Source organism: uncultured Flavobacterium sp. (assembly GCF_963975515.1).
In the GTDB taxonomy this organism is placed as follows: Bacteria; Bacteroidota; Bacteroidia; order Flavobacteriales; family Flavobacteriaceae; genus Flavobacterium.
The window spans coordinates 173,015-288,357 of sequence record NZ_CAXBGY010000001.1 but is presented as its reverse complement, the minus strand read 5'-3'; the positions used below and the strand labels follow the sequence as shown (position 1 = coordinate 288,357).

Genomic DNA, 115,343 nt, shown 5'->3' with positions numbered 1-115,343 from the left:
TTGTTCTTTTTCAAAATCTATTTCACAAAAGTAGTGATTTAGACCATTAGTCACCATTAAATAATTGGCTTTTAAAATCATATTATATCTAGCAATTTGGTCAAATGTCTTTTGGTCAATCGTAATTTCTGGAGCTTTACATTCAATTAATAGAAAAATAGAACCATCTTTATTAAAAACTACAATGTCATAACGCTTGTTCATTCCATTGATTTTAACAACTTTTTCAACGTTTATATAGGATTTTGGATAGTTCTTTTCATCAATTAAAAATCGAATAACATGTACACGAACCCATTCTTCTGGAGTAAGAAGAATGAATTTTTTTCTGATTTCATCAAAAATAGACACTTTATTTTCACTATTTTTGAATCGGAAAGAATATTTTGGAAAATTTAATTGTTGCATAAGCCAAAATTACTCAAAAAATATAAACTGCCAACTAATTACTGAACACTGATTATGGACGAAGTCATTCAAATTACAAAAGATATAAAAGCCGGAAACATAAAACCCATTTACTTTTTTATGGGTGAAGAACCTTATTATATTGATAAACTTACAGAATTTATTGAAGAAAATGTGTTGCAAGAACACGAACGCGATTTTAATCAAACAATTTTGTATGGAAGAGATGTTTCTATTGAAGATATAATTTCAAGTGCAAAGCGTTTTCCAATGATGGCTGATAAACAAATTATTATCGTAAAAGAAGCACAAGATTTGTCTAAAACAATCGATAAAATAGAAAGTTATCTAGAAAATCCGCAGCCTACAACAGTTTTAGTTTTTGCTTACAAGTATAAAACATTAGATAAGCGAAAAAAAGTTACTAAAACTTTAGCTAAAGTCGGAGTTGTTTATGAAAGCAAAAAACTTTACGAAAATCAAGTTGGTACGTGGATAACGAAAGTTTTAAAAGGTCAAGGTTATGCTATAGAACCAAAAGCTAGTCTTATGTTGGTTGAGTTTTTAGGAACTGATTTATCAAAAATCAGTAATGAGTTAGATAAGTTAAAAATTGTTTTACCCAAAGGGCATACGATTTCTCCTATAGATATAGAAGATAATATTGGTATAAGTAAAGATTATAATAATTTTGAGTTACGAAAAGCTATTGGTGAAAAAGACAAACTGAAAGCTTACAAGATTATTGAATATTTTGCTCAAAACCCTAAAGACAATCCTATTGTAGTTACTACAAGTTTAGTGTTTAGTTTCTTTTCACAGTTATTGCAATATCACGGAACAAAAGATAAGAATCCAAAAAATCTAGCTGCTGTTTTAAAGGTAAATCCTTATTTTTTAAAGGACTATGATGTAGCTTTTAGAAATTATCCAATGAAAAAAGTGAGTGCAATTATTGCAACCTTAAGAGATATAGATGTTAAAAGTAAAGGAGTTGGAGCAAACGCATTACCTCAAAGTGATTTATTAAAAGAAATGTTGATTCATATATTTAGATAGTTGTAAGTATTAAGATGTGAGAATTAAGTATTAAGATTTTAGAATTTTGATGTTGAAATTGTTTTTGAATTTATAATTAATATTCAAGTTGGAATTTGGAATTTCAAATATTGGAATTTTCTATATGTTTATTGCAATTGAATTTTGAAATCGATACATTTGTTATCCTTAAAAAAACGATAAAAATGGGAATGAATAAAAATACAGTATTAGCTTGGGCTACATTTATAATGATATTAATGGGAGTTATTATCATTGGTCTAGGTATTTATAGATATGATGATGTTGCAGGTTGGGGATTTGCAGCAGTAGGAATTGGATTCTTTGCAATTGCATGGGTTTTCAATGCTTTAAAAGGAAGGGTGTAACCTGAATAACCTTTGGTTTCAGCCATCGGACAAAAACAAAAATCAACAAATAAACAGTTTAACAATTTAATAAAGCATAATGTCAGACGATAAAAAAGTAATATTTTCAATGTCTAAAGTAAACAAGATTTACTCTAGCACTAACAAACAGGTTTTAAAAAATATTTATTTAAGCTTCTTCTATGGAGCAAAAATTGGAATACTAGGTTTAAATGGTTCAGGAAAATCATCTTTACTAAAGATTATAGCAGGTTTAGATAAAAATTTTCAAGGAGATTTGGTTTTCGCACCAGGTTATAAAGTAGGTTATTTAGAACAAGAACCTCAATTAGACGAAACAAAAACAGTACTTGAAATCGTAAAAGAAGGTGCAGCCGAAATTTATGCTCTACTTGACGAATTTAATACAATCAATGATCAGTTTGGATTACCAGAAGTTTATGAAGATGCAGATAAAATGCAAAAACTAATGGACAGACAAGCTGATTTACAAGATAAAATCGATGCAGCTGGTGCTTGGGAAATTGACAACAAATTAGAAGTTGCTATGGATGCACTTCGAACGCCAGAAGGAGATACACCAATTAGTGTGCTTTCTGGTGGAGAAAGAAGACGTGTAGCTTTATGTCGTTTACTTTTGCAACAACCAGAAGTATTATTATTAGATGAGCCAACCAATCACTTGGATGCTGAATCTGTACTTTGGTTAGAACAACATTTACAACAATATCCGGGAACTGTAATTGCTGTAACGCATGATAGATATTTCTTGGATAACGTTGCGGGTTGGATTTTAGAATTAGATAGAGGTGAAGGTATTCCTTGGAAAGGAAACTATTCTTCTTGGTTAGACCAAAAAACAAAACGTATGGAGCAAGAAGAAAAATCTGCTTCTAAACATAGAAAAACATTAGAACGTGAGTTGGATTGGGTTCGTCAAGGAGCAAAAGGACGTCAAACCAAACAAAAAGCACGTTTACAGAACTATGATAAATTATTAAACGAAGACCAAAAAGCATTAGACGAAAAATTAGAAATCTATATTCCAAATGGACCAAGATTAGGAACAAATGTGATTGAAGCTAAAAATGTAGCTAAAGCTTTTGGTGATAAATTATTATATGACAACTTAAATTTCACACTTCCACAAGCGGGAATTGTTGGAATTATTGGACCAAATGGTGCTGGTAAATCAACAATTTTTAGAATGATTATGGAAGAGCAACAACCAGATTCAGGTTCATTTGAAATTGGTGACACTGTAAAAATCGCTTACGTAGATCAAGCCCATTCAAATATTGACCCAGAGAAATCAATTTGGGAAAACTTCTGTGATGGTCAAGAATTAGTAATGATGGGTGGAAGACAAGTAAATTCTAGAGCTTATCTTTCTCGTTTTAATTTTGGTGGAAGTGAACAAAACAAAAAAGTAGCTACACTTTCTGGTGGAGAAAGAAATAGATTGCATTTGGCAATGACTTTAAAAGAAGAAGGAAACGTTTTGCTTTTAGATGAGCCAACAAATGATTTAGATATAAATACATTACGTGCACTAGAAGAAGGTCTAGAGAACTTTGCAGGTTGTGCTGTAATTATTTCGCATGATAGATGGTTTTTAGATAGAGTTTGTACACATATCTTAGCTTTTGAAGGTGATTCTGAAGTATATTGTTTTGAAGGAAGTTTCTCTGAATATGAAGAAAACAAACGCAAACGATTAGGTAAAGAAGTTACTCCAACTAGAATTAAATATAAAAAATTAATTAGATAATTTAAATTAGATATTATTTTATTTAGAAGTAAGTACATTTTTTCATTATTACTACTATTAACTTCCTTTTTCATTTATGCTCAACCAGCTAAATCGAAAAAGGAAGTTATTTCTATACTAAATGAAGCAGGAAATGATTTTTTAAAATTAGAAAATCAAAAATCTTTAGATAAAGCTAAATCCGCTTTGCATTTTTCTGTCGAATTAAATGATGATGAGTTAATTGCTAAATCGTATAATATTATTGGGCTAAATTTTGATGAATATTTAGACACGAACAAGGCAATAGAGTATTATGAGAAAGGTATTAATCATGCTAACTTAACTGAAAATGATTCTGTAAAACAGTGGCTTTATAACAACCTTGGAAATGTATATTCCTATAGTAAGGGTGATATTGCAAAAAGCATATTGTATTATAAAAAAGCTCTAACTTTTGCTATTAAGATAAAAGACGAGATTGAAGTTAACTATATAAAACAGAATATTGCGAGTGCTTATTTTGCAGAAAAGAAATATAATATTGGAAAAATATATTTAGATGAAATAGCAAAATTTGTAAATACCAAAGGACAACTTGAAGCCAGAATGACTTATAATGCTCTGCTTGGAGATTATTATCAACATTTGAGTAATAATGATATATTAGCGGAAAAGTATTATTTGGTAGCAGTTGAAATCTCTAAACAAAATAAAACCGAATTAATTGAAAGCAATATTGCTGATTTGTATTTTAAATTATCAGACTTTTATGCAACTCAAAAAAAATTCGATAAAGCATATTATTTTTTAAATGAATCAGAAATTTTAAAAGATAAAATCTATAATGAAGAAAAAATTGAGACTATTAGAGAGACACAAAATCTAATTGAACTAGAAGAATACAAAAGAGAAATTGATAGAATTGAAGAAGAAAATAAATTATATATCAAGAGTTTAAGTATCAACAAAACGATTAATATATTATTAATTTCACTTTATGTAATTATAGGAATATTATTTGCTCTTCTTTATAGAAATCATAAAATAAGATCAAAACTAAATACCACTTTAGCAATTCAAAATTCAAAATTAGAAATTGCAAAATTAAAAGCCGAAGAAAATTCAAACTTAAAAAGTCAATTTGTATCAACTGTTACTCATGAAATAAGGACACCTTTATATGGGATTATTGGATTAATTGGTTTACTCGTTGAAGAACATAAAGAATTTAAAAATAATCAAAAAATTAAATCTTTAAATTTTTCTGCTAATTATTTATTAATGTTAATTAATGATATTTTGCAGACCAATAAATTAGAAAGTAAAAACCTTGTTCTTGACTCAAAAAAACTTTCTGTGAACCAAGAAATTAATAAAATTATAAATTCACTTCAATATTTAGCAAAGCAGAATAACAATAAAATAGAATTTAAAGTAGAAAATGATTTTCCCAAATATGTTTATGGTGATAAGACAAAATTTGTTCAAATTATAATGAATTTGATTACAAATGCTTTAAAATTTACAAATAATGGACTTGTAGAAATTGATGTTAAAATTCTAAACAGAACAGAAGATGATATTAACGTTCAAATAAACATAAAAGATAATGGAATTGGAATTGATGAATACGAACAAAAATTAATCTTCAATAAGTTTATTCAATTAAATAGAAAACAAACAGATTATCAAGGCACAGGTTTGGGATTATATATCGTTAAAAGTTTAATTGAAATTTTAAACGGAAAAATTACTCTTGAAAGTAAAGAAAATATTGGAACAGAAATACATTTAGAATTGCATTTTAGACTTAAACCAAATGAAAATACTATAAATACAAAAAAGGAAATAAAGAATTTAAAAAAATCTATAAAAGTATTAATTGTAGAGGATAATAAAATAAATCAATTAATAACAAAGAAAATTATAGAAAAAAATAATTTTTTAGCAACAGTTGTTGACGGTGGTTTTCAGGCAATTAAAGAATTAGAAATTAATAAACATGATATTATATTAATGGATATTAATATGCCCGAAATTGATGGTTTTGAAACAGCAATTAGAATTAAAAAAACAAATCCTAATATGCCGATAATAGCATTAACTGCTTCTGATGTAAACGAAATTAAAAATAAAATATCTCAATCTGAAATAGATGAAGTTATTATAAAACCTTTTGATGAAAAAGAACTAGTTTCAATTATTCATAAATATATAAAATGAGAAAAATTACTTTATTTGTTGGTCTATTTGTCTTTTTTCAATCTTGTCAAGACGATTCAGAAATCGAAACTATAACAATTAATAATCAATATTCATTAGACATTTATTCAAATATGTCTAAGACTAATGAATTGAATGATGAAGCTTCTTTACAATATCAAAATATTTTTAAAGAATTATATGTTGTTATTATAGATGAAAGTGCAGAAGTATTTAATACTATTATTGTCGATAATGATTTAGTTGACAAATATAAACCTGATTTAAATGGATACTCAAAATTAATAATTGATGGGTTTGAATCTGAAACAAACTTAAAAAAAATCTCAAAAGAGAAAGATACTTTAATAAATGGATTAGAAGCTAAAGTTGTCGAATTTGAAGGAAAAGTTGATGAATATGAAGTTTACTATCATCTAGCTTTTGTAAAATCGCAAAAATCATATTATCAAATTATGACATGGACGTTATTGGATAATAAAGAAGAATATAAAAATAAATTAGATAATATGACCTATTCTTTTAAAGAGATTAGGAGTAAAACAGTGGCAAAATAAAAAAAAAGAAGCTAAATTTTAGCTTCTTTTTTTTTGATTATTTAATACCAACGTTTCTTATTCTTTTTTGAAACTTCAGATTTTCTAGAATTAGTTTCTTTTTTCTTATTTCTTAAATCAGGCTTTTTATCTGAATTTTCAGAAACAGCATTTACGTCTAAAACATAAGGATGATCTTCAACTACTTTAATCTTAATTCGAATTAATTTTTCGATATCTTTTAAATATGCTTTTTCTTCTTTATCACAAAATGAAATAGCTAATCCACTCTTTCCAGCTCTACCAGTTCTACCAATTCGGTGCACATAAGTTTCAGATATATTTGGAATATCAAAATTTATTACAAAAGGCAAGTCATCTATATCGATTCCTCTTGCAGCAATATCAGTAGCAACTAAAACAGAAATTTTTTGATCTTTAAAGTCTTTTAAAGCTCTTTGTCTAGCATTTTGCGACTTGTTTCCATGTATTGCAGCTGCTTTAACATTATCTTTTTCTAAAGCCTTTACAACATTATCTGCTCCATGCTTGGTTCTTGTAAAAACCAAAATATTTTTTAAATCATCATTTTTAATCAAATGATATAATAGTTTTCGTTTGTCGCCTTTGTCAACAAAATATACTTTTTGATCCACTTTTTCAGCTGTACTAGAAATTGGATCAACAGAAATATATTTTGGATTTGTTAAAAATTTATCAGCCAACTCTCTAATAGCAACTGGCATTGTAGCAGAAAATAATAAGGTTTGACGATTATCTGGAGTTAGTTTAACAATCTTTTTTACATCATTAATAAAACCCATATCCAACATTTGATCAGCTTCATCTAAAACCAAATGATGTAAATAGTCTAAATCTATATAACCTTGTTTATTTAAGTCTAAAAGTCTTCCAGGTGTTGCAATTAATACATCAACGCCTTTTCTTAATTGATCAACTTGCGAAACTTGACTAACACCACCAAAAATAACCATTGATCTGATATTTGTGTATTTTCCATAAGAATCAAAATTTTCTTGAATTTGTATAGCTAACTCACGAGTAGGAGTAACCACAAGTGTTCTAATATGCTTTGATTTTTTGTTTGATGAACCAACAATTCTATGAATTAAATTGATAATTGGAATGGCAAAAGCACCTGTTTTTCCTGTACCTGTTTGTGCACAAGCCACTAAATCTAATCCTTCTAAAACGGCAGGAATAGCTTGTTCTTGAATAGGAGTTGGTTTCTCATAACCAATTTCTTGTATAGCTTGTTGTATATTTGGAATTAATTGTAATTCTTTAAAAGTCATTTGTAATTTTTTTTTCAAAGGTAATCATTATTAAAATAACATTTTTCAATGTCAATAACAATTATAAAAATCAAGCTCAACTTTAAAAATAAATTACAAAATCAAATAATCTAAGAATTATTTAACTGAAAATCATATTACAACATTTTACTTTTCATAAAATCAGTAATCAAATAAGCTATTAATTTACCCGTTAAATGGTTATTATTGGTTTGATCTAAATCGGGTGCTCCTTCACAAATATGCAAATAAGCAGCATTTTTATGTTTTCCAAAATGATGCACAAATTGACGAGCTTTATCAACTCCAAAGCCAGAATTTGTCATAGCACTAGAATATACACCTGGTATTGCATCCAAGTCTAATTCAATTCCAAAAGGGTCACCTTTTACGTAATCTAATGAAATATCTAATTCAGAATCGAAGTTTTTTTCTTTTCTAACGTCTATTTCTTCATAAGTATTGTAATTAATCGTATCTGGAATAGATTTTATAGTATTAAAAACACTTTTAGAAACAAATCCTTCATGAAGTCCAAAAACAAAGTATTTTTTTAAAAAATTATCTTCAAATGCATAGGTAAAACCATTTCCAGAATGCCTTCCTTCCATAATTCTAAAATCAGTATGAGCATCAAAATTAACAGCATTGACCATTTTTCCTTTACCCAAGGCTAATCCTTTTATGTTTCCATAAGCGTTGTTATGTCCACCACCAATAATTATTGGAATTTTTCCATTTTTTACAATAACGCTAACAATATGTGAAACTTCTTTATCTATTTGTTCAACTAGCTTAAAAAGTTCTTTTCGTTCCTCTTTGTCATTTGGATCTAAAGATGCAGCTTTCTTCATTTCATTTTCCACATTTAAATGACCTAATAGAATTAATTTATTTGCTTTGCAAAACTTATTGTGTTGAATGTTTACTAAACTTTTTATTGCACTTGAGTAAGCAGAAGCAGCTCCGATTCTTCCAAAATTTGCTTTTATTCCTATGTCTTCTGGAATACCAAATAAAACAAAATTGGCATCTGATTTTGAAATAAACTCTAAAATAGTAGTATCTTTAGGCACTGTAATAATCCGTTCGCCAAATTTTACTTCACCACTTCTGTGGTTAGTAATTGCTGCTAAATCTGAAGTACTAAACTGTATAAAATTGTCCATAAATAAAAAAAATAGAATTCAAAAATACTATAATCTTATAAATTTTCGTTATTAAATCTAAAGAATGTACATTTGTACCTTAAAAAAATTATTATAAAAAATGGAAAGCAATCAAAACAATTCAAAATTAAAGGCAATAATTCTAATATTATCTTTATTATTATTAGGTAGTATGGCCTATATGTTTAAAATGAGTTCAGACTCAAAAAAAGATATTGAGTTAAGCGAAGGAAAGTATGATAAAATACTTTCAGAGAAAGAGTTAGTTTTAAACGATTTAGAGCAAATGAAAGCTATGTATGATAGTGAAATTGCTAGTAATACTTCTCTAAAAGAAGAACTTGAAGCTGAAAAAGCAAAAGTAGAAGCTTTAATTGTAAGAGTTAAAAAAGGTGAATCTGTTGCAAATTATAAAAACGATTACATTCGTTTAAAAAGAGAAATGGATAGTTTAGTTGCAGAAAACACTAAACTAAAAGAAGAAAACTTGATGCTAAATAAAAATTTAGATAGCACAAACGTAGTTTTAGATGAATCAAAAAAATTCAATGATACTTTAGTTAATCAAAACGAAAAGTTATCAAAAACTGTTGAGAAAGGACAAAAATTAGTTATTGTTAATTTAAAAACAATTGCAGTAAAAGAAAGAAGTTCTGGAAAACAAATTGAAACTGAAAAAGCGAGTAGAGCAGATAAATTAAAAATTAGCTTTACAATTGCCGAAAATTCTTTAGCTAAATCTGGAGAAAAAGAATACTATGTACAAGTAATTGATGCAGCAAACAATGTATTAGGTGATAAAAAGTCTGTTACTTTTAATGATAAATTATTAACATATAGTTTTATTTCAAAAGTAAAATTCGAAAATAACACAGTTGATGTTTATGAAGAATTATCAGGTAAAGACTTTGCAAAAGGAAAATATTATATTAATATTTTTAGCAAAGGAGATTTAGTTGCAAACACAACTTTTGACTTAAGATAATTAGAAAAGTAATAATAAAAAAAGCATCACTTTCGTGATGCTTTTTTTTATGAAATAAATTCACCTTCAATCATAACCTTATCAATCAAATTACTTGTAAATTCATAAGGCAATTGATAAAAGGAAGTCAATGGTTTTGTAATAATAATGTTTGCTCTTTTTCCTTTTGTAATGCTACCATGAGTTTCAGAAACTCCCATTGCATAAGCGCCATTTATAGTAGCAGCATTAACCGCTTCTTCGGGAGTCATTTTCATTTTAATACAAGCTGCAGCCACAACAAAATTCATATTTCCAGAAGGAGTAGTGCCAGGGTTAAAATCTGTGGCAATTGCTAAAGGTAAACCAGCATCAATCATTTTTCTTGCAGGTGTATATGGAATTGTAATAAAATAAGAACAACTTGGCAATGCTACAGGCATAGTTTTACTGTTTTTAAGAACAGCAATATCTTCATCAGTCACAACTTCTAAATGATCTACACTTAAAGCATCATTTTCAACACAAGCTTTTATTCCTTCAATAGTTGTAAACTGATTTACGTGTATTTTTGCTTTTAAACCATATTTCTTACCAGCTTGCATTATTTTAATTGTTTCATCAACTGAAAAATAACCAGTTTCTAAAAAAGCATCAATATAATCGGCTAAATTTTCTTCAGCTATTTTTGGAAGCATTTCATTAATAATCAAATCAATATAAGCAGCATGATTCTCTTTATATTCTGTAGGAAAAGCATGTGCTCCTAAAAAAGTAGCCTTAATTTCAATAGGATAATTTTCCTTTAGTTTTTTAATTACACGAAGCATTTTCAATTCACCTTCAACAGTCAATCCATATCCCGATTTTATTTCAACAGCTCCAGTTCCTTGTTGCATAACTTCTTCTAATCGAAGTTTAGATTGCTCATAAATATCATTTTCAGATGATTCATTAAGTTTTTTTGCAGAATTTAATATTCCACCACCACGATTAGCAATCTCTTCATAAGATAGCCCATTTATTCTATCAACGAACTCTTGTACACGATTTCCAGCATAAACGATATGTGTATGACTATCAACCCAAGTTGGTAAAACTATCTTGCCTGTCACGTCAATAATTTTAGCATCACTATTGGTTGGACAATCTACCATCTTTCCAAAGTCAGAAATAATATTATTTTCAAGTAGTAAAAAAGCATCATTAATTATAGGCAAATCATTCATTTCCTTGCCACACACCATGTTTGCTGATTTTTCTCTAACTTGAAGAAGTTCTTTAATGTTAATAAGTAGTGTTTTCATTGTTTGTAATAATTTTTGTAAAAGTAAACTTGATTTTTAAAAAGTCCTATCTTTGATAGAGTAAATTTTAGTATTTTGAGAAAAATTAAATATAAGAAAGGTAGAAAAGTTCAGCCAGGCCAAGTTGAATATACTGGAATTTATACCGATAAGGAAACTGAATTGCAGCTTTTTGTGTATAACGAAGAAAATGCAATTGAATTTCAAAACATTTCTGTTGAAGAATTTTTCAAATCTAAAGTTAATTCTCAAAATAATTGGCTAAATATTCATGGATTAGCTAATGTGGATTTAATTAAGAATCTAACAGAAATTCTTAATCTAAATAGCTTAATAGTTTCTGATATTGTTAATATATCAAGAGGAACAAGTCTAGATGAGCTTGATGATACCTTGTTCTTTAGTATTAAATCAATTTTACCTAGTACAAATAATGAAACAATAAATATTGAACAAATTAGTTTTCTATTACAAGATGGATTAATAGTTTCTTTTCAGGAAAAGAGAGGTGATTTTTTTACACACATTAGAGAGCGAATTAGAGCTAACGTTGGGATTGTTAGAAAAAAGAAAGTTGACTTTTTGCTATATCTTTTATTGGATGCGATAATAGAAAACTTTTACATAACTATTGAAACCAAAGAGAATAAAATCGAAGAACTATTGGCATCTTCAAAAACTTCTGATAATCCAATGATTATGCAAGATATTGAAAAGATTAGAGAAGTACTTCACTTATTAAAACGTTCAGTTATACCTTTAAGAGATGCTTTGTTTACAATAAAAACTATTAAGGATGATGATGAACTCAATTTTATTGAACCTTCAAATTTTGTATTCTTTGGTAGGTTACATCAAAAAACGCTAGAATTAATTGAACAGATTGAATATGACATGAATGCTTTAAATAGTGCAAGTAATTTTTTTTACACAGCTCAAGGTCATAGAATGAATGAGGTTATGAAAATACTAACTGTAATTTCTTCTATTTTCATGCCTTTAACATTTATTGCAGGAATATATGGGATGAATTTTGATAATTTACCAGAATTACACTGGAAATACAGTTATTTCTTTGTTCTTGGAGTCATGTTTCTTATCGTTTTATCGATGATATATTACTTTAAAAAGAAAAAATGGTTTTAGCACAAACTTTTACAACAAAGCCTTTTTAATACACAAATAAAAAATTATTTTTGCCAAATGCAACACAACGTACTAATTTTAGATTTCGGTTCACAATACACACAACTTATCGCAAGAAGAGTTCGTGAACTTAATATATTTTGCGAAATATATCCTTACAATAATCCTCCAAAGGATTTGTCAACTTTTAAAGCCGTAATATTATCAGGTAGCCCATTTTCTGTAAGAGCAGAAGATGCACCACATCCAGATTTGTCAGAAATTAGAGGAAAAAAACCTCTTTTGGCTGTTTGTTATGGTGCTCAATATTTAGCTCATTTTTCGGGTGGTGAAGTAGCTCCTTCAAACATAAGAGAATACGGAAGAGCTAATTTATCTTACATCAAAGAAAATGAACCTTTTTTAGAAGGTATTAGCAAGGATAGTCAAGTTTGGATGAGTCATTCAGACACCATTAAAACTTTACCAACAAATGCTGTTAAAATTGCCAGCACGAAAGATGTAGAAAATGCAGCTTACAAAATAGAAGGTGAAACTACTTATGCTATTCAATATCATCCAGAAGTATATCATTCAACGGATGGAAAACAAATGTTAGAGAACTTTTTAGTAAAAATTGCTGAAGTACCTCAAAATTTTACTCCAAACGCTTTTGTTGAGGATATGATAGAAGAACTTAAAAATAAAGTTCAAGATGATAAAGTTGTTTTAGGACTTTCTGGTGGAGTTGACTCAACAGTTGCTGCCGTTTTATTACATAAAGCTATAGGAAAAAATTTATATTGCATATTCGTTAATAATGGCTTATTGCGTAAAAATGAGTATGATAGCGTTTTAGACCAATACAAAGGAATGGGTTTAAATGTTAAAGGAGTAGATGCTTCGGCACGCTTTTTGAAAGCTCTTGCTGGTGTAGATGATCCTGAAACAAAACGTAAAGCAATTGGAAATGCTTTTATTGAAGTTTTTGATGATGAAGCAAACCAATTAACAGATGTAAAATGGTTAGCACAAGGAACAATATATCCTGATGTTATTGAATCAATTTCAGTTAATGGTCCTTCTGCAACAATAAAATCACATCATAATGTTGGTGGCTTACCTGACTTTATGAAATTAAAAATTGTTGAACCACTTCGAATGTTGTTTAAAGATGAAGTAAGAAGAGTTGGTAAAACGTTAGGAATAGACGCTGAATTATTAGGAAGACACCCATTTCCAGGTCCTGGTTTAGCAATCAGAATTTTAGGAGATATTACACAAGAAAAAGTAGATATTCTTCAAGAAGTTGATGCAATTTTTATCAACGGATTAAAAGAACATGGTTTATACGATAAAGTTTGGCAAGCAGGTGCAATTTTATTACCTGTTAATAGTGTAGGAGTAATGGGAGATGAACGTACTTATGAAAAAGTCGTTGCTCTACGTGCAGTTGAGTCTACTGATGGAATGACAGCTGATTGGGTACATTTGCCTTATGAGTTTTTAATGAAAATATCAAACGAGATAATAAATAAAGTTAAAGGTGTGAATAGAGTAGTGTATGATATAAGTTCAAAACCACCTGCAACAATCGAATGGGAATAAATATTTTATTCTTTTTTAATAATTAAAGTTTAACCTAATCTTAAATTATGATTCTAAAAGTTTACAAAAACAGAAAAACTGATTTTCTACTTATGAGTAGAAAGCTAGTTGTATTTTTAGTTTTGCTATTGACTTTCCAATTAGGTTACGGTCAAGAAGATGATAATGTAGAAATTGTTACTCATAAAGTTGCATTAGGAGAAACTATGTTAATGATTTCAAAAAAATACCTCGTTACTCCAACTGAAATCTATAGGTTAAACAAAAAAGCAATAGATGGAGTTAGTGAAGGAATGATATTATACATCCCACAGCCTATTAAGAGTCAAGAAATAATTACGGAACGAAAAGAAAAAAGGGAAAAACAAAAATTAGCATTACTTGAACGTGTAAAAGAAAGAGAAGAAAGAGAGTTAATAAAAGCTAAAGAAAATGAAGTAGTAGCTTCGGTTTCAGAAGTTGAAGAAGCAAAAGATCCAAATTATGGTAGACGTGAAGCTATATCAAAATTAAAAATATCTGATAAAAAACAGTTTATTGAGCATGAAGTATTATCTGGAGAAACACTAAATAGTTTGTCGAAAAGATATGGTGTATCTGTAGAGGAAATTGAAAAAGAAAATGAAAAGGTTTTAAAAAAAGGACTTCAAGCTGGATCAACTTTAAAAATGCTTGTATCTCAAAATTTATTTATTAATGATGAACCAGAACAAGTTATTTCAACAATTTCAACTGAGGATGATAATAACAATACTACAACTGAAGTTATGCATAAAGTAAATTCTGGAGAAACACTTTACAGTATATCAAAAAAGTATGGTATATCAGTAAATGAAATTTCTAAAGCAAATACTGCTACGTTACAAAACGGATTGCAATCAGGACAAATGTTAAAAATAAAAGCAAAGGTACCAGTTGTTGTTAATGAAGATAAAAATGAAAAAATAATAAAAACCGATTTAAAAACTACTGAGATTTCAAATCCAGACGATATTACTATAATAAAGCATCAAGTACAACCAAAGGAAACATTATATAGTATTTCTAAAAAATATAATGTTTCAATTGAAGATATTAAACAACAAAATGAAGAACTTTTAACAAAAAGCCTTCAATCAGGTCAAGAAATAACTATTAAAGTAAAAAAATAATTGCCCTGAATTAATTTTAATTTTATGAATCAAATCAAAAAGATAGTACTACTAATAGTATTAATTTCTTTTAATTCTTTTGCTCAACCCAATAAGGATTATGTAAAACATACTGTTTTAGCAGGAGAAACTGTAACTCAAATTGCTAAAAAGTATAAAATAACACCTTATGATATATATACATTAAATCCTGAAGCAAAAAACGGAATTAATGAAAATCAAATTTTATTGATTAGTTTACGTGATTATAAAGTTGACAATAAAGATTCAAAAAAGGATAAAAAACTAAAAGAAGATTCTAATAAAATCGAAACTTATATTGTTCAACCCAAAGATACCAAATATAATTTAGCCAAAAAATTCAACATAACTATAGATGATTTAGATAATTGGAATAAAGTAGTCGTTAGAGATGGTTTACAAGAAGGACAAGTACTAATTGTAAAACAACCTATTAATCCTGATTTTGTAATTTCTACAACAGTTAAAGATTCTATATTAGATTCTGGAAAATATATAATTCAACCAGAAGACACTAAATATGGAATTGCTAAAAAGTTTGAACTAACAATCGAAGAATTAGAAGAGCTTAATCCGGAAATTGCAGATGGTTTTCCTGTCGGAATTGCTATTGCAGTAACCAAAAAAGGAAAACGAACAATTTCAAAAGAAAAATCAGATTACGAACAATATGAAATTAAACCCAAAGAAACTCTATACGGAATTTCAAAAAAGTTTAATGTTTCTCAAATGGAAATTTTAAAGTTAAACCCAATTCTAAGCGAAGGTTTTAAAGAAGGTTTGGTGATTAACATTCCAAGCGACAATTTAAAAGAGCTTGATTTAGCTTCTGATAAAACTAGATTAGTAGCTAAAAAAAGCGATGTTGAAAAAACGTTAGTTTTATTACTTCCTTTTAATATTCCAATGATTGAAAATGATTCAATTAGAAGTAAATCAGAGTTTTTGAATTCTAAACACGGACAATTAACCAATATTGCCTTAGATTATTATGCGGGTGCTTTAATAGCAATTGATTCAGCAAGAAGAATGGGTTATAGCAATTTAAAGGTAAAAGTAATTGATTTTGAATCCAAAAAAACATCTAATAATTTGAATTCAATTATTCAAAAAAATGATTTTTCAAAAGTAAATGCTGTCGTTGGTCCTTTAATAAATTCTCAAGTTGAACAAACGGCAATCGCTTTAGAAAGATATAATATTCCCATTATTTCTCCTTTGTCTGTAACTAACGGAAAGCCATATCCTAATATTTATTATGCAAGACCTTCAGATGAATTGATGCGAGAAATGTTATTTAATCACTTCAAGAAAAATAATGGAAATGTATTGGCAATTTTTAGCAATAAAAAACAAGAAAATAAAGAAACAGTATTGGCTCAATTTCCTGAATTAAAAATTGTTCCCTTAACAGAAAAAGGAGCTGTTACATCAGAAAACATTATTTCACTTTTAGATCCAACTAAAAAGAATTTTGTAATTCTTGATACCGAAAAAACAAACATAATTCTAAATACAACAAGTATTCTATCTAAATTAAAATCTAAATATGATATTCAATTAGTTGTTTTCGAAATTTATGATGCGTTAGAATTTGAAGAAATACCATTAAAAAGATATACAGATTTAAAAATGATGTTTCCTTCTGTAACTAGAACTAATAAAACTGGATATTATGAATCTTTTCAACAAAAATTCAAGAAAGAGAATAATGTTAACCCTAATTTCTTTGCAACACGAGGTTTTGATGTAACTTTTGATACAATTTTGAGAATATATCAAGAAAACGGTTTTGTAAATTCTACTACTGGTTTAACTTCAGAGCAATTACAAAGTAAATTTAATTATAGAAAAATAGAGGATGGTAATTATAATACCGGAATTTATTTAATGCACTATACAGACGAATTAACCATAGAAGAAGTAAAATAATGCCAACATCAAAAGTGACCTATTTAGGAGATTTAAGAACATCTTCTATTCATATAAATTCAGGTTCAGAAATAATTTCTGATGCTCCCTTAGATAACAACGGAAAAGGAGAAGCATTTTCTCCAACAGATACTGTGGCAAACGGTTTAGCAACTTGTATGTTCACAGTTATGGGAATTAAAGCTCAGGATATGAATGTTGATTTATCAAACTCAACCGCAGAAGTAACAAAAATAATGGCTACTGAACCAAGAAGAATTTCTGAAATTCATATTATTTTTAATTTTAACGCAAGTATTGATGAAAAAACTAAAACCATTTTAGAAAGAACAGCTAATACTTGCCCTGTTCATTATAGTTTGCATCCAGATATCAAAAAAGAAATTACTTTTAATTGGAAGTAATTTGACAAATCAAGAACAATTAGTTAAACTCGCTCATGCAAAAATGCCTTTTGGTAAATATGAAGGTAAATACTTAATCGATTTACCTGAATATTATGTGGTTTGGTATCATAACAAAGGTTTTCCAAAAGGTCAATTAGGAGAACAACTTAAACTTGTTTATGAACTTAAACTAAATGGTTTGGAAGAACTAATTAGAAATATTCGTAGAAATTTTCGCAAACCGATTTAAGCAAATTAAAATAATTGCTAATTTTCAATTGTAAATTATCAATTATAAATCGTATTTTTGCACGTTTTAAACAACAACACAACAAACAACAACTACACAATGAATCAAACGAAATATATATTTGTTACTGGTGGTGTGACTTCTTCTTTGGGAAAAGGAATTATTGCTGCATCTTTAGCAAAATTATTACAAGCAAGAGGTTACAGGGCAACTATTCAAAAATTTGATCCATACATCAATGTTGATCCAGGAACTTTGAATCCATATGAGCATGGAGAATGCTATGTAACTGATGATGGAGCAGAAACAGATTTAGATTTAGGACATTACGAACGTTTTTTAAATGTTCCTACTTCTCAAGCCAATAACGTTACAACAGGTAGAGTTTATCTTTCGGTTATTGAAAAAGAACGTAGAGGTGAATTTTTAGGAAAAACAGTTCAAGTTGTTCCTCATATCACAAATGAAATTAAAGAACGTATGCAATTACTTGGTAACACAGGTGATTATGATATAGTGATTACAGAAATTGGTGGAACAGTAGGTGATATTGAATCATTGCCTTATATAGAATCAGTTCGTCAATTATTATGGGAATTAGGTGATGAAAATGCAATCTGTATTCATTTAACTTTAGTTCCATATTTGGCTGCTGCTGGTGAATTAAAAACAAAACCAACGCAACATTCTGTTAAAACATTAATGGAAAGCGGAATTAAAGCAGATATTTTAGTTTGTAGAACAGAACATGAATTATCTGATGAATTGCGTCAAAAATTAGCATTATTTTGTAATGTAAAGAAAGAAGCTGTTATTCAATCTATTGATGCATCAACTATTTATGATGTGCCAAATTTAATGTTAGAAGAAGGATTAGATACTGTTACTCTTAAGAAATTAGGTTTGCCAGAAAAAAATAGTCCAGATTTAAAACATTGGAATGAGTTTCTTCAAAAACATAAAAATCCAAAACATGAAATCAATATTGGTTTAGTGGGTAAATATGTTGAATTACAAGATTCATATAAATCAATTCTTGAAGCCTTTATTCATGCTGGTGCTACAAATGAAACAAAAGTAAATGTCATTTCTGTTCATTCTGAGTTTTTAAATGCCAAAACGGCAGAAAAACAACTAAAAGGTTTAGATGGCATATTAGTTGCTCCTGGATTTGGTAATCGTGGAATCGAAGGAAAAATAGATACTGTTCGCTATGCAAGAGAAAATAAAATTCCGTTTTTAGGAATTTGTTTAGGAATGCAAATGGCTGTTATTGAGTTCGCAAGAAATGTATTAGGTTACAAAGATGCAAATTCAACTGAGATGAATGAAAAGACTAAGTATCCTGTTATTAATTTAATGGAGGAACAAAAAAATATTGTGAATAAAGGAGGAACTATGCGTTTAGGTGCTTGGAAATGTTCAATTAAAGAAGGAACATTAGCACATAAAGTATATGGAACGTCTGAAATTTCAGAACGTCACCGTCATAGATACGAATTTAACGCAAAGTATTTAGATGAATTGCAAAATGCAGGTTTAATTGCCTCTGGAGTTAATCCTGATACAAATTTGGTAGAGATTGTAGAAGTAAAAGATCATCCATTTTTTATCGGAGTTCAATATCATCCAGAATATAAAAGTACAGTTGCCAATCCTCATCCTTTATTTGTGAGTTTTGTAAAAGCTATAGTTCAAAATAAAACAAACAGACTAAAGAGTCAAACAGTTTAATTATAACAAATTAATTGCCTTTAGATTATTCTAAAGGAATAAATACTAAAAATGGAAGAAAAAAAATTAGATCTAAATTCAATTATTGGATTTGTATTAATTTCAGGGATTTTAATGTGGATGTTATATACTAACACTCCTACAAAAGAAGAACAAGAAACAAAAGCTAAACAAGAGCAAGTAGATAAACAAAAAGAATCAGTAAAAACAGAACAAACTCAAGAAGTTACTCCACTTGTTACAAATGATTCTCTTCAAAATGAGCAAGCTAAAGCACAATTAGGTTCATTTGCTTATTCTTCAACTCTTCCATCTGCAAAAGAGAATGTTACAACTATTGAAAATGATGTTTTAAAATTAGAAATATCAAATAAAGGGGGTTACATTATTAATGCAACTGTCAAAGGAATTGAACAATTTGAAAAAAATTCTAAAACAGAAGTTCAAATTATCAAAGAAAATAATGCAAATCTAAACATTACTTTAAATACAAAAGACAATCGTGTTTTAAATACAAAAGACATGTTCTTTGAGCCGACTTTATCTAAAGATGGCGAAAATCAAGTATTAACAATGCGTTTAAAAGCTGGTGAAAACAAGTTTTTAGAATATCGTTATGTTTTGAAACCAAAAGAATACATGTTAGATTTTGGAATCAAAACACAAGGTTTAACTGATGTAATCAACACTTCAAAATCATTAGATTTAGAATGGCAATTAAAAGCATTTAGAAACGAAAAAAGTATTTCATATGAAAACCGTTACACAGAAATGGTTTATGAATATGAAGAAGGAAAAGATGATTATCTAAGTGCTGCAAAAGATGATGATGATATTGTAAAAGATGTAACGTACATTGCTTTTAAGCAACATTTCTTTACTTCAATTTTATTAACAGACACTCCTTTTAAAACGGCTGAATTAAAATCTCAAAATTTAGTTAACGATGAGGAAATTGATACAGTTTACACTAAAAACTTTATGGCAAAAGTGCCTTTAGATTTTAAAAATGGTGAACTTAATTATGCTATGAACTGGTATTATGGTCCAGCAAAATATGAAACTTTAACAAGTTATGATAAAAATCTAGACGAAATTATGCCATTAGGTTGGGGAATTTTCGGATGGATTAACCGTTGGGTTTTCATTCCAGTATTTGGATTTATTTCTTCAATCGGATTAGGTTATGGATTGTCAATTATCATTTTTACGATTTTGGTAAGATTAGCAATGTCACCAATTACATATAAATCATATTTGTCTCAAGCAAAAATGAAAGTATTGCGTCCGGAAATTAACGAATTAAACGCTAAATACAAGGATAATGCAATGAAGAAACAACAAGAAACAATGAAGTTGTATTCTAAAGCAGGAGTAAACCCGATGGCAGGTTGTTTACCAGCTGTTATGCAAATTCCAGTTTTCTATGCATTGTTTCAGTTTTTCCCGTCAATGTTTGATTTAAGACAAAAAAGCTTCCTTTGGGCAGACGATTTATCTTCTTATGATGCAGTATATCATTTGCCATTTAGAATTCCTTTTTATGGAGATCACGTAAGTTTATTTCCAATTTTGGCTTCTGTTGCTATTTTCTTCTATATGAGAATGACAACGGGTGATCAACAAATGAGTGCACCAACGCAAGAAGGTATGCCAGATATGGGGAAAATCATGAAAATTATGATTTATATTTCTCCTGTAATGATGTTGGTTTTCTTCAATAATTATGCTTCTGGATTGAGTTTATATTACTTTATTTCTAATTTAATTACAATCGGAATTATGTTAGTTATTAAAAAATATATTGTGAATGAAGATAAAATTCACGCTAAAATTCAAGTCAATAAAACAAAAGAGAAAAAAGAAAGCAAATTCCAGAAAAAAATGCGAGAAATGATGGAACAAGCTGAAGAAGCTAAAGCTCAAAAGAAAAAATAATTAAATTATAATATTAAAAAAGCCATTCAGATTAATGAATGGCTTTTTCTTTTAGTAAAATTTGTAAATTAAAGCATTGGTAATAATACATTATCAATTACATGAATAACTCCATTTGAACATTGAACATCAACAGCTACAATATTTGTATTTCTGTTTGCTTCATCTGTAATAACTGTTCCAGCAATTGTAAATGTACCAGTTTCTAAAGTAGTAATTGGAGTAGTAGGAATTCCAGTAGACAATACATTAGCACCTGCAACTACATGATAAGTTAACACTGAAGTTACTTGAGCAGAAGTTAAACTAGCTAAAGTTCCTGGATTTTGCATTTCAAAAGTTGCAAAAGAACTATTTGAAGGAGCAAAAACAGTGAAAGGAGAACTAGTTGATCCGTTTAATGTAGGAACTAAACCTTGGCCGTCTAATAATCCAACTAAAGTTGTAAAATTACTGTTTGCTGCTGCATGAGTTACAACAGTTGGTAATCCAATAACCGCACTTACTTTATGAATTACTCCATTTGTTGCAATAATATCAGCTTGAGTTACGTTAGAAACACCATTAAGACTTACACCACTTGCAGTGTTTATGTACATACTTAAAGTGTTGGTCATCGAAGCAGAACCTTTACCTAAAGTTTTTACATAACCTGTAGATAAACCTGTAGATAAATTTGTTCCACTCACAACATGGTTTAAAAGTATTTCTTTTAATGCTGCTGTCGGAACTGCATCTAAGCTCGAGTAGCCATTAGCAGATAAAAAAGTTGAAAATGCTGCATTGTCAGGTGCAAACACCGTAAATGAACCACTTTGGCTTAATGTTTGTACTAAGTCAGCTTTAGCTAAAGCAGCAACTAATGAAGAGAATTCTGGTGTACGTGATGCAATTCCTGCAATTGAGTTGTCAACTGAAACAACAACAGGATCATCATCATCATTTGAGCACGAAAATATCATCACACTTGTTGCGATGAATAGAGTTAATTTGATTAATTTTGCAATGTTTTTCATAGTAATTATGTTTTTTGTTTAACCAAATATAATAAAGATTAAACAAAAAAGAAAATGATTGGTAGAATTTAAAGCAAAAATTAACTTTTTTTATCAATTGTTTAACTAATTGATAATAAATTAAGTAAAACTAAAACATATTTAAAACAGATGTTAAAATCAAGAAAAATTGTTACTGTATTTATATTATTAATTTCAGGATTGTCATTTTCACAAGAAAGTATTAATCAATTAGATACTAAAGGAGAACGTCACGGTTTATGGAAAGGCACTTATGAAGAATCAAAAAGACCTAAATATGAAGGTGTTTTTGAACATGGTAAAGAAACGGGAATTTTTAAATTTTTTGATGATACAAAAGCGGGTAAGGTAATAGCAACAAGAGATTTTACCAAAGGAAATGAAACCTGTTACGTTACAATGTTTGATAGAAAAAATAACATTGTTAGTGAAGGTCTTCTGATTAATAAAGAATATGAAGGAGAATGGAAGTATTATCATAAAGAGTCAAAAGTTGTAATGTCTTCTGAAAATTACAAAAAAGGAATACTTAGTGGAGTTAAAAAAACTTTCTATGATGATGGTTCAGTGGCAGAAATTTTAAATTTTAGCGAAGGAAAAAGAAATGGAAATTACAAGAAATTCGGAGTAAACGAGAAAATTCTTGAAGATTTAAATTATAAAAATGACGAACTTCATGGTGTTGCAACTTATTATGATGGTTTAGGAAACATTTCAATTCAAGGTCAATACAACGAAGGTTTAAAGTCAGGAGTTTGGAAAACCTACGAAAAAGGTAAAGTTGTGAAAGAAGAAACTGCAAGAAAATATACTTCTAAAAATTTCGAATACACTATCAATCCAAAAGGAGAAAAAATTCCTGGAGAAATGAAAGATAGAGAGATTAAAGAAAAAAAAGTAGTTAAAAAAGGAAATAAAAAGTAGTGTTTAGTTGGCAGTTTGAAGATTTCAGAATAATCATTGTCGTTCAGATTTAGCCAACGGATGATTAAGAAATAAATATTTGTGCCTTAAGGGCAAAAAAATAAAATAAAATGAAAAGAGTCGTAGTAGGACTTTCAGGTGGTGTGGATTCTAGTGTTGCAGCTTATTTATTGCAAAAGCAAGGTTATGAAGTAATTGGTCTTTTTATGAAGAACTGGCATGATGACACAGTTACAATATCAAATGAATGTCCTTGGTTAGAAGATAGTAATGATGCACTTTTAGTGGCCGAAAAATTAGGAATCCCTTTTCAAACAGTAGATTTATCAGAAGAATATAAAGAAAAGATTGTCGATTATATGTTCAATGAATATGAACAAGGTCGAACTCCAAATCCAGATGTTCTTTGTAACAGAGAAATTAAGTTTGATGTATTTATGAAAATTGCCTTGTCACTTGGTGCAGATTATGTGGCAACAGGTCATTATTGCAGAAAAGGTAGTGTTGAAAATGACGGAAAAGAAGTTTTTCAATTGTTAGCAGGAAAAGATGATAACAAAGATCAATCTTATTTTCTATGTCAATTATCGCAAGAACAATTATCAAAAGCATTATTTCCAATTGGTGAATTAACTAAACCTGAAGTACGTGAAATCGCTACACAAATGGAGTTAATTACAGCTGATAAAAAAGACTCACAAGGTCTTTGCTTTATCGGAAAAGTTCGTTTGCCCGATTTTTTACAACAAAAATTACAACCAAAAGAAGGAATAATTGTAGAAGTTGATGCAAATGATGAAGTTTTTGAATCTTCAACTTCTGAATTTGTAAATATTGAAGACGCTTTTGCTTATCAAGCAAGAAAATTAGATTTTTCTAAAGCAAATTTAAAGGTTGTTGGAAATCATCAAGGAGCACATTATTTTACAAATGGTCAACGAAAAGGGTTGAATGTTGGTGGAACAAAAGAACCTTTATTCATCATTCAAACAGATGTTGAAAAAAATATAATTTATACAGGTCAAGGAACAAATCATCCAGGATTATACAAAAACGCTTTATTTATTAAGTCAGATGAAGTTCATTGGATTAGAGAAGATTTACGTTTAAAACCAAACGAAGAAAGACAGGTAATGGCAAGAATTCGTTATCGTCAACCTTTAGAAAAAGCAACGTTATATCAATTTGAATCTGGAATGTATGTTGTGTTTGAAAATCCGCAATCGGCTATTACAGAAGGACAATTTGCTGCTTGGTATGATGGTGAAGAATTATTAGGTAGTGGTGTAATTTCTTAAAATTAGTTAATGAATTTTCTTTACATAATTGCAGGTTTAGTTTTATTGGTTGTTGGTGGAAATTGGTTATTAAAATCCGCAGTTGGATTATCATTCAGACTAAATATTTCAAAAATTATTGTTGGTTTAACTGTAGTTTCCTTTGCAACTTCTTTACCAGAACTTATTGTAAGTGTTCAAGCCGCTTTAAATGGTCATCCAGATATTGCGGTTGGAAATGTTTTAGGCTCTAATATTGGAAACATAGGTTTAGTTCTTGGAGTTGTACTTTTAATTAATGCCATTCAAATAGATAAAAGTTTTTTTGCAACAGATTGGCCAACAAAAATGATTGCTTCAACTTTGTTATTCGTTTTCTTACTTATGGACGGAAAATTAAGTAGAGCAGAAGGTTTCATATTTATTGCGTTATTGATTCTATTTCTACTTTATTTAGTCAAGCAAAACAAAAAAGTAATTGCTGATATTTCTGAAATCAAAGAAGATGTAATGCCTTACATGAAAATTTTCGGATTTCTAGCAATAGGAGGTTTTGCACTTTGGGCAGGATCAGAATTATTAGTAGAAGGAGCTGTAAATCTGGCAAAAACTATAGGTGTAAGTGAACGAGTTATAGCAGTTACAGTTGTTTCAATTGGGACAAGTATTCCTGAATTAGCTTCTTCAGTTATCGCAAGTATTAAAAAAGAAAATGATATTTCAATAGGAAATATTATAGGTTCTAACATATTTAATATTTTAAGTGTTTTAGGAATTACTGCCATAATAAAACCAATTGAAAACATTGATCCCAGAATTTTAAGCCAAGATATTTATTGGATGCTTGGTTTTGGTTTGTTGTTATTACCTTTAGTTTTATTACCAAAAAGAGGAAGTTTAAGTTTTAAAGAAGGAATTCTTTTATTGGTAAGTTATTCTGTTTTTATTTATTTTACAATTAAGTAAAAGCTTCATTAAGAATTTTATATATTTGAAGTAAAATAGAAAAATGAAAAAGTTACTACTTCTTATTGTTTTATTTATTTCATATAATTCTTTTGCACAAGAACAAGATGCTTGGGTTTACTTTACCAATAAGCCTAATGCTTCAACCTATTTAGCAAATCCTTTAACAATGCTTACGCAAAGATCATTGGATAGAAGAACAGCTCAAAACATTGCATTAGACGTAACAGATGTTCCTGTTCATCAACCTTATATTGACCAAATTGAAGCTATTACTGGAATAACAGTGATGGCAAAATCAAAATGGCTGAATTCAATTCACGTTAGAGGAACTCAATCAGATATTCAAACTTTATCAAATTTAACTTTCGTAAATTCAATTGACTTTGCAAATAGTGCTTTAAATACTAGACAAATTCAGCCCAAAGACCAATTATATGGTAAAGTTAATAAGCAATTAGAAGAATTAATAACTTACAGTTACGGAAATTCTACTAATCAAATTCAAATGCTAAACGGCCATTTATTGCACCAACAAGATTATACAGGTCAAGGAAAAATTATAGCAGTTTTAGATTCTGGTTTTATTGGAGTTAATTCAGCGGCACCTTTTCAAAATTTAATGACAAACAATCAAATTTTGGGAGGTTATAATTTTCCTGATAGAAATACCAATTATTTTTCTCGTCACAATCATGGAACATCTGTTTTATCTTGCATAGGAGGATTTGTTGATGGACAATTAGTAGGAACTGCTCCAAATTCACAATATTATTTATTCATTACAGAAGATATAAATTCCGAAAACCCAGTTGAAGAATCTTATTGGGTTGAGGCAGCTGAATTGGCAGATTATTATGGTGTGGATGTTATCAATAGTTCGTTAGGTTATTTTGGATATGATAATCCAGCCTATAGTTATACCTATAATGATATGAATGGAACAACTGCTTTTGCATCAAGAGGAGCAAATATCGCTTTTGCTAAAGGAATGATGGTTGTTATAAGTGCAGGAAATTCAGGAAACAGTTCAGAACCACATGTTGGTGTGCCAGCAGAAGCTATAGATGCCTTCGCAATTGGAGCTGTTGATAGTAATGAAGTAATTGCTTCATTTAGTTCAATTGGTCCTTCTTTTGACAACAGAGTAAAACCAGATGTTTGTGCCAAAGGATTAGGAACAACAGTAAGTAATACTTCAGGAAATATAGTTGTTTCAAACGGAACCTCATTTTCAAGTCCAGTTATGGCCGGAATGGTAGCGACTTTTTGGTCTGCAGTTCCAAGTTTAACAAACATTCAAGTAAGACAATTTATTAAAGAATCTGCGGATTTATATGCAAACCCAACGATTTATAAAGGATATGGAGTTCCTGATTTTCAATTAGCCTTAACAAATGCTTTAAATTCAATGAACTTTACGATTGAAAATCCTGTTTTGTATCCAAATCCTGCAGTAAATCAGATTACTTTAGCGAGTGAAATTAAAAACGGTAACCTATTGTTATTTAATAGTTTAGGTCAATTAGTAAAAGAAGAAAGTATTACGCAAAAAATACAGAATTTTGATGTGGAGAACTTAAATTCAGGAATATATTATTACCAAATAACTTCACCAAATATTAATTTAAAAGGTAAAATTATAAAACAATAATTTACCAATAGAATAAACTCAACGATTTAATGAATAAAATTACAAGCCTTTTTGAAATAAAATATCCAATAATTCAAGGTGGAATGATTTGGAATAGCGGTTACAAATTAGCAAGTGCTGTCAGTAATGCTGGTGGTTTAGGACTAATTGGAGCAGGTTCTATGTATCCAGACGTTTTAAGAGAGCACATTCAAAAATGTAAAAAAGCAACAGACAAACCTTTTGGTGTAAATGTTCCAATGCTTTACCCAAATATTGAAGAAATAATACAAATCATTATTGAAGAAGGTGTGAAAATTGTTTTTACTTCTGCCGGAAACCCAAAAACATGGACAAAACATTTAAAAGATAATGGCATAAAAGTTGTTCATGTTGTTAGTAGTGCTAAATTTGCCATGAAAGCACAAGATGCTGGAGTTGATGCTGTTGTAGCAGAAGGTTTTGAAGCTGGTGGACACAATGGTAGAGATGAAACAACAACGTTGACTTTAATTCCAATAGTAAGAGAAAATATTAATATTCCGTTAATTGCTGCTGGTGGAATTGCCACTGGTAGAGGAATGATGGCTGCAATGATTTTAGGAGCAGATGGAGTTCAAATGGGAACACGATTTGTTGCATCAACTGAATCAAGTGCTCATGCAGATTTTAAAACTACAGTTGTTAATGCAAATGAGGGTGATACACAATTGACTTTAAAAGAATTAGCACCAGTTAGATTAGTTAAGAATAAATTTTATAATGATGTACAAGAATTATATACAAAATGCCCTTCAAAAGAAGATTTAGAAGCCTTATTAGGTAAACGTAGAGCAAAAAGAGGTATGTTTGAAGGAGATTTAATTGAAGGTGAATTAGAAATTGGACAAATTTCAGGTTTAATTCATGATATTTTACCCGTTCAAACAATTATAGATAATGTGATTAAGGAATTTAATCAAGCCCAAAAAGAAACACAACAATTTCAATTTTAATAAAAATGAGCAAAAAGCTTAAAATAGTAGTATTCGTTTTATTTATTGGTTTATCATCTTATAGCCAACAATTTTTATTTAAAACAACAAGCCTTTCAGTTACTGAAATGAATAGTAAGGGAAAATGGACAGATTGGACAAAACCAGTAAAGTCTGAAATGATTATTAAAATTGATGGAGTAAGTCATAGAGTAGTGGTGTATTCTGAAGAAATTCAACTGTTCAATATAGTCAAATACAATGAAGTAAAGAAAACAGAAACCGACATTTTATCTTCTTATAATTGTGTTGATAATAACGGAATAGAATGTGTTGTTTCAGTTTATACTAGGCTAAACCAAAATAACAGAAAACAACTTTACATTACTTACGACGATATGATAATTGAATACAATATTGAAATTGAAAAGTAATAGTTTGCGTAAGAATTATTTAGTATCTATTTATTGCGATTAATTCACTATTTATTAGCTGTTTAGCGTCTTTTGTCGAATTTTATTAACACTTAGTCAGATTTGTCAATAACTTATATTTGTTTTTATTTTATATCGCTATATTGCGATGTACATATTAAAAACAAGCAATATGGGATTAACTAAACGTGTTGGTTTTAAGGAAGATATAAATAATATTGCAGAAGTATTTAAAGCATTAGGTCATCCTGCAAGAATTCAAATTATGAATATACTATTGAGTAAGAAATCTTGCTCTTGTGGAAATATTGTTGAAATTTTACCATTGGCTCAATCCACAGTTTCAAATCATTTGCTTGAACTTAAAAAAGCAAACCTAATTAATATTACTTTTTCAGGTAAAAGTTCTATTTATTCGGTGGAAAAAGATAAACTCAACGTTTTAAATCAGTTTATAAGTAATTATATTGATAATCTTGGGTCAGATACCTTTAAAAAGAAATCTACACATAAAACAATTCCTATTTCTGAAAATGTGGAAGAAATAATTTCCCTAACTACGAAGAAAAAATTAACTTCTAATTTAAAACAATTTAATTATACGTTTCCACATAAGAAATAATAGACTGCAACATCTAAACATTAATCCTATTTTTTGAATAGGATTTTTTTTTGAAATATATAAAACAGTAATACGTAATTTTAAGAATTTCATCACATTCAAATCATATCTATTCCTTATTTTTGTGATTCAATAAAAATAAAGATGAAAAAATTAATAATTGCAATTACACTTTTAACTTCAATACTTGCAAGTGCTCAAGACAAACCTAAATTAGTAGTTGGAATCGTTGTAGATCAAATGAAACATGAATATTTAAATCGTTTTTCAAGTGATTTTTCTGAAAATGGTTTTAAAAGATTAAGTAATAATGGATATTCATTTCAAAATACTCATTATAATTATATGCCAACCTATACAGCTCCAGGGCATGCAGCAATTTACACAGGAACAACTCCTTCAGTAAACGGAATTGTGGGTAACGATTGGTTCAATAAAGCTACCGGAAAAGAAATGTATTGTACAGACGATAATTCTGTTTCAACTATTGGTAATGGAGTAGAAAGCGAAGGAAAAATGTCTCCAAAAAACCTACAAAGCACTACAATTACGGATGAATTAAAGTTAGCAACCAATTTCAAAGGAAAAGTTATTGGAATGAGTTTAAAAGATAGAGGAGCAATTCTACCAGCTGGACATTTTGCTGATTGGGCTTTTTGGTACAGCAAAACGGGTTCTTTTATTTCAAGTACTTTTTATGGTGAAAATTTACCAAATTGGGTAACAGATTTTAATAATGAAAAACATTATGAAACTTATGTTCAAAAAGGTTGGGAATTATTAAAACCAAAAGAAACTTACAACGAAAGTCTTACAGATAATAATCCTTATGAAGGAAAATTATATAAGAAAACACCGTTTTTTCCATACAATTTAAAGGATATGTATGAAAATAATGATGCAGGTGTTTTAAGAGCAACACCTTTTGGTAATAATTTATTGGCTGATTTTGCTAAAAAAGCCATTGAAAAAGAAGTTTTAGGTAAAGATGAAATTACGGACTTTTTAACGGTTAGTTTTTCTTCAACAGATTATATTGGACACATTCTGGGACCACGTTCTATAGAATTACAAGACACATATTTGCGTTTAGATGAAACTATAGCTGACTTCTTAAACTATTTAGACAAAACCGTTGGAAAAGGTAATTACTTGGTATTCTTAACTGCAGATCACGCTGGTGCAGAAAATGTTACCTATTTAAAAGACAATAAATATGACGTTACAAATACAAATTCAAAAACATTACGAAACGATTTAGAAGCTTTTTCTAAAACAACTTATGGTGATGATTTAATTTTAGATTATTCAAATTCTAATGTGTTTTTTAAGAAAGATATCATTAAATCTAAAGGATTGAATTTAAATGAAGTAAAACAAACTTTCAAAGATTATCTTCAGACTCAAAAATTTGTAAAAAGAGTTTATACAGAAGATGAAATCTTGGCTTCATCTGGAAGTGATTATTACTTAAAGTTAATTGCAAATGGATTTGATCCAGTTCAAAATGGAGAACTTGTAATCCTTGAAAAACCAGGATATTTAGAATATTCTTCAACAGGAACAACACATGGAAGTCCTTATACTTATGACACACATGTTCCTTTATTGTTTTACGGTTGGCATATCAAAAAAGGAGAATCATTTGATAGAAAAGAAATCACACAAATTGCTCCAACATTGTCTCAATTGTTAAAAATAACTTATCCAAACGGAACTGAAGCTGAGTTGTTACAAGAGATTTTGAATAAGTAATTAGTTAAATAAATTAAACGTTCACTTTTGTCAAGCTGAACTTGATTAAGCTTCTAAATAATCACAAATTAGCACTAATAAATCTGTGCTAATTTGTGAAATTTGTGTAAAATATTAAATAATTGACTTTGAGTTCCTCTATGAAAAACTCAGTGCAACTAATTTAAAAACTAATCTCAACCTGATTTCTCAAAATATCTTCAAACGTTTCTCTTTGTCTAATTAAATGTCCTTTTCCATTCAACCATAAAACTTCAGCAGGTTTTACTCTAGAATTATAGTTAGAAGCCATTGAAAAACAATAAGCACCAGCATTTCTAAAGCACAAAATATCACCTTCAGTTATTTCGGCAATTCTTCTGTTATTGGCAAACGTATCTGTTTCACAAATATAACCAACAATAGAGTAGAAGCGTTCTTTTCCTTTTGGATTAGTAATATTTTCAATATGATGTTGCGAACCATATAACATAGGACGAATTAAATGATTAAAACCAGAATCAATTCCAGCAAAAACAGTCGAAGTTGTTTGTTTTACAACATTCACTTTCGCTAAAAAGAAACCAGCTTCACTCACTAAAAATTTTCCTGGTTCGAAGGCTAATGTCAATTCACGACCATATTCTTTTTCGAAAGCTAAAAATCTTTTTGTTAATTTTTTTCCGAATTCTTCTACATCAGTTTCAATATCATCTTTTTTGTATGGTACCTTAAAACCACTTCCAAAATCAATAAAATCTAATTCTTTGAAATGTTTTGCAGTGTCAAATAAAATTTCAGCAGCATACAAAAACACACCAACATCCAAAATATCAGAACCCGTATGCATGTGAATTCCGTTAATATGCATTTTCGTGTTTTCAACAATTCGCAACAAATGAGGCAACTGATGAATCGATATTCCGAATTTACTATCAATATGACCTACAGAAATATTTGCATTTCCACCAGCCATAACATGTGGATTTATACGAATGCAAACTGGAGTTTTAGGGTGTTTTGTACCAAACTGTTCTAAAATAGAAAGGTTATCAATATTAATTTGAACCCCTAATAAAGCAACTTTTTCAATTTCTTCCATAGAAACTCCATTTGGTGTATAAATAATATCTGATGGATCAAAACCAGCATGAAGTCCTAGTTTAACTTCTTGAATAGAAACCGTATCTAAACAAGAACCTAAACTTTTTAAATAACGTAAAATAGACACATTAGACAAAGCTTTTACAGCATAATGCACTCTAAAACGCTCTACTTTGTTGAAAGCCTTTGTTAAGCGTTTATATTGAGCTTCAATCTTTTCCGCATCATAAACATATAAAGGACTATCAAATTCTTTGGCCAACTGAACTAAATCTTGTGTTTTCATTTTTTCTATTTAAAGGTGCAAATTTATTATTAATTACTTGTATTTTTAATAATTAAACAAAATATAACATAATACAACAAATTGTTAAATATATAACAATTAGGTGTTGTTGTGAAAAATGAACATCACTTTAGTTAAAATAAAAAATAAAATAGTTAGTGAGTTACAGAATAGTTTGTTATTTTTGTGGCACTTTTAAAACAAGATAAACGCATCACAATTATGAATTTACACGAATATCAAGGTAAAGAAATATTAGCGAGTCACGGTGTTCGCATCCAAAGAGGTTATATAGCTAACAATCCTGAAGAGGCTGTTGCTAAAGCTAAACAGTTAACCGCTGAAACTGGAACAGGATGGCACGTTATAAAGGCTCAAATCCATGCTGGAGGTAGAGGAAAAGGTGGAGGAGTTAAATTGGCTAAGAATTTAGATCAAGTTGCAGAAATTGCAGGTCAAATTATTGGTATGGATTTAATTACACCACAAACACCACCACAAGGAAAGAGAGTACACAAAATTTTAGTAGCTGAAGATGTATATTATCCTGGTGAAACTGAAACTTCTGAATTTTACATGTCAGTCCTTTTAAACAGAGGAACTGCAAGAAATATGATTATGTATTCTACTGAAGGTGGAATGGATATTGAAGAAGTTGCAGAACACACACCACATTTAATCTTTACAGAAGAAATTGATCCTGCTGTTGGACTACAAGGTTTTCAAGCAAGAAGAATTGCTTTTAACTTAGGGTTAAGTGGAAATGCATTCAAAGAAATGACAAAATTTGTTGTTTCGTTATATAACGCTTACATAGCATCTGATGCTTCAATGTTTGAAATCAATCCAGTATTGAAAACTTCAGACAATAAAATTATGGCAGTTGATGCTAAAGTAAATATTGATGATAACGCTTTGTACAGACAAACAGCTATTGCTGAAATGCGTGACATTAGAGAAGAAAATCCTATTGAAGTTGAAGCAAAAGAAGTTGGATTAAACTATGTTGATCTTGACGGAACAGTTGGATGTATGGTAAACGGTGCTGGATTAGCAATGGCTACTATGGATTTAATTAAATATGCAGGTTTCGAACCAGCTAACTTCTTAGATGTTGGTGGAACAGCTGATGCAAAAAGAGTTGAAACAGCTTTTAGAATCATCTTAAAAGATCCAAACGTAAAAGCAATTTTAATCAATATTTTTGGTGGAATTGTTCGTTGTGATAGAGTTGCACAAGGAGTTGTTGATGCTTACAAAAACATGGGTGACGCTATTAAAGTGCCAATCATTGTAAGATTACAAGGTACAAATGCAGAAATTGCTAAAGAATTAATCGATAATTCTGGAATGCCAATTTTATCTGCTGTACAATTCCAAGAAGCAGCTGACCAAGTTAAAGCAGCGCTTTCTTAATTAGAAATAAAAGTTTTATTTATATGAAATCCCAAGTTTAGGCTTGGGATTTTTTTTTGAAGAATTTGCACTTAATCAATTGATATTTCTCTAGTAAAAAGATTTATATATTTTATAAATTTAATTTCTTGGTAATCTTCTTCGGTACTAATTCCACTAATTAAATAGTTGTTTCCATTTTTACTTATAGAATAGATAGAATAGATAGAATAGTTATGAAAAGAACTTTTGTTTTTAAAATTAAAATATCGATCATCATTTTTATGCCAATTTAAGGTTAAACCTGAGTTTAAATTTAGATTTGCAATCCATTGTTTTTCGGATGAATTACCTACTAATAAAAGGTTGTTTGAGTCTAATATTATAAAATCATTTATTTCATAACTTGTAATGTAATCTTTTTCAAAATCTTCTTTTGTAGTTGGAATTGCTGATGAAGTTGTTCTGATAGACTTTTCATAATCAAGATTTCTTGGCAAATTATATTCAGTTTTAGTAATAACATTTAATTCTTTATCAAATTTTGTATATATTAATTTATCTTTTAAATTATTAAAGTGTCCAATTGTAATTAAGTATTCATTATCAGATTTTATTTTCTTGATTTTATAGGATATTTGAATTTCTTTACTTTTTTTTCCGTTCAATTTTGAACTGTAAATAAAAGTATTTGATTTTGAATAATCAAAAGCTAAAATATAGATTTTATCATCAAAAAGTATTATTTCTTTTGGTGAAATAAAGGAGTTTTTGTCTTTAACATTTTGATTGAATTTATTTTTCCATAAAACTATCCCTTTTTCATTAATGGCTAATTGGAAAATTTGTTTTGAATGAAAAAAGTGTCCAACTAAATATATAGTGTTACTTGAATCAGAAACTAAAGCATCAATAGTTTGATATTCCTTATTAAAAATAGATTTAAAATCTTTTTCCCATTTTAAAACTCCAAAAGAATCAAAACAACTTATTTTGTTTTTACAACTCAATATAATATTATCATTACTATCTATAATTATCCTTTGTCTTGAGCAAGTTGCTAACTTTTTTTGCCATTCTATTAATACATTTTTATTAATTTTTAAAAATGTTCCATTCTGTGTAAGTATTGCTCTGTCATTATTTGAAAATTCAGCAATTTCAATAGGAGGGTTTAAAGTTGAATAGTTTGTTGTATTATGTGTATAAGAATCAATGTTTAAATTCCATGATTCATTAATTTGAGAATGTATATTCAGGGTTATAAAAAAGAGTAATAAATACGAGATGTTTTTCATTTATATGCCTTAAATAATACATATTTCAGTATTTGGTTTAATTTTTTGATTTAATGCATGTGTAAAAACAACTTTTCAGGACACATAACTTTCTAGTTCCATTATTGCTTTTTCATTTTCTAATTCACTAATTAGTTCTTGATTCCTTTTACCAAAGAGTATATCAAAAAATTTTATAAACATTTAGTTTGATTTATAAAGTAAATATATAAAATTTCAAACTGCATTCAAGCATAAAACAATTTTGTATATTGAATTATATAATTTTATCTTCGCATCCGCGTTATAAACGTTGACACAACATTTGCTATGTTAAAGAATTGCCTTATTATATGTTTCATTTTCCTTTCGACCGTTTCATTTGGTCAAATAGGTGGTAAATATGTGTATCAATTTTTAAATCTAGCACAATCTCCAAGACAAGCTGCTTTAGGTGGAAAAACGGTTACTGTGGTTGATTATGATGTTAATCAAGCCTTTTATAACCCTGCAACTATCAATCCTGAAATGGACAATCGTTTGTCAGCCAATTACGGAAATTATTTTGGAGAAGTTACTTATGGAACAGCTGCATACGCTTATACATATGACAGACGTGTTCAAACCTTTCATGCTGGTGTAAATTACATCAATTACGGAAACTTTGAAGGTAGAGATGAATTAGGAAATATCACTGGTCAGTTTACTGGAAGCGAAATTGCGTTGTCTTTTGGTTATGCTCAAAATATTCCTTGGACTGATTTTTATGTTGGAGCTAATGCAAAGTTGATTTCTTCAAGTTTAGAAACATATAGTTCGTTTGGTGTTGCTGCAGATTTTGGAGTTTTATATATAGATGAACCTAATGATATAAATTATGGTTTAGCGATTCGCAACGTTGGTTATCAAATCAAACCTTTTGCAGATACAAACGAAAAATTACCTTTAGCCATAGATTTTGGAGTTTCACAATTAATGGAAAATGTACCTATTCGTTGGCATTTTACAATGGAAAATTTACAACAATGGCAAATTGCATTTTCAAATCCAAATAGAGCAGAAGGTTCGCTTGACGGTTCTGTGCAAGAGGAGAAAGTTTCGTTTTTAAATAATGCAATGCGTCATATGATAATGGGAGCTGAGTTGTTTCCAGATAAAGGATTCAGTATTCGTTTGGGATATAATTTTAGAAGAGCCGAAGAATTACGAATAGTAGACCAACGAAATTTTTCTGGAATTTCAGCTGGTTTTGGAATTCGATTTGGAAAAGTTAGATTTGATTATTCTTATTCAAGATATACTGTAGCTGCAAATACGAGCTTATTTGGAATGATGATTAATTTACAATAAAATATATTTAAGAGTTTGAAAAAAATTACAATTGCAATAGACGGATTTTCGTCAACCGGAAAAAGTACTTTGGCTAAACAATTAGCTAAACATTTAGGTTATGTATATGTAGACACTGGTGCTATGTATCGTGCCGTGACTTTTTATGCAATGCAAAAGGATTATGTTTCAGAAGATCATTTAAATAAAGAAGCACTTGTTAAGGATTTGCCGAATATAAATTTACAATTTCATTTCAATGAAGCTTTAGGTTTTGCTGAAATGTATGTCAACGGAACAAATGTTGAAAATGAAATCAGAACACTTGATGTTTCACGTTGTGTGAGTCAAGTCGCGGAAGTTTCAGAAGTCAGAACAAAATTAGTGGCTTCTCAACAAGAAATGGGAAAAAACAAAGCCATTGTAATGGATGGAAGAGATATTGGAACCGTAGTTTTTCCGGATGCTGAATTGAAAGTTTTTATGAATTCAAGTTCACAAACGCGTGCCGAAAGACGTTATAATGAATTAATCGAAAAAGGACAACACGTTACTTACGAAGAAGTTTTAGAAAACGTACAAGAACGCGATTATATTGATACACATAGAGAAGATTCTCCTTTAGTAAAAGCAGATGATGCCATTGAAATCAATAACTCTACTTTAAACAAAGAAGAACAATTTGATTTGGTTTTGAAAATGGTGGAAGAGAGGGTTTGATAATTTATTATGAAATTTTACCAATTATTTTCACAAGGACATTCTTCTATATATAATGTCTTGTAAAAATTAAAAAAATCAAAGACAGCTTTAAATGTCTCTTCATATTTGAATTTTAATAATTTTTTTAATATTTCAACTTGTAACTTTCCTGTTTTATCTGATTTAGTATGAATTATTTCATTTCTTATACTTCTAAGATTATGAATATGTATATTTGATGGTGTAGGTTTTGAAAAGAAATTTTTATTTAATGCATTTGGTAATACTTTAGTTATTTTATCATTAAATGAAATTGAATATTGAATTTGTGATTTATTATAAATTTCAGTTTTTCTATCATTAACTATTTTGTATTCATAGTTTTCTGGTATTATGTCATTTATAAAGCACTCTATCGAAGTGAATAAACATATTAAACATGTAGTAGCTGCACCATAAAAATCATAAGCAGAAGTACTACTAACTTCATTTTGTTGATTTAAATTTGAAAGAAGCTCTAGTAGTTCATTCTTTAATTTTATCCTGTCTAAATTTAATTTATAGGCAAAATCAAAATTCACTAATGCAAAATCAGGAACAGGTATAATAGTATGTTTGCCATTGTTATTATAGATGAAGCTAAAAAATTTTTCATTCAAATCTGTTTCAATTATTGTGAAATTGTTTTTTGCTTTACTTTTTAGAAAACCCTCGTCTAAACCTTCTTTTGTGACGAAATTCATATTATTTTGTAGGGTTTCATGATTTTTCAAATATTCATGAAAGAGAAATTTTCTTTTTATATGTTTCATCAATTTAATTATGTCTTATTTAAAGGGTTTTTTGTTTAACTAAAATTATTTTGAATAAGTAACTGTAAATATAAAACATTTCTCAAAATTCCACCCATTAATTTTCTCAACAAACCCATTGTTATTTGAGAAAAAATAATTACTTTTGCAAACCTTTTGGTAGAGATGAGTTTCCATTGGGTATCAATAATTTACAAAAATCACTTCTGCTGTTTTTAACTACATAAGAAACTCAATAGAAACACAGAATACAAATTTATTATCAGCATGTCTGAAACAACAAAAACACAAGAACAGTTTTTAGCAGATTTTAACTGGCACAATTATTCTGAAGGAATAGATGTCGTAGATCAAAAAAACTTACAAGAATTCGAAGATTTAGTAGCTAAAACGTTCATCGATACAAAAGATGACGAAGTAGTTGACGGAATTGTAGTTAGAATCACAGATAGAGACGCTATCGTTGATATCAACGCTAAATCGGAAGGTGTTATTTCATTAAACGAATTTCGTTACAACCCAGGATTAAAAGTTGGGGACAAAGTAGAAGTATTAATTGATATCCGTGAGGACAAAACAGGTCAGTTAGTATTATCTCACAGAAAAGCAAGAACTATCAAAGCATGGGATAGAGTTATCTCTGCTAACGAAACTGGAGAAATTGTTAACGGTTTTGTTAAATGTAGAACTAAAGGTGGTATGATTGTAGATGTTTTCGGAATTGAAGCATTCTTACCAGGTTCTCAAATTGATGTTAAGCCAATCCGTGACTACGATCAATATGTAAACAAAACTATGGAATTTAAAGTTGTGAAAATTAATCACGAATTTAAAAACGTAGTTGTTTCTCACAAAGCGCTTATCGAAGCAGATATTGAGATTCAGAAAAAAGAAATCATCGGTCAATTAGAAAAAGGACAAGTATTAGAAGGTGTTGTTAAAAACATTACTTCTTATGGTGTGTTTATTGACTTAGGTGGAGTAGATGGATTAATTCACATTACTGACCTTTCTTGGTCTAGAATTAACCACCCATCTGAAGTTCTTGAATTAGATCAAAAATTAAACGTTGTAATCCTTGATTTCGATGATGAGAAAACAAGAATTCAATTAGGATTAAAACAATTAAACGCTCATCCTTGGGATGCTTTAGGTGCTGATTTAGCTATCGGTGATAAAGTTAAAGGTAAAGTTGTTGTTATTGCTGATTATGGAGCATTCGTAGAAGTTGCTGAAGGAGTTGAAGGACTTATTCACGTTTCTGAAATGTCTTGGTCAACACATTTACGTTCAGCACAAGATTTCATGAAAATCGGTGATGAAGTAGAAGCAGTTGTTTTAACTTTAGATAGAGATGACCGTAAAATGTCATTAGGTATCAAACAATTATCGCAAGATCCTTGGACTGATATTACTACTAAATTCCCAGTTGGTTCAACGCACACAGGTATTGTAAGAAACTTTACAAACTTTGGTGTATTTGTTGAATTAGAAGAAGGAATTGACGGTTTAGTATATATCTCTGATTTATCTTGGACTAAGAAAATCAAACATCCATCAGAATTTGTAAATGTTGGTGATAACTTAGAAGTAATTGTATTAGAATTAGATGTTGACGGACGTAAATTATCTTTAGGTCACAAACAAACTACTGCTAATCCTTGGGATAAATATGAAGATGCTTTCGCTGTAGGAACTATCCACAACGGTGAAATTGCTGAAATCGTAGACAAAGGTGCTACAGTTGAATTTGGAGAAGATATCGTTGCTTTCATTCCTACTCGTCACCTTGAAAAAGAAGATGGTAAGAAATTGAAAAAAGGAGATACTGCTGATTTCAAAGTTATCGAATTTAATAAAGAATTTAAAAGAGTAGTTGCTTCACATACTGCAATTTTCCGTGAGGAAGAAGAAAAGCATGTAAAAGCTGCTGTTGAATCAAATTCATCAAATAACAATGCTGAGAAATCTACTTTAGGTGATATCGATGCATTAGCAGAATTAAAAGCTGCAATGGAGAAAAAAGAAGGAAAATAATTTTTCTTTTACTTTATATATTCAAAAGCCCTAATTTTTTAGGGCTTTTGTTTTTTTAGATGTATTTTTGCAAAAAAAAAATAACAATGAGTTTACGTTATAGAATGGCATTTTATTTATTCGGATTAATGATCGGAATCGTATTCGTATATTTCTTTATGACTAAAAAAGCAGAAGCAAGTGGAGTTACTTTTTGTTATCTACCAAATTGTAGGGTTTTAAAAGATCTTCGCTCTAAACCTCTTAAAATAGGGGATGAAGCAAATAAGAAATTCGATGAAAAATGGGTGACATTAGACGATATAAAAATGAGTTTGGAACATGGAGATGTAGATTTTTCTGAAAGTAACAAGCCCTTTGAAAACGGAAAATTATATATCATTGAAGGAAAAACAATTGCAGATCAGGATATTATCATAGAAATGATTAGTTATGATAATAAAGTTGTTTTAAAAGATATTAAAAAAGAATAAATTTTAGTAAAAAACACTTGTAAAAAGTAAATTCTAGTGTATATTTGTACTCGCAATACAGAACAAGTATAGCAAATTAAAATAGGGCGATTAGCTCAGCTGGTTCAGAGCACCTCGTTTACACCGAGGGGGTCGGGGGTTCGAACCCCTCATCGCCCACAAAAAAAAATCCACTTTTTAAAGTGGATTTTTTTATTTTATATCAATTCAATTATCTTATTCTATACAATGTAAATAATCCATAAAATAAGTAGAAGGAGTAGAAGTAATATTTAATAATTCTGAATTCATTTTGTTTTTTAAAGCAATATCTTTCTTTTCACCAACATAGCTTATTCGCATTAAAGCAATAGGAGATTTTTTTAACTCTTCATAATTATCTTTTAAAAACAAAAAATAGTTAGTTAAAACTTTAATATTACTTTTCGTTTCTGCATCATAGCTTAATGAACTACAGTTTTCTTGACTTGAATTGATTAATGTAACGAATTTCCCGTTTTCTAATTGAAAAATTATTTTTGAATTTTTATCAAAACACAAGGCAGAAATAAACTCTGTACTTTTTTGAATCTGTTGTAAACCAAGCATTGGAACACCTTCTGAATTTAATAACGAAAAGAAAACCATTTCTTTACTGTTTCCAAATACTCTTTCATGTATTAAAACTTCAACTGTTTTCTTTATGTAGGTTGAATCTGTTTTTTCTTCAAAATCAATTTTACAATCTTTTTTTTGGGCAAAAGAAAATGTTGTAGTGAATAAAAACAAGATTAAAATATAATTTTTCATAGTTATAATTTTGTACATATAAGTACTATTTTTTCGTTATTGATATTTGTAGTAAAGAAAGCAAATATAGTACCACCATCTTTAATTTTAAACTTTTTTTTGATTTCTTCTACGCTTAAAGGAAAATTTCTAGTAGTGCAATTCATTTTTTGATTTTGAAATTGCTTCATAAATTCCTTTTGAAAAGGTAAAACCTGATTAATTTGAAAACTACGCCCTTGAAAATCTACAACTTCATCTGAAGTAAATAAGTGTGAATGTTGATGTAATTTATCTATTTTATAAAAACTTGATATTGCATTTGTATTTCCAGATTTCATTATAGAGCTGTTAGGCTCATATAAATAAATTTTTGGTAATGAATAGGAAACTGGATATTCTTTTCTATATACAGTTTCAAAATTATTTATTGAATTATTTTCAATGTTTACAGAAGAAATTATAATATCATTTGAATATCCTTTTTCAATTTGCCATAATATTTCTTTAATTTCATTTTTAATAGCAACTATGTGGATTTTCTTGACGAAATTTAATTCATTCAATCCAGAAGTTAAATCTAATATTGGTGCTGTTTTGATGAGAATGTTATTAGAGTACTTAAAATAATTTTCCAATAATTCAGGTACATTTGGCAAACAATCATTTAATAAAAAAACTTTTCCTTTTATATCACTTCTTCTAGATGGATCAATGTAAATCCAATCAAAACAGGTGTTTAATCGTTCTAAAACCGCAAAACTATCATCTTGTAAACAAGTAATATTATTTTGGTTTAAAACAGTGTAATTATGTGAAACGACTTTAGATAAATCTTCATTCATCTCACAATGAAAAACTTTTTTAAAATGTTTGGCAAAATAATAGTCATCAATTCCAAATCCACCTGTGAGATCAATAAGTTTTTCACCATTAATAAGAGATGCTTTATAATTGGCTGTAATTTCAGAAGAAGTTTGTTCTATTGAAATTTTAGCAGGATAAACGATATTCTTAGTGTTAAACCAAGTGGGTAATTTATCTTTAGCTTTGTTTTTAGCAATGATTTGATTGATTAATTCTGGATAATCAATTTTTGGAAATGGGTTTTTCTTTAAAGCTAATTCAGAAATATTTACATCTAAATTACTTTGTATAAATGCCTGAATTTCTTCTGATAATAAAGTTGAAAAATCCAAAATTAATGACTTTTAGTTATCAATTTTATAAAAGTATTTTCTGGAAAAAATTCCTTTGCTATTACTTTTAAAACTGTGTAAGATGGAATTGCTACAATCATACCAATAATTCCAAATAATGAACCAATGATTAATATGATTAAGAATATTTCTAAAGGATGTGAATTAGTGCTTTTAGAAAAAATAAGAGGTTGACTAAACATATTATCTATGAATTGAACAATCATAAAACCAATAATTACATAAATCGTTGTTGGAACTATTTCAGAGGAAAAATCGGCATTCAAATTACTAATCATAGTCAGAATTGCGGCAAACATAACTCCGATAAGTGGTCCAACATAAGGAATGATGTTTAAAACAGCACATAATAAAGCAATAATAAACGCATTGTCTACACCAAAAATTAAAAGAACAATATAGTACAAGATAAAAACTATAAATAATTGCAACATTAGTCCAATAAAATAGCGTGATAATAACTCATTACTTTTTCTAACTGAAGTAATAATTTTTTCTTTTTTTGAAGAAGGTAATAGACTTTTAAAACTTTCGAAATAATATGCTTTTCCTTTTAATAAAAAGAAGGAAATAAATAAAACGGAAATTAATCCAACACTAAAGTTTCCTACAATATTTATTAAACTATTTACAAAACTTGGAATAATATTAAAATCAATACTTTTTAATAAAGAAGAGCTATCTAATAAACTTGAAAGATTGACATTGTAATTAGAAAGGTACTCTGTTAATTGATTTAAAACAATAACATAATTTTGTTTTAAAGAATTAATATCTAATAAAGAAAGTTTATCAACTTGATTGATAATTAAAGGTACAAAAAGCAATACAAATCCTGTTATTAACAATAAAAAAAGGAGTAGAGTTGTGGCAACGGCTAATGTGTTTTTGAACTTTAATTTTGTTTTTAAAAACTTTACTAATGGAGAAGCAATCAGTGAAAAAATTACTGAAACTATTAAGTAAACAATTACAGTAGAAATTTTATAGAGTATAAAAAGACATAAAGCAATAAGAACCAAAATTCCAACTGCTCTCAATATCCCGTTTGCTAGTAATTTTGGAGTCATACGGCTAAAGTAAAAAAAAAACTCGTTATAAAATAACGAGTTTTTAAATTTTATTTTAATCTTATACTAATTAAGGCTGAGCAAATGTATTTCTAGCTCCACCAGAAGCAAAAATAGTTAACATTCTGCTTTTTTGGTCATTTGAAAACATATACATACATGCATCATCAGTATAATCCATATAGTTCATTGTCATTTCTATTGGTGTTCCTGAACACGTTGAGTAATGAGGAAAAGATGGACAACCGTAGTTTGCTGTATTATGAGAAGGAGTATCATTTACTAAATCACTTCCACAAGTTGCATCACCCCAAATGTGTCTTAAGTTCATCCAGTGACCAACTTCATGAGTTGCAGTTCTACCTAAATTAAAAGGAGCAGAAGCAGATCCATTTGTTCCCATTGCATTATTATCAATAACAACACCATCTGTTGCAGAAGAACCACCAGGAAACTGAGCATAGCCTAAAATTCCACCACTCATATTACAAACCCAAAGGTTTAATTTTGTAGTTGGACTAGTAGGAGCAATTCCACCTTTATTTGATTTTTTCATTGAATCATCTGTTCTCCAAGAAGACTTAGTTGTACTTTTTCTAACAACAGCATCTAAAACGAAAGTTATACCAACGTTTGCTTTAACTCCAGTAAATGCAGAAGGAACATTATTAAAGTCTGAATTTGTAGCATTAAAATCTTTATTCAATACATCAATTTGTGATTGAATTTGAGCTAATGAAATATTCTCAGCAGTTGTTTTGTATAAAACATTAACAACAACAGGAATTTCAATTTTACCATTTACTAATCTACCTTCCTTTATAGCTAATTCTGTAAATGATTCAATTTCATTCATTCTGTTGGCTAATTTTGGGTCTTCGTTTAATTTGTTCAAAAGAACATCATGTGAGGCACAACCTCTGTGAGCAACTTCGTTAGTTGCTGAAACTAAATCAGTAGAATCATTTTCTGCACAAGAAAACAATAACATCAATAAAGATGCTGATAAAATTAATTTTTTCATATAATATAATTTGGCTTGTTAATATGATACAATTTTAGTCAAAAAATTAATACAAAAACAAAAAGTTAATAAATATAATAAGAAATGTTTAAAATATACGGTAAAACCGTATAGTATTATTAATTTCTAAAGACATAATTAATAATGTTAGCTCCCATTTTAAATGCTTTTTCTCTAACAGAATCGGGGTCATTATGAACTTCTTTGTCTTCCCAACCATCACCTAAATCAGATTCAAATGTGTAAAGTAAAACTAATTTGTTTTCAATAAAAATTCCAAAAGCTTGTGGTTTTTTATTTTCATGTTCATGAATTTTTGGCAAACCATTTGGAAATAAATTTGGTCCTTGAAAAATTTCATGACTAGCAGGTATTTCTTTTAAATCATTATTTGGAAATAATTTTTTTATCTCTTTTCGAATATATTCATCCATACCAAAATTATCATCAATATGTAAAAAGCCACCAGAATTTAAATAATTTCTAAGGTTTTCTACATCATTTGGACTAAAAACAACGTTTCCATGTCCAGTCATATGAACAAATGGGTAAGAGAAAATTTCAGCACTTCCTACTTCAACAGTTGGTACTTTTGTGTTTAATCTTGTGTTGATAGTTTGATTGCAATACTTTGCTAAATTAGGTAAAGAGGTCGGATTTGCATACCAATCGCCACCACCAGCGTATTTAGCTAAAGCAATTTCTTGTGTAAATCCTAAATTCCAAAATAATAAAATCCCAATTAAAACTATTTTTTTCATACTATTAATTTATCAAAGCTACTGTATGACAAGCTACTATTCCAGCAGTTTCTGTTCGCAATCTAGTGTTTCCCAAAGATACAGGAATAAAATTATTTTTCATGGCTAAGGCAATTTCTTTGGTTGAAAAATCCCCTTCGGGTCCAATTAATACCAAAATATTTTGATTAGGTTTAATTCCATTTTTAAAGAAATCTTTTTTATCTTCTTCACAATGAGCAATAAATTTTAAAGAATCTGTTTCTTTAGTAACAAACTCATTAAATGAAATAGGTTCGTTGATTTTTGGTAAATAAAACTGATTAGATTGCTTCATTGCGGCTTGAATTATTTTTTCAGCCCTATCCATTTTAAATGTTTTTCTTTCAGAATGATCACAAAGGATTAGTGATATTTCATCAATTCCAATTTCAGTTGCCTTTTCCAAAAACCATTCTAATCTATCATTCATTTTTGTTGGAGCAATCGCAATATGTAAAGTATATTTTCTTGCCTCAAAATTATCAATTTTAATGATTTTTACTTCACATTTTTTTTCTGATTCTAAGGTGATTTCAGAATGAAATAAATTTCCTTTTCCATTAGTAATATAAATAATATCACCTCCTCTTTTTCTAAGAACTTTTATAATGTGTTTGCTTTCCTCTTTGTCAAATTGAAAGATAGTGTCTGTTGATTTTATTTCAGAATTATAGAATAATTGCATGTATTTAATTTAAAATTTAATTCGAGCTTTAGAAACTATTGAAGCATCACTATAGTTGTTTTCTAGAAAGTTGTAATAACCAACTATACCTATCATTGCAGCGTTGTCAGTAGTGTATTCAAATTTTGGAATGTAGGTTTTCCAACCGTATTTTACTTCTCCTTCTTTAAGAGTTTGTCTGATTCCGGAGTTTGCAGAAACACCACCACCAATGGCAATTTGATTAATACCTGTTTCAGCTACAGCCATTTTTAGCTTATCCATTAAGATGTTTATAATTGTGTGTTGAATAGAAGCACAAATATCGGCTTTATTTTCTTCAATAAAATTTGGGTTTTCTGCTACATTTTTTTGAATGAAATATAAAATCTGTGTTTTTAAGCCACTAAAACTAAAATTCAAACCTTCTACTTTAGGTTTGGTAAATTTATAAGCTTTTGGATTTCCTTCTTTAGCAAATTTATCAATTAATGGCCCACCTGGATAAGGAAAACCTAATACTTTGGCACTTTTATCAAAAGCTTCTCCAACAGCATCATCGGTTGTTTCTCCAATAATTTCTAAATCAAAGAAACTATTGACTTTTACAATTTGTGTATGGCCACCACTAATTGTTAATGCTAAAAATGGAAAAGTAGGTTTGTCAAAACCTTCTTCATCAATAAAATGAGCTAAAATATGTGCTTTCATGTGGTTAACAGCGATCAACGGAATTTCTAAAGCAACACTCATAGATTTAGCAAATGAACCACCAACTAGTAAGGAACCCATCAATCCTGGACCTTGAGTAAATGCTATGCAACTCAGGTCTTCTTTGGTAATTCCAGCTTTTTTTAAGGCTACATCAACAACGGGTACAATGTTTTGTTGATGAGCTCTTGATGCTAATTCTGGTACAACACCACCAAATTCTTGATGAATTGGTTGTCCAGCTACAACATTTGATATAACTTTATCGTTAATTAATACAGCAGCTGATGTATCATCACACGAACTTTCTATGGCTAATGTATATATTGATTTATTTATCATAAAAGAGGCACGAAATTTGTTAATTAGTAAGAATATATTACAAAAATAGTTATTTTTGTTTCACAAAGGTTAGTGTTAATTTTAAAGCACAAATTTAAAACATTTTTTTCGTATCAAAACATTTAAAAAAATAGTACTTCGTTCCCTTTTGGGCTTATTGATTTTGTTACTCGTTTCGGGAGTGCTTTTATCATTGCCTTTTGTGCAAACAAAACTAGGTCAGTATGTTACGGAAGCTTTAAATGAAGAATTTGGCACCAATTTGTCTATTGAAAAAGTTGCAATTAGCCCGTTTGGAAATTTAAAGTTGAAAAACATTGTTGCAAAAGATAAAAAAAATAATAATCTTTTTAAAATTAACAAACTTCAAACGTCAATTCTTCAGGTTGGAAAATTAATAAATAATGGTCATCCCTATTTAAAAAATTTGATAGTAGATGGGTTGCAATTTAACATCATACAATATAAAGGAGATAAAGAAACTAATTTAGATGATTTTATTGCTTCATTTGATGATGGAAGTCCAAGTTCAGGAAAATTTAGAATGTTTGTTAATAATATGAAAATTAGCAATAGTTCGTTTTCCTATACAGATTATAATTTAGAAACGCCAAAACTACTTTACTTTACAAACTTAAATGGAGAACTTGATCAATTTGCAATTAAAGGGAGTAATGTCACAACTTCAATTAAGTCATTAGCATTCAAAGACCATAGAGGCGTTGAAATTACTAACTTAGTTTCAAAGTTTACTTATAGTAAGACAAATATAATTTTAGACACATTAGCTTTAAAAACTGTAAATTCTAATTTTGAGGGCAATGTAAAGTTGTTATATAAAAGAGAAGATTTTAAAGATTTTAACAACAAAGTAGTTTTTGATGTTCAAATTGATAAAGCAACGATTTCAACCAATGATTTAAATTATTTTTATAATGAATTTGGTCCAAATAACACTTTTTATGTGGATACACATTTAAAAGGAACGCTGAATAACTTCACAACGAACAACTTAAGTTTAGTAGATAAATACGGTTCAGAAATTAAAGGAAATGTAACTTTTAAAAACTTATTGACTAAAAAAGAAAAAGAATTTGAAATTTCTGGAAATTTTAATAAAATATATTCTAGATATGATGATATAAAAACGCTGATGCCAAGAATGTTAGGAGAAAGATTACCTTCATCTTTAGCACTTTTAGGTAGTTTTGATATAAACGGAACGATGGATTTAACTTATAATGATATTGATGCAGATGTTATAATGTTATCAGAATTAGGCTATTTAAAATCAAAATTATACATCAATAATTTAAATAATATCGACAAAGCTGAATATAATGGTAATATTGTTTTAAATAGATTTGATATTGGAACCTTAATTGGTGATAATACAATAGGTAAAACAACACTAAACCTAGATGTTGACGGAAAAGGATTTACAAAAGAATATTTAGATACTAAGGTTATTGGTTATGTAGAATCACTTACTTATGATGGTTATACCTATCAAAAAATTGAAATTGATGGTAAATTAAAAATGCCTTATTTTCAAGGATATTTTAACAGTAATGATAAAAATCTAAAAATGGATTTTAATGGTATTGTTGATTTAAGTTCAAAATCTAAAAACTATAACTTTAAAGCTAATATTGATTATGCAAACCTAAGAGCGTTAAATATTTATACAAAAGATAGTATATCAATTATAAAAGGACTAGTGGATATAAATGCTACAGGAAATTCTATTGATGAAGTTTATGGAACAATCAACCTAAAGAATCTATACTATCAAAATAATAATGATTTTTACTTTTTTGATGATTTTATTTTAGAATCAACCTTTGACGCAGATAGAGAGAGAACTATTACAGTTGAATCACCAGATATTGTTAGCGGAAAAGTAGTTGGTAAGTTCAAATTCAATCAATTACAAAAATTATTAGAAAACGCTGCAGGAAGTTTATATGCTAATTATTCTCCTAATAAACTATTGCCAAATCAGTATATGACTTTTGATTTTACGATTTACAATAAAATAATTGGAGCCATTTTGCCAAATGTTGAAGTTGGAGAAAACACTAGAGTTAAGGGTAAAATCATTTCAGATGAAGAATTTTTTACACTTGATTTTAAATCTCCTTCTGTGTCAATTGATAAGAATAAATTTAGTGGAATTACGATTGATATTGATAATAAAAACCCATTATATAATGCTTATATTTCATTAGATAGTTTGCATACTGATTTCTATGATATCTCCGAATTTAATCTAATTAATATAACTCAAAATGATACTTTATTCTTTAGAACAGAATTTAAAGGAGGAAAAGAGAAAGAAGATAATTACGATTTGAATCTATATCACACAATCAATCAAGATAAAAACTCAGTAATTGGTTTTAAAAACTCTCAAATAAACTTTAAAAATAGTCTTTGGTATATAAATGAAGGTGAAGATTCAAAAAACAAAATTGTTTTTGATAAAAAGTTAGAAAATTTTGATTTTCAAAAGCTATTGTTTTCAAACAATGATGAATCTTTTTCATTTGAAGGTGTTATAAAAGGAAAAGATTATAAAGATTTAAATCTTAAATTTAATAATGTTGACCTAGACAAAGTCACACCAGCTCTAAATAACCTTACGTTTGCTGGTAGAATGAATGGAATAATTGATTTTAAACAAGATAAGGATGTTTATAAGCCTATTTCTGATGTTAGAATAGACAGTTTGCAAATTAATGATTATGATGTTGGAGATTTAAAACTTCAAATAACAAGTGATGAATATTTTAGAAAATTTAATGTAAACTCAACGATTATTAGAGATGATTTTGAAAGTTTTTATACCAAAGGAACCATAGAAATTATCAATAAAGAGGCCTTACTTTCTTTAGATACAAAGTTTGAAGATTTCGATATAAAACCACTTGGACCATTATTGAGTAGTGTTTTTTCAGACATGAGAGGTTTAGCAACAGGAAGAGCAAGTGTTACAGGAAAAGCTAATGATCCAGAAATCGATGGAATTATTTATTTAGATAATGCAGGTATGAATATACCTTATTTAAATGTAGATTTCAATTTAGAAGATAGATCTAGAATAGATGTGACTGAAAATCAATTTTTATTTAGAAGTTTTGAAATTACAGACACAAAATATAATACTAAAGGAATAATTTCTGGAAATGTAAAACACAAAAATTTAGATAATTGGGTTTTAGATTTAAATTTATCGTCAAGAAATATATTAGCATTAGACACGAAAGAAAAAGAAGATGAGTATTATTATGGAACTGCATTTTTAAACGGAACAGCTACTATAAAAGGGCCAGTTGAAGCATTAAAAATAAACGTAGCAGGAAAGTCTGAAAGAGGAACCTCTATTAAAATTCCAGTAAAAGACACAGAAAATTATGGAGAAGTATCTTATATTAATATTATAAAGGTTGGAGAAGAAAAAATCATAAAACAAAAAATTAAAGACCTTGGTGGTTTGGATTTAGTATTAGATTTTGATATAACACCAGATGCAGAAATTGAAGTTATTTTAAATCAAGAAACGGGTCATGCCATGAAAGGTAGAGGTGGTGGAGGTATGTATATGCACATTAATACTAATGGTACGTTTACAATGAATGGAGATTTTACCATACATGAAGGTGAATATAACTTTAAATATGGTGGAATCATTTCAAAAAAATTAGCCGTAAAAAAATATGGTACAATTGTCTGGGAAGGTGATCCAATGAACGCAACTTTAAATCTTGAAGCGGTTTATCACACCCAAACAAATCCTTCGGTATTATTAGAATCGTCGTCTATATCTAATAGAAAAGTCGATACTGATGTTGTAATTAAAATAACAGGTAACCTCGAAAATCCTGAAACAGATTTTAGTCTAGAATATCCAAATGTGAGTTCTGTTTATAAGTCAGAAATTTTATATAAATTATCAGATAAAGACACACGTCAACAACAAGCACTTTCTGTTTTAGCGGGTGGAACTTATTTTGCACAAGGAGCAGTTGCAAGCGATTATTATTCAAATGCATTGAGCGAAACTGCAAGTAGTTTGTTGCAAGATATTATTTCAAATGAAGATGATAAAATAAAATTTGGCTTAGGTTACACTACAGGTTCTAGAATAAATAATACTTCAGATCAAGTTGGTGTAAATTTAAGTTCTCAAATTAATGATAAACTTTCTATTAATGGAAAAGTTGGAGTTCCTGTTGGAGGAATTAGTCAGTCTGGTGTAGTTGGAAATGTTGAGTTACAATATCAATTAAATGAAGACAATACTTTGCGTGCAAGAGCATTTAATAAAGAAAACGATATTAGTTATATTGGTCAAGGAATTGGCTATACACAAGGAATTGGATTATCTTATAATGTTGATTTTGATAATATGTCAGAATTATGGAGAAAAGTATTTGCCCCAAAAACGTTAAAAGAAAAAGATGAAAAAAATCCTTATGACGAAATCCCTCCTGATTCTGATTTAGATCCAGAATATATTAATATTACTACTGTACAAGACAAAAATAAAAAGAAAGAGCAAGAAAAAGAAGAAAAGGCTCCAGAGATTGAATAATTCTATTTATTCAGCTTATATTTTCTAAAAGTCACATTTAATTTAAGTGTTTTAAATTGAATTCTCAAGAAACTTATCAACGAAAACGATTGAAAATATGAGTAATTGTTATATTTTTTTTAAAATGATTGAATAAAAATTATAAATCAGTTAATTTTACAATAAATAATAAAATATATGTCTAAAAGCATTAAAAAAATTGGAGTATTAACATCAGGTGGAGATTCACCAGGGATGAATGCAGCTATTCGTTCAGTTGTTCGTACTTGTGCTTACCATAATATTGAATGTATTGGAATTTATAGAGGCTATCAAGGAATGATTGAAGGTGACTTCAAAGAAATGGGTGCACGCTCTGTAAACAATATTATTAACAAAGGAGGAACAGTATTAAAATCTGCACGTTCTGTTGAATTTAGAAGCTCAGAAGGAAGAAAAAAAGCTTACGATAAATTAATTCAAGCCGAAATTGATGCTTTTGTTGTTATTGGTGGTGATGGTTCTTTTACTGGTGCAGAAATTTTCAATAACGAATATAATTTTCCAGTAATGGGAATTCCAGGAACTATTGATAACGATATTTTTGGAACAAGTCATACTTTAGGTTATGATACCGCATTGAACACAGTTGTAGAAGTAATAGATAAAATTAGAGATACAGCCAGTTCACACAATAGACTTTTCTTCGTTGAAGTTATGGGGCGTGATGCTGGACACATTGCTTTAAACACAGGAATAGGAGCAGGTGCAGAAGAAATCCTTATTCCAGAAGAAGATTTAGGATTAGAACGTTTATTAGAATCTTTAAGAAAAAGTAAAGCTTCAGGAAAATCGTCAAGTATAGTTGTAGTTTCTGAAGGGGATAAAATAGGAAAGAGTGTTTTCGAATTAAAAGACTATGTCGAAGAAAACATGCCAGAATATGAAGTTAGAGTTTCTGTTTTAGGTCACATGCAACGTGGTGGAGCTCCATCTTGTTTTGATAGAGTTTTAGCTTCTAGATTAGGAGTAAAAGCAGTAGAATCACTTTTAGAAGGAAAATCAAATTACATGGTCGGAATTTTAAAGGACACCATCACATTAACACCGTTAGAACAAGCTATTAAAGGTGAATCTAAAATAGATTTAGAATTAGTAAGAGTTTCTGATATTATGTCAACTTAATTTCAATTACAAAAATCAATTGCAATTGCAAATACAAATTATAATTAATAATAAAAAAATATGTCAAAAGTAAAATTAGGAATAAACGGTTTCGGTAGAATTGGTAGAATTGTTTTTAGAGAAACAATGAACAGAGATAATGTAGAAGTAGTTGCCATTAACGATTTATTAGATGTAGATCACTTAGCTTATTTATTAAAATATGATTCAGTTCACGGTCGTTTTGCTGGTAAAGTTGAAGTTAAAGACGGAAAATTATATGTAAATGATAAATTCATTAGAGTTACAGCACAAAGAGATCCAAAATTAATCCAATGGGATGACAAAGGTGTTGATGTTGATGTAGTTGCCGAATGTACTGGTATTTTTACCACATTAGAAACTGCTCAAGCTCACATTGATGGTGGTGCTAAAAAAGTAGTAATTTCAGCTCCTTCGGCTGATGCTCCAATGTTTGTAATGGGTGTAAATCATATGGAAGCAAAAGCAACTGATACTATTGTTTCAAATGCTTCTTGTACAACTAACTGTTTAGCTCCATTAGCTAAAGTTATCAATGATAATTTCGGAATTGTTGAAGGCTTAATGACAACTATTCATGCAACAACAGCTACTCAATTAACAGTTGATGGTCCTTCTAAAAAAGATTTTAGAGGTGGACGTTCTGCTTTATTAAATATGATTCCTTCTTCAACAGGTGCAGCAAAAGCAGTTGGAAAAGTTATTCCAGAATTAAACGGAAAATTAACAGGTATGTCAATGCGTGTTCCTACAGCTGATGTTTCTGCAGTAGATTTAACAGTAAAATTAGCTAAAGAAACTTCTTATGAAGAAATTATGGCAGTTTTAAAGAAAGCTTCTGAAAACGAAATGAAAGGAATCTTAGGCTATACGGAAGATGATGTAGTTTCTACAGATTTTAATTCTGATCCAAGAACTTCAATTGTTGATGCTAAAGCTGGAATTGGACTAAACTCTACATTCTTCAAAATCATGTCTTGGTATGATAATGAATATGGATATTCAAGTAAAATGATTGATTTAGCAGTTCACGTTTCAAAATTGTAAATTGATAGTTAGATTATTAGATAGTTCGAAAAATCTAATAATCTAACATTCTAATAATCATAAAATATGAAGTTACTCGTAGATAGTGGTTCCACAAAAGCCGACTGGATTGCAATTGATAATAAAGGAAAAGTACTTTTTACTACTCAATCATTAGGTTTAAATCCAGAAGTACTTACTAAGGAGGAAATAATAAGTCGTTTAGACGATAAATTTGATATTTCTCATAACAAAGATAAAGCTACTCATCTATATTTTTATGGAGCAGGATGTGGAACAGATAGAATGAAAGATTTTTTGACTACTGTTTTTCAAGAGTATTTTTCTAATGCAACTGTAGTTGTTAATGAAGATACTTACGCGGCTGTTTATGCAACAACACCAAAAGGAGAAAGAGCTATAGTTTGCATCTTAGGTACAGGTTCTAATTGCAGTTATTTTGATGGTAAAGAATTACATCAAAAAGTTCAATCTCTTGGTTATATTGCTATGGATGATTGCAGTGGAAATCGTTTTGGAAGACATTTAATAAGAGGTTATTATTTTAATAAAATGCCAGCCTATTTAGCCAAAGAATTTGAGGCTGAATTTAATGTTGATGCAGATTTTATTAAAAACAAATTATACAAAGAACCAAATCCAAACGCCTATTTGGCAACATTTGCAAAGTTTTTAATCAAACATAAAGACAACGAATTTTGTAAAAGGATTATAAAAAAAGAAATGAAGTTATTTATCAAAAATTACATCATGCAATTTGATAATCACAACGAAGTATTAGTCCATTTTGTAGGTTCAATAGCTTTTTATTTAAAAGACGAATTAGAAGATAGACTTAAAAAATATGATATAAAATTAGGCAATGTATACAGAAGGCCAATTGATGGTTTAATTGCTTATCATGCATTAAATAAATAAAAACAAAACCTGATTTTTAAACGAATCAGGTTTTTTTTATACTTTTACACTATGAATAAAAATTTTGAAATAGCCATAATTGCACACGATGGAAAAAAAGCTGAAATGGTGCAATTTTTAAATAAGAACAAACACATTCTTGTTGAAGAAAACATAAAACTTATTGCAACAGGAACAACTGGTAGTAAAGTAGAAGCTGTAGGAATTAAAGTTAAAAAAATGCTTTCAGGACCATTAGGTGGAGATGCTCAAATAGCCGCTAGAGTAGCAGAAGGAAAAACAAAAATGGTCTTATTTTTTAAAGACCCAACTTCAAGTCATGCGCACGAACCCGATATTTCTATGTTAATTCGTATTTGTGATGTACACAATGTTCCTTTAGCAACTAATGAAGCATCTGCTCAAATGTTGCTGAATGCTTTGACTATGGATTAGATTTTGAATTATTTTATAGTTTTATAATCTCTTTTGTCTCTAAATTTAGGGAATAAACGTCATTATCTTCGTTTCGTATTATCAACAAATTATCTTTTGAGGAAATGGAGTCAATAAAAACATCTTGTATGTCTCTTTCGAGTTTTTCATCATAAGTTATTTTATAGATTTCTTTTTTCCATAAAAGAGCTTTAGTCAAAGTATCTGTTGCAATTATTTCGTTCATTGTACTGGAATATTTTACATTTTCAATTACAATGGGCAACACTTTTTTAGGCACAGACCTTTTAAAAGAAGGACTTGAGCTTACTTCTGAAACTTCTTCTACAGAAGTTGCTGTAGAATGATTCTTTCTGGCACAAGAACTAATTAAAAAGATTAAAAAAAATATTCTTAAATAGGGCATCTGATTTATTTTATGAAGTTATAAACAGCCAACGTATTATTATATTATAAGGTATGTTATTTAGCAAATATAGCCCAATTAATTATTTAATTGAATATCAATTAGCTGAATTAAAGATTTGGTTTCTTTTAACAAAGGTTCAAGTGTTGTAAGAACAGTTGATCGATACCATATTGATTTTTGCAAAGCATTAGAAAAGGAACGATTATTTTTAACCATCTGAAAATCAAATTCAACATGATTTTTCAAGGGATTTGTAAAGTTTAAATCGACATTTGGATACAGTTCCGTATTAATAGCTTCATTTAGTGAAGTTGTAATTTATTGCTTAAATCATAACTTAATTTAAAGTTATCAAGATAGATTAAATAGTTGTTGTTTAAATCATGGTTTAGTCTTTTTATGGCACCAGAAGTAATCATTAATCCATTTCGAACTAGATTCTTATAAGTAGGTTGTTTTTAATGAAGTAATATTTTGTAGATTATTTTCAGTAATCTGTTAATGAATTACTTACCAAACAAATATAGACAAAATTTTGAATCGAAAAGGTCTTTAAAAAGCAAAATTCAAGCCTTAAACCATTTTTGCTAACCGTTGTTAGCAAACGTATTTAGTAATTAATAATACTTTCATCAGTAAGTTCACTAAATTCATTTGTTAAGCCTAAATCTTTAATGAAAAGCATTTCTAAATTTTTTTTAATTTCATTTTTATTGAAGCTTTTTGAATTTCTACGAGTTTCAATATAATTTTCAAGCATCATTTTTGTAGAAAGTTCACCAACAGTTGTAACTGAAAATTTTGTAGATGTTTTATCTGAAATTTTCATCAATATTATTGTAAATAAAATTCCGTAAAGACTATATTTCAAATTAATAAAAATCATTGCAATTGAAATTATCAGTAAAATAAGTAGCGTAAAAACAATTACTTTAGAAATTGAAAAAGCTTTAAGATCTAAGTTCAAATCTTTTTCAATTAATAAAATCTTATTTCTTCTGTTTCTTGGAAATAATTTTTCCAAAGTAGTATTTGGTGAAATTTCGGTTTCTAAGTTATTTGTAACTTTATTAATAGCCTTTTTTAATTTGTAGAATGCTTGTTGTGAAGAACAATCATTTTCTTCTTCTAAATTTATTTTTGAAATTATAAGATTTGATATTTCTCCAAAAGTTTTTAAATTTCTCAATTCATTAGGTAGAAATACAATATTGTAGGACTTTTCAATCTTTTTAAAAACATCTTCGATATCTTCAATATCACTATTAATTTCTTTAGATGTCATAGTTGAATTTTATTTCAAACGTACTTGTTTGCTATCGTTCGGCCACTTTTGGCATTAGCGTAAATTTAGTACTTAATTACACAAGTACAAAACTACTTTATAATTTTTGGAAAAAATTCAAACAATTACTGAGACTTGTAATCGCTACAAACCGTTGCTATGCAAAGTAATATTAACTACTTTTTTATTTATAACTAAATCATTTTGAGTTTCAAGAATACAGAATTCGGTTAGATTTTCGTTTAGACCAATCTGAAAATACCTATGTCCAGAATACCAAGTATTTGATCTTTTAGATTCAAACCAATTTCGTATAATAGGAATACCAATTTCTATTAAAAACTTTTTTACTACAATATTAGTTTCCGTTTTAATTGGCTTTAAAACTAAAAACCATTTATTAGAAATCGTGGAATAAATTCCACAGACTACTGTTCGAAACTCTAAAAGTTCTTTTGAATTTCCTTTTAAATTCCGCAAATTCCATCCTGGTACAAAAACACCCATTCGTTCTCCTTCGGATTTATCAAAGGAGATTGTTAAGTTTTCATAAATACTGATTCCATTTAATAATTCAGAAATTTTTTCAGCACCTAATGAATGTTTATATCCTTGAGTTGGTTTTGATTTGTAATTTGTTTTTATCAAACTTATCGTGTTTAATTATTATGAAAAACCGTTGTTTGCCGTAGTTATTTTATTAAATTACCTTTTTCGTCCCATTCTGTGAAAGTATTATTTTTACTATCACGTATAAAACTTACTATTCCATTTTCATGATAACTTTTGAAATAAAGTTGTTTTCCGTTTTCTATTAAACCTACGCCTTTTAAGTTTCCATTACCATACGAATTATAAAATTTACCTTCAACATTTCCATTGATAATATTTTGAAAAATTGAAATTTTTCCATTATTGAAGTAACATATAATTTCTCCATTAAATTTTAAATTGTCTTTGAAAAGAGCTTGTTTTTTATAATTCCCTGAAAAAATTAATTTACCGTTTTCATTGAAATATTCACAATCGTATTCATCTTTTCCTCTGTGAATAAATTTTTCCATATAATTGCCGTTATTGTAATGAAAACTTTGTGATATTTTTTCAATGAATTTGAATTTCGTTTTTCCATTGAGCCAATAATCTGTCATTTCTTTAGTGTCATTATCATATTCTTTTTCAAGATTTCCATTTTCATAGAAATTTAAGCTTTTTCCAATTTGCTCTCCAATATTGTATTTACGAATCCATTTCTGTTTTCCATTTTCATACCAATCAATGTATTCTTCATGACATTGATTATCTTTTACTTTTCCAATAGATTTTTTATTTCCTGATTCGTAAAAATTAATATCTACATATTCGGTTTTAACTTTGTAAAAACGTAAAGATTTTATTTTTTTATTTTCATAAAAAGTTGTGTCGATTCTATTGTAATTTTCTTTTTTTACTCCAAGAGAATCTAATTCTTTTTCAATTATTGTTTTTTTCTTACAAGAAGAAAATATTAGGGAAATCAATAATGATAATAAAATATATTTTTTCAATTTACTCTTTTTTTACGTTTGCTTGAATTCTCCATTACAAACAACGATTCTCGGCTAGCGAAAGTGGTTTGAATTAATTACTGACCACAACAAATATAGAATAAAATTACGAATCATAGATGTTTTTCCGAAGGAAAAACCAAGCCTAAGCCATTGAACAAAACCGTTGTTAGCAGCTGTATTTACCAATCAGGACTATATTTTAAGAAAGTTAAAGGAATTTCAATTTTTTCATAAGTATATAAGAAATTGTCTGATGAGAGTGTTATTTGGTTTTCACCGTTTCTTGTTACTAATTCCTTAATAAAACATTCTCCACATTGCGGATGTTTAAAATATTTTTGCACTATAAACTTATTGTTTTTAAATCTATAAAGGTAGCTTTCAGCTTTTTTAGGATTTAAAGTTTCTATGTTTTTTATATCAATATTTTCAAACCTTCCAACTTTTCCATTACTATAGAACTTCAAATAAGAAGGATTTGATTTAATGATTTCATCTGATTTCATTTTTATACTTTCATCCATAAAATTTTCAATTGATACTAATTTATATAGTTTCGTTGTGTCTATAATTTTATAAACTTCATCATTTTCATATGGTTTAATTTTTTCAAAACTAAAATTATTTCTTCGAACACCGAATTCATTTAAATGTGAACAGCTTATAACTACAAAACATAAAAGTATACCTAATATTAAAATTGTTTTATTCATTTTTACGGATTTTTGAGAATATAGCTGCTAGCTCATAAACATATGCAAGTAACAAATAAAATTATTTGTAAATATTTATAAAAAAAAGTAAATATAAAGAAAAATCCCATCAGAATAAATTGATGGGATTACTATAATTTATAAAAAAATAAAATTTATTTCTTCTTTGGTTTTCCGTTGTTAAACTTTACCTTTTCAATAATTTCTACTCTTTTAGGTTTGTCTTTATAAGAAGGTTTCTTTTTAGAATCATACTTTGGTTTGTCATCAAATTTTGGTTTGTCACCAAACTTCTTTTTAGGAAAGTCTTTTGTATAAGGCTTTTTAGCTGCTGGTTTATTAGTAGTAACTAATTTTTCACCTGTTTCTAAATCAATTTTAGAATTCGCTATTTTATATAATTCATCACTAGCATTTTTTGGATCTTCTTTTGTACCACGTAGTTGAATTACTAAACCGTTTAAAAAGTTACGTAATAATTGGTCACCACATTCCATATAACTAGGGTGATCGTCTTTTCTAAAAACGTTTCCTAGTTCACCTTTAGAAATTCTAAAATCTACTAATTCTAAAATTTCAACTATTTGCTCGTCTCTTAATTGTAAAGCTACACGCAGTTTCTTAAATATATCGTTATTTGTCATCTTCTTGTAATAATTTGATTCTAAATTCTCTTAAAAAAGCCAAAGATACGCTTTTGCAAATTCCTTTGCCCATAATTTTTCATTATGTTTTCCATCTTTTACAACAGACATTTGAGTGAGGTGTAAACAATCACATCGTTTATTTCTTATTATATCTTCCATTTTTGTCATTTCACTTACCATTGTTTCACTTTCGCTATCGCCACACATAAAATAGATTTTTGTGTTTATTTTTTTTGTGTTTTCCATAAGTTTATAAATTTCGTCAGAAAACCAAAAAGAAGGAGAGAAGCAGCCTACTTTTCCAAATACTTTCGGATATTTTAATCCAGCATAAAAAGAAACTAAACCACCCAGTGAACTTCCCATTATAGCTGTGTTGTTTTTGTTGGATTTTGTACGATAGGTTTTATCTACATAAGGTTTCAAATCAGACACAATAAAATCTAAATATAAATCAGCTTTTCCACCACCATGTTTTTCGTTTTTGTAAGGAGTTAATTCGTCAATTCGTTTGTTGTTTCCGTGTTCAATTCCTATTACAATTACGTTGGCTTTTAAACTGTCTAAAGTTTCATCTACTTTCCATTCCCCTACATAAGATGTCTTATCATCAAATAAGTTTTGAGCATCATGCATATAAATTACAGGATATTTTTTGTTTGAAGTTTCATAATTTAAAGGAAGATACACGTAAATTTTCTTAATCGTATCTAATTGTTGAGCTTTAATTTCAAATGTTGAATAACGATTTTGAGCGTAAGTTTGGGTTAAACCCAAAAAAAATGTCATCAAAAATAGAACCCAGTTTTTCATTTTTACTTATATTTGAATTTAATATCTTTAATAAAAGTAGCATTTTGATGGAAACTTACCAAGAGAAAATTAGTTTATTGCAAGAAATGATTGGCTTCGCATTGATAGACGGACAATTACATGACAGAGAATATGACTTTATTGAAATGATTGCTCAAGAACTTGAAGTTGATAAGAAAACAATGCTAAAACTTTATGACAAAAAAGCAGAAAAGTTGGTTATTAAAGATGAAATAAGTCGAATTTGCCAGTTTTATAGATTAGCATTATTGATGCATGTTGATGGTGTTTTACACGAAAATGAACAAAAAAAAATCAATGAGATTGGTATTAATATGGGATTGAGTCCTTATGCAATGAAACGTGTTCTTCATTTAATGAAAAAATCACCAACAAGAATGATTGATGGTGATGTTTTGATTGCTGCTTTTCAGGAACAGTTGAATTAAGAATTTAAAACTAATTAAATTTTTCTTTATGTTTTCTTATATATTCAACAATTAAAGCTACAATATCTTCTTCTTGTTCTTCATCAAAAAATAATTCATCTAAATCTTCCCAACCCGAAAAAACCATTTCGTCCATTTTAGCTAATTGCTTATTTCTTTCGTCTAATTTATCCTTAAATTCATCATTAGGAAATAAACCTAAGGCTTTTTCAATTAATAAGGCAGTTTTCGGTGCATTTATAGCTTTGTAAGCATTTTTGATTTCTAAAGCAAAGTTTCCAGCTTCAGTGCTGAAAAAATTGTTAAAACCACCTTCATTCATAGCTGCTTCAAAAACATCTATGTAAACAAATGTGCGTTCGTAATCGTTTAATAAAGTAAAATCATCTGATTGTTCTTTCTTTTTATAAATGTTGGCTCCAACCGCTTCAATGATTTCGATTTCGTCTGTTAACTGTAGTATTTCGTTTATGTTCATTTTGTTTGTTGTATGTTTTTGTTTGTTGTATGTTTTAGGCTGTAAGTTTTAGGTTTTGATATTCATAACTCACAATTCATAATTAATTTAAATTTTCTCTTGTAAAGCTTTTATTTCATCTCTTAATCTAGCAGCTTGCATAAAGTCTAATTCTTTTGCTGCTTTTTCCATTATTTTTCGTTTTTCGCGAATTTTCTTTTCTATTTCTGGTTTTGATAAGTATTCACTTTCTGGTTCAGCGGCTTTGTATTCAATGTTTTCGTAGTATTGAGAAGAAACTGAATTTTTATTCAAAGCATTTCCTAAGCTTTTATTTAAGGCTTTTGGTTCTAAACCATGTTTTGTGTTATAGGCTGTTTGTTTTTCTCTACGATAAGTAGTTTCATCCATCGTTTTTTGCATACTTTTTGTGATTTTATCAGCATACATAATAGCTTTTCCGTTTACGTTTCGAGCAGCACGACCAACCGTTTGCGTTAACGATCTGTGACTTCTTAAAAAACCTTCTTTGTCAGCATCTAAAATCGCTACCAATGAAACTTCAGGTAAATCTAAACCTTCACGAAGTAGATTCACACCAATTAAAACATCAAAAATACCTTTTCGTAAATCTTGCATGATTTCAACACGTTCCAAAGTATCAACATCAGAGTGAATATAACGACAACGAATCGCAACTTTTGTCAAGTATTTAGTCAATTCTTCAGCCATTCTTTTGGTTAAAGTTGTGACTAAAACACGTTCGTCTTTTTCACAACGCAATTGAATTTCCTCAATTAAATCATCAATTTGATTCAAACTCGGACGAACTTCAATAATAGGATCCAATAATCCTGTAGGACGAATAACTTGCTCAACATAAACACCTTCACATTTTTCTAATTCATAATCAGCAGGAGTTGCAGAAACATAAATAACTTGATTTTGTAACCCTTCAAATTCTTCAAACTTTAACGGACGATTATCCATCGCAGCAGGCAATCTGAAACCATATTCAACCAAATTCTCTTTTCTACTTCTATCGCCACCATACATAGCATGAACTTGTGAAAGCGTTACGTGACTTTCATCAACAACCATTAAAAAATCATCTGGAAAATAATCTAACAAACAAAAAGGTCTTGTTCCAGGCAACCTTCCGTCTAAATATCTTGAGTAATTTTCAATTCCAGAACAATACCCTAATTCGCGAATCATTTCTAAGTCGAAATTAGTACGTTCTTCTAATCTTTTGGCTTCTAAATGTTTTCCAATTTCTCTGAAATATTCCACTTGTTTCACCATGTCTTGTTGGATTTCCCAAATGGCACCATTCAGCACATCAGGTGAAGTCACAAACATATTTGCAGGATAAATGTTTAGTTTATCATATTTTTCAATCACTTTTGCATCTCTTGCATCAAAAGCTTCAATTTCTTCAATTTCATCCCCAAAAAAGTGAATTCTGAAAGGATCATCAGCATAACTTGGAAAAACTTCAACAGTATCACCTTTAATTCTGAATGTTCCTGGTGTGAATTCCATTTCCGTACGAGAATATAAACTTTGCACTAATTGATGCAATAATTTAGTTCTTGAAATTACTTGGTCTTTTTCAACGGTAACAATGTTTTTTTGAAACTCAACCGGATTTCCAATTCCGTATAAACAAGAAACAGAAGAAATCACAATGATATCTCTACGACCAGAAAGTAGTGCAGAAGTTGTGCTTAAACGCAATTTTTCTAACTCTTCATTGATAGATAAATCTTTTTCTATATAAGTTCCGGTTACAGGAATAAAGGCTTCTGGCTGATAATAATCATAGTAAGAAACGAAATACTGCACAGAATTTTCAGGAAAAAACTGTTTGAATTCAGAATATAATTGAGCCGCAAGTGTTTTGTTATGAGCTAAAACTAAAGTCGGTTTTTGAACTTCTTGAACCACATTAGCAACTGTAAAAGTCTTTCCAGAACCAGTTACACCTAATAAGGTTTGGTATTTTTCACCATTTGTAATCCCTTTTGAAAGTTTTTCAATGGCTTGTGGTTGATCACCAGTAGGTTTATAATCGGATACGACTTTAAATTTCATGTAATTTTACTAAAAAAACAAAGGTAGTGAATTGTTGACTTTTATTTTATTTTAACAGAATTCAATTTTCAATAACTTATTTTTGAGCAATATGTTAAAATTGAAATTATGAAATTGAAATTTTTAATGCTTTTTATTGCTTTAATAAATATTCAATGTTACAAAGATAAAAAGTCTCAAACATTGAATGTTGTAAAAACTGAAATTAATGATGTTGCTAAAGCAGAAGTGCCAAAAGTTGCAGATGATTTTATCGTAAACGCAACAAATACTGAAGTTTTAGTTGTAAACAATTCTGAAATAGACAGAAAAGAATTGGTAGATTTTGCAAAGAATTTACTTGAAGTTCCTTATGTTTATGGAACTCAAGATCCTAAAAAAGGGTTTGATTGCTCAGGATTTGTAAATTATGTTTTTAAAAATTTTAACATAACAGTTCCAAGAAGTTCAAGTGGTTTTAAAAATTTTGGCAAAAAGATAAATGTTGAAGATGTAAAATTGGGTGACGTTTTAGTTTTTAATGGATATAAAGACAAAACTATAATAGGGCATTTAGGAATTGTTTGTGAAGCTAATGGATTGAATTCGAAATTTATTCACGCCTCATCAGGAAAAGTAATGGGAGTAACAATAAGCGATTTAAATTCTGATCATTATTCTAAAAGGTTCAATCATGCAGTTGATGTTATAGATAATTAATCCCAACATTCCATCATAAGTAAATCACCTGATTTGTGTGTGATTTTTACGATTCCATCTTCATTAACATGATTACTACTTCCTGATTTATAACCAATTTTTAAGGATAAATTATCTAATGGATAAAATAGGTTAGTGGATTGTATTTCAGTTACTTCTCCTATTGGGATTAAAGAAATAATACTATCTTTTGTATACCATTTTTCAAATTTTAATGGCAATAAAAACACTTTTGAATGATCATCTAAAATTACGATTTTAAGTAAATCTCTATAACGAACAATATTTGTAATGTTAGAAATTGTGTGATCTGCTCTTTTTCCGGTTGCCCAAACTACATTTACAGCTGGAATTTTTCGTTTGATTAAATAATCAAATGCTTTTTCTAAATCAGTTTTATCTTGATTTGGTGTGTGAACAATTTCAATAGGATATTGACTTTCTTTATAATGACTTACATCGAATCCTCTATCGAAATCACCTAATAAAACGTCAACTTTTATTCCTAATTCTAATACTCTTTCAATAGCAGAATCTAATACAATTACTAATGGAGACCATTCTAATAATTGGCCTAGTAATTCTTCATTACAAGCTGCACCATTAGCTATAATTAAAGCTGGTTCTTGATCATCGCGAACTATATGATGTGAAGACATTTTGTATAAGAATTAAGATTTTATTCTATAAAATAGGTTTTGGTATCAATTTCTGATAAACTAAAATAACCAAAGGCAAAGTTATTAGGATTTGTTTGATTTACAAAATTCCCTCTAACTGTAGCTGGAGGCGTTGAGAATGGACTTCCTCCATTTCCACCAGCAATACCTAATAAAACATTTAAATAATTGTAATATCGTTCTGAAATTCCATGTAAAGTAAAAGTTAAATCATCTCCTACAACCATTTTATCATTTGAGTATAACCCAAACATTTGATTTCCTTGAAAAAATTGATCATTAATTACATCATATTCAGGTAATAAATTGAAGTTTGAGTTAAATTGAATCAAATAAAAGTTATCAGTTGTTCCATCATCTTGAAAAAAGTATTTGACTTCAATTTCATCACCTAAAAAACCACCTTCATTATTTTGTTCTACTGTATCAATCGTAGGAACTGCTTGTAATGTTTCGGTTGCTGTGTAAGTTTCACCATCTACTATAACAGTAAGCATATAAGTTTCACCAATTATAGGTTCAAAATCATTACAATTATAATCTTCAGAAGCACTATTATATGCAAAATTAAAAGTATTTGTACTACTAGTTATTGTTACGATTGCACCAGAAACAACTGGAGCTACATTTGAATAATAATAATCAGTGGAAGTGGTTAATTTAATTTTTTGTTCGTTTCCAGTTGTCCCTTTTTTCCATAAAACAGAAGCTTCAATTACTAATTTAGGTTTAGCTGAATCTAAATCAACTTCAACAACATCTTCACAACTAATTAAACTAAGTAACATTACAATTAATAGAATAAATAATGTAGCTATTTTATATATGAATTTTACCATGATTTAAAATTTAAAATTATACGTTACACTTGGAACGATTCCAAAAATAGATAATCGAACGGCTTCGTTATTTCCAGAATCTTGATTTTGTCTAAAGCTAATAGAAGCAGCATTTTTTCTGCTATAAAGGTTATAAATTCCAAAAACCCATTCCCCTTTTATTTTCTTTCCAGCGTTATTTCTAGGTGTCATAGTAGCTGAAATATCTAAACGATGATAAGTTGGTAAATTATTGCTATTTCTTTCGCTAAAACTAGGAATAGTTATGCCTAAATACTGATATTGTCCATTTGGATAAGTTACTGGTTGTCCGGTTTGCAAACTAAAAATACTACCAAAACTCCATTTATCATTCAGTTGATACATTCCGGTTATAGATAAATTGTGTGTTTTATCCCAACCTGTTTTATACCAATCACCATTATTAATTCCGATTTCATCAGCAGTTCTACCAGCTGTTTGTTGTTCTGAACGGGACAAAGTGTAAGAAACCCAACCACTTAATTTTCCCTCATTCTTTTTAACTAAAATTTCTAAACCATAAGCTCTAGATTTTCCTGCTAAAACCACTTGTTCGATAGCGTTGTTTGCAATTAAATCAGCTCCATCAATATAATCTAATCTATTTTTTATGTCTTTATAAAAGGATTCAACTTCCAAAGTATATTTTCCATTTTCAAAATTTCTAAAGTAACCAATTGCATATTGATCTAATATTTGAGGTTTTAAAAAATCATCACTTGGTGCCCAAACATCTAATGGAGTAGGAGATTGTGTGTTTGATATTAAATGCAAGTATTGAGTCATTCTATTGTAACTCATTTTAATGGATTGTTTATAATCGATAGAATACGATAATGCTAATCTAGGTTCAAGGTTTCCGAAGCTCGCTATAGTTTCATTTGATCCGTATTTTTTAGTTCCAATTGGAGTTGCTTTTTCGTAAATTCTTAAATCTGAATCATAATTTACAGCTTGATTATTCTCATAAATATTAATTTCTTGACTTCCTAATCTATAAAACATACTGTATCTTAAACCATAATTTACGGATAGTTTTTCTGAAATAGTTTGTTCAGCATCAATATAAATGGCTGGTTCAAAAGCATATTTTTTATCTAATTGATCTGGATTTATTCCAGAATTTGAATCTGTTGGTTCAATTTTTCCTGGATTGAAATCGTAATAAACGGTGTTGATTCCGTAGGTTAATTTTGTTTTATCCGTCAAATAATGTTTAAAATCGTATTTGAAATTATAATTTTTAATACCACTATCCCAATTAAATCCAATAAAATCAAGTGTTAAGCCATAATAATAATCGCTATATATTAAAGAAGCGTTAGAAAATAATTTATCAGAAAAAAGATGATTCCAACGAAAATTTAAAACAGAATTTCCATAAGTATTTACAAAGCTTTTATTCAAGCTAAAAACATCTCTTCCAAAATAACCCGAAAGATATAAGTTATTGTTATCGTTTACTTTGTAGCTTAACTTTGTATTCAAATCGTAAAAATAAGCTGAATTTTGATTGTCAGTAAGTTTCAAAAACAAATGAGCATATGAACTTCGTCCACTTATTAAAAAAGAACCTTTGTCTTTAACGATTGGTCCTTCTGCTAGAATTCGACTTGATATTAGACCAATTCCACCATTAACGTGAAATTCTTTACTATTTCCTTCTTTTTGATAAATATCCAAGACAGAGGCTACTCTTCCTCCAAAACGAGCTGGAATTCCACCTTTATATAATTTTAAATCTTTTATAGCATCAGCATTAAAAACAGAAAAGAAGCCAAATAAATGAGATGAATTATAAATTGTAGCTTCATCTAAAAGTATCAAATTTTGATCTACTGCACCACCACGAACATTAAAGCCTGATTGTCCTTCACCAGCATTTGTAACACCAGGCAAGGTCAAAATAGATTTCAAAATATCAACTTCACCTAAAATTACAGGCATTTGTTTTATAGTATTAATAGAAAGTTTATTAACACTCATTTCTGGGCTTTTTATATTGATTTTGTTAGGATTATCGACCAAAACTATTTCATTTAAAACTTCTTCACTTTCTAAAATTGAAAAATTATTTTTGACGTTTTGGTTTAAATCAATTGTAGTTTTAATTTCTTTATAGCCTAGATAGCTAATTCTAACTGTATAAAGACCTTTTGGAAGTGTAATTGAGTAGAAACCATATTCATTAGTAGAAGTTCCTGTTCTTAATTCATCAATAATAATAGAAACACCAATAAGTGTTTCATTAGTTTTTTCATCTGAAATAACACCACTTAAGGTAAATTTATCTTGTGAATATGAAAAGATGCTTGCAAACAAAAGAAATAAAGAAATAACTCGTCTAAATAACATGGCATAAATTTTGAGATACAAATTTGGTAATATTATTCTAAATTATTCTTTATCAAATGTTAATTTGTGGTTAATTACAGAAAAAAAAATTAATTTTACATAAACAAAAGCAAAAATGCGGACTTTACTTTCAATAGTTTTTTTATTTTTTATTTCATTCACCATGATAGGGCAAAGAGAAGTTCCTAAAAAATCAGGTGAATTAAAGTTAGAAAACTATAAAATTCCTTCTATTAATGAGAAGCCAAAAGTTGAAGAACCTAAAGCGACATTGGGCTATAAAAGCATTTTGACTAAGAAAGAAGACACATATTTAAAGAAGTTTACTTTCAAAAAAGAGGAAAAAGTGCAACCTATAATGGTTCAAAAAGAAAAAGGATATGATTTTGATGAAGATAGAAAACAAAAACTAAATATTAAATTGGATAGTGAGAAAGAGGGAAGTAAAGTTGATTTAAATTATGGAAAATATATTGTAGAAACAGAAAGAATTAAAATTTTATTGCGTGATTTTGGAGAAGAAGATGGTGATTTAATTAGACTTTTTAAGGATGAATTTATAGTTCAAAACAGTATTTACCTATCTAATTTTACGAAAGAAATAATTATTAATTTAAGTTTGGGTGATAATTTCTTAGAATTCCTAGCTCTAAATGAAGGTTTTTCATCACCAAATACAGCTTCTTTCTCTGTAGTTGATGCTAATGGGAAAATTATTTTTTCTAATGAATGGAATTTGAATACTGGAGTTAGTGCAAATTTTAATCTTTATTACAAAATTCCATCTGAAGAAAAAAGTTTCGAAGAACTAGAAAAAGAAAATAATAAAACGAAATCTGAGAATTCAGACAAAAAGTAAGAATAAAAACATAAAACGAAAACGTCCTAAGAAATTAGGACGTTTTTTGTTTTTATATGGAATATGAATTATTTCAACTTTGCTAAAATACCATTAAATGTTGTACTTGGTCTCATAGCTTTATCCGTTAATTCAAAATTTGGATGGTAATAACCACCAATTTTTTGAGGTTTTCCTTGAGCAGCAATTAATTCTTCATTAATCTTAGCTTCATTAGAAGATAATTCAGCAGCAATAGGAGAGAAGATAGTTTTTAATTCAGCATCTTTATCTTGTTTAGCCAAGCCTTGTGCCCAGTATAAAGCTAAATAGAAATGTGAACCTCTATTGTCAATGCTTCCAAGTTTTCGCGCTGGAGATTTATCATTTTGTAAAAACAATTCTGTAGCTTCATCTAAAGTTTCCGATAAAACTAAAGCTTTTGGATTGTTAAAAGTCAAACCTAAATGTTCGTAAGAAACTCCTAAAGCTAAAAATTCACCTAATGAATCCCAACGTAAATAACCTTCTTCAATAAATTGTTCGATATGTTTTGGAGCTGATCCACCTGCACCAGTTTCAAATAAACCACCACCATTCATTAATGGAACAATTGATAACATTTTTGCTGATGTTCCAACTTCTAAAATTGGGAATAAATCGGTTAAGTAATCACGTAAAACGTTTCCTGTAACAGAAACTGTGTCTAAACCTTTTACAATTCTTTCTAAAGAGAATTTAGTTGCATCAACTGGATTCATGATACGAATATCTAATCCGTTAGTATCGTGATCTTTTAAGTATAAATTTACTTTTTCTATAATTTGTCTATCGTGAGCTCTTTTATCGTCTAACCAAAATACAGTTGCAACTCCAGTTGCTCTTGCGCGACTTACTGCTAATTTAACCCAGTCTTGAATTGGAGCATCTTTTACTTGACACATTCTAAAAATGTCTCCAGTTTCAACAGCTTGTTCCATGATTACGTTTCCATTAGCATCTTTAACTTTTACAGTACCATTTGAAGCCATTTGGAATGTTTTGTCATGTGAACCATATTCTTCAGCTTTTTGAGCCATTAAACCAACATTAGGAACACTTCCCATAGTTTTTGGGTCTAATGCACCGTTTTCTTTACAAAAATCAATAGTAGCTTGATAAATTCCTGCATAACATCTGTCTGGAATAATGGCTTTAGTATCCTGAGATTTTCCAGTTGCATTCCACATTTGTCCCGAGTTACGAATCATTGCAGGCATTGAAGCATCAATAATTACGTCAGAAGGAACGTGTAAGTTTGTAATTCCTTTATCAGAATTTACCATCGCTAAAGCTGGACCATTTTCCATAGCAGCTGTTAAAGCAGCTTCAACTTCAGCTTGTTTAGCATGACCTTGAATTTTAGCATAAACATCACCTAATCCATTTTTAGTATCCACACCTAATTCAACAAATAAATCAGCATATTTAGCAAAAACATTAGCAAAGAAAACTTCAACGAAAGCTCCAAAAATTAAAGGATCAGAAACTTTCATCATGGTTGCTTTTAAGTGCACTGAAAACAAAACACCTTTAGCTTTTGCATCAGTAACTTGTTCTGCGATGAATTTTTTTAGTGCATTCATATTGATTACAGAAGAATCAATTATTTCACCTGCTAATAAAGTTGAATTCCCTTTTAATGTTTTAGTTGCACCATTAGTTCCTTCAAATTCTATAGAGAAACTTCCAGCATCTTTAATTGTTACCGATTTTTCAGTTCCATAAAAATCACCATTTTCCATATGAGAAACGTGTGTTTTTGAGTCTGATGACCAAGCACCCATTGAATGAGGGTGAGCTTTTGCGTAATTTTTGACTGCTTTTGGAGCTCTTCTGTCCGAATTTCCTTCACGAAGCACTGGATTTACAGCTGAACCTAATACTTTAGCATATTTAGCTTTAATGGTTTTTTCTTCATCAGTTTCAGCTTCACCTGGAAAGTTTGGAATTGCATATCCTTGAGACTGTAATTCAGCTATTGCCTCTTTTAATTGAGGAACTGAAGCTGAAATGTTTGGTAATTTTATGATATTAGCTTCTGGTTGAGTTGCTAATTGACCAAGTTCTGATAAAGCGTCAGCCACTTTTTGGTCTTCTTTTAAATATTCAGGAAAGTTTGATAAAATTCTACCTGCTAAAGAGATATCTCGAGTTTCTAAATCAATGTTTGCAGGCTTAGAAAAAGCTTGTACAATTGGCAAAAAAGAATGTGTTGCCAACATTGGAGCCTCATCAGTAATAGTATAAAATATTTTTGATTTGTTAGACATGAAAAATGTTGTTTTAGTTATAAAATAGTATGAAACTCAAAATAATTTTAAAGAGCTAATTATTTTTGAGCCACGCAAATATAAGAAATTTGAAGCTATTATTGGAAGGATTATAACGAAATCATTTTATTTAATACATTCGTATTTTAAAGATTTAATATTGTGAATTTGATAATTTGAAAGGATTATTTTAATGCAAATACATTTTGTGTTGTAAGAATTTGTGAATGTGAAAGACACAGATTACACAAATTAGCACAGATTACTATTATTAATCAGAAATTTGAGAGATAAGTACAAATTTAATATCTGTGTTAATTAGTTAAATTTGTATAAAAATTCCAAAAAAAAAGTCCCAATCGAAATTGAGACTTTATTATGAGAAAGTTGAATACTAGTTTTTGTATCTTCTTTCTTTAATTTTTGCTTTCTTACCAGTAAGTTCTCTAAAGTAGAAAATTCTTGCTCTACGAACTTTACCTCTTTGGTTAACTTCAACTTTTTGTAAAGCTGGCATGTTGATAGGGAAGATACGCTCAACACCTACAGAACCTGACATTTTACGGATTGTAAAAGTTTCAGTCGCTCCAGAACCTCTTCTTTGGATTACAACTCCTTTGAAAAACTGAGTTCTAGTTTTTTCACCCTCTTTAATTTCATAGTAAACTGTGATAGTATCACCAGCACCAAAAACAGGGAAATCTTTTTTTGTAACAAATTCGTTATTAACGAAATCTACTAAATTTGACATAATAATATAAATAACTTGTTGAATCTAAGCAACATACACGAATATCGTCAGAGGTTGGTTAAATATGGGTGCAAAATTAGTAATTAATTATGAATTATTAATTATGAATTGTGAATTTTTTACGATAATTTGATAATTCGATAATTCGATAATTCGATGATTTGATATTTCGATAATTCGATAGTTCGAAAAATCTAATAATCTAACAATCTAATCTTCCAACAAATCTGGTCGTCTATTCTTAGTATGTTCCAAAGCTTTATCTTCTCTCCATTCTTCAATTTTGGCAAAGTTTCCGCTTAATAGAATATCAGGAACATTCATTCCTTTATATTCTTTAGGTCTTGTATAAATAGGAGGTGAGAGCAAGTTATCTTGAAAACTATCAGTCAATGCTGAAGTCTCATCTGACAAAACTCCTGGAATTAATCTGATAATTGCATCACAAAAAACTATAGCTCCAATTTCTCCACCAGAAAGTACATAATCTCCAATTGAAATTTCTTTAGTTATATGTAAATCACGAACTCTTTGATCTACTCCTTTATAATGACCACATAAAATGATGATGTTTTCATACATTGACATGGAATTTGCCATTTTTTGATTCAAAGTTGAACCATCAGGTGTCATGTATATGATTTCATCGTATTCTCTTTGTGATTTTAAATCTAAAATACAATCATCAATAGGTTGAATATTCATTACCATTCCAGCACCACCACCATATTGATAGTCATCCACACTTTTTTGTTTGTTGGTTGTATAATCTCTTAAATTGTGAAAATGAACTTCTACCAATTCTTTTTCGATAGCTCTTTTCATAATAGAACCTTCAAACGGACTTCTAAGTAAATCAGGTAAAACGGTTATGATGTCAATTCTCATTTTTTTTGTTTGAAATTTTTTGAAGTTGCAAAGTTAGCAAGTTTTTTTAGTTTCAGGTTTGTCTGAATATCTAAAATCTGAAAATCCGAAAATCTTTTAAATTTTCCTTCCCACCAAACTATACATCATCGGAATTTTATTTTCCAAATGCATAATTCTGAATTTATTGGGTTCGAATTCTATGGTTTCATTGAAACAATTGTAATTGGAATAATCATATTCTTCAAAATATTCTATTTGTAAACCATTATTAATTAAAGATTGAAAAACTTCTGAAAGGGAATGATTCCAACCAATGTAATCTGTTTTTATGGCTGCGTCTTTTTCTGCATAAGTTCCTGAGTATTCTTCAATAATCGGTTTTTCGTTATGATAATGGTGTTTTATTTTAGTAAAATCATCATCAAACATCCAAACTACTGGGTGAAATTCTACAAAAACTAATTTTCCATTTGGTTTTAAGAAATGCGAAATGACTTTTGCCCATTTATCTAAATCGGGTAACCAACCAATTGTTCCATAACTGGTGTAAACAATATCGAACTTTTCATCTAAATGATCAGGAGTTTCATAAACATCACAACAAATGAATTTTGAATCTAAATTTAGTTCTTCATTTAATTGTTTTGCTTTTTCTATGGCTTTGTCTGATAAATCAACACCTGTACATTGGGCTCCAAGTCTAGCTAAGGAAAGCGTGTCTTGTCCAAAATGGCATTGTAAATGTAAAATGCACTTTCCTTTTATATCTCCTAAAAGTTCTAAATCAATTTCAGGAACGGAGTTTTTTCCCGAAAGGAAATCAGTAACGTTATAAAAATCAGAAGCTACATGAATATCGACTTTATTATTCCATGTTTGTTTGTTAACATTTTTATAATTATCGATACTCATATAGCTTGTGTTTTAATTTGGAACAATTTACTTCAAATAAATAAAGTGTCCAAATTAATATGTTTTTTAAAGCTTATGGATTTGTTGACCAAAGTGAAGCTGCTTTTAACATCGCTCTTCTTGGCAATTTTAATCCAGCAACTATTAATTCTGCAAAATCATCTGGTTGCAATACTGAATCTTCTGAATTTTTATTGGCGATTCCTAATTCAATTGACATGTCAGATGCAATTGTGCTTGGTGTTAAGGTGCAAACTCTAATGTTGTTTTTACGCACTTCTTTCATCAATGATTCTGACATTCCAATTACAGCAAATTTTGAGGCTGAATAGGCAGAAGTATTAGCATTTCCAGTTAAACCTGCAGTTGAAGAAATGTTGAAAATATCTCCTTCGTTTTTGTCTATTAAATAAGGTAAGACTTCTTTGGTTACAAAGTACATTCCCATTACATTGGTTTGAATGATTTCAGACCATTGATCTACTTTCATGTCATTTAAAGAACCAAAAGCAGCAACTCCAGCATTGTTTACCAAAATATCTACACTTCCGAAATCTGCAATAATTTGCTTTATTCCTTTTTGAACTTCTTCGTAATTACCTACATTAAATAGAGCGTAAGTTGCGTTTACACCTAAAGCTTTTAATTCAGCTACAGTTTCTTGTAAGTTTTTTTCGTTTCTTCCAGTAATGGCAACATCTATTCCTTCTTTTGCAAAGGCTAGGGCAGTAGCTTTTCCAAGCCCTCTGCTTCCTCCTGTTATGATTGCTTTTTTACCTTTTAAATTTTCCATTTTAATCTTCTTTTATTTGAAGTAAAATTAAGAATTTAATAGAGTTTGGAAGTAATTAAAACCTTAAATTAATTATAAATTACCGTTTCAACTTTAAGAATTTGTTCTGATTTAGAAGTTTTTTATGTCTAATAAAATGACTAATTTTGTACAATAATTTAAATTCAAAAAAATGCAAGACGGAATTTACGCAAAATTTAATACTTCAAAAGGAAGCATATTAGCTAAACTTGAACACGATAAAACTCCAGGTACAGTTGGAAACTTTGTAGGTTTAGCAGAAGGTCAATTGGAAAACAACGTTAAAAAAATGGGGGAACCTTATTATAACGGAATCACATTCCACAGAGTTATTCCTGATTTTATGGTTCAAGCTGGTTGTCCATTAGGGACAGGAACTGGTGATGCTGGATACAAGTTTGACGATGAATTTCATCCAGAATTAAGACATGATAAACCAGGTATTTTATCAATGGCAAACGCTGGACCTGGAACAAACGGTTCTCAATTTTTCATTACACATATTCCAACAAATTGGTTGGATAACAAACACACTGTTTTTGGTCACGTTGTTGAAGGACAAGATATTGTTGATGCAATTGCACAAGGTGATGTTATTGAATCTCTTGAAATTTTAAGAGTAGGTGATGAAGCTAAAAATTGGAATGCTATTGAAGCGTTTAGAACATTTGAAGGTTCTCGTGAAAAAAGAATTGCTGAACAAAAACAGATGGCAGAAGATGCTATGGAAAAATTAGCTGCTGGTTTTGATAAAACAGAAAGCGGTTTACGTTATAAAATGATTCAAAAAGGAAGTGGAACACAAGCTGAAAAAGGTAAAATGGTTTCAGTTCATTATGAAGGTTCATTAGAAAATGGACAAGTTTTTGATTCATCTTATAAAAGAAAAAGTCCGATTGACTTTCAATTGGGAGTTGGACAAGTTATTTCTGGATGGGATGAAGGTATTGCTTTATTAAAAGTTGGAGATAAAGCTCGTTTTGTTATTCCTTCTTATTTAGGATATGGTTCACAAGGTGCTGGAGGAGTTATTCCACCAGATGCAACATTGATTTTTGATGTTGAGTTGATGAATGTGAAATAAGTAGAGAACCAATTTTTAGCATAAAAATTGTGTGAATCACTTATTCCGAGCTTGTTTCGGAATCTTATGAAACAATGAAATATTTATATAAGAAATCCCGAAGAAGTAATTTTTTGGGATTTTTTTGTTTTTGGAATAGAAATTGATTTTGTATTTTTACAAATGTTATTATATAATCCATGAAAAATCTATTTTCTTTCTTATTTCTTCTTTTTTCTTTCATCTCTTTCAGTCAAATTCAACATTGTGGTTTTGATTTTACATCATATATAGTAGTTGATGTGCATGAAAATGGAAAAAGAGAAAATTTAGATATTATAAAAATTTCACTAATTGATAAAGAAGGAAAAGAAGTCATAAATGTAAATAATTCATTGAGCTGGAAAGACGGAAATAAACCTATGTTTTTTACTAAAAACTATTTAATCAGCAAAGAAGGAGAAAAGGAGCGTTGGTTTTTTCCTTATGCCAAAGATAATTATTTACTTTCTGTAACAAATACATTTCCTGCTGAAAATTATAGCATTAAAGTTGAAGATTTATCAGAAAAATTTAAAACTCAAATTATTGAATTACAGAGTTATAATCTTTATATTTTATGTTCGAGTGAAAATGAAAAACAAGCTCGTAAATTTGGACCAAGAAGCAATAGTCCAATTGATGTTGTGATGGAGTAGTAGTTAGCAGTGCTCAGTATTCAGTTAGCAGTTAGCAAATGCAAGTATTCAGCAATTATTTGTCAAATAAATAAAATATAATAAAGTGATTTTCAAATTGTAATTATCCTTTGTTTTTAAAACGAATGCAACTGATTACTTATCACTGATCACTGCCAACTTGAATTATTTCCACTTAATATTACAACCAATACTAGGTTTTTGAACATCGTTTAAATGACGATTATAAATTACACTATCAATAGCATTTCTTAAATCGCTACCACTTATTGAAATTTCGTTTCCTGGTCTTGAATCGTCTAATTGCCCTCTATAAATTAATTTATCTTGGCTGTCGAATAAATAGAAATCAGGAGTACAAGCTGCATCATAAGCTTTGGCTACTTCTTGTGATTCATCATATAAATAAGGGAATTCAATTTTGTTTTTTAAGGCAAAATCAGCCATTTTTTCAGGGGAATCTTGTGGATAATTTACAACATCATTACTCGAAATTGTTACAATTCCAATTCCTTGAACTCTGTAATCATTTGCTATCATAACAATTTCTTCAATAACATGAAGTACAAATGGGCAATGATTGCACATAAAAACGACTAATGTTCCTTTTTTACCTTTAATATCTTGAAAGGAAATTTTTCTGTTAAAATTGGAGGCTTGTAATAAAAAATCAGGAGCTTTCGTCCCTAGAGGAAGCATATTTGAAGGAGTTAATGACATTTTTAGTTTATGGTTTTTGTTAATAGTTAATAGTTAATAGTTAATTGTTATACGGAAAGTTTGATAAAAGGTTACAAGAAATTCTTATTTTTGAACTTATTAATATAGAATCTTTATTAAAAAGATTCTGAAAAAGTTCGGAATATATGCATAACAAATTAACTTGGTCTGATTTTGAAAAAGTCGAAATGCGAATTGGAACAATCCTAGAAGTAAATGATTTTCCCGAAGCTAAAAATCCAGCTTATCAAATTCATATTGATTTTGGTAATGTAATAGGAGTGAAGAAGACTTCTGCTCAAATTACAGAAAAATACAACAAAGAAGAACTTATAGGTAAACAAATAGTAGCTGTAATCAATTTTCCAAAAAAACAAATAGGAAAGTTTATGAGTGAGTGCCTTCTTTTAGGTTCAATTGGAAATGAGAAAGAAGTTGTTTTATTATCTTCAGATAAACCCGTTGAAAATGGATTGAGAATTGGTTAAAAAAATAATTACTTTAAGGGTATTTCAATTAAAAAAGTACTCCCTTTTCCTACTACACTTTCAACCCGAATTACACCGTTATGTTCTTCAACAATTTGCTTACAGAAAGGCAAACCTAGTCCAAAGGATTGTTCTCCATCTGTACCTGAGCGTTTATATTCAAAGGATTCCAATTCAAAAATTCTATCTATTATATTTTCTTCAATTCCTATTCCTTGATCTTTTACTGAAAGTAAGAGTCTATCATTCTTTACAAAAGCACTAATTTTTATTGTTGTTTCTTTTGCACTAAACTTTATAGCATTAATTACAAGATTATTTATAACTCTTTTAAATTTTTCAAGGTTTATATTTCCAATTATTTTTTCTTTTGGAAGGTCTAAATCTATAAAAATTTGTTTTTCATCGGCCAATATTTTTAATAAAGCTGTACATTCTACTAAGAAATCGTTTATAATAACCGTGTTTTTTGGAATTTTATTAATAATATTCTTGTTTGACTCTAAAGTTTCGCTTATTAGATTTAAGGCGTTTCCACAAGCTATTTTCATTAATCCTATTAATTCATTTCTCTCTTTTTCTTCCTTTTCATCCATGATTAATTCTACCATTAATGATAAAGAAGCAATAGGAGTTCTTAAATCATGTGCTACTAAATTTAGTAGTTTCTCTTTTTCTTTATTGCTTTCAGTTATAACATTAAAAGCATCTTCAAGTTCCATATTTTGAGACAAAATAGTAATGTTTAACTTGCTTAGCTCATTAAAATTATTTTTTGATTTTTTCCAACTCAACCAAATGATAATCAGTAATAACACTACTAGTATTGCAATAAAAATAGTTATAAAAAGATATATTTTTTTTAAATTATTTTCTGTTTGAAGTATTTCAAGGTTGTGTTGGTGTTCAAATAAATCGTATTGTTTTTTTAAATCGGCAGTTGTAGTATTTGTTTTATATGTCAACCAATCATCTTTTTTAATTTGATATTGTTTAAGATAATAGTAAGCTTCTGGAATATTTTCTTTCTTTTCGTAATAAGCATGCATCAGTTTATTCCACTCTGCTAAATGTTTTTTGGTACTTATTGAGTCTAAGGTTGTTTTTAAACGTTTTAAAGACAAATAAGCACTGTCAAGTTTGTTTTCTTCTAAAAATACTTCTGTCAAGCCAAGGTAACTCGATTGAGCGTGTCTTATATCATTTCCACGTGAAAGATTTATTTCAATATCTTTCTTTAACATGGATTTAGATTTTGAATATTCCTTTTTCTGTAAATAAACATTTCCAAGGTTTCCATATACAACACCTAAAGCCTCATTGTGTTTCCTAGGTTCAGAAGGGAATTTCTTAGAATTTTCGGTTATGAATTTTAGTGCCAATAGATAATAGTGTTCTGCTTTATCATAATCTTTGAGCTGATAAAAACTTAGTCCAATATTTGATAGAATTTGTTGTCTTCTATGGTAGTTGTCCATTATGTCTGGACAACTTTCGGAGTCATTAAAAGCATTAATAAAGTTGTCTTTTGCATCTTCATATGATTCCTGTTTATAGTAAATCATGGCAATTCTGTAACTATATTCAGAATTTAAGCAGCTATCAAAATAACCTAATCCTAATTTTTTTGCTTTATAATAATAGGCAAAAGCCTCATTAAACTGTTCTTGACTATAAAATACATCGCCTTTACAGAGATAAGCTATTGCATATTCATCCTTGTAAGTTACAGGATCTTTTCCTGATATGACTGAAATAGCAGAATCAGCATATATGTGTGCCATTTCATAATCGTTAATAAATGCTTCATATGCATACCTTTTGTAGTCAAAAACTTTAACTTGGGAAAGAATTGATAAACTTTTATTTAAGATTACAGAATCTAATTTTTGAAGATCATGTATTACATTTTCTTTACCATTTTTTGGTTTTTGTAAATAGGATTCATCAATTTCATATTTTTTAGAAGTAGTTATATAATCAAAGGATTTTTCTTTTTTAGAGAAAAAATAGATTCCAACAATAATTAGAATTAGTACAAAGAAGAATATATACTTATTTGGAATTTTTTTCATGAAAATTAAGAAAATTACAATACTATTTTAGCAATAATACATAATTTTAATATACTTTTAATAGATTTTAAAAATAATAATGAATTTAATGAGATTTAATTACAACAGAATATCTCAAAATAAATTGTGATATAAAGATTATAGTCAACTAAGTTACTCTTTCATGCTATGATAAACGTTCATCACATCATCATCTTCTTCAATCTTTTCTAATAGTTTTTCTACATCAGCAGCTTCTTCTGGTGAAAGTTCTTTTGTTACTTGAGGAATTCTTTCAAATCCTGAAGAAAGTATTTCTAAATTTCTAGATTCTAGTTCTTTTTGAAGATTTCCAAAACTTTCAAAAGGAGCATACATTAAAATACCGTCTTCATCTTCAAATATTTCTTCTACACCAAAATCTATCAATTCTAATTCTAATTCTTCTAAATCTTGTCCTTCTGCTGGAATTCTAAAATTACAGGTATGATCAAACATAAATTCAACTGAACCTTGTGTTCCAAATGTTCCGTTACATTTATTAAAATAACTTCTAATATTTGCTACTGTTCTGTTGTTGTTATCAGTTGCAGTTTCAATTAAAATGGCAATGCCATGAGGCGCATAACCTTCAAATAAAACTTCTTTATAATCTTCAGTATCTTTTTCGGTTGCTTTTTTTATGGCACGTTCTACATTTTCTTTTGGCATATTTGCTGCCTTAGAGTTTTGTATTACTGCTCTCAATCTAGAATTTGCTTCAGGATTTGGACCACCTTCTTTAACAGCCATTACAATATCCTTTCCTATGCGTGTAAAGGTTTTTGCCATTGCTGACCAACGTTTCATTTTTCTACCTTTTCTAAACTCGAATGCTCTTCCCATTACTATATTATTTTAAACAGGACAAAAATAATTTTTTTAGATTCAATATCAAAATTAGTTAAACAATAAAGCATGATTTTGTAATTTACTTGCAATTTTAAAAGAATTATTTTTCAAAACAAGCAAAGAAACGTATTATTGTAGCTAATATTACTTTTTTTTAATAACTTAACAGTGATAATTATTTAAAATTTATATTTAGAAAAGAAGAAAATGTTTAAAAATGTTTACAGATTAATTAATTGGTTTTTTAACAAACCAAAATCAGTTGGTTTTATAGTCTTTTTTGCTTTAAGTTCTTTATTTATTTACATAGCATATCAAAACTATCAATTAAATAAAGAAAACAAAAGAGTAGAAATGAGTAATACCCTAAATGTAATTACTCATAATATAGAACAATCGCTTAAAAATTGTTATACAACAACACTTACTTTAGCTTTAACAATTAATGATGAAGGAATTCCCCAAAATTTTGATTCTATAGGAAAAAAGCTGTTGGAGTCAAATAGCAGTATAAATGCAGTTCAGTTGGTTCCAAATGGAATAATTAAATATATTTATCCAATGCAAGGAAATGAAGCTGCTATGGGTTTAGATATTTTAAAATCCAAAGAGCTTAGAGAGGAATCATTAAAATCAATTCAAAATCAAAAAATGTATTTTGCAGGTCCTTTTGAATTAGCACAAGGAGGGCAAGGAATTGTAGGAAGGTTACCTGTTTATATAAAAAGTAAATTCTGGGGTTTTTCTGCAGTTGTAATAAAAATGGATAGGTTATTATTGACTTCCGGAATAAGTACATTAAATACTAAAAACTTCTATTTTCAATTATCAAAAGTAAATCCAAATACTAAAAAAGAAGATTTTTTCTTACCAGAATATATAAAAATGACTAATAATAACCATGTAAGTAGTTATATACCGGACGGTGATTGGAAATTTTCTATAATTGATAAAAACTCAAAAACTTTATTAAATGAGTTTATGTTTAAGATTCTTATATCATTAATGGTATCATATACTCTAGGTCTTTTTACAATTTTGTTGTTAAAAAAACCAGAAGAATTACAATTATTAATTGAAGAACAAGCAAATAAACTAGTTACTAGCGAAATTAAATTTAAGACTATTTTTGATCAAGCAGCTTTGGGAATTGCAAATATCGATAGTACTACGGGTAAATTTATTGAAATTAATGAGAATTTTTGTGAATTATTAGGTTATAGTGAGAGTGAAATGAAAAATAAAGATTTTCAATCAATTACTCACCCAGATGATTTAGATAAAGATCTAGAATATATAAAAAATATAGAACGTGGAGTAATTGAACAATATTCCATGGAAAAAAGATATTATACAAAGCAAGGAAAAATTATTTGGGTAAATTTATCGGTTACCCCTTTATTTGTGAATAATAATTTTAAAGAATATACTTTTATTTCAATTGTTGAAGACATTACAGAACGAAAAAAAAATGAGCAAATAATAGTAAACTCTCAAAATCGAATTGAGTCGTTAATCAATACAATTGATGGAATAGTTTGGGAATGTGATGCGAATACTTTTGAATTTTCATTTATAAGTAAAAAAGTTGAAAATATCTTAGGATATACTTCAGAAGAGTGGCTGTCTAGTAAAACTTTTTGGCAAGATCATATTTATCACGAAGACAGGGATAACATTGTTGATTTTTGCTCTAAAAAAGTAGTTGAAAGTTTAGATCATGATTTTGAATATCGAATGGTAGCAAAAGATGGATCAATAATTTGGCTTAGAGATATTGTAAATGTTGTAACCAAAAATAATGTAGCAGTTAGTTTGAGAGGTATTATGATTGATGTTACGAAAAATAAAGAAATTGAAAAGGATTTAAACACTTCTTTTAGTCTTGTAACAGAGCAAAATGAGCGATTATTAAATTTTTCGTATATTGTATCTCATAATTTAAGATCTCATACAAGTAATATTAGTTCGTTAATTGGTTTAATTGAAATTACTGACGACATTGATGAAAGAGAAGAGATGATAGGCTTATTAAAATCAGTTTCTAACTCTTTGAATGAAACGTTGATGAATTTAAATGAAGTTGTAAACATTCAAACAAATAAATCATTAACTACTGAAAAATTAAATTTATCTAATTATATAGCGTCAACATTAACCGTTTTATCAGGTCAAATTAAATCTAATAATGTAACCATTAATAATTTAGTTAGTGATGAAATAGAAGTAAATTACAATTCTGCATACTTAGAAAGTATACTTTACAATATTATTTCTAACGGAATAAGATATCGTGATAAAGAGAGAAGTTCAATTATTACTATAAATTTTTATGAAGAAAACAATTTAAAAGTTATAGAGATAGCCGATAATGGAATTGGAATAGATTTAGAAAAATATAAAAATAAAATCTTTGGAATGTATAAAACCTTTAGTAATAGTAAAGATTCAAGAGGAATTGGTTTATTTATTACTAAAAATCAAATTGAAGCAATGGGTGGTAGCATTACTGTAGAAAGTGAGCTTAACCTAGGAACCACTTTTAAAATTTATATTTTATGAAAAAAAAATCAATATGGATAATAGATGATGATTCAATTTTTAAAATTATTATCCAGAAATTAATTTCAAAAACCGAAATATTTGATACTGTTAAAACTTTTTCAAATGGAAAAGAAGCATCTACTGCCATAAAAAAAACATTAAATTTAAAAGATAAATTACCAGATATAATACTTTTGGATATAGAAATGCCAGTTATGGATGGTTGGGAATTTATGGATGAAATTAGTATTTTAAAACAAAACTTTGAAAAAGAAGAAGAAATAAATATATTTATATCAAGTTCATCAATTGCTATTGATGATAAGATAAAAGCAGACAAAAACCCTTGTATTAAAGGTTTTTTATCTAAACCAATAAGCTTAGATGATTTAATAAAAATAGCTTCTTAAAACTATTAATTCCTTTCATAAAAAAAAGACGCTAATAATTAAGCGTCTTTTTTTATAATTAAATTATTTAATCCACTGGAACATGTTTTGAGACAAAATTATCTGCTACTGTATTCCAATTATTAATTGCTTTATTTTTTTCTTGAAAGTTAGAATTGTTTTCTTTGTTATAGTTGTTTATTTCAGTGTTAACTTGCTTAACCATAGCGTTATAATTGTCAATTTCTTCTTTTGTTCTATCTTTTTGTTTCTTTGCTTCTAATGTTTTTCTAGCATTTTCAAACTTATCGTTAAACATTATAAAATTTGTAATTTTCGGAGCATAATCTTCCCCTTCTTTCTTAAAATAGTCTAATGCTTTTTTAGTTGCATTTAAAACAGAACTATCGTTATTATATGCTTTTATTGCTTTAATTTTTTCTAAACCTTCATCAGCATATTGAATAAGAGCATTTTTATTTTGCTCTATTGCTGGTAAATCTTTTTTCTCAATTGCATTTGATAAATAAGAATCTGTTACATAAGCTTTAAAGAAAATTAAATACAATTCAGTTTTATATTTAAAAACTTCATTAGATTTTTGCATTTTTTTTCCTAATTCTGAAGTGTCATTACTAAGATTTACATTGTATTTTAGAGCAAAAGACTTTTGAGCATTAATTACTTTTTCTTGTTCTGCATCCAGTTTTTCATTTACTAAATCTCTAGTTAAGATATAGGCTTCCATTAAATCATAAGATTGATCTGCAACTTCCTGCATATCAATGATTTTGCTATACTCTTCATTAATATTTTTTTCAACAATGCTTAAATAATCTAAAATTTGATTTTTATATTCTTGGTCACCTTTATACCCATCTTTTATGGCACTTATTTTTTTTGTTGCATTTTGAATACTCGTAACAAGTTGTTTTCTAGTATTATCTATCCATCTAGCACTTTTAGAATGAGCAACTGTTTTAGTATATTTCCATGTACTTTTAGCGATTAAATCTTGCTCTTTACCTATGTGTGATAGATAGTCAACAGGAGTATTAAATTCTTGTGCACTTGTACTAAATTGAATTAATAGTGCTAATAAAATTAATTTTAGTTTCATCTTAAATCTTTATTGTGTTAAATCGTTTATTATATTGATGGCTTCAAAAATATGTAAATTACTTTTAATTGCTTTTGTTTTTTCTAAATTACTGCTTTTAACAAACTCATCAAATTGTTGGTATTCAATTTCAACTTGACTTTGTTCAATTTCAATAGGAAATTGTATTTCGGTAAGCGTTTTTATTTCTCTCCATGTTGAATTAATTTTATCAACTTCATTATAAACAGCATTAAAGTCTAAGGGTATAGGTTCAAAATTAAAATCAAAAATTGCATCAATTTTGTTATTCATTGCAATAATTTTATTTGACTCATTATTTAATTTAATTCTTGATTTACTTTTTAAAATAACTTCATTTTTTTTAGGGTTATTAAATAACGAAAACCTCATTTTTGGAACTACTTCATCATTTTGAAGAGCATTTGGCGTATTTTCTTCACGCTTGATTTGATTATCAAACAAAAAAGGTATTTCAACATCTGGAATTGTTCCAATTGATTGATTACTTTTTCCGGTTATTCTATAAAATCCTTCAATTGTTACTTTTATAAAAGAATCATTGGTTTCACTATTCAAGGGCAAAATAGTTTGCATAGATGCTTTTCCTCTAGTTTTGCTTCCAACAATAATACCTCTTTCATAATCTTGAATTGCATTAGCAAAAAACTCACTAGCTGAAGCTGAATAGGCATTGACCAATACAACTAAAGGACCAGTATAAATAGAGCCTCTATTTGGATCTCTTACCGTTTCAACCTTATTTTGTTTATCATTTAAAATAGCAACAGGACCAATATCAATAAACATTCCAGTTATATTAATAGCTTCAATCATAGATCCACCACCATTATTTTGTACATCAACAATTAAACCATCAATTCCATCTTTTTTTAATTTGTAAATTTCTTTGGCTAAATCATCACTTACATTTGTTTGTCCAGAACCAACTTCTCCATAAAAACTTGGAATTTTTATGTATCCAATTTTTTTATTTTCTTTCTTCAAAATAAAACTATAAAGAGAAGTACTATAATTTGTAAGCTGATTTTTATCTAAACTAACTTTGTAAATTTCACCACTTTTTTTTCTTAAAGTAAAGTCAGCTTTTTTTATGTCACTTGAATTAAAAATAGTTTCAACTTTATCTTTTGTAGCACATGAAATTTCAAAAGATTCATTATTTGCTTTAATTTTAATAATTTGATCGCCTATCTCTATTATGTCTGAAAAATAGGCAGAACTTCCTGGAACTATATTTTCAATTGTAATTTCTTCATTATCATTTAATGAAACCATTAAACCATATGAAAGATCATTAGAACTTACACTTGACAAAAAGTTAGATTTATCATCATTTGAAAAAAAGGAAGTATGAGGATCAAAATAAGAACAAAAAACATTAAAAAATTTAGAATTAAACTGAGTTTGGTCAAAATTGAATTCTGCTGATTTACATTTATTTAATTCAAATAGTTTTTTCTTTGATTCGAGGGATAATTTTGAGAAATTTTGAACTAATGAATCTTTGTTTTTACTTGTTTCTGCAATATTTTTAAGTATTTGAAATAAAGTTGATTTTTTTATTCTTTTTTTTAGTTCAATTTCATCAGAAACATAAGGGTAAGGTTCTTTAGAAAACAAAATAGTTTCTGTACTTTCAAAAGAAGTTATTTCCTTTTCAAGTTGGCTATAAATCTTATTATTTCGGGCTAATGCAATTGTATAAACCTTAAAAATATCTTCCAAAAACTGGCAATCTTTGTCTTTTATATAATCATCTATTTTATATTGATGCTTTTTTAAAGTATTTATATCACTTGCTAAGAATAGACGATTGTTCTCATCTAATTCAGATAAAAACGCTGTAAAAACGTATTTAGACAAACTATCATTTAAGGCTTTCGGCTTATAATGTCTCTCTTGAATGACTTCATTAATTTGAAATAAAGTTTCACAAGCAGTTTTGTTAGTTTGTCCAAATACAAATAATGGAAAAATTAGGAATAAGATTTTTTTCAAAAGAATTACTTTTTATAAAACGGCATTTTAACCACTTTTGCTTTAATATCTTTATTTCTAATTCTTATATAAATTTCTGAATCAGCTGTTGCAAATTCATTAGTTACATAACCCATTCCAATAGCAATTCCAAGAGAAGGAGCTTGTGTTCCAGAAGTTACAATACCAATAATATTCCCATTTGCATCAACAATTTCATAATCATGACGCGGAATTCCTCTATCAATCATTTCAAAACCAACTAATTTACGAGTCACACCAGCTTCTTTCTGAGCTTTTAAATTTTCAGAATTAGTAAATTCTTTAGTAAATTTTGTAATCCAACCCAAACCAGCTTCTAACGGAGAAGTTGTGTCGTTAATATCATTTCCGTATAAACAGAACCCCATTTCTAAACGCAACGTATCACGAGCCGCTAAACCAATTGGCTTAATTCCGAACGATGCACCAGCTTCAAAAACTTTAGTCCAAATTTGTTCAACTTCAGTATTTTTACAATAAATTTCAAATCCACCAGAACCAGTATAACCAGTTGCTGAAATAATTACATTTTCAATTCCAGCAAAATCTGAAACTTCAAAATGATAATATTTAATTTGTGATAAATCAACAGAAGTTAGGCTTTGCATAGCCTCAACCGCTTTTGGTCCTTGAATAGCTAACAAAGAATAATCTTCTGATAAATCTTTCATATCTGCATTCATATCATTATGAGATGAAATCCAATTCCAATCTTTCTCAATATTTGAGGCATTTACAACCAATAAATATTGCTCATCTTTAATTTTATAAATGATTAAATCGTCTACAATTCCACCATCATTATTGGGTAAACATGAATATTGAGCTTTTCCAACTTCAAGCGTAGAAGCATCGTTAGAAGATACTTTCTGAATCAAAGCCAAAGCATTTTCACCAGACAACAAAAATTCACCCATGTGCGAAACATCAAAAACACCAACACCAGTTCTCACTATTTCGTGTTCAACATTAATTCCTTCATATTGCACAGGCATATTAAAACCTGCAAACGGAACCATTTTTGCCCCTAAACTTTCGTGAATGTGTGATAAAGCTGTATTTTTCATATATAAATAAGTATAAAATTTAAAGTCGCTAATTTATTGAAAATTTATTAATTTGAAGCTATTTCCTGCTATACGTTACAATCTTTTTATTTTTTTCAAAAACAAAAAGGATTTTCACTGCTATCAGGGCTAGGGAATCTCGTATTCTAAGTTGATATTTTTTTACCATTTAAAAACATTGTTTAACATATGTGCAAAAGATTACCTAAAAATGTTGTTTTTTAAAATTCGTTTGTAGAATTTTGGGGAATATTAAAAACAAGCAATGGAAACCATACATTATATAAGTTCAGATTTATTATCGATCGAAACAATTCATACAATTTTATTAGAAGATAAAAAGTTAGCTTTATCAGAAGAAGCCATAGTAAACATTGAAAAATGTAGAAAGTATTTAGATGATAAAATGAAAGCTCATGGTGAACCTATTTACGGAATTAACACGGGATTTGGTTCGTTATGTAATGTAGAAATTTCTAAAGAAAACTTAACAAAACTTCAAGAAAACTTAATAAAATCGCATGCTTGTGGAACAGGTGAAGAAGTTCCTAGTGAGATTGTTAAAATTATGTTGTTATTGAAAATTCAATCTTTGAGTTATGGACATTCAGGTGTTCAATTAGCTACGGTTGAACGTTTAATTGAGTTTTATAATAATGATATTTTACCTGTAATTTACACACTTGGTTCACTAGGAGCAAGTGGAGATTTAGCACCTTTAGCCCATTTATCTTTACCATTACTTGGAGAAGGAGAAGTGTATTATGACGGTTTTAGACAACCTTCAAAAAAGGTAATGGAAAAAATGAATTGGCAACCTATTGTAATGCAATCAAAAGAAGGATTAGCATTGCTAAACGGAACTCAATTTATGAGTGCTTATGGAGCTTATATCTTGTTGAAATCTAATAAATTATCTTATTTAGCTGATTTAATTGGATCTATTTCTCTAGAAGGATTTGATGGTAGAATTGAACCTTTTAACGATTTAATTCACTTAATTAGACCTCATAAAGGGCAAATTCAAACGGCTAGAAGATTAACAGAATTACTTGAAGATAGTGAAATCATTTCACAACCGAAGAAACATGTGCAAGATCCTTATTCTTTTAGATGTATGCCTCAAGTTCATGGTGCGAGTAAAGACACAATCGATTATGTAAAGAAAGTATTTAGAACCGAAATTAACTCTGTTACTGATAATCCAAATATTTTTGTAGGTGATGATGAAATTATTTCTGGAGGAAATTTCCACGGACAACCATTGGCTTTAGCTTTTGACTTTTTAGGAATTGCTTTAGCAGAATTAGGTAGTATTTCTGAAAGAAGAACCTACCAATTAATTTCAGGTTTACGTGATTTACCTGCATTTTTAGTAGATAATCCTGGATTAAATTCAGGTTTTATGATTCCACAATATACAGCTGCAAGTATTGTTAGTCAGAATAAACAATTAGCTACACCAGCGAGTATTGATAGTATTGTTTCTAGCAACGGACAAGAAGATCACGTTTCAATGGGAGCAAATGGAGCAACAAAAACATTGCGAATTGTAGATAATTTGGAACGTATTTTAGCTATTGAATTAATGAATGCTTCACAAGCACTAGAATTTAGAAGACCTTTAAAATCAAGCGAATTTATTGAAAGTTTTATTAAATCTTATAGAGATGAAGTTTCTTTTGTAAAAGAAGACCGAATTTTGCATTATGATATTGAGAAAACGATTGCTTTTTTACAAAGTTTTCAGATAGAGTTGGAGGATTAGGTTTTAAAGAAATAAACTCAAAATTCCAAGAATAGCAGGAATTCCTTGTACATAAAATATTCTTTTAGAAATGGAATAAGCACCATAAATTGCTGCTACAAGTACACAGTTTAAGAAAAATAATGCGATATTATTTGACCACATTTCATCTGAAATAAAGAAAGTCCATAACAAACCTGCAGCCAAAAAACCATTATACAAACCTTGGTTTGCAGCCATAGCTTTTGTTTGAGAAAACAATTCTTTTGGAAAGTTAGTAAATACTTTTGGTGCTTTAGTAGTCCATGCAAACATTTCTAACCAAAGAAAATATAGATGTAAAAAGGCAACAAATCCGATAATTATTTGAGATAAGATATTCATAATTAATTGTTTTTATTGGTGAAATTCTTTTCAATTCTTTTGTCAGGAACAAGCCAAATCAAGGCAACAGTAATATAAATTATCCCTGAAATAATTGGAATGTAAAGAGCAAATAGTATGGCAACTATATACAGAAGGGTCGATAACTTTCCTTTAAAATCTTTACCAATTGAGGTGAAAATTAAAGAATCTTTTCCTTCAAATTTAATTATTTGTCTTTGAAGAATGAAATAAGCAATTGCACATCCTAAAAGAATTATTCCATATAACAATAACGGAAAATGAGCAAATTCACTTTCACCAAGCCAAGCCGTTGAAAAAGGTATTAATGACAACCAAAAAAGCAAATGCATATTTGCCCAAAGTATTTTTCCGTTTACTTTTTGAACAGCGTGCATTAGATGATGGTGATTATTCCAATAAATTGCAACATAAATAAAACTTAAAATATAACCTAAAACTTTAGGCAACAATGGTTTTAGAGCTTCAAAAGTATGTCCTTCAGGAACACTGAACTCTAAGACCATGATTGTAATAATTATAGCTAAAACTCCATCACTAAAAGCTTCAAGTCTATTTTTGTTCACAGTTTTATTTTTTAAGAATTAATCTGATTAATAGTATTATACCTAAAACTTCCAAGGTCATCCCAATAATTAATAAACCACTTGCAAATTGCCAATGCATTATTTTAAATAAAGTGCCTAAAATTGTAATAGCCATGCCTGTTAAAAACGTTACAAATGGTATTTTGTAGTCTTTAATCATGCTAATTAATTTATTACTTCAACAACAGTTGTTAATTTTGATTGAGGATGGTCTTTCATATGCATTTCCAATTCTAAAAAGTCACCATTAATGCTTTTAATTTTTACTATTAAATCAGCATCAGATTTTAAAAACTCGGCTGTTTTTTTGGAACTTTTAAGAATATATGAACAATCATCTATCCAAATGACTTCAAAGTCGAGTACAAAATCTTCACCTAATTTCCTTTCTGTTTGTAAATTTCCTTTTCTTTCAATGATATAGGTTACACCTAATTCATCATCTTGAAGTTTAAATTTACCATTTTTGTAATTCTTACAGTTTTGAGCATAACTAAAAGCTGAAATACTAAAAAAAAGAACAAATAAGAGAATATTTTTTTTCATTTTATTTCCATTTAAAGTTTTTTTCAATCGCTTTTATCATTTCTCCAGCAATATCTTTATTTGTAGCACCTTCAATTCCTTCTAAACCTGGAGAAGAGTTTACTTCTAACAATAAAGGCCCTTTGCTTGAACGAATAATATCAACACCTGCAACCTTTAAATCCATTGCTTTTGCAGCTTTTATTGCGATTTTCTTTTCCTCTGGAGTTACTTTTACAATTGAAGCAGTTCCTCCCATATGAATGTTAGCTCTAAATTCTCCAGGAGCAGCTTCTCTTTGCATTGAAGCTACAACTTTTCCATCAACAACAAAAAGACGTAAATCTTTTCCGTTTGCTTCTTTAATGAATTCTTGAACTAATATATTAGCATTCAAACTTTTGAAAGCATTGATTACAGATTCAGCTGCTTTTTTAGTTTCAGCTAAAACTACACCTTTTCCTTGTGTTCCTTCTAATAATTTTACGATTAGGGGAGAACCACCAACCATTTTAATTAAATCATCTGTATCTAAAGGAGAATTAGCAAAACCAGTTGTTGGAATATCGACTCCGCTGTTTAAAAGCAATTGCAATGAAAATAGTTTATCACGAGATTGTGTTATAGCTGCTGCATTGTTTAACGCAAAAACTTTTAAAGCTTCAAATTGTCTAGTTAAAGCACAACCATAATAGGTCATACTTGGACGAATTCTTGGAATTACTGCATCAAAATTATCTAATATTTTTCCACCACGATAATGAATCTCAGGTGTATCAGCATCTAATTTCATGTAGCAATACTTCAAATTTAAGAAGTGCATTTCATGACCACGCATTTCTCCAGCTTCCATAATTCTTTTATTACTATATAACTCTGGGTTACTGGCCAAAACACCAATTCGAAGTCCCTTTTTTTCTGTTGATTCAGTGTAGTAATATGCTTTTAAATTTTCATTTGAAGGTTGTCCTAAAACAAATTTTTGTTCTGGATCAACCATTACTCGTCCTGACATTGCCTCTCTACCAAGTAACATTCGAAAACCCATTGAATCTCGATTGGTTAAGGTTAATTCAATTTCCCAAGTTTTACCACCTAATGATACATTTGTACTAATTACGTAACGTTTTTCGCGAAAACCACTTGAGCTTTTAACAATTCTTTGATCAACTAATTGAGCTTCACAATGAATAAGTGCTTTTGCATTATTTTGAATAGGATTAATATCAAATTTAACCCATTCTTGGTTATCTTTAGAAAATGTTTTGATATTAATTGCATGTAGAGCAGAAGTTTTTGCACCTGAATCTACTCTTGCTTTTATAGTTGGAATCCCTATTGCTGGTAATGAACACCATTCTTCGCTTCCTACAATTACTTTTTGTTGCATTTTATTTTTTTAATTTAATAATAATCGAAAGTACTATTTTTTTTTGATGTGACTAGAAAAAAAAACCTACTTTTCAGCAGGTTTTTCATGTTTTTTAATTGTTATGGTTAGTTCTTGTTTTTCTTCATCTAATTCCATAAAAATCTCATCACCTTCGTGTATTTTTGATGTTATAATTTCTTCGGCTAAAGAATCTTCTACATATTTTTGAATAGCTCTTTTTAAAGGCCTTGCACCAAACTGTTTGTCAAATCCTTTTTCAGCAATATAATCTTTAGCTTTTTCAGATAAATTTAAAGTGTATCCTAAATCTTTAATTCTTAAGTATAATTTATCCATTTCAATATCAATAATCTTATCGATATCTTCTTTTTCTAAAGCATTAAAAACAACTACATCATCAATTCTATTTAGGAATTCAGGAGCGAAGGCTTTTTTAAGAGCATTTTCAATTATTCCTTTTGAATTGTCATCAGCTTGAGCCACTTTTGAAGCAGTACCAAAACCAACACCTTGTCCAAAATCTTTTAATTGACGTGCACCAACATTAGAAGTCATAATGATAATAGTATTTCTAAAATCAATTTTACGACCTAAACTATCTGTTAAATGACCATCATCTAATACTTGAAGCATCATGTTAAATACATCAGGATGCGCTTTTTCAATTTCATCTAAAAGAATTACACTATAAGGTTTTCTTCTAACTTTTTCTGTCAGTTGTCCACCTTCTTCATAACCCACATATCCAGGAGGTGCACCTACTAATCTTGAGATAGCAAATTTTTCCATGTATTCACTCATATCAATACGTATTAAAGCATCTTCTGAGTCAAATAATTCTTTGGCTAATACTTTAGCTAACTGCGTTTTACCAACACCTGTTTGACCTAAAAATATAAATGAACCAATTGGTTTGTTTGGATCTTTTAATCCAGCTCTATTTCTTTGAATTGACTTTGCAATTTTATTTACAGCTTCATCTTGTCCAATAACTTTTGCTTGAATAAGTTCTGGTAAATGAGCTAACTTATTGCTTTCTGTTTGAGCAATTCTATTCACTGGAATTCCAGTCATCATAGATACTACATCAGCTACATTGTCTTCAGAAACTTCAATTCTATTATTTTTAGCATCTTCTTCCCATTTTTCTTGGGCAATAGCTAAATCTTTTTCAATTCGTTTTTCATCATCTCGAAGTTTTGCTGCTTCTTCATATTTCTGTTTTTTGACCACAGAGTTTTTATTATCCCTAACTTCTTCTAACTGACGTTCTAAATCTAAAATTTGCTTAGGAACATCAATATTTGTAATGTGAACTCTAGAACCTGCTTCATCTAAAGCATCAATAGCTTTGTCTGGCAAGAATCTATCAGTCATATAACGATTTGTTAACTTTACACAAGCTTCAATTGCTTCATCACTATAAGTCACACTATGGTGGTCTTCATATTTACCTTTTATATTATGTAAGATAGTAATGGTTTCTTCAACAGAAGTTGGTTCAATAATAACCTTCTGAAAACGTCTTTCTAAAGCACCATCTTTTTCGATATATTGTCTGTATTCATCTAACGTTGTAGCACCAATACATTGCAGTTCACCTCTTGCTAAAGCAGGCTTAAACATGTTTGATGCGTCTAATGAACCAGTTGCTCCACCAGCACCAACAATAGTGTGAATTTCATCTATGAAAAGTATGATGTCATCATTTTTTTCAAGTTCATTCATAACAGCTTTCATACGTTCTTCAAACTGTCCACGGTATTTTGTTCCAGCTACTAAACTAGCCAAGTCAAGTGTTACAACACGTTTATTAAATAAAACACGTGATACTTTTTTCTTGATAATCATTAAAGCTAAACCTTCTGCAATAGCAGATTTTCCAACTCCAGGTTCACCAATTAGTAATGGGTTGTTTTTCTTTCTACGGCTTAAAATTTGAGAAACTCTTTCGATTTCTTTTTCCCGACCTACAACAGGATCTAGTTTTCCTTCTTCTGCCATTTCGGTTAAATCTCTACCAAAATTATCTAATACAGGAGTTTTTGATTTTTTTGTTGTTTTATTTCCAGATGTTGGGTTATTGAAAGAACTATCTTTAATTCCATCATCTTGACCAGAGTCTTCATTATATGATTCGGCTTTGGGTAAGTTTTCTATAAAATCTTCTTCGTTATTTATCATAGCAATATAATTTTCTTTAACGGTTTCATAATCGATCTTTAATTTTTTCATCAACTTGGTAGTTGGATCATTTTCATTGCGTAGAATACACAACAATAAATGTGCCGTACTCACAGCAGAACTATTATATAGTTTAGCTTCCAGAAAAGTGGTTTTAATGGCACGTTCTGCTTGTCTAGTTAAGTGAAGATTTTTTTTATCATTATTTTGAATTCCTGTCGAATTGGCAGGACTTAAAACTTCAACTTTTTTACGCAAATGACTAAAATCAACAGCTAAGTTATTCATTATAGTCATGGCTTTTCCGCTGCCATCTCGAAGTATTCCCAAAATTAAATGTTCAGTACCAATAAAATCGTGCCCTAAACGTAAAGCTTCTTCTTTACTATAGGTAATTACGTCTTTTACTCTTGGTGAAAAATTATCGTCCATTTTGTTATTTTAATCAAGTAAATATACTAAATAATATAGAATACTAAAAAAGGTATTTTATATCACAAGGCTAATTGACAAAAAAAAACTCAAATACAAAAGTTAATTTAAGTGGAGTTATCATCAAAAAACAACATCTTTTTGTTAATAAATCTTTGATATTTATTTAAAAAAATAGTTATAAAAATTATTAAAAGATGTAAATTGGCACGTTAAAGATTTAAACATAAATTAATATAAAATACCTATGTCTGAAGGAGAAAAGTTAATTCCTATTAACATTGAAGATGAAATGAAATCAGCTTACATTGATTATTCAATGTCAGTTATTGTATCTAGAGCTCTTCCTGATGTTAGAGATGGTTTAAAACCTGTACATCGAAGAGTATTATATGGAATGCACGAATTAGGAGTTAGAGCAAATAGTGCACACAAAAAATCAGCGAGAATTGTTGGAGAAGTATTAGGAAAGTATCACCCACATGGAGATACATCTGTATATGATGCTATGGTGCGTATGGCTCAAGAATGGAGTTTACGTTATATGTTAGTTGATGGTCAAGGTAACTTTGGTTCTGTTGATGGAGATAGTCCAGCAGCAATGCGTTATACGGAAGCTCGTATGCGTAAAATTTCTGAAGATATGTTGGCTGATTTAGATAAAGAAACGGTTGACTTTCAGCTGAATTTTGATGATACTTTGTACGAACCAACAGTAATGCCAACTAAGATTCCTACCTTATTAATTAATGGAGCATCTGGAATTGCAGTAGGTATGGCAACAAATATGGCTCCTCATAACTTAACAGAAGTTATTGATGGAACTCTTGCGTTTATAGATAATCCAGAAATTGAAATAGACGAATTAATCAATTATATCAAAGCTCCCGATTTCCCTACAGGAGGAACAATTTATGGTTATGAAGGTGTAAGAGAAGCATTCAAAACGGGTCGTGGACGTATTGTAATGCGTGCTAAAGCTACTTTTGAAGAGTCTAATAACAGAGAAGCTATTATCGTTACGGAAATTCCTTATCAAGTGAATAAAGCCGATATGATTAAGAAAACAGCTGATTTAGTTAATGATAAAAAAATAGAAGGTATTTCTAACATTCGTGATGAATCTGATAGAAACGGAATGCGAATCGTTTATGAACTTAAACGTGATGCTGTTCCGAATGTCGTTTTAAATACATTATATAAATATACACAACTTCAGTCTTCATTTAGTGTAAATAACATTGCATTAGTAAAAGGAAGACCTCAAATGTTGAATTTAAAAGATTTGATTCATTATTTTGTTGAACACAGACATGATGTTGTTGTTAGAAGAACAAAATACGAATTAAGAAAAGCTGAAGAAAGAGCTCATATTCTAGAAGGTTTAATTATTGCATCAGACAATATTGATGAAGTAATTAAAATTATTAGAGCTTCGAATGACGGAGAAGAAGCAAGAAATAGTTTAATTGAACGTTTCAAATTATCAGAAATTCAAGCCAAAGCAATCGTAGAAATGCGTTTAAGACAATTAACAGGTCTTGAACAAGATAAATTACGTGCTGAATACGAAGAGCTTATGAAGTTAATTGCTCATTTAAAAGAGTTATTAGCAAGTAAAGAAATGAGAGCTCAAGTAATTAGAGATGAATTAATAGAAGTAAAAGATAAATACGGAGACGAAAGACGTTCTGTAATTGAATATGCTGGTGGAGACGTAAGTATTGAAGATTTAATTGCAGATGAACAAGTTGTGGTTACAATTTCTCATGCTGGTTATATCAAACGTACATCTTTAACAGAATACAAAACACAAAATAGAGGTGGAGTTGGACAAAAAAGTGCTGCCACAAGAGATGAAGATTTCTTAGAACATTTATTTGTTGCTACAAATCACCAATATTTAATGTTCTTTACTCAAAAAGGAAAATGTTTCTGGATGCGAGTTTTTGAAATTCCAGAAGGAACAAAAGCTAGTAAAGGTAGAGCGCTTCAGAACTTAATCAACATTGAAAGTGATGATAAAGTTAAAGCATTTATTTGTACCCAAGATCTTAAAGATGAAGAATACATCAATAGTCATTATGTAATTATGGCTACTAAAAAAGGTCAGGTTAAGAAAACATCTTTAGAGAAATATTCTCGTCCAAGAGTAAATGGTGTTGCTGCTATTACGATTAAAGACGATGATGAGTTATTAGAAGCAAAATTAACAACAGGAAACAGTCAAGTTTTATTAGCAGTTCGTTCTGGTAAAATTGTTCGTTTTGAAGAAGCTAAAACTCGTCCAATGGGTAGAACTGCTTCTGGTGTAAGAGGAATTACTCTTAAAGATGATACAGACGAATTAATTGGAATGGTTTCTGTTGATGAAAATGATGTAAATGATACTCAATTATTAGTTGTAACTGAAAATGGATACGGAAAACGTACGAAATTAGAAGAAGACGGAGAAGCTATCTACAGAATTACAAATAGAGGAGGAAAAGGAGTTAAAGCATTAAATGTAACGGAAAAAACTGGAGCTTTAGTGTCAATTAATATAGTTTCTGATGCTGATGATTTAATGATTATCAACAAATCTGGTTTAACAATTAGAATGAATGTTTCTGATTTAAGAACAATGGGTAGAGCAACACAAGGAGTTCGTTTAATTAATATTAAAGGAAAAGACTCTATTGCAGCTGTAACTAAAGTACTTCGTGAAGATGAAGAAGAAATTATTGATGGCGAAATTGTTGAAGGTGAAGAAGGAATAATTGATGATGTTGAAAACAACTCAGCTAATGAAACTGATTCTTCTGAAGAAGCAGAAACACAAGAATAAATTACAAAGCCCAATTAGTTTTGGGCTTTTTTTAAATTACTAAATATGAAAAAAATAATTTTTATCGTGACACTTTTTTTTAGTGTTGCTATTTTAGCTCAAACAGACGAATTAAAAACTTTAGATAGAACCTATAACTTAAGTTCAGCACCATCACAAAAAGATATAGATAAAGTTAAAGTTGCTCTTACGTCATTAGATGGGATGGTAAATAGTTTAAGTCCTGAACAAAAAAATGATTATAACTTCTATAAAGGAATACAACCTTTAATGGATGTTTTGGTTATTGCAATGAAAAATCCAAGCGACAAAACAGGGATTGCAAATGCATTGACTTATAATAATTTATTATTAACAGCTGAGTATTTTGAAAAAGTTTTAGATTTTGAAAAAGAGCTATCAAAAAAAAATCATACAGAAGATATTAATAAAGATATTGTACCACTTGTAAAACCATTGATTACTCAAAAAGCTTACTCTTTAAATTCAAGTTCAAACTTTAAAGATGCTGCAGATTTTTTTTATTTAGCTTATAAATTTGATAAAAACGACGGTTCAAATCTTGAAAATGCTTCAATTCTAGCTCTTCAAACACAAGATTATAAAAAAGCTGAAAAATTTTATGAAGAATATCTAAATAGTGATTATTTAAAAAGCGGTGTCATTTATTATGCAACGAATAAAGCAACAGATAAAGAAGAAAATTTTCCAACTTCAAAAGCTAGACAAAATGCAATAAATATAGGAACTCATGAAAAGCTTAGGGATGAAAAAGTTTCCTTAAAAAAACCTAATATTTATAAGATATACGCTAATTTAGTTGCTAATAATGGCAATGTTGAAAAAGCAAAAAAAATATATAAAGAAGCAAAAGAATTTAATTCTGATGATTTAGAGCTTTTAACAGAAGAAGCAAATTTATATTACAATTCTAATGATTTAGAAACATATTCAAGACTAATAAGTGAACTTATTCAAAAAGACCCTTCTAATCCAACTTTGCAGTATAAAATAGGGTACTTAGCAATTGCAAATGACGGAAAATTGGTTGAAGAAATAAACAATAGTTTAAATGATATTCCTAAATATGAAAGATTGGTAGCTAAAAGAAAAGAGTCTTTTACTAAAGCGTTACCTTATTTCGAAAAGGCGTATGCTTTAGAACAATCAAATGTAGATTATAAAACTACATTAAAAGCAACTTATGAAGTAATTGGCATGAAAGATAAAGCCGATAAATTATAAAGAATTAAAAATCCCGTTGTAAAACGGGATTTTTTTATATAATTTTTTTAATAACTCTAAGTTTATGAGTATGTCTGCCAGTATCAACATTATAAATTCCTAGATGATCTAGTCTATCTATTCTAACCTTTCCGGAAGCATGAATGATGTAATTATCTTCCATCATAATTCCAACATGAGTGATTTTTCCTTCTTCATTATCAAAAAAGGCTAAATCACCTGGTTCACTTTCTTCAATAAAACTTAATGGTTCACCTTGACTAGCTTGTTGAGAAGCATCTCTAAATAATTGATAGCCGTTTAATTTATAAACCATTTGTGTAAATCCAGAACAATCTATCCCAAAGGGAGATTTTCCGCCCCATAAATAAGGAGCATTCAAATACATAAAAGCTGTTTTAATTAATTCAGATTTATCCTTTTTTCCGCAAACTTTTATGCCATCAAATGAAAATTTTGATTCATTAATATCATCATTATCTAAAAAAGATAAGCTACTTCCTAAAGGAATTGGAATCAATTGATTGGTAGGAGTAGAAATGTATTCAATTAAATCAGCACTCAAAACATTTGGAATGTCATTTAAAATATTAAAATGTTCTCCAGTAATTGTTTGGTATTGCTTTTTATCAATCCAACCTTTATAACCGTCAAAAGCTAATTCCACATAAACCCACTTAGGATTATGTTCTATGATTTTAAAATGTTCACCAAATAACAATTGCGAAACCTGTTCACTTCTATCAGAAGGTTCAAATCGCAGAGGAACTATGGCTAGGTTACAAATTCCAAACATTAAGTAGGATATAAATAAAAATTATGATTTAAAGTACAAATATACTCTAAATCATAATTCTAAAAAATTTTACTTTGATTATACTCTTTCAATAACTATTGCAGAAGCACCACCACCACCATTACAAATAGCTGCAGCACCAATTTTTGCATTATTTTGAGCTAAAACATTAATTAATGTCACAATAATTCTAGCACCAGAACACCCTAATGGATGACCTAAAGAAACCGCACCACCATTAACATTAATTTTATCCTCAGATAAGCCTAATATTTTTGCATTAGCTAATCCAACAACAGCGAAAGCTTCATTAAATTCAAAATAATCTACATCACCGATTGAGACTCCAGCTTTATCTAATGCCTTTGGTAAGGCTTTTGCAGGAGAAGTAGTAAACCATTTTGGTTCCTGAGCAGCGTCAGCATAAGATTTTATGTAAGCTAAAGGAGTTAATCCTAAAGATTTTGCTTTTTCTTCACTCATTAACACTAAAGCAGCAGCACCATCATTAATTGTTGAAGCATTTGCAGCAGTAACTGTTCCGTCTTTTGAAAATACGGGATTTAAGGTAGGAATTTTTTCTAACTTAACATTTGTGTATTCTTCGTCTTTGGATACAATTAAAGCATCTCCACGTCTCTGTGGTACTTCAACTGAAACAATTTCTGAATCAAACTTTCCAGCTTCCCAAGCTTTTGCAGAACGTTCGTAAGATTGAATAGCATAATTATCTTGTTCTTCTCTTGAAATTTTATATTCTGTTGCGCATAAATCTGCACAAGTTCCCATAGCTTGATTATCGTATGCATCAACCAAACCGTCTCTTTGCATTCCATCTACTAAAGTGGTTGGTCCAAATTTAACTCCATTTCTCATGTGAACATAATGAGGAATTAAACTCATGTTTTCCATTCCACCAGCAACAACTACTTCTGCATCACCAGCCATAATTGCTTGAGCTCCTTGCATAACGGCTTTCATTCCACTAGCGCAAACTTTATTTATAGTTGTACACGAAACATTGTTTGATAAACCCGCAGCTAATGCTGCTTGTCTCGCTGGTGCTTGACCGTTTCCAGCCTGAACCACGTTACCCATTATGACCTCGTCAACAAGATTAAAATCTAAATTGATTTTATTTAAAGCTCCTTTAATGGCAGCTGCACCTAATTGTGTCGCAGGAACACTTGATAAAGCACCCATAAAACTACCAATAGGAGTTCTTACTGCTGAAACTATAACTACTTTTGTACTCATACTATTTATTTTTTGCGAATTTAATAAATTATTAGCTATTTTTTCTTAATTTGAAATTAAATTCACTAAAAAGATGTCATTAAGTATTGATTATACTATAAACTAATTATTTTTTTATATTCTATATGCTTGATTATTAATTCATTTTAATCAAAATGAATTTTTTATTAAAAAATTTTATCAAATTCTCTTGCAATAATAAGATGTTAATCCTACATTTGCAACCGCTAAAAAGATAAGTTCTTATATATTATTTAGAAGATTGGAGAGTTGCCTGAGTGGCCGAAAGGACTTGTTTGCTAAACAAGCGTATGGGAAACTGTACCAAGGGTTCGAATCCCTTACTCTCCGCTTATTTTTTTCACACCTCGGGGTGTAGCGTAGCCCGGTCATCGCGCCTGCTTTGGGAGCAGGAGGTCGCAGGTTCGAATCCTGCCACCCCGACAAATGAAGTTTTATTGCTTCATAATTTAAAATTTTGGTTGCGTAGCTCAGCTGGATAGAGCAACTCACTTCTAATGAGTAGGTCCCAGGTTCGAATCCTGGCGCGATCACAAAAAAAGCCTTGCATTTGCAAGGCTTTTTTGTTTTTATAGGTTATTGATTTGTTGATTTTCTTAAGAAAAGTATCTTTTTTTAAGCCTTTTTCAAAATATTTGTATAGTTTTTTGCAAATGGTGGTTGAGTAATTTTCATCTCCCAATCTTTAGGAATATTAGGAAACATTTCTTTTAGTTTTATTACTAACTGAAACCAACCTGGAGTTTCTTCATTAATTATCAAGGTATTCTCTCCTAAACAAATTTCCATCATTATTAAATCATAAGCATAAACGTCTTTTTTATAAGCATTTATTTCTTCAATATCTGTCCATTTAATAAAATTTTCAGAATCTTTTGATGTAAATTTAAAACCTTGCTCGTTATATTCAAACATACCTAAATCTGTATAAATTTCCTCGAATGATTTATCCTCTTTAATAGTTTCAGATGTTTTTAAATTAAATATTTTTTTGAATAAATTCATATGTATGCATTGATTTTACTCGTTTTTTAGGTAATGTTACTGCTAACTATTAAATAAATGGTTATATTTAAAATTCTAAAAAACAATCAAATTAATATCTCTATATTCAATATTAAACCAATCTGCTATGGATTTGTTGGTTAATAATCCATGATAGAAGTAGACACCGTTTTTTAAACCTCGGTTGCATCTTATAGCGCTTTCTAAGCCGCCATCTTCTGCTATTTGTAATAGGAATGGAGTTATGATGTTACTTATGGATAATGAAGCTGTTTTGGAATATCTTGATGGAATATTAGGAACACAATAGTGAATTACATTGTTCTTAATAAAAGTTGGTTTTTCATGGGTTGTTACTTCTGAAGTCTCAAAACTTCCCCCTGAATCGATGCTTACGTCAACGATTACAGCCCCTTTTTTCATGTGTTCGACCATTGTTTCCGTAACTACGATTGGAGTTCGATTTTTTCCTCTCATAGCACCAATAGCAACATCACACCTTTTTAGTGCTTTTACTAATGCTTTTTCTTGAATGGTAGAAGTAAATATCCTTTGATTCAATAAATTTTGAAGTCTTCTTAATTTAGTAATTGAATTATCAAACACTTTTACATTTGCTCCTAAACCAATTGCTGTTCTTGCTGCAAATTCAGCTACTGTTCCAGCACCAAGTATTACTACTTCAGTTGGAGGAACACCTGTAATATTTCCTAATAAAAGTCCTTTACCAATGTTTTCATTAATCATTAATTCGGCAGCAATTAAAATTGAAGCTGTTCCTGCAATTTCGGATAATGATTTTACTGCTGGATAAGATCCATCTTCATCTTTAATGAATTCATAAGCTAATGCTGTAATTCTTTTATGAGCTAAAGCCTCAAAATAGGCTTTCTTTTGTGTTTTTAGTTGAATGGCTGAAAGTACAATTGTTTGTGGATTTATTAAGTCAATTTCATCAATTGTAGGTGGTTCAACTTTTAGTATCATTGGACAGCTAAACACTTTTTTAGTGTCTTTTGTAACTTCTGCACCAGCTTTACTGTATTCTAAATCAGAAAAACTTGAACTTTCTCCAGCTCCAGATTCAATCATAACCCTATGTCCTTGATGTACTAATGAACTAACAGCATCTGGAGTTAAACAAATTCTTCGTTCTTGATAGGAGATCTCTTTTGGTATTCCAATAAATAATTCACTTTTATGTCTTGCAACTTCAAGTTTTTCTTCTTGAGGCATTAGTTGCATTTTAGAAAAAGGGGAAAATGATACCATAGTTTTTAGTTAAGTTGTGCCAAGTTACTTATTTTTTTCAATAATTAAAAAATTGTTTTTAAATAAAATAAGTGGTTTAGTTAATTAAAATTAATTGGCGTTTACCATTTTCAATTTCTTTCATAATAATTCTTGCGTGATCAATTGGAATAAGATTTGGTGTTTTTTCTGGCCATTCAATAAAGCACCAATTTCCCGAATAAAAATATTCATCTAAACCCATATCATATCCTTCGATTTCATTATTTAATCGATATAAATCAAAGTGATATATGGGCTCTAATGTTGTAGTGCGATATTCGTTAACTATTGAAAAGGTTGGGCTACTGCTATTATCAGACACATCTAATTCTTTAACTAAAGCTTTTATTAAAGTTGTTTTTCCAACACCCATTAAGGCATCAAAAGTTATGACTTTCTTTAAACCTGGTGTTGAAAGTATTTTTTGAGCAACTTGCTGTATTTCATCTAATGAAAAAGTAATTTCCATCTAAATTTTATTTGTAATCAATTAAAAACTAACTTCTTGGTTCAAATACCAAAAAAGGAATAATCATTTCTTCTAAAGAAATTCCACCATGCTGGTAAGTGTTTCTGTAATAACTTACATAATGATTGAAGTTATTTACATAAGCCAAAAATAAGTCATTCTTAGCAAAAATGTAAGAACTACTCATGTTAATTGTTGGTAAACCAACTTTTTTAGGATCTTTTACCGCATAAACGTCTCTATCTTCATAAGTTAGACTTCTACCTGTTTTATAACGAAGGTTTAAACTAGTGTTTTTATCACCAATTACTTTTGAAGGGTTTTTGCAGTTTATTGTTCCATGATCTGTAGTCAAGATTAATTTGAAACCCATTTGTTGAGCTTGTTGAATCATTTCTAACAATGGAGAATTCTTAAACCAGCTCAAAGTCAATGAACGATAAGCTTTATCATTAGAGGCCAATTCTTTTACGACATCCATTTCTGTTTTAGAGTGAGAAAGCATATCGACAAAATTATAAACAATAGTGGTTAAATCATTGTCTTTTAGTCCTTTGAAGTTTTCTGCTAATTTTTTTCCGTCTCTGAAATTTGTAATTTTATAGTATTCTTGTTTGATATTTAATCCCAAACGTTTTAATTGTTCTGATAAAAAGTCAGCTTCATGCATGTTTTTTCCTCCTTCATCAACATCATTTTTCCAATATTGAGGAAATTTTTTCTCCATATCCAAAGGAGTTAAACCGCTAAAGATAGCATTACGAGCGTATTGAGTAGCTGTTGGTAAAATAGAGTAGTAGCTAACTTCTTTTTCTAATTTATAATGATTGTTAACAATACTTTCAAACGCTTTCCATTGGTCATAACGAAGATTATCAATAACTATAAATAGGATTGGTTTTTCTTTTTTTCTGATTTCTGGAGCGACTAATTCTCCAAATATTTCATGCGATAAAAAAGGTTTGTCTTTGGTATTTGTGAACCAATCTTCATAATTACGTTCAATAAATTTACCAAATTGCATGTTAGCTTCTGATTTTTGACTTTCTAATATTTCAATCATACTTTGTGATTCAATATTTTCCAATTCTAATTCCCAAAAAACTAAACGTTTATACATTTCTACCCAGTCTTCAAAAGAATTGACCGAAGCCATATCCATTGCTATTTTTCGGAATTCTTTTTGGTAATCTAAAGTAGTTTTGTCTGAAACTAATCGAGAATGATCTAGATTTTTCTTCAAACTCAATAAAATTTGATTAGGATTTACGGGTTTTATTAAATAATCAGCAATTTTAGAACCAATGGCTTCTTCCATTATATATTCTTCTTCACTCTTGGTAATCATAATCATTGGGACAGAAGATTTTTTTTCTTTCATTTCTGAAAGCGTTTCTAAACCACTTAAACCTGGCATGTTTTCATCTAAAAAAACGATATCAAAGTTAGATTCTTCAAATAAATCTATAGCATCTTGTCCGTTGTTACACGTAGTAACATCGTAGTTTTTCTTTTCTAGGAATAATATATGTGGTTTTAATAAATCAATTTCGTCATCAACCCAAAGGATTTTTATTTTGTTCATGTTGTATATTTTCAGTTTTAGCTTTTTTATTAAATAATGACTGCAAGTTAGTATATATTGAACGATGAATATATTAAAAATTGTATAAAATTTTACGTAATTTATAGTTTTAAACAAAACTTTTAGAGTAACCTCAAAAATCCCTACTTTTACAAAAAAATATATTTTCTGTGAGTCAAATCAATAAACGCAAAATTTTTAACGATCCAATTTATGGTTTCATTACGATTCCTAATACGTTGATTTACGATTTAATACAGCATCCTTATTTTCAACGTTTAAGACGTATTTCGCAAATGGGCCTGACTTATTTAGTTTATCCAGGAGCACATCATACACGTTTTCATCATGCTTTAGGTTGTATGCACTTGATGCAAAAAGCCATCCAAACACTTCGTTTTAAAGAAGTTGAAATTTCTGAAGAAGAAGAAAATGCTCTTTTAATTGCAATTTTGTTACATGATATAGGTCATGGGCCTTTTAGTCACGCAATGGAGCAGAGTATTGTGGAAGAAGTGCATCATGAGCAATTGTCATTATTGTTTATGGAAAAATTAAATGAAGAGTTTGATGGAAAATTATCATTAGCAATTCAAATATTTAAAGAAGAATATCATAGAAAATTTATGCTGCAATTGGTTTCTAGTCAGTTAGATATGGATAGATTGGATTATTTGCGAAGAGATAGTTTTTATAGCGGTGTGGCTGAAGGAAATATCAATAGTGAGCGTTTAATTCAAATGATGAATGTTCAAAATGATGTATTAGTTATTGAAGAAAAAGGAATTTATTCGGTTGAAAAGTTCTTAATGGCAAGAAGGTTAATGTATTGGCAAGCTTATTTGCATAAAACAAGTGTTGTTTCAGAAATTATTTTGATGAATATTCTAAAAAGAGCTAAAGAATTAACACAAAATGGAATTATTTTAAATTGTAGTGAACCGTTACAATTCTTTTTAACCAATAAGATTTCTTTAGATAATTTTGATTCAAAAGTGCTACAAACATTTTCATATTTAGACGATTTTGATGTGATGAGTGCTATAAAAAATTGGCAATTTAATGATGATTTTGTCTTAAGTTCTCTTTCAAAAATGATCATTAATAGAGATTTATTAAAGATTCAAATGATGAATGATAAACCAAAGAAAGAGAGCTTATTAGGTTTTAGAAATAAGTTTATAGAAAAACATAATACAACAGCAATAGAAACAGACTATTTTATTTTTAAAGGAAAAATTAAAAACCAAGCATATAATAAAGAAAGTGAACCCATTCGTATCTTAAAAAAAGATGGAAGTGTGGAAGATGTAGCACAAGCATCAGACCAATTAAGTCTCAAAGCTTTATCAAAACCAGTAACAAAATATTTTATTTGTTACCCAAAAGAATTGATAGTTGCATAGCTATTTGATTTAATTTTATATTTTTGTGAGATTGGAATTTATTTTTCATAGTTTTAATTATTGAAAAAGATAGATTCAAAAAGTAGATTCCATCAGGATTGATGGTAACTTAAAAATTTTAAATGAAGTTTACAGCAGAACAAATTGCAGGTATATTAAATGGCGAAGTAGTAGGAAATCCTAATGCTGAAGTCTATAAATTAGCAAAAATTGAAGAAGGAACAGAAGGTTCGTTGACTTTTTTAGCCAATAAAAAATACATTAATTATATATATTCAACTCTAGCAACAATAACAATCGTTAATATTGATTTTGTTCCAGAGCAAGAAATTACTACTACTTTGATTAAAGTAGAAGATGCTTATAAAGCATTTTCAACGCTTTTAGAATATTACAATCAAGTAAAATTAATGAAGTCCGGAATTGAACAACCATCAGTAATTTCGGAAAACGTAACTTACGGAGAAGGTTTATATTTAGGAAGTTTCTGTTACATTGGAAAAAATGTTTCTATAGGAGAAAACGTAAAAATTTATCCTAATACATTCATTGGTGATAATGTTAATATTGGAGATAATTGTATTTTCTTTGCTGGAGTAAGAATTTATTCAGAATCAGAAATAGGAAATAATTGTACATTTCACTCAGGTTGTATTGTAGGATCTGATGGATTTGGATTTGCACCCTTAGAAGATGGTACCTATTCAAAAATTCCTCAAATTGGAAATGTAATTATAGAAGATAATGTTGAAGTAGGAGCAAACACTACAATAGATAGAGCAACTTTAGGTTCAACATTTATTAGAAAAGGTGTAAAATTGGATAATCATATTCAAGTAGCACATAATGTTGAAATAGATGAAAATACAGTAATTGCTGCTCAAACCGGAATTGCAGGTTCAACCAAAATTGGTAAAAATTGTATGATTGGTGGTCAAGTTGGAATATCAGGTCATTTAGTTATTGGTAATGGTGTGAAAATACAAGCACAATCGGGCATCGGTAAAAGTATTGGAGACAATGAAGTTGTACAAGGATCACCAGCATTTAATTATGTTGATTTTGCTAAGTCTTTTGTACATTTCAAAAATTTACCCAATATTGTAAATGAATTAGAAGAATTAAAGAAAAAATAACAAGTTTAAATTTAGATATTTATGGTTAAGCAAACAACCATCGCTGGAGAAGTTACATTAAAAGGTGTTGGACTTCATACAGGTCAAGAAGTTACAATGACATTCAAACCTGCACCGGTTAATAACGGGTATTCATTTGTTCGTGTTGATTTAGAAGGACATCCAATTATTGAAGCTGATGCCAGTTATGTAATTAATACTCAACGTGGTACAAATTTAGAAAAAAAAGGTGTTTTCATACAAACATCAGAACACGTTTTAGCTGCTTTTGTAGGTTGTGATGTTGATAATGTTATCATTGAATTAAATGCTTCAGAACCACCAATTATGGATGGTTCATCAAAATATTTTGTTGAAGCTATTGAAAAAGTAGGTGTTAAAATTCAAGATGAAGAACGAAAGGTTTACGTTGTTAAAGACGTAATTTCATACACAGACGAAAGTACAGGTAGCGAAATTACAATTATTCCGAGTGATAACTATTGCGTAACAGCAATGGTAGATTTTGGAACAAAAGTTCTTGGTACTCAAAATGCAACAATGAAAAACATCAGTGAATTTAAAGATGAAATTTCAGAGAGCAGAACTTTTAGTTTCTTACATGAGTTAGAGACTTTATTAAATAATGGATTAATTAAAGGTGGAGATTTAAACAATGCTATTGTTTATGTAGATAAAGAGATTTCTGAGGATACAATGAATAATCTTAAAAAAGCCTTTGGAAAAGACAAAATAACAGTCAAACCAAACGGAATTTTAGATAATTTAGAATTGCATCATCCAAATGAAGCTGCTCGTCATAAATTATTAGACGTTGTTGGAGATTTAGCTTTGGTAGGAATTCGTATTCAAGGTAAAGTTATTGCAAATAAGCCAGGTCATTTTGTAAATACTCAATTTGCTAAAAAACTTCAAAAATTAATCAAAATTGAAGAAAGAAACCAAGTTCCAGTGTATGATTTGCACAAAGAACCTTTGATGGATATTCATCAGATTATGGCTATTCTTCCTCATAGACCACCTTTCTTATTAATAGATAGAATTATTGAAATGTCAGATTCTCATGTTGTTGGATTGAAAAATGTAACAATGAATGAACCTTTCTTTGTAGGACATTTTCCAGATGCACCCGTTATGCCTGGGGTTTTAATCGTAGAGGCAATGGCTCAAACAGGAGGGATTCTAGTGTTAAGCACTGTTCCAGATCCAGAAAATTATCTAACATTTTTCATGAAAATAGATAATGTAAAATTCAAACAAAAAGTATTACCAGGTGATACATTAATCTTTAAATGTGATTTAATAACACCAATTAGACGTGGAATTTGTCACATGCAAGCCAATGCTTATGCTAATGGTCGATTAGTAGCTCAAGCAGAATTGATGGCACAAATAGCAAAAAAACAATAATATGAATCAACCGTTAGCATACGTACATCCAGGAGCAAAAATAGCTCGAAATGTAGTAATTGATCCTTTTACTACTATTCATAATAATGTAATAATAGGAGAAGGAACTTGGATTGGATCAAATGTAACCATTATGGAAGGTGCTCGCATTGGAAAAAATTGTAACATTTTTCCTGGTGCAGTAATTTCAGCTGTTCCACAAGATTTAAAATTTGGTGGAGAAGATTCTTTAGCAATAATTGGAGATAACACAACTATTAGAGAATGTGTTACCATAAATAGAGGTACAGTTGCATCTGGTCAAACCAAAATTGGTGATAATTGCTTAATTATGGCTACAGCTCATATTGCACACGATTGTCATATTGGCGATAATGTAATAATTGTTAATGGTGTACTTTTAGGCGGACATGTTACTGTAGGTAATCATGCTATTATTGGAGGTTTATCTGCTGTGCATCAATTTATAAGTATTGGAGAACATGCTATGATTTCTGGTGGTTCTCTTTTAAGAAAAGACGTTCCTCCTTATTCAAAAGCTGCAAAAGAACCTATATCTTACGTTGGAATTAACTCAGTAGGATTAAGACGAAGAGGTTTTACAACAGAAAAAATTAGAGAAATTCAAGATATTTATAGAATTCTATATCAAAAAAATTATAATACCACTCAAGCTTTAGCCAAAATTGAAGCAGAAATGGAAGCAACTCCAGAACGAGATGAGATAATTCAGTTTATTAAAAGTTCATCTAGAGGTATTATGAAAGGTTATACTGGAGTTTAATTATTTCGTCATGAAAACGAATGGTTCACATACTAGTTTTAACTTATTTTGTTTGCTTTTTTTGTTTTTCACACTAAACAGCATAGCTCAAAATACAGTTTATTTTCCTCAAGTTTTCTTTGAGAAGGCTGATGCTATTAAGAAATTAGAAATTGGAACTTCAACAATTAAAGGAGTTGCATTTACTAGGCAAGACAGAGGTAACATGTATGCTAAAAAACAATTAGCAAATAAAACATTAGTATTCCTTTTTCCAATGACTGATTACATGGAAGAATGGTTAAAACTCTATAAGTCAAAAGGAGACATGCCAAATACTAATATAGTAATGTCTGAAGAATCTTTTAAATATCATTTGGAAGTTTTAACAGATGAATATGGTAATTTTACTTTTCCTAAAATGAAACCAGGAAAGTATTACATAATGTGTGATATAGATTTTGTTGGAACGGGAAGTTATTCTGTAGAAACAGGCAGAACAAATTATTACAATGGTTATGGATATTATATGGGGTCAACCCCAATTTACCAAAGCTATTTTTATAATTTTGATGCTAGAAATAGAGAAAGTAGGGAGGTTGATATAGAACAAAACGGACAATTAATAGAAGTAAAATTAAAACCTCAATTGTTTGAAAACTATGTTAAATTAGCAAATAAGTTTATATCAACTACAAAATGCTATCAAGTAAATAATTTGCAATATGGAAAATGTTCAGATTTTTACGAAAATGGAAAAGTTAAAACGGTTGCTGAATGGAAAGAGGGTTTGTTAGATGGAGATGCAATATTTTATTATGAAAATGAAAAAATAGAAGCTGAAGGAAAGTTCAATAAAAATTCTAAAGTAGGCTTATGGAAATATTATGACGAAAAAGGAACCATAAAAACAGAAGAATCTTTTGTTTATAGAAAGAAAAAATCAGTAAAAGAGGGAACTTTTAAATATTATTATCCTTCTGGAAAAGTTAAAATAGTGGATACTTATAAGAACGATTTTATTCAAGGAGAAAGCTACGAATATTATGAAACAGGAAAATTGAAAATTAAATACAATTTCAAAGATTCAAAATTAGATGGTGACGTAAAATATTATGATGAGAATGAAAAAATCTATCAAATCATAAATTATAAAGAAGGAAAAGAAATTAAAAAAATACAAATACATTAAAAATTAAATACACATAAAATGGCAAGTACATCAGATATTAGAAACGGATTATGCATCAAATACAATCACGATATTTATAAAATTATCGAATTTTTACACGTAAAACCAGGAAAAGGACCAGCGTTTGTAAGAACAAAATTGCGATCAGTAAGTAACGGAAAAGTATTAGATAATACATTTTCAGCTGGACATAAAATTGATGTAGTTCGTGTAGAAACACAAACTTATCAGTTTTTATATGCAGAAGGTGATACATTTAACTTTATGAATGTAGATAATTACGAACAAATAACATTAGAAAGAAGCGTTCTAGATGCTCCAGATTTATTAAAAGAAGGAACAAATGTAATGCTACAAATCAATACAGAAACAGATTTGCCTTTATCTGTAGACATGCCCTCTTCAGTAATTCTTGAAGTAACTTATACTGAACCTGGAATCAAAGGAAATACAGCTACAAATGCTAATAAACCAGCAACTGTTGAAACTGGAGCAACTGTAAACGTGCCTTTGTTTATTAATGAAGGTGATAAAATAAAAATCGATACAGCTTCAGGAAACTACATGGAACGTATTAAAGAATAAATTAAATTATGAAATTTCCAAAAACATACTCGCTAAAAGAAATAGCTTCAATAATCAACACTGAATTTGTAGGTGATGAAAACTTTCCTATAAAAGGAATGAATGAAATTCATGTTGTAGAACCTGGAGATATTGTTTTTGTAGATCATCCAAAATATTATGATAAAGCTTTACAATCGGCGGCTACAATTGTGTTAATCAACAAGAAAGTAGATTGTCCAGAAGGTAAAGCTTTATTAATTTCTGATGATCCATTTAGAGATTTCAATACATTAACGAAACATTTTAAACCATTTCAACCAATAAACACTTCTATTTCAGCTAGTGCAAAAATTGGAGAAAACACATTCATTCAACCAAATTCCTTTATTGGAAATAATGTATCTATTGGAAAAAACTGCATTATTCATTCAAATGTTTCCATTTATGATAATACTGTTATTGGAGATAATGTAATTATTCATGCAGGAACAATCCTTGGTGCTGATGCTTTTTATTACAAAAAAAGAGCAGAAGGATTCGATCAATTGCTTTCTGGTGGAAGAGTTGTAATTAAAGATAATGTTGGAATAGGGGCATTGTGCACAATTGATAAAGGGGTAACAGGCGATACAACTATTGGTGAAGGTACTAAAATTGACAACCAAGTTCACGTTGGACATGATACAGTGATAGGAAAGAAATGCCTAATTGCAGCACAAACTGGCATTGCAGGTTGTGTAATAATAGAAGACGAAGTAACACTTTGGGGACAAGTAGGTACAACTAGTGGTATAACAATAGGCTCAAAAGCTATTGTAATGGGACAAACAGGTATAACTAAATCAATAGAAGGCTCAAAAGTTTACTTTGGAACACCAATAGAAGAATCTAGAGAAAAATTAAAGCAGTTAGCTAATATAAAACGTATTCCCGAAATTTTAAAAAAGATGAAAAATGACTAATGTTCAAATTATAAAAGACTTTTACGCCTCGGATAATTATAGAGATGTGAGTTATGTCGACAATTTAATGGATGATTTAATTGAATTAGAATGGAATAGTTCAGTAGGTCAATTCACCTACGATAAAGCAGATGTAATGAAGCTCTCTAAAGAATTATTCGAAAATTATACGGATTCCAAAGTCGAAGTATTAAATATTTTTGGTGAAGGTGACTCAGTAGCTGTTCGCTATAATTATTACGCTTCAACTATAGAAAGCTCATCAGAAATGGTTTTAATTACAAAAATTATAGTTATTTGGGAATTCAAAGATGGAAAAATCATTAAAGGTCATCAAATGTCGGTTTTAGGTTAATATAATAAAAGTTAATTATTATTATTTTCATATAAAAACTTTAAAAGTCAATCAAAAAATCTTACTTTTGCTTCACTTTTTATAAAATAAATTAAAAATAACAACATGAGTGTTTTAGTAAACAAAGATTCAAAAATAATAGTTCAAGGATTTACAGGTAGCGAAGGAACTTTCCATGCCGAACAAATGATTGAATACGGTACAAATGTAGTTGGTGGTGTAACTCCTGGTAAAGGTGGACAAACTCATTTAGACAGACCTGTTTTTAATACTGTACAAGATGCAGTAGTACAAGCTGGGGCTGACACTTCTATATTATTTGTACCACCAGCTTTTGCTGCTGATGCAATTATGGAAGCTGCTGATGCTGGAATTAAAGTAATTATTTGTATTACTGAAGGAATTCCTGTTGCAGATATGATTAAAGCTTATGCTTATATTCAAGATAGAGATTGTCGTTTAGTTGGACCAAACTGTCCAGGTGTAATAACTCCAGGTGAAGCTAAAGTTGGTATTATGCCAGGTTTCGTTTTCAAAAAAGGTAATGTAGGTATTGTATCTAAATCAGGAACATTAACGTATGAAGCTGCTGACCAAGTTGTAAAACAAGGAATGGGAATCACAACGGCTATTGGAATTGGTGGAGATCCAATTATTGGAACTACTACAAAAGAAGCTGTTGAGTTATTAATCAACGATCCAGAAACTGAATGTGTAGTTATGATTGGTGAAATTGGAGGTCAATTAGAAGCTGATGCTGCTAAATGGTACAAAGAAAGTGGAAGTAAAAAACCAATCGTTGGATTCATCGCTGGTGAAACTGCTCCTGCTGGAAGAACAATGGGTCACGCTGGTGCAATCGTTGGAGGTTCTGACGATACTGCTGAAGCTAAGAAAAGAATCATGAGAGAATGTGGAATACACGTTGTTGATTCTCCTGCAGAAATAGGATTAAAAGTTAAAGAAGTAATGGGATAATCAATTCCTTTCTAAAATATAAAACTCCAATTTCGTTTTGAAATTGGAGTTTTTTTGTTTTAATAATTCTTATTTTTGAATAAGGAGCTTTTGATATTTTGATATTTGTTTATCAGAAATTTTAATAAAATATAATCCGTTATTTAAATTATAGGTTTCTAATTGAATACTATTATTTCCTTGAATAATTTCGTTAGTTTTTAAAACTTGACCTAAATCATTTATAAGTTCTATTTTTAGATTGCCATCAGAAAAACCAGTTTCAATAGTAACATAATTTGAAGCAGGATTTGGATAAACCTTAATAGATTGAGCTAAATCAAATTCAGTTGAAGATAAAGTACAAGAATCAGATAAAGAATTTGTATTTTCAATTGTATTTCCTGAAACTAGATTTTGTCCTAAAAAACCTGTAAATGAACTTGGATAATAAATACATTTAAAAACTGGACTTGTATTGGTTTGTCCTTGGGTTGTAATTCCAGTATTAGTTATTGGATTTACATAATTCCACACCTTTGTACCACTTGAATTTATTTCTGTAAAAGCCCCATTTGGCCCATCACAATATAAAACATTACCATTTGATAACTGTTGAGAACTTGATATGTTTTGAGCATATAAACTGTTTGGATTTCCTGCGTTATAATTCCAAGAAGTTGTGTTTGGTAAATAAGGTAGAGTAGAAGTGTAATTAAACCCATTAACAGGTGTATTTATTATTTCAACTGTTGAATAATTTCCTCCAGTTCTACCATTTCCATTATTAAAAATCATAATTTGATTAGCAAAAGGTAAACCATTCTCAATCCAAGTTGCATCATGTTGACCAAATAATTTTTGATCAGAAACAGTTCCATTATTATACGCTCTAGGATTTCCCCAACGGTATAAAATATCTCCCCCTTTTCCAGAATTTCCACCAACATGACTTGCTGCTTGAGCAGTTGTTGTACTATGATCAATAATCCAAACTTCATCAAAAGAATGGGAACTAACTAAAATTTGATCTAAAGTTGCGTTATAATCAATTGAGTTAAAATGAATCCAATCTTGTCCAATTGTTGCATTACTACTTGCATTATAATTTATGTTTACTAATTGTGGATTTGTATTTATGCTATTAAAATTAGGTTTTGAATTATCAAAATCTTGAACTAAATGATCCCAAAGCTTCCATTCCCAAAC

General features: G+C 29.1%; 103 protein-coding genes, 4 tRNA genes and 1 pseudogene (2 of these 108 running past the window's edge). 56 read left to right on the top strand and 52 right to left on the bottom strand.

Annotated features, from left to right (window positions below):
* Positions 1-408, bottom strand: the 5' portion of a protein-coding gene (locus AAC008_RS01335; protein WP_339886949.1) for a type I restriction enzyme HsdR N-terminal domain-containing protein. 45 nt of this gene lie to the left of the window's left edge; 408 of the gene's 453 nt are visible here — the first part of the coding sequence; its start codon is at positions 406-408; its stop codon lies off the left edge, out of view.
* A gap of 54 nt (positions 409-462) precedes the next feature.
* Here AAC008_RS01335 and holA point away from each other — a divergent pair, with 54 nt between their 5' ends.
* The 5 genes from holA (at position 463) to AAC008_RS01310 (ending at position 6,368) form a co-directional block, all read left to right on the top strand.
* Positions 463-1,467: a DNA polymerase III subunit delta gene (gene holA / locus AAC008_RS01330; RefSeq protein ID WP_339886948.1), complete on the top strand. Its 1,005-nt coding sequence runs from the start codon at positions 463-465 to the stop codon at positions 1,465-1,467.
* A 185-nt stretch (positions 1,468-1,652) separates the two neighbouring features.
* Positions 1,653-1,835: a CAL67264 family membrane protein gene (locus tag AAC008_RS01325; protein ID WP_339886947.1), complete on the top strand. Its 183-nt coding sequence runs from the start codon at positions 1,653-1,655 to the stop codon at positions 1,833-1,835.
* Positions 1,836-1,914: 79 nt separating this feature from the next.
* Positions 1,915-3,606 (top strand): energy-dependent translational throttle protein EttA, encoded by a 1,692-nt coding sequence (ettA, locus tag AAC008_RS01320; protein ID WP_339886946.1) that lies wholly within the window; start codon positions 1,915-1,917, stop codon positions 3,604-3,606.
* Positions 3,607-3,792: 186 nt separating this feature from the next.
* On the top strand, positions 3,793-5,811 hold the full coding sequence (locus AAC008_RS01315; protein ID WP_339886945.1) for an ATP-binding protein: 2,019 nt from the start codon (positions 3,793-3,795) through the stop codon (positions 5,809-5,811).
* A complete protein-coding gene (locus AAC008_RS01310; protein WP_339886943.1) occupies positions 5,808-6,368 on the top strand; it encodes a hypothetical protein in 561 nt (186 codons plus the stop codon). Before AAC008_RS01315 ends, AAC008_RS01310 begins: the two co-directional genes overlap by 4 nt.
* A 41-nt stretch (positions 6,369-6,409) precedes the next feature.
* Here AAC008_RS01310 and AAC008_RS01305 read toward each other — a convergent pair whose 3' ends face one another.
* Positions 6,410-7,663, bottom strand: a complete 1,254-nt coding sequence (locus AAC008_RS01305) for a DEAD/DEAH box helicase (protein ID WP_339886942.1) — start codon at positions 7,661-7,663, stop codon at positions 6,410-6,412.
* Positions 7,664-7,800: 137 nt separating this feature from the next.
* The gene (locus AAC008_RS01300; RefSeq protein ID WP_339886940.1) at positions 7,801-8,832 is read right to left on the bottom strand and encodes a formimidoylglutamase; all 1,032 of its coding nucleotides are present in this window, start codon (positions 8,830-8,832) and stop codon (positions 7,801-7,803) included.
* 100 nt (positions 8,833-8,932) lie between these two features.
* On the opposite strand from AAC008_RS01300, the gene AAC008_RS01295 reads away from it, so the two are divergent.
* Positions 8,933-9,817: a hypothetical protein gene (locus AAC008_RS01295; RefSeq protein WP_339886939.1), complete on the top strand. Its 885-nt coding sequence runs from the start codon at positions 8,933-8,935 to the stop codon at positions 9,815-9,817.
* A gap of 47 nt (positions 9,818-9,864) precedes the next feature.
* Here AAC008_RS01295 and hutI read toward each other — a convergent pair whose 3' ends face one another.
* Positions 9,865-11,103: an imidazolonepropionase gene (hutI, locus tag AAC008_RS01290; protein WP_339886937.1), complete on the bottom strand. Its 1,239-nt coding sequence runs from the start codon at positions 11,101-11,103 to the stop codon at positions 9,865-9,867.
* A 75-nt stretch (positions 11,104-11,178) separates the two neighbouring features.
* Between hutI and corA the strand changes: the two genes are divergently transcribed.
* The 8 genes from corA to yidC all read left to right on the top strand — a co-directional run bounded on the left by corA (position 11,179) and on the right by yidC (position 21,248).
* Positions 11,179-12,249 (top strand): magnesium/cobalt transporter CorA, encoded by a 1,071-nt coding sequence (gene corA / locus AAC008_RS01285; RefSeq protein WP_339886936.1) that lies wholly within the window; start codon positions 11,179-11,181, stop codon positions 12,247-12,249.
* Positions 12,250-12,306: 57 nt separating this feature from the next.
* Entirely contained in the window at positions 12,307-13,836 is a 1,530-nt protein-coding gene (gene guaA / locus AAC008_RS01280) for a glutamine-hydrolyzing GMP synthase (protein ID WP_339886935.1), read from the top strand.
* Positions 13,837-13,928: 92 nt separating this feature from the next.
* Positions 13,929-14,987: a LysM peptidoglycan-binding domain-containing protein gene (locus AAC008_RS01275; RefSeq protein ID WP_339886934.1), complete on the top strand. Its 1,059-nt coding sequence runs from the start codon at positions 13,929-13,931 to the stop codon at positions 14,985-14,987.
* A gap of 24 nt (positions 14,988-15,011) precedes the next feature.
* Positions 15,012-16,940, top strand: coding sequence for a LysM peptidoglycan-binding domain-containing protein (locus tag AAC008_RS01270; RefSeq protein ID WP_339886933.1), 1,929 nt, complete (start codon positions 15,012-15,014; stop codon positions 16,938-16,940).
* Entirely contained in the window at positions 16,940-17,344 is a 405-nt protein-coding gene (locus AAC008_RS01265) for an OsmC family protein (RefSeq protein ID WP_339886932.1), read from the top strand. The genes AAC008_RS01270 and AAC008_RS01265 overlap by 1 nt, the downstream gene beginning before the upstream one ends.
* A 1-nt stretch (position 17,345) precedes the next feature.
* On the top strand, positions 17,346-17,576 hold the full coding sequence (locus AAC008_RS01260) for a DUF3820 family protein (protein ID WP_339886931.1): 231 nt from the start codon (positions 17,346-17,348) through the stop codon (positions 17,574-17,576).
* A gap of 99 nt (positions 17,577-17,675) precedes the next feature.
* The gene (locus AAC008_RS01255; protein WP_339886930.1) at positions 17,676-19,310 is read left to right on the top strand and encodes a CTP synthase; all 1,635 of its coding nucleotides are present in this window, start codon (positions 17,676-17,678) and stop codon (positions 19,308-19,310) included.
* Between the two features lie 51 nt (positions 19,311-19,361).
* Positions 19,362-21,248, top strand: a complete 1,887-nt coding sequence (yidC, locus tag AAC008_RS01250; RefSeq protein WP_339886929.1) for a membrane protein insertase YidC — start codon at positions 19,362-19,364, stop codon at positions 21,246-21,248.
* Positions 21,249-21,316: 68 nt separating this feature from the next.
* On the opposite strand, the gene AAC008_RS01245 is transcribed toward yidC, so the two are convergent.
* Positions 21,317-22,264 carry a fasciclin domain-containing protein gene (locus AAC008_RS01245; protein ID WP_339886928.1) on the bottom strand — a complete coding sequence of 316 codons (948 nt, stop codon included), beginning with the start codon at positions 22,262-22,264 and terminating at the stop codon, positions 21,317-21,319.
* A 150-nt stretch (positions 22,265-22,414) separates the two neighbouring features.
* Between AAC008_RS01245 and AAC008_RS01240 the strand changes: the two genes are divergently transcribed.
* The 8 genes from AAC008_RS01240 (at position 22,415) to pafA (ending at position 30,870) form a co-directional block, all read left to right on the top strand.
* Positions 22,415-23,209 carry a hypothetical protein gene (locus AAC008_RS01240; protein WP_339886927.1) on the top strand — a complete coding sequence of 265 codons (795 nt, stop codon included), beginning with the start codon at positions 22,415-22,417 and terminating at the stop codon, positions 23,207-23,209.
* Between the two features lie 110 nt (positions 23,210-23,319).
* Entirely contained in the window at positions 23,320-24,507 is a 1,188-nt protein-coding gene (gene mnmA, locus AAC008_RS01235) for a tRNA 2-thiouridine(34) synthase MnmA (RefSeq protein WP_339886926.1), read from the top strand.
* Between the two features lie 9 nt (positions 24,508-24,516).
* Positions 24,517-25,452, top strand: coding sequence for a calcium/sodium antiporter (locus AAC008_RS01230; protein ID WP_339886925.1), 936 nt, complete (start codon positions 24,517-24,519; stop codon positions 25,450-25,452).
* A 43-nt stretch (positions 25,453-25,495) separates the two neighbouring features.
* A complete protein-coding gene (locus tag AAC008_RS01225) occupies positions 25,496-27,106 on the top strand; it encodes a S8 family serine peptidase (protein WP_339886924.1) in 1,611 nt (536 codons plus the stop codon).
* Positions 27,107-27,135: 29 nt separating this feature from the next.
* On the top strand, positions 27,136-28,080 hold the full coding sequence (locus AAC008_RS01220; RefSeq protein ID WP_339886922.1) for a nitronate monooxygenase: 945 nt from the start codon (positions 27,136-27,138) through the stop codon (positions 28,078-28,080).
* A gap of 5 nt (positions 28,081-28,085) precedes the next feature.
* A complete protein-coding gene (locus AAC008_RS01215; protein WP_339886921.1) occupies positions 28,086-28,493 on the top strand; it encodes a hypothetical protein in 408 nt (135 codons plus the stop codon).
* A gap of 172 nt (positions 28,494-28,665) precedes the next feature.
* Positions 28,666-29,115 (top strand): metalloregulator ArsR/SmtB family transcription factor, encoded by a 450-nt coding sequence (locus tag AAC008_RS01210; RefSeq protein ID WP_339886920.1) that lies wholly within the window; start codon positions 28,666-28,668, stop codon positions 29,113-29,115.
* Between the two features lie 144 nt (positions 29,116-29,259).
* Positions 29,260-30,870 carry an alkaline phosphatase PafA gene (gene pafA / locus AAC008_RS01205; protein ID WP_339886919.1) on the top strand — a complete coding sequence of 537 codons (1,611 nt, stop codon included), beginning with the start codon at positions 29,260-29,262 and terminating at the stop codon, positions 30,868-30,870.
* Positions 30,871-31,033: 163 nt separating this feature from the next.
* Here the strand turns inward: pafA and lysA are convergent, their stop codons facing one another.
* Complete coding sequence (lysA, locus tag AAC008_RS01200; protein WP_339886918.1) at positions 31,034-32,239, bottom strand: diaminopimelate decarboxylase; 1,206 nt, start codon at positions 32,237-32,239, stop codon at positions 31,034-31,036.
* A gap of 222 nt (positions 32,240-32,461) precedes the next feature.
* On the opposite strand from lysA, the gene sucC reads away from it, so the two are divergent.
* Entirely contained in the window at positions 32,462-33,655 is a 1,194-nt protein-coding gene (gene sucC, locus AAC008_RS01195) for an ADP-forming succinate--CoA ligase subunit beta (RefSeq protein WP_339886917.1), read from the top strand.
* Between the two features lie 71 nt (positions 33,656-33,726).
* On the opposite strand, the gene AAC008_RS01190 is transcribed toward sucC, so the two are convergent.
* Positions 33,727-34,932: a hypothetical protein gene (locus AAC008_RS01190; RefSeq protein WP_339886916.1), complete on the bottom strand. Its 1,206-nt coding sequence runs from the start codon at positions 34,930-34,932 to the stop codon at positions 33,727-33,729.
* Between the two features lie 309 nt (positions 34,933-35,241).
* Between AAC008_RS01190 and porQ the strand changes: the two genes are divergently transcribed.
* On the top strand, positions 35,242-36,261 hold the full coding sequence (gene porQ / locus AAC008_RS01185) for a type IX secretion system protein PorQ (RefSeq protein WP_339886914.1): 1,020 nt from the start codon (positions 35,242-35,244) through the stop codon (positions 36,259-36,261).
* A gap of 15 nt (positions 36,262-36,276) precedes the next feature.
* Entirely contained in the window at positions 36,277-36,960 is a 684-nt protein-coding gene (gene cmk, locus AAC008_RS01180) for a (d)CMP kinase (RefSeq protein WP_339886913.1), read from the top strand.
* A gap of 17 nt (positions 36,961-36,977) precedes the next feature.
* Here the strand turns inward: cmk and AAC008_RS01175 are convergent, their stop codons facing one another.
* On the bottom strand, positions 36,978-37,685 hold the full coding sequence (locus tag AAC008_RS01175) for a hypothetical protein (protein WP_339886912.1): 708 nt from the start codon (positions 37,683-37,685) through the stop codon (positions 36,978-36,980).
* Positions 37,686-38,021: 336 nt separating this feature from the next.
* On the opposite strand from AAC008_RS01175, the gene rpsA reads away from it, so the two are divergent.
* From rpsA to AAC008_RS01160, 3 genes are all read left to right on the top strand, one after another.
* A complete protein-coding gene (rpsA, locus tag AAC008_RS01170; RefSeq protein WP_339886910.1) occupies positions 38,022-39,791 on the top strand; it encodes a 30S ribosomal protein S1 in 1,770 nt (589 codons plus the stop codon).
* Positions 39,792-39,877: 86 nt separating this feature from the next.
* Entirely contained in the window at positions 39,878-40,264 is a 387-nt protein-coding gene (locus tag AAC008_RS01165) for a DUF4258 domain-containing protein (protein ID WP_339886909.1), read from the top strand.
* Between the two features lie 84 nt (positions 40,265-40,348).
* Positions 40,349-40,423, top strand: a tRNA-Val gene (locus AAC008_RS01160).
* 57 nt (positions 40,424-40,480) lie between these two features.
* On the opposite strand, the gene AAC008_RS01155 is transcribed toward AAC008_RS01160, so the two are convergent.
* The 7 genes from AAC008_RS01155 to tsaD form a co-directional block, all read right to left on the bottom strand.
* The gene (locus AAC008_RS01155; RefSeq protein WP_339886908.1) at positions 40,481-41,053 is read right to left on the bottom strand and encodes a hypothetical protein; all 573 of its coding nucleotides are present in this window, start codon (positions 41,051-41,053) and stop codon (positions 40,481-40,483) included.
* Positions 41,054-41,055: 2 nt separating this feature from the next.
* Positions 41,056-42,231: a class I SAM-dependent methyltransferase gene (locus AAC008_RS01150; RefSeq protein WP_339886907.1), complete on the bottom strand. Its 1,176-nt coding sequence runs from the start codon at positions 42,229-42,231 to the stop codon at positions 41,056-41,058.
* Positions 42,232-42,233: 2 nt separating this feature from the next.
* Positions 42,234-43,322, bottom strand: a complete 1,089-nt coding sequence (locus tag AAC008_RS01145; protein ID WP_339886905.1) for an AI-2E family transporter — start codon at positions 43,320-43,322, stop codon at positions 42,234-42,236.
* 70 nt (positions 43,323-43,392) lie between these two features.
* A complete protein-coding gene (locus AAC008_RS01140) occupies positions 43,393-44,346 on the bottom strand; it encodes a zinc metalloprotease (protein ID WP_339886904.1) in 954 nt (317 codons plus the stop codon).
* Positions 44,347-44,465: 119 nt separating this feature from the next.
* Positions 44,466-45,107 (bottom strand): DUF4159 domain-containing protein, encoded by a 642-nt coding sequence (locus tag AAC008_RS01135; RefSeq protein WP_339886903.1) that lies wholly within the window; start codon positions 45,105-45,107, stop codon positions 44,466-44,468.
* A gap of 4 nt (positions 45,108-45,111) precedes the next feature.
* Positions 45,112-45,813 (bottom strand): 16S rRNA (uracil(1498)-N(3))-methyltransferase, encoded by a 702-nt coding sequence (locus AAC008_RS01130; RefSeq protein ID WP_339886902.1) that lies wholly within the window; start codon positions 45,811-45,813, stop codon positions 45,112-45,114.
* Between the two features lie 9 nt (positions 45,814-45,822).
* Positions 45,823-46,845: a tRNA (adenosine(37)-N6)-threonylcarbamoyltransferase complex transferase subunit TsaD gene (gene tsaD, locus AAC008_RS01125; protein WP_339886901.1), complete on the bottom strand. Its 1,023-nt coding sequence runs from the start codon at positions 46,843-46,845 to the stop codon at positions 45,823-45,825.
* 202 nt (positions 46,846-47,047) lie between these two features.
* On the opposite strand from tsaD, the gene AAC008_RS01120 reads away from it, so the two are divergent.
* The 5 genes from AAC008_RS01120 to AAC008_RS01100 all read left to right on the top strand — a co-directional run bounded on the left by AAC008_RS01120 (position 47,048) and on the right by AAC008_RS01100 (position 55,027).
* On the top strand, positions 47,048-51,442 hold the full coding sequence (locus tag AAC008_RS01120; protein ID WP_339886900.1) for a translocation/assembly module TamB domain-containing protein: 4,395 nt from the start codon (positions 47,048-47,050) through the stop codon (positions 51,440-51,442).
* A gap of 177 nt (positions 51,443-51,619) precedes the next feature.
* Complete coding sequence (pfkA, locus tag AAC008_RS01115) at positions 51,620-52,606, top strand: 6-phosphofructokinase (protein ID WP_339886899.1); 987 nt, start codon at positions 51,620-51,622, stop codon at positions 52,604-52,606.
* Positions 52,607-52,666: 60 nt separating this feature from the next.
* On the top strand, positions 52,667-53,674 hold the full coding sequence (gene gap / locus AAC008_RS01110; protein ID WP_339886898.1) for a type I glyceraldehyde-3-phosphate dehydrogenase: 1,008 nt from the start codon (positions 52,667-52,669) through the stop codon (positions 53,672-53,674).
* A 66-nt stretch (positions 53,675-53,740) separates the two neighbouring features.
* Positions 53,741-54,592 carry an N-acetylglucosamine kinase gene (locus AAC008_RS01105; RefSeq protein WP_339886897.1) on the top strand — a complete coding sequence of 284 codons (852 nt, stop codon included), beginning with the start codon at positions 53,741-53,743 and terminating at the stop codon, positions 54,590-54,592.
* 51 nt (positions 54,593-54,643) lie between these two features.
* Positions 54,644-55,027: a methylglyoxal synthase gene (locus AAC008_RS01100; RefSeq protein ID WP_339886896.1), complete on the top strand. Its 384-nt coding sequence runs from the start codon at positions 54,644-54,646 to the stop codon at positions 55,025-55,027.
* A 13-nt stretch (positions 55,028-55,040) separates the two neighbouring features.
* Here AAC008_RS01100 and AAC008_RS01095 read toward each other — a convergent pair whose 3' ends face one another.
* The 7 genes from AAC008_RS01095 to AAC008_RS01065 all read right to left on the bottom strand — a co-directional run bounded on the left by AAC008_RS01095 (position 55,041) and on the right by AAC008_RS01065 (position 60,444).
* Positions 55,041-55,433: a hypothetical protein gene (locus AAC008_RS01095; RefSeq protein WP_339886895.1), complete on the bottom strand. Its 393-nt coding sequence runs from the start codon at positions 55,431-55,433 to the stop codon at positions 55,041-55,043.
* A gap of 613 nt (positions 55,434-56,046) precedes the next feature.
* Positions 56,047-56,721: a hypothetical protein gene (locus tag AAC008_RS01090; protein ID WP_339886894.1), complete on the bottom strand. Its 675-nt coding sequence runs from the start codon at positions 56,719-56,721 to the stop codon at positions 56,047-56,049.
* 144 nt (positions 56,722-56,865) lie between these two features.
* Complete coding sequence (locus AAC008_RS01085; RefSeq protein WP_339886893.1) at positions 56,866-57,369, bottom strand: hypothetical protein; 504 nt, start codon at positions 57,367-57,369, stop codon at positions 56,866-56,868.
* A 44-nt stretch (positions 57,370-57,413) separates the two neighbouring features.
* Entirely contained in the window at positions 57,414-58,268 is an 855-nt protein-coding gene (locus tag AAC008_RS01080; protein WP_339886892.1) for a hypothetical protein, read from the bottom strand.
* 182 nt (positions 58,269-58,450) lie between these two features.
* Complete coding sequence (locus AAC008_RS01075; RefSeq protein ID WP_339886891.1) at positions 58,451-58,984, bottom strand: hypothetical protein; 534 nt, start codon at positions 58,982-58,984, stop codon at positions 58,451-58,453.
* A 155-nt stretch (positions 58,985-59,139) separates the two neighbouring features.
* On the bottom strand, positions 59,140-59,628 hold the full coding sequence (locus tag AAC008_RS01070) for a DUF1456 family protein (RefSeq protein ID WP_339886890.1): 489 nt from the start codon (positions 59,626-59,628) through the stop codon (positions 59,140-59,142).
* Between the two features lie 30 nt (positions 59,629-59,658).
* Positions 59,659-60,444 (bottom strand): alpha/beta hydrolase-fold protein, encoded by a 786-nt coding sequence (locus AAC008_RS01065; RefSeq protein ID WP_339886889.1) that lies wholly within the window; start codon positions 60,442-60,444, stop codon positions 59,659-59,661.
* A 47-nt stretch (positions 60,445-60,491) separates the two neighbouring features.
* On the opposite strand from AAC008_RS01065, the gene AAC008_RS01060 reads away from it, so the two are divergent.
* Complete coding sequence (locus AAC008_RS01060) at positions 60,492-60,893, top strand: excinuclease ABC subunit B (RefSeq protein WP_339886888.1); 402 nt, start codon at positions 60,492-60,494, stop codon at positions 60,891-60,893.
* Between the two features lie 10 nt (positions 60,894-60,903).
* Here the strand turns inward: AAC008_RS01060 and AAC008_RS01055 are convergent, their stop codons facing one another.
* Complete coding sequence (locus AAC008_RS01055; protein ID WP_339886887.1) at positions 60,904-61,371, bottom strand: DUF4375 domain-containing protein; 468 nt, start codon at positions 61,369-61,371, stop codon at positions 60,904-60,906.
* An 87-nt stretch (positions 61,372-61,458) separates the two neighbouring features.
* The gene (gene uvrB, locus AAC008_RS01050; RefSeq protein WP_339886885.1) at positions 61,459-63,447 is read right to left on the bottom strand and encodes an excinuclease ABC subunit UvrB; all 1,989 of its coding nucleotides are present in this window, start codon (positions 63,445-63,447) and stop codon (positions 61,459-61,461) included.
* A gap of 108 nt (positions 63,448-63,555) precedes the next feature.
* On the opposite strand from uvrB, the gene AAC008_RS01045 reads away from it, so the two are divergent.
* Positions 63,556-64,146, top strand: coding sequence for a C40 family peptidase (locus AAC008_RS01045; protein ID WP_339886884.1), 591 nt, complete (start codon positions 63,556-63,558; stop codon positions 64,144-64,146).
* On the opposite strand, the gene AAC008_RS01040 is transcribed toward AAC008_RS01045, so the two are convergent.
* The 3 genes from AAC008_RS01040 to AAC008_RS01030 are packed head-to-tail and all read right to left on the bottom strand — an operon-like array spanning position 64,143 to position 68,041.
* Positions 64,143-64,805, bottom strand: a complete 663-nt coding sequence (locus tag AAC008_RS01040; protein ID WP_339886883.1) for a thiamine diphosphokinase — start codon at positions 64,803-64,805, stop codon at positions 64,143-64,145. The two genes, AAC008_RS01045 and AAC008_RS01040, sit on opposite strands and share 4 nt — an antisense overlap.
* Positions 64,806-64,825: 20 nt before the next feature.
* Positions 64,826-65,665, bottom strand: coding sequence for a DUF4249 domain-containing protein (locus AAC008_RS01035; protein WP_339886882.1), 840 nt, complete (start codon positions 65,663-65,665; stop codon positions 64,826-64,828).
* 3 nt (positions 65,666-65,668) lie between these two features.
* Positions 65,669-68,041 carry a TonB-dependent receptor gene (locus AAC008_RS01030; RefSeq protein WP_339886881.1) on the bottom strand — a complete coding sequence of 791 codons (2,373 nt, stop codon included), beginning with the start codon at positions 68,039-68,041 and terminating at the stop codon, positions 65,669-65,671.
* A 115-nt stretch (positions 68,042-68,156) separates the two neighbouring features.
* Here AAC008_RS01030 and AAC008_RS01025 point away from each other — a divergent pair, with 115 nt between their 5' ends.
* A complete protein-coding gene (locus AAC008_RS01025) occupies positions 68,157-68,900 on the top strand; it encodes a hypothetical protein (RefSeq protein WP_339886880.1) in 744 nt (247 codons plus the stop codon).
* Positions 68,901-68,968: 68 nt separating this feature from the next.
* On the opposite strand, the gene AAC008_RS01020 is transcribed toward AAC008_RS01025, so the two are convergent.
* From AAC008_RS01020 to AAC008_RS01000, 5 genes are all read right to left on the bottom strand, one after another.
* On the bottom strand, positions 68,969-71,191 hold the full coding sequence (locus AAC008_RS01020; RefSeq protein ID WP_339886878.1) for an NADP-dependent isocitrate dehydrogenase: 2,223 nt from the start codon (positions 71,189-71,191) through the stop codon (positions 68,969-68,971).
* Positions 71,192-71,585: 394 nt separating this feature from the next.
* Positions 71,586-71,942 carry a 50S ribosomal protein L19 gene (rplS, locus tag AAC008_RS01015; RefSeq protein WP_339886876.1) on the bottom strand — a complete coding sequence of 119 codons (357 nt, stop codon included), beginning with the start codon at positions 71,940-71,942 and terminating at the stop codon, positions 71,586-71,588.
* Positions 71,943-72,152: 210 nt separating this feature from the next.
* Positions 72,153-72,830 (bottom strand): tRNA (guanosine(37)-N1)-methyltransferase TrmD, encoded by a 678-nt coding sequence (gene trmD, locus AAC008_RS01010; protein WP_339886875.1) that lies wholly within the window; start codon positions 72,828-72,830, stop codon positions 72,153-72,155.
* Between the two features lie 96 nt (positions 72,831-72,926).
* Positions 72,927-73,724, bottom strand: a complete 798-nt coding sequence (locus AAC008_RS01005; protein ID WP_339886874.1) for a class I SAM-dependent methyltransferase — start codon at positions 73,722-73,724, stop codon at positions 72,927-72,929.
* 73 nt (positions 73,725-73,797) lie between these two features.
* Positions 73,798-74,517 (bottom strand): 3-ketoacyl-ACP reductase, encoded by a 720-nt coding sequence (locus AAC008_RS01000; protein WP_339886872.1) that lies wholly within the window; start codon positions 74,515-74,517, stop codon positions 73,798-73,800.
* 172 nt (positions 74,518-74,689) lie between these two features.
* Here AAC008_RS01000 and AAC008_RS00995 point away from each other — a divergent pair, with 172 nt between their 5' ends.
* Positions 74,690-75,622: a peptidylprolyl isomerase gene (locus AAC008_RS00995; protein WP_339886871.1), complete on the top strand. Its 933-nt coding sequence runs from the start codon at positions 74,690-74,692 to the stop codon at positions 75,620-75,622.
* Between the two features lie 179 nt (positions 75,623-75,801).
* The gene (locus tag AAC008_RS00990; protein WP_339886870.1) at positions 75,802-76,299 is read left to right on the top strand and encodes a hypothetical protein; all 498 of its coding nucleotides are present in this window, start codon (positions 75,802-75,804) and stop codon (positions 76,297-76,299) included.
* 165 nt (positions 76,300-76,464) lie between these two features.
* Here AAC008_RS00990 and AAC008_RS00985 read toward each other — a convergent pair whose 3' ends face one another.
* A complete protein-coding gene (locus AAC008_RS00985; protein WP_339886869.1) occupies positions 76,465-77,019 on the bottom strand; it encodes a thioredoxin family protein in 555 nt (184 codons plus the stop codon).
* Positions 77,020-77,165: 146 nt separating this feature from the next.
* Between AAC008_RS00985 and AAC008_RS00980 the strand changes: the two genes are divergently transcribed.
* A complete protein-coding gene (locus AAC008_RS00980) occupies positions 77,166-77,507 on the top strand; it encodes a tRNA-binding protein (protein ID WP_339886868.1) in 342 nt (113 codons plus the stop codon).
* Positions 77,508-77,515: 8 nt separating this feature from the next.
* Here AAC008_RS00980 and AAC008_RS00975 read toward each other — a convergent pair whose 3' ends face one another.
* Complete coding sequence (locus AAC008_RS00975; RefSeq protein ID WP_339886867.1) at positions 77,516-79,582, bottom strand: tetratricopeptide repeat-containing sensor histidine kinase; 2,067 nt, start codon at positions 79,580-79,582, stop codon at positions 77,516-77,518.
* A 153-nt stretch (positions 79,583-79,735) separates the two neighbouring features.
* Entirely contained in the window at positions 79,736-80,446 is a 711-nt protein-coding gene (locus tag AAC008_RS00970) for a YebC/PmpR family DNA-binding transcriptional regulator (protein ID WP_339886866.1), read from the bottom strand.
* Positions 80,447-80,659: 213 nt separating this feature from the next.
* On the opposite strand from AAC008_RS00970, the gene AAC008_RS00965 reads away from it, so the two are divergent.
* Both AAC008_RS00965 and AAC008_RS00960 read left to right on the top strand, forming a co-directional pair.
* Entirely contained in the window at positions 80,660-83,014 is a 2,355-nt protein-coding gene (locus AAC008_RS00965) for a PAS domain S-box protein (protein WP_339886865.1), read from the top strand.
* Positions 83,011-83,406, top strand: a complete 396-nt coding sequence (locus AAC008_RS00960; RefSeq protein WP_339886864.1) for a response regulator — start codon at positions 83,011-83,013, stop codon at positions 83,404-83,406. The genes AAC008_RS00965 and AAC008_RS00960 overlap by 4 nt, the downstream gene beginning before the upstream one ends.
* Before the next feature lie 67 nt (positions 83,407-83,473).
* Here the strand turns inward: AAC008_RS00960 and AAC008_RS00955 are convergent, their stop codons facing one another.
* Genes AAC008_RS00955 through gcvT form a run of 3 tightly spaced genes read right to left on the bottom strand, consistent with a single transcriptional unit; the run spans position 83,474 to position 87,615 of the window.
* Positions 83,474-84,505: a hypothetical protein gene (locus tag AAC008_RS00955; RefSeq protein WP_339886863.1), complete on the bottom strand. Its 1,032-nt coding sequence runs from the start codon at positions 84,503-84,505 to the stop codon at positions 83,474-83,476.
* A 9-nt stretch (positions 84,506-84,514) separates the two neighbouring features.
* Complete coding sequence (locus tag AAC008_RS00950) at positions 84,515-86,527, bottom strand: S41 family peptidase (RefSeq protein WP_339886862.1); 2,013 nt, start codon at positions 86,525-86,527, stop codon at positions 84,515-84,517.
* A gap of 5 nt (positions 86,528-86,532) precedes the next feature.
* On the bottom strand, positions 86,533-87,615 hold the full coding sequence (gene gcvT / locus AAC008_RS00945) for a glycine cleavage system aminomethyltransferase GcvT (protein ID WP_339886861.1): 1,083 nt from the start codon (positions 87,613-87,615) through the stop codon (positions 86,533-86,535).
* 265 nt (positions 87,616-87,880) lie between these two features.
* Between gcvT and hutH the strand changes: the two genes are divergently transcribed.
* Positions 87,881-89,383 carry a histidine ammonia-lyase gene (hutH, locus tag AAC008_RS00940; protein WP_339886860.1) on the top strand — a complete coding sequence of 501 codons (1,503 nt, stop codon included), beginning with the start codon at positions 87,881-87,883 and terminating at the stop codon, positions 89,381-89,383.
* 3 nt (positions 89,384-89,386) lie between these two features.
* Here the strand turns inward: hutH and AAC008_RS00935 are convergent, their stop codons facing one another.
* The 6 genes from AAC008_RS00935 to AAC008_RS00910 all read right to left on the bottom strand — a co-directional run bounded on the left by AAC008_RS00935 (position 89,387) and on the right by AAC008_RS00910 (position 94,888).
* Positions 89,387-89,746, bottom strand: coding sequence for a DUF1304 domain-containing protein (locus AAC008_RS00935; RefSeq protein WP_339886859.1), 360 nt, complete (start codon positions 89,744-89,746; stop codon positions 89,387-89,389).
* Between the two features lie 2 nt (positions 89,747-89,748).
* Positions 89,749-90,333 carry a TMEM175 family protein gene (locus AAC008_RS00930; RefSeq protein ID WP_339886858.1) on the bottom strand — a complete coding sequence of 195 codons (585 nt, stop codon included), beginning with the start codon at positions 90,331-90,333 and terminating at the stop codon, positions 89,749-89,751.
* Positions 90,334-90,337: 4 nt separating this feature from the next.
* Positions 90,338-90,514 (bottom strand): hypothetical protein, encoded by a 177-nt coding sequence (locus tag AAC008_RS00925; RefSeq protein WP_339886857.1) that lies wholly within the window; start codon positions 90,512-90,514, stop codon positions 90,338-90,340.
* A 5-nt stretch (positions 90,515-90,519) separates the two neighbouring features.
* Entirely contained in the window at positions 90,520-90,900 is a 381-nt protein-coding gene (locus AAC008_RS00920; RefSeq protein WP_339886856.1) for a hypothetical protein, read from the bottom strand.
* A gap of 1 nt (position 90,901) precedes the next feature.
* Complete coding sequence (rimK, locus tag AAC008_RS00915) at positions 90,902-92,269, bottom strand: 30S ribosomal protein S6--L-glutamate ligase (RefSeq protein WP_339886855.1); 1,368 nt, start codon at positions 92,267-92,269, stop codon at positions 90,902-90,904.
* A gap of 66 nt (positions 92,270-92,335) precedes the next feature.
* On the bottom strand, positions 92,336-94,888 hold the full coding sequence (locus AAC008_RS00910; RefSeq protein ID WP_339886854.1) for an ATP-dependent Clp protease ATP-binding subunit: 2,553 nt from the start codon (positions 94,886-94,888) through the stop codon (positions 92,336-92,338).
* Positions 94,889-95,135: 247 nt separating this feature from the next.
* Between AAC008_RS00910 and gyrA the strand changes: the two genes are divergently transcribed.
* Both gyrA and AAC008_RS00900 read left to right on the top strand, forming a co-directional pair.
* Complete coding sequence (gene gyrA, locus AAC008_RS00905) at positions 95,136-97,715, top strand: DNA gyrase subunit A (RefSeq protein ID WP_339886852.1); 2,580 nt, start codon at positions 95,136-95,138, stop codon at positions 97,713-97,715.
* A gap of 45 nt (positions 97,716-97,760) precedes the next feature.
* Positions 97,761-98,960: a hypothetical protein gene (locus AAC008_RS00900; RefSeq protein ID WP_339886850.1), complete on the top strand. Its 1,200-nt coding sequence runs from the start codon at positions 97,761-97,763 to the stop codon at positions 98,958-98,960.
* A 34-nt stretch (positions 98,961-98,994) separates the two neighbouring features.
* Here AAC008_RS00900 and AAC008_RS00895 read toward each other — a convergent pair whose 3' ends face one another.
* Both AAC008_RS00895 and AAC008_RS00890 read right to left on the bottom strand, forming a co-directional pair.
* Positions 98,995-99,756: a C40 family peptidase gene (locus tag AAC008_RS00895; protein WP_339886848.1), complete on the bottom strand. Its 762-nt coding sequence runs from the start codon at positions 99,754-99,756 to the stop codon at positions 98,995-98,997.
* A 78-nt stretch (positions 99,757-99,834) separates the two neighbouring features.
* Positions 99,835-101,013: an acetyl-CoA C-acyltransferase gene (locus AAC008_RS00890; RefSeq protein WP_339886846.1), complete on the bottom strand. Its 1,179-nt coding sequence runs from the start codon at positions 101,011-101,013 to the stop codon at positions 99,835-99,837.
* A 264-nt stretch (positions 101,014-101,277) separates the two neighbouring features.
* Here AAC008_RS00890 and AAC008_RS00885 point away from each other — a divergent pair.
* From AAC008_RS00885 to AAC008_RS00875, 3 genes are all read left to right on the top strand, one after another.
* Positions 101,278-101,364: transfer RNA gene (locus AAC008_RS00885), tRNA-Ser, on the top strand.
* Between the two features lie 18 nt (positions 101,365-101,382).
* Positions 101,383-101,457 (top strand) — tRNA-Pro (locus AAC008_RS00880).
* Positions 101,458-101,493: 36 nt separating this feature from the next.
* Positions 101,494-101,567, top strand: a tRNA-Arg gene (locus AAC008_RS00875).
* Positions 101,568-101,649: 82 nt separating this feature from the next.
* Here AAC008_RS00875 and AAC008_RS00870 read toward each other — a convergent pair.
* The 4 genes from AAC008_RS00870 to AAC008_RS00855 all read right to left on the bottom strand — a co-directional run bounded on the left by AAC008_RS00870 (position 101,650) and on the right by AAC008_RS00855 (position 105,386).
* Positions 101,650-102,039 (bottom strand): hypothetical protein, encoded by a 390-nt coding sequence (locus AAC008_RS00870; RefSeq protein WP_339886844.1) that lies wholly within the window; start codon positions 102,037-102,039, stop codon positions 101,650-101,652.
* Positions 102,040-102,114: 75 nt separating this feature from the next.
* Positions 102,115-103,311 (bottom strand): alanine dehydrogenase, encoded by a 1,197-nt coding sequence (locus tag AAC008_RS00865; protein WP_339886843.1) that lies wholly within the window; start codon positions 103,309-103,311, stop codon positions 102,115-102,117.
* Between the two features lie 76 nt (positions 103,312-103,387).
* The gene (gene tsaE / locus AAC008_RS00860; protein ID WP_026715837.1) at positions 103,388-103,801 is read right to left on the bottom strand and encodes a tRNA (adenosine(37)-N6)-threonylcarbamoyltransferase complex ATPase subunit type 1 TsaE; all 414 of its coding nucleotides are present in this window, start codon (positions 103,799-103,801) and stop codon (positions 103,388-103,390) included.
* Between the two features lie 28 nt (positions 103,802-103,829).
* A complete protein-coding gene (locus AAC008_RS00855) occupies positions 103,830-105,386 on the bottom strand; it encodes a bifunctional response regulator/alkaline phosphatase family protein (protein ID WP_339886842.1) in 1,557 nt (518 codons plus the stop codon).
* A 170-nt stretch (positions 105,387-105,556) separates the two neighbouring features.
* Here AAC008_RS00855 and AAC008_RS00850 point away from each other — a divergent pair, with 170 nt between their 5' ends.
* The 9 genes from AAC008_RS00850 (at position 105,557) to sucD (ending at position 114,155) form a co-directional block, all read left to right on the top strand.
* Entirely contained in the window at positions 105,557-106,792 is a 1,236-nt protein-coding gene (locus AAC008_RS00850; protein WP_339886841.1) for an HD domain-containing protein, read from the top strand.
* Between the two features lie 122 nt (positions 106,793-106,914).
* Positions 106,915-107,928: a UDP-3-O-(3-hydroxymyristoyl)glucosamine N-acyltransferase gene (gene lpxD / locus AAC008_RS00845; protein ID WP_339886840.1), complete on the top strand. Its 1,014-nt coding sequence runs from the start codon at positions 106,915-106,917 to the stop codon at positions 107,926-107,928.
* Positions 107,929-107,949: 21 nt separating this feature from the next.
* Complete coding sequence (locus AAC008_RS00840) at positions 107,950-109,338, top strand: bifunctional UDP-3-O-[3-hydroxymyristoyl] N-acetylglucosamine deacetylase/3-hydroxyacyl-ACP dehydratase (protein WP_339886839.1); 1,389 nt, start codon at positions 107,950-107,952, stop codon at positions 109,336-109,338.
* Between the two features lies 1 nt (position 109,339).
* Complete coding sequence (gene lpxA / locus AAC008_RS00835; protein ID WP_339886838.1) at positions 109,340-110,122, top strand: acyl-ACP--UDP-N-acetylglucosamine O-acyltransferase; 783 nt, start codon at positions 109,340-109,342, stop codon at positions 110,120-110,122.
* Between the two features lie 10 nt (positions 110,123-110,132).
* Positions 110,133-111,293: a toxin-antitoxin system YwqK family antitoxin gene (locus tag AAC008_RS00830; protein ID WP_339886836.1), complete on the top strand. Its 1,161-nt coding sequence runs from the start codon at positions 110,133-110,135 to the stop codon at positions 111,291-111,293.
* Between the two features lie 18 nt (positions 111,294-111,311).
* Positions 111,312-111,878, top strand: a complete 567-nt coding sequence (efp, locus tag AAC008_RS00825) for an elongation factor P (RefSeq protein WP_339886835.1) — start codon at positions 111,312-111,314, stop codon at positions 111,876-111,878.
* Between the two features lie 8 nt (positions 111,879-111,886).
* Positions 111,887-112,822 carry a UDP-3-O-(3-hydroxymyristoyl)glucosamine N-acyltransferase gene (locus AAC008_RS00820; protein WP_339886834.1) on the top strand — a complete coding sequence of 312 codons (936 nt, stop codon included), beginning with the start codon at positions 111,887-111,889 and terminating at the stop codon, positions 112,820-112,822.
* Positions 112,815-113,177 (top strand): nuclear transport factor 2 family protein, encoded by a 363-nt coding sequence (locus tag AAC008_RS00815; RefSeq protein ID WP_339886833.1) that lies wholly within the window; start codon positions 112,815-112,817, stop codon positions 113,175-113,177. The genes AAC008_RS00820 and AAC008_RS00815 overlap by 8 nt, the downstream gene beginning before the upstream one ends.
* Positions 113,178-113,282: 105 nt before the next feature.
* Positions 113,283-114,155, top strand: coding sequence for a succinate--CoA ligase subunit alpha (sucD, locus tag AAC008_RS00810; RefSeq protein ID WP_339886832.1), 873 nt, complete (start codon positions 113,283-113,285; stop codon positions 114,153-114,155).
* Positions 114,156-114,224: 69 nt separating this feature from the next.
* On the opposite strand, the gene AAC008_RS00805 is transcribed toward sucD, so the two are convergent.
* The gene (locus AAC008_RS00805; protein ID WP_339887199.1) at positions 114,225-114,671 is read right to left on the bottom strand and encodes a T9SS type A sorting domain-containing protein; all 447 of its coding nucleotides are present in this window, start codon (positions 114,669-114,671) and stop codon (positions 114,225-114,227) included.
* Between the two features lie 18 nt (positions 114,672-114,689).
* Positions 114,690-115,343: pseudogene (locus tag AAC008_RS00800) on the bottom strand (aryl-sulfate sulfotransferase); its annotated part runs 189 nt beyond the window's last position; the annotation flags it as partial.

Bases quoted from the DNA above. Each gene is read 5' to 3' on its own strand.
- holA (WP_339886948.1), top strand. From the start codon at position 463: ATGGACGAAGTCATTCAAATTACAAAAGATATAAAAGCCGGAAACATA.
- AAC008_RS01325 (WP_339886947.1), top strand. From the start codon at position 1,653: ATGGGAATGAATAAAAATACAGTATTAGCTTGGGCTACATTTATAATG.
- ettA (WP_339886946.1), top strand. From the start codon at position 1,915: ATGTCAGACGATAAAAAAGTAATATTTTCAATGTCTAAAGTAAACAAG.
- AAC008_RS01310 (WP_339886943.1), top strand. From the start codon at position 5,808: ATGAGAAAAATTACTTTATTTGTTGGTCTATTTGTCTTTTTTCAATCT.
- AAC008_RS01305 (WP_339886942.1), bottom strand. From the start codon at position 7,663: ATGACTTTTAAAGAATTACAATTAATTCCAAATATACAACAAGCTATA.
- AAC008_RS01300 (WP_339886940.1), bottom strand. From the start codon at position 8,832: ATGGACAATTTTATACAGTTTAGTACTTCAGATTTAGCAGCAATTACT.
- AAC008_RS01295 (WP_339886939.1), top strand. From the start codon at position 8,933: ATGGAAAGCAATCAAAACAATTCAAAATTAAAGGCAATAATTCTAATA.
- hutI (WP_339886937.1), bottom strand. From the start codon at position 11,103: ATGAAAACACTACTTATTAACATTAAAGAACTTCTTCAAGTTAGAGAA.
- guaA (WP_339886935.1), top strand. From the start codon at position 12,307: ATGCAACACAACGTACTAATTTTAGATTTCGGTTCACAATACACACAA.
- AAC008_RS01275 (WP_339886934.1), top strand. From the start codon at position 13,929: ATGAGTAGAAAGCTAGTTGTATTTTTAGTTTTGCTATTGACTTTCCAA.
- AAC008_RS01270 (WP_339886933.1), top strand. From the start codon at position 15,012: ATGAATCAAATCAAAAAGATAGTACTACTAATAGTATTAATTTCTTTT.
- AAC008_RS01265 (WP_339886932.1), top strand. From the start codon at position 16,940: ATGCCAACATCAAAAGTGACCTATTTAGGAGATTTAAGAACATCTTCT.
- AAC008_RS01255 (WP_339886930.1), top strand. From the start codon at position 17,676: ATGAATCAAACGAAATATATATTTGTTACTGGTGGTGTGACTTCTTCT.
- yidC (WP_339886929.1), top strand. From the start codon at position 19,362: ATGGAAGAAAAAAAATTAGATCTAAATTCAATTATTGGATTTGTATTA.
- AAC008_RS01245 (WP_339886928.1), bottom strand. From the start codon at position 22,264: ATGAAAAACATTGCAAAATTAATCAAATTAACTCTATTCATCGCAACA.
- AAC008_RS01240 (WP_339886927.1), top strand. From the start codon at position 22,415: ATGTTAAAATCAAGAAAAATTGTTACTGTATTTATATTATTAATTTCA.
- mnmA (WP_339886926.1), top strand. From the start codon at position 23,320: ATGAAAAGAGTCGTAGTAGGACTTTCAGGTGGTGTGGATTCTAGTGTT.
- AAC008_RS01230 (WP_339886925.1), top strand. From the start codon at position 24,517: ATGAATTTTCTTTACATAATTGCAGGTTTAGTTTTATTGGTTGTTGGT.
- AAC008_RS01225 (WP_339886924.1), top strand. From the start codon at position 25,496: ATGAAAAAGTTACTACTTCTTATTGTTTTATTTATTTCATATAATTCT.
- AAC008_RS01220 (WP_339886922.1), top strand. From the start codon at position 27,136: ATGAATAAAATTACAAGCCTTTTTGAAATAAAATATCCAATAATTCAA.
- AAC008_RS01215 (WP_339886921.1), top strand. From the start codon at position 28,086: ATGAGCAAAAAGCTTAAAATAGTAGTATTCGTTTTATTTATTGGTTTA.
- AAC008_RS01210 (WP_339886920.1), top strand. From the start codon at position 28,666: ATGGGATTAACTAAACGTGTTGGTTTTAAGGAAGATATAAATAATATT.
- pafA (WP_339886919.1), top strand. From the start codon at position 29,260: ATGAAAAAATTAATAATTGCAATTACACTTTTAACTTCAATACTTGCA.
- lysA (WP_339886918.1), bottom strand. From the start codon at position 32,239: ATGAAAACACAAGATTTAGTTCAGTTGGCCAAAGAATTTGATAGTCCT.
- sucC (WP_339886917.1), top strand. From the start codon at position 32,462: ATGAATTTACACGAATATCAAGGTAAAGAAATATTAGCGAGTCACGGT.
- AAC008_RS01190 (WP_339886916.1), bottom strand. From the start codon at position 34,932: ATGAAAAACATCTCGTATTTATTACTCTTTTTTATAACCCTGAATATA.
- porQ (WP_339886914.1), top strand. From the start codon at position 35,242: ATGTTAAAGAATTGCCTTATTATATGTTTCATTTTCCTTTCGACCGTT.
- AAC008_RS01175 (WP_339886912.1), bottom strand. From the start codon at position 37,685: ATGAATTTCGTCACAAAAGAAGGTTTAGACGAGGGTTTTCTAAAAAGT.
- rpsA (WP_339886910.1), top strand. From the start codon at position 38,022: ATGTCTGAAACAACAAAAACACAAGAACAGTTTTTAGCAGATTTTAAC.
- AAC008_RS01165 (WP_339886909.1), top strand. From the start codon at position 39,878: ATGAGTTTACGTTATAGAATGGCATTTTATTTATTCGGATTAATGATC.
- AAC008_RS01155 (WP_339886908.1), bottom strand. From the start codon at position 41,053: ATGAAAAATTATATTTTAATCTTGTTTTTATTCACTACAACATTTTCT.
- AAC008_RS01145 (WP_339886905.1), bottom strand. From the start codon at position 43,322: ATGACTCCAAAATTACTAGCAAACGGGATATTGAGAGCAGTTGGAATT.
- AAC008_RS01140 (WP_339886904.1), bottom strand. From the start codon at position 44,346: ATGAAAAAATTAATTTTATCAGCATCTTTATTGATGTTATTGTTTTCT.
- AAC008_RS01135 (WP_339886903.1), bottom strand. From the start codon at position 45,107: ATGAAAAAAATAGTTTTAATTGGGATTTTATTATTTTGGAATTTAGGA.
- AAC008_RS01130 (WP_339886902.1), bottom strand. From the start codon at position 45,813: ATGCAATTATTCTATAATTCTGAAATAAAATCAACAGACACTATCTTT.
- tsaD (WP_339886901.1), bottom strand. From the start codon at position 46,845: ATGATAAATAAATCAATATATACATTAGCCATAGAAAGTTCGTGTGAT.
- pfkA (WP_339886899.1), top strand. From the start codon at position 51,620: ATGTCTAAAAGCATTAAAAAAATTGGAGTATTAACATCAGGTGGAGAT.
- gap (WP_339886898.1), top strand. From the start codon at position 52,667: ATGTCAAAAGTAAAATTAGGAATAAACGGTTTCGGTAGAATTGGTAGA.
- AAC008_RS01105 (WP_339886897.1), top strand. From the start codon at position 53,741: ATGAAGTTACTCGTAGATAGTGGTTCCACAAAAGCCGACTGGATTGCA.
- AAC008_RS01100 (WP_339886896.1), top strand. From the start codon at position 54,644: ATGAATAAAAATTTTGAAATAGCCATAATTGCACACGATGGAAAAAAA.
- AAC008_RS01095 (WP_339886895.1), bottom strand. From the start codon at position 55,433: ATGCCCTATTTAAGAATATTTTTTTTAATCTTTTTAATTAGTTCTTGT.
- AAC008_RS01090 (WP_339886894.1), bottom strand. From the start codon at position 56,721: ATGACATCTAAAGAAATTAATAGTGATATTGAAGATATCGAAGATGTT.
- AAC008_RS01075 (WP_339886891.1), bottom strand. From the start codon at position 58,984: ATGAATAAAACAATTTTAATATTAGGTATACTTTTATGTTTTGTAGTT.
- AAC008_RS01070 (WP_339886890.1), bottom strand. From the start codon at position 59,628: ATGACAAATAACGATATATTTAAGAAACTGCGTGTAGCTTTACAATTA.
- AAC008_RS01065 (WP_339886889.1), bottom strand. From the start codon at position 60,444: ATGAAAAACTGGGTTCTATTTTTGATGACATTTTTTTTGGGTTTAACC.
- AAC008_RS01060 (WP_339886888.1), top strand. From the start codon at position 60,492: ATGGAAACTTACCAAGAGAAAATTAGTTTATTGCAAGAAATGATTGGC.
- AAC008_RS01055 (WP_339886887.1), bottom strand. From the start codon at position 61,371: ATGAACATAAACGAAATACTACAGTTAACAGACGAAATCGAAATCATT.
- uvrB (WP_339886885.1), bottom strand. From the start codon at position 63,447: ATGAAATTTAAAGTCGTATCCGATTATAAACCTACTGGTGATCAACCA.
- AAC008_RS01045 (WP_339886884.1), top strand. From the start codon at position 63,556: ATGAAATTGAAATTTTTAATGCTTTTTATTGCTTTAATAAATATTCAA.
- AAC008_RS01040 (WP_339886883.1), bottom strand. From the start codon at position 64,805: ATGTCTTCACATCATATAGTTCGCGATGATCAAGAACCAGCTTTAATT.
- AAC008_RS01035 (WP_339886882.1), bottom strand. From the start codon at position 65,665: ATGGTAAAATTCATATATAAAATAGCTACATTATTTATTCTATTAATT.
- AAC008_RS01030 (WP_339886881.1), bottom strand. From the start codon at position 68,041: ATGTTATTTAGACGAGTTATTTCTTTATTTCTTTTGTTTGCAAGCATC.
- AAC008_RS01025 (WP_339886880.1), top strand. From the start codon at position 68,157: ATGCGGACTTTACTTTCAATAGTTTTTTTATTTTTTATTTCATTCACC.
- AAC008_RS01020 (WP_339886878.1), bottom strand. From the start codon at position 71,191: ATGTCTAACAAATCAAAAATATTTTATACTATTACTGATGAGGCTCCA.
- rplS (WP_339886876.1), bottom strand. From the start codon at position 71,942: ATGTCAAATTTAGTAGATTTCGTTAATAACGAATTTGTTACAAAAAAA.
- trmD (WP_339886875.1), bottom strand. From the start codon at position 72,830: ATGAGAATTGACATCATAACCGTTTTACCTGATTTACTTAGAAGTCCG.
- AAC008_RS01005 (WP_339886874.1), bottom strand. From the start codon at position 73,724: ATGAGTATCGATAATTATAAAAATGTTAACAAACAAACATGGAATAAT.
- AAC008_RS01000 (WP_339886872.1), bottom strand. From the start codon at position 74,517: ATGGAAAATTTAAAAGGTAAAAAAGCAATCATAACAGGAGGAAGCAGA.
- AAC008_RS00995 (WP_339886871.1), top strand. From the start codon at position 74,690: ATGCAAGACGGAATTTACGCAAAATTTAATACTTCAAAAGGAAGCATA.
- AAC008_RS00990 (WP_339886870.1), top strand. From the start codon at position 75,802: ATGAAAAATCTATTTTCTTTCTTATTTCTTCTTTTTTCTTTCATCTCT.
- AAC008_RS00985 (WP_339886869.1), bottom strand. From the start codon at position 77,019: ATGTCATTAACTCCTTCAAATATGCTTCCTCTAGGGACGAAAGCTCCT.
- AAC008_RS00980 (WP_339886868.1), top strand. From the start codon at position 77,166: ATGCATAACAAATTAACTTGGTCTGATTTTGAAAAAGTCGAAATGCGA.
- AAC008_RS00975 (WP_339886867.1), bottom strand. From the start codon at position 79,582: ATGAAAAAAATTCCAAATAAGTATATATTCTTCTTTGTACTAATTCTA.
- AAC008_RS00970 (WP_339886866.1), bottom strand. From the start codon at position 80,446: ATGGGAAGAGCATTCGAGTTTAGAAAAGGTAGAAAAATGAAACGTTGG.
- AAC008_RS00965 (WP_339886865.1), top strand. From the start codon at position 80,660: ATGTTTAAAAATGTTTACAGATTAATTAATTGGTTTTTTAACAAACCA.
- AAC008_RS00960 (WP_339886864.1), top strand. From the start codon at position 83,011: ATGAAAAAAAAATCAATATGGATAATAGATGATGATTCAATTTTTAAA.
- AAC008_RS00955 (WP_339886863.1), bottom strand. From the start codon at position 84,505: ATGAAACTAAAATTAATTTTATTAGCACTATTAATTCAATTTAGTACA.
- gcvT (WP_339886861.1), bottom strand. From the start codon at position 87,615: ATGAAAAATACAGCTTTATCACACATTCACGAAAGTTTAGGGGCAAAA.
- hutH (WP_339886860.1), top strand. From the start codon at position 87,881: ATGGAAACCATACATTATATAAGTTCAGATTTATTATCGATCGAAACA.
- AAC008_RS00935 (WP_339886859.1), bottom strand. From the start codon at position 89,746: ATGAATATCTTATCTCAAATAATTATCGGATTTGTTGCCTTTTTACAT.
- AAC008_RS00925 (WP_339886857.1), bottom strand. From the start codon at position 90,514: ATGATTAAAGACTACAAAATACCATTTGTAACGTTTTTAACAGGCATG.
- AAC008_RS00920 (WP_339886856.1), bottom strand. From the start codon at position 90,900: ATGAAAAAAAATATTCTCTTATTTGTTCTTTTTTTTAGTATTTCAGCT.
- rimK (WP_339886855.1), bottom strand. From the start codon at position 92,269: ATGCAACAAAAAGTAATTGTAGGAAGCGAAGAATGGTGTTCATTACCA.
- AAC008_RS00910 (WP_339886854.1), bottom strand. From the start codon at position 94,888: ATGGACGATAATTTTTCACCAAGAGTAAAAGACGTAATTACCTATAGT.
- gyrA (WP_339886852.1), top strand. From the start codon at position 95,136: ATGTCTGAAGGAGAAAAGTTAATTCCTATTAACATTGAAGATGAAATG.
- AAC008_RS00900 (WP_339886850.1), top strand. From the start codon at position 97,761: ATGAAAAAAATAATTTTTATCGTGACACTTTTTTTTAGTGTTGCTATT.
- AAC008_RS00895 (WP_339886848.1), bottom strand. From the start codon at position 99,756: ATGTTTGGAATTTGTAACCTAGCCATAGTTCCTCTGCGATTTGAACCT.
- AAC008_RS00890 (WP_339886846.1), bottom strand. From the start codon at position 101,013: ATGAGTACAAAAGTAGTTATAGTTTCAGCAGTAAGAACTCCTATTGGT.
- AAC008_RS00870 (WP_339886844.1), bottom strand. From the start codon at position 102,039: ATGAATTTATTCAAAAAAATATTTAATTTAAAAACATCTGAAACTATT.
- AAC008_RS00865 (WP_339886843.1), bottom strand. From the start codon at position 103,311: ATGGTATCATTTTCCCCTTTTTCTAAAATGCAACTAATGCCTCAAGAA.
- tsaE (WP_026715837.1), bottom strand. From the start codon at position 103,801: ATGGAAATTACTTTTTCATTAGATGAAATACAGCAAGTTGCTCAAAAA.
- AAC008_RS00855 (WP_339886842.1), bottom strand. From the start codon at position 105,386: ATGAACAAAATAAAAATCCTTTGGGTTGATGACGAAATTGATTTATTA.
- lpxD (WP_339886840.1), top strand. From the start codon at position 106,915: ATGAAGTTTACAGCAGAACAAATTGCAGGTATATTAAATGGCGAAGTA.
- AAC008_RS00840 (WP_339886839.1), top strand. From the start codon at position 107,950: ATGGTTAAGCAAACAACCATCGCTGGAGAAGTTACATTAAAAGGTGTT.
- lpxA (WP_339886838.1), top strand. From the start codon at position 109,340: ATGAATCAACCGTTAGCATACGTACATCCAGGAGCAAAAATAGCTCGA.
- AAC008_RS00830 (WP_339886836.1), top strand. From the start codon at position 110,133: ATGAAAACGAATGGTTCACATACTAGTTTTAACTTATTTTGTTTGCTT.
- efp (WP_339886835.1), top strand. From the start codon at position 111,312: ATGGCAAGTACATCAGATATTAGAAACGGATTATGCATCAAATACAAT.
- AAC008_RS00820 (WP_339886834.1), top strand. From the start codon at position 111,887: ATGAAATTTCCAAAAACATACTCGCTAAAAGAAATAGCTTCAATAATC.
- AAC008_RS00815 (WP_339886833.1), top strand. From the start codon at position 112,815: ATGACTAATGTTCAAATTATAAAAGACTTTTACGCCTCGGATAATTAT.
- sucD (WP_339886832.1), top strand. From the start codon at position 113,283: ATGAGTGTTTTAGTAAACAAAGATTCAAAAATAATAGTTCAAGGATTT.